The sequence below is a fragment of the Caballeronia sp. ATUFL_F1_KS4A genome, from assembly GCF_023630905.1.
Classification (GTDB): domain Bacteria; phylum Pseudomonadota; class Gammaproteobacteria; order Burkholderiales; family Burkholderiaceae; genus Caballeronia; species Caballeronia zhejiangensis.
Map to the genome: position 1 here is coordinate 112,669 of NZ_JALQEB010000037.1, position 113,221 is coordinate 225,889.

108 protein-coding genes, 1 pseudogene, 1 riboswitch and 1 other annotated feature (2 of these 111 running past the window's edge) are annotated in these 113,221 nt (G+C 63.4%); of the genes and pseudogenes, 58 read left to right on the forward strand and 51 right to left on the reverse strand.

Features of this window, described 5'->3' with window-relative positions; all coding sequences use genetic code 11:
* Together NCS03_RS24125 and NCS03_RS24130 are read right to left on the reverse strand one after the other, a co-directional pair.
* Positions 1–659: the beginning of an aldehyde dehydrogenase family protein gene (locus tag NCS03_RS24125; protein WP_175982023.1), read on the reverse strand. 769 nt of this gene lie to the left of the window's left edge; only the first 659 of its 1,428 coding nucleotides appear in the window; the start codon lies at positions 657–659; its stop codon lies off the left edge, out of view.
* Positions 660–685: 26 nt separating this feature from the next.
* Positions 686–1,594: a TauD/TfdA dioxygenase family protein gene (locus NCS03_RS24130; protein ID WP_250458059.1), complete on the reverse strand. Its 909-nt coding sequence runs from the start codon at positions 1,592–1,594 to the stop codon at positions 686–688.
* A gap of 171 nt (positions 1,595–1,765) precedes the next feature.
* Between NCS03_RS24130 and NCS03_RS24135 the strand changes: the two genes are divergently transcribed.
* Entirely contained in the window at positions 1,766–2,476 is a 711-nt protein-coding gene (locus NCS03_RS24135; RefSeq protein ID WP_008347350.1) for a GntR family transcriptional regulator, read from the forward strand.
* 6 nt (positions 2,477–2,482) lie between these two features.
* Here NCS03_RS24135 and NCS03_RS24140 read toward each other — a convergent pair whose 3' ends face one another.
* Positions 2,483–3,775, reverse strand: a complete 1,293-nt coding sequence (locus tag NCS03_RS24140) for an MFS transporter (RefSeq protein WP_008347351.1) — start codon at positions 3,773–3,775, stop codon at positions 2,483–2,485.
* 316 nt (positions 3,776–4,091) lie between these two features.
* Here NCS03_RS24140 and fae point away from each other — a divergent pair, with 316 nt between their 5' ends.
* Positions 4,092–4,625, forward strand: coding sequence for a formaldehyde-activating enzyme (fae, locus tag NCS03_RS24145; protein WP_008347352.1), 534 nt, complete (start codon positions 4,092–4,094; stop codon positions 4,623–4,625).
* 10 nt (positions 4,626–4,635) lie between these two features.
* Here the strand turns inward: fae and NCS03_RS24150 are convergent, their stop codons facing one another.
* Together NCS03_RS24150 and NCS03_RS24155 are read right to left on the reverse strand one after the other, a co-directional pair.
* A complete protein-coding gene (locus NCS03_RS24150) occupies positions 4,636–5,115 on the reverse strand; it encodes an HVO_A0114 family putative DNA-binding protein (protein WP_250529954.1) in 480 nt (159 codons plus the stop codon).
* Entirely contained in the window at positions 5,112–5,471 is a 360-nt protein-coding gene (locus NCS03_RS24155; RefSeq protein ID WP_350029367.1) for a toxin-antitoxin system TumE family protein, read from the reverse strand. Before NCS03_RS24155 ends, NCS03_RS24150 begins: the two co-directional genes overlap by 4 nt.
* A 396-nt stretch (positions 5,472–5,867) precedes the next feature.
* Between NCS03_RS24155 and katG the strand changes: the two genes are divergently transcribed.
* On the forward strand, positions 5,868–8,132 hold the full coding sequence (gene katG, locus NCS03_RS24160; protein ID WP_250458056.1) for a catalase/peroxidase HPI: 2,265 nt from the start codon (positions 5,868–5,870) through the stop codon (positions 8,130–8,132).
* A gap of 72 nt (positions 8,133–8,204) precedes the next feature.
* On the opposite strand, the gene NCS03_RS24165 is transcribed toward katG, so the two are convergent.
* Positions 8,205–8,960, reverse strand: a complete 756-nt coding sequence (locus tag NCS03_RS24165) for a COG4705 family protein (RefSeq protein ID WP_250529956.1) — start codon at positions 8,958–8,960, stop codon at positions 8,205–8,207.
* A gap of 128 nt (positions 8,961–9,088) precedes the next feature.
* Here NCS03_RS24165 and NCS03_RS24170 point away from each other — a divergent pair, with 128 nt between their 5' ends.
* Positions 9,089–9,913: an isocitrate lyase/PEP mutase family protein gene (locus NCS03_RS24170; RefSeq protein WP_175982014.1), complete on the forward strand. Its 825-nt coding sequence runs from the start codon at positions 9,089–9,091 to the stop codon at positions 9,911–9,913.
* Positions 9,914–9,922: 9 nt separating this feature from the next.
* Here NCS03_RS24170 and NCS03_RS24175 read toward each other — a convergent pair whose 3' ends face one another.
* Complete coding sequence (locus NCS03_RS24175) at positions 9,923–10,738, reverse strand: cytochrome c (RefSeq protein ID WP_008347363.1); 816 nt, start codon at positions 10,736–10,738, stop codon at positions 9,923–9,925.
* Positions 10,739–10,899: 161 nt separating this feature from the next.
* Between NCS03_RS24175 and pssA the strand changes: the two genes are divergently transcribed.
* Positions 10,900–11,514: a CDP-diacylglycerol--serine O-phosphatidyltransferase gene (pssA, locus tag NCS03_RS24180; protein WP_033535860.1), complete on the forward strand. Its 615-nt coding sequence runs from the start codon at positions 10,900–10,902 to the stop codon at positions 11,512–11,514.
* Positions 11,515–11,517: 3 nt separating this feature from the next.
* On the opposite strand, the gene NCS03_RS24185 is transcribed toward pssA, so the two are convergent.
* Entirely contained in the window at positions 11,518–12,735 is a 1,218-nt protein-coding gene (locus NCS03_RS24185; protein WP_250529957.1) for an MFS transporter, read from the reverse strand.
* A gap of 202 nt (positions 12,736–12,937) precedes the next feature.
* Here NCS03_RS24185 and NCS03_RS24190 point away from each other — a divergent pair, with 202 nt between their 5' ends.
* Genes NCS03_RS24190 through NCS03_RS24200 form a run of 3 tightly spaced genes read left to right on the forward strand, consistent with a single transcriptional unit; the run spans position 12,938 to position 15,530 of the window.
* Positions 12,938–13,318 carry a response regulator transcription factor gene (locus tag NCS03_RS24190; protein WP_033535859.1) on the forward strand — a complete coding sequence of 127 codons (381 nt, stop codon included), beginning with the start codon at positions 12,938–12,940 and terminating at the stop codon, positions 13,316–13,318.
* Positions 13,319–13,378: 60 nt separating this feature from the next.
* Positions 13,379–14,887, forward strand: coding sequence for a sensor histidine kinase (locus NCS03_RS24195; protein WP_250529958.1), 1,509 nt, complete (start codon positions 13,379–13,381; stop codon positions 14,885–14,887).
* Positions 14,877–15,530 (forward strand): response regulator transcription factor, encoded by a 654-nt coding sequence (locus tag NCS03_RS24200; protein ID WP_008347372.1) that lies wholly within the window; start codon positions 14,877–14,879, stop codon positions 15,528–15,530. The genes NCS03_RS24195 and NCS03_RS24200 overlap by 11 nt, the downstream gene beginning before the upstream one ends.
* Here NCS03_RS24200 and NCS03_RS24205 read toward each other — a convergent pair.
* A complete protein-coding gene (locus tag NCS03_RS24205) occupies positions 15,527–15,739 on the reverse strand; it encodes a hypothetical protein (protein ID WP_250529959.1) in 213 nt (70 codons plus the stop codon). The two genes, NCS03_RS24200 and NCS03_RS24205, sit on opposite strands and share 4 nt — an antisense overlap.
* A 411-nt stretch (positions 15,740–16,150) precedes the next feature.
* On the opposite strand from NCS03_RS24205, the gene NCS03_RS24210 reads away from it, so the two are divergent.
* From NCS03_RS24210 to NCS03_RS24255, 10 genes are all read left to right on the forward strand, one after another.
* Positions 16,151–16,837: a response regulator transcription factor gene (locus NCS03_RS24210; RefSeq protein WP_008347376.1), complete on the forward strand. Its 687-nt coding sequence runs from the start codon at positions 16,151–16,153 to the stop codon at positions 16,835–16,837.
* A gap of 5 nt (positions 16,838–16,842) precedes the next feature.
* On the forward strand, positions 16,843–17,532 hold the full coding sequence (locus NCS03_RS24215) for a response regulator transcription factor (protein ID WP_175982006.1): 690 nt from the start codon (positions 16,843–16,845) through the stop codon (positions 17,530–17,532).
* 457 nt (positions 17,533–17,989) lie between these two features.
* The gene (locus NCS03_RS24220) at positions 17,990–21,535 is read left to right on the forward strand and encodes a two-partner secretion domain-containing protein (RefSeq protein WP_284504435.1); all 3,546 of its coding nucleotides are present in this window, start codon (positions 17,990–17,992) and stop codon (positions 21,533–21,535) included.
* 424 nt (positions 21,536–21,959) lie between these two features.
* Positions 21,960–22,394, forward strand: a complete 435-nt coding sequence (locus NCS03_RS24225) for a hypothetical protein (protein WP_175982002.1) — start codon at positions 21,960–21,962, stop codon at positions 22,392–22,394.
* A gap of 168 nt (positions 22,395–22,562) precedes the next feature.
* Entirely contained in the window at positions 22,563–23,201 is a 639-nt protein-coding gene (locus NCS03_RS24230; RefSeq protein WP_008347384.1) for a response regulator, read from the forward strand.
* Positions 23,202–23,251: 50 nt separating this feature from the next.
* A complete protein-coding gene (locus tag NCS03_RS24235) occupies positions 23,252–26,467 on the forward strand; it encodes a hybrid sensor histidine kinase/response regulator (RefSeq protein WP_250529961.1) in 3,216 nt (1,071 codons plus the stop codon).
* Between the two features lie 215 nt (positions 26,468–26,682).
* Positions 26,683–27,585 (forward strand): DUF3034 family protein, encoded by a 903-nt coding sequence (locus tag NCS03_RS24240; RefSeq protein ID WP_250529962.1) that lies wholly within the window; start codon positions 26,683–26,685, stop codon positions 27,583–27,585.
* Positions 27,586–27,587: 2 nt separating this feature from the next.
* The gene (locus NCS03_RS24245) at positions 27,588–28,007 is read left to right on the forward strand and encodes a group I truncated hemoglobin (protein ID WP_250529963.1); all 420 of its coding nucleotides are present in this window, start codon (positions 27,588–27,590) and stop codon (positions 28,005–28,007) included.
* Positions 28,004–28,600 (forward strand): methylamine utilization protein, encoded by a 597-nt coding sequence (locus NCS03_RS24250; RefSeq protein WP_008347393.1) that lies wholly within the window; start codon positions 28,004–28,006, stop codon positions 28,598–28,600. The genes NCS03_RS24245 and NCS03_RS24250 overlap by 4 nt, the downstream gene beginning before the upstream one ends.
* Before the next feature lie 13 nt (positions 28,601–28,613).
* Entirely contained in the window at positions 28,614–30,956 is a 2,343-nt protein-coding gene (locus NCS03_RS24255; protein WP_250529964.1) for a bifunctional diguanylate cyclase/phosphodiesterase, read from the forward strand.
* 6 nt (positions 30,957–30,962) lie between these two features.
* Here the strand turns inward: NCS03_RS24255 and NCS03_RS24260 are convergent, their stop codons facing one another.
* Positions 30,963–32,531, reverse strand: coding sequence for a sensor domain-containing diguanylate cyclase (locus NCS03_RS24260; RefSeq protein WP_250529965.1), 1,569 nt, complete (start codon positions 32,529–32,531; stop codon positions 30,963–30,965).
* 390 nt (positions 32,532–32,921) lie between these two features.
* Between NCS03_RS24260 and NCS03_RS24265 the strand changes: the two genes are divergently transcribed.
* The 3 genes from NCS03_RS24265 to aroQ all read left to right on the forward strand — a co-directional run bounded on the left by NCS03_RS24265 (position 32,922) and on the right by aroQ (position 35,958).
* Positions 32,922–34,340, forward strand: a complete 1,419-nt coding sequence (locus tag NCS03_RS24265) for an MFS transporter (protein ID WP_008347399.1) — start codon at positions 32,922–32,924, stop codon at positions 34,338–34,340.
* Between the two features lie 85 nt (positions 34,341–34,425).
* Complete coding sequence (locus tag NCS03_RS24270) at positions 34,426–35,484, forward strand: Gfo/Idh/MocA family protein (RefSeq protein WP_350029368.1); 1,059 nt, start codon at positions 34,426–34,428, stop codon at positions 35,482–35,484.
* 36 nt (positions 35,485–35,520) lie between these two features.
* Entirely contained in the window at positions 35,521–35,958 is a 438-nt protein-coding gene (gene aroQ, locus NCS03_RS24275; protein WP_008347401.1) for a type II 3-dehydroquinate dehydratase, read from the forward strand.
* A 50-nt stretch (positions 35,959–36,008) separates the two neighbouring features.
* On the opposite strand, the gene NCS03_RS24280 is transcribed toward aroQ, so the two are convergent.
* Complete coding sequence (locus NCS03_RS24280) at positions 36,009–36,161, reverse strand: hypothetical protein (protein WP_162483411.1); 153 nt, start codon at positions 36,159–36,161, stop codon at positions 36,009–36,011.
* Between the two features lie 86 nt (positions 36,162–36,247).
* Positions 36,248–36,508, reverse strand: coding sequence for a hypothetical protein (locus tag NCS03_RS24285; RefSeq protein WP_008347402.1), 261 nt, complete (start codon positions 36,506–36,508; stop codon positions 36,248–36,250).
* A gap of 342 nt (positions 36,509–36,850) precedes the next feature.
* Between NCS03_RS24285 and NCS03_RS24290 the strand changes: the two genes are divergently transcribed.
* Positions 36,851–38,227, forward strand: coding sequence for an amino acid permease (locus NCS03_RS24290; protein ID WP_008347403.1), 1,377 nt, complete (start codon positions 36,851–36,853; stop codon positions 38,225–38,227).
* 49 nt (positions 38,228–38,276) lie between these two features.
* Positions 38,277–39,476: an amino acid aminotransferase gene (locus NCS03_RS24295; RefSeq protein ID WP_250437046.1), complete on the forward strand. Its 1,200-nt coding sequence runs from the start codon at positions 38,277–38,279 to the stop codon at positions 39,474–39,476.
* 4 nt (positions 39,477–39,480) lie between these two features.
* Here the strand turns inward: NCS03_RS24295 and NCS03_RS24300 are convergent, their stop codons facing one another.
* Positions 39,481–39,852 (reverse strand): hypothetical protein, encoded by a 372-nt coding sequence (locus tag NCS03_RS24300; RefSeq protein ID WP_250529966.1) that lies wholly within the window; start codon positions 39,850–39,852, stop codon positions 39,481–39,483.
* 121 nt (positions 39,853–39,973) lie between these two features.
* Between NCS03_RS24300 and NCS03_RS24305 the strand changes: the two genes are divergently transcribed.
* From NCS03_RS24305 to NCS03_RS24315, 3 genes are all read left to right on the forward strand, one after another.
* Positions 39,974–40,222, forward strand: a complete 249-nt coding sequence (locus NCS03_RS24305; RefSeq protein WP_034472230.1) for a hypothetical protein — start codon at positions 39,974–39,976, stop codon at positions 40,220–40,222.
* A gap of 52 nt (positions 40,223–40,274) precedes the next feature.
* Positions 40,275–40,598, forward strand: coding sequence for a hypothetical protein (locus NCS03_RS24310; protein WP_250529967.1), 324 nt, complete (start codon positions 40,275–40,277; stop codon positions 40,596–40,598).
* Between the two features lie 158 nt (positions 40,599–40,756).
* On the forward strand, positions 40,757–43,258 hold the full coding sequence (locus NCS03_RS24315) for a membrane-bound PQQ-dependent dehydrogenase, glucose/quinate/shikimate family (protein WP_250529968.1): 2,502 nt from the start codon (positions 40,757–40,759) through the stop codon (positions 43,256–43,258).
* A gap of 41 nt (positions 43,259–43,299) precedes the next feature.
* Here NCS03_RS24315 and NCS03_RS31185 read toward each other — a convergent pair whose 3' ends face one another.
* A complete protein-coding gene (locus NCS03_RS31185; RefSeq protein ID WP_268811544.1) occupies positions 43,300–43,422 on the reverse strand; it encodes a hypothetical protein in 123 nt (40 codons plus the stop codon).
* Positions 43,423–43,550: 128 nt separating this feature from the next.
* On the opposite strand from NCS03_RS31185, the gene NCS03_RS24320 reads away from it, so the two are divergent.
* Both NCS03_RS24320 and mntP read left to right on the forward strand, forming a co-directional pair.
* Complete coding sequence (locus NCS03_RS24320) at positions 43,551–45,251, forward strand: outer membrane protein assembly factor BamB family protein (RefSeq protein WP_008347413.1); 1,701 nt, start codon at positions 43,551–43,553, stop codon at positions 45,249–45,251.
* Between the two features lie 100 nt (positions 45,252–45,351).
* Positions 45,352–45,518, forward strand: a riboswitch (yybP-ykoY riboswitch).
* A gap of 8 nt (positions 45,519–45,526) precedes the next feature.
* The gene (gene mntP, locus NCS03_RS24325; RefSeq protein WP_250529969.1) at positions 45,527–46,096 is read left to right on the forward strand and encodes a manganese efflux pump MntP; all 570 of its coding nucleotides are present in this window, start codon (positions 45,527–45,529) and stop codon (positions 46,094–46,096) included.
* On the opposite strand, the gene NCS03_RS24330 is transcribed toward mntP, so the two are convergent.
* Positions 46,062–46,493 (reverse strand): DUF6632 domain-containing protein, encoded by a 432-nt coding sequence (locus NCS03_RS24330; RefSeq protein WP_250437054.1) that lies wholly within the window; start codon positions 46,491–46,493, stop codon positions 46,062–46,064. The two genes, mntP and NCS03_RS24330, sit on opposite strands and share 35 nt — an antisense overlap.
* Positions 46,494–46,667: 174 nt before the next feature.
* Here NCS03_RS24330 and alr point away from each other — a divergent pair, with 174 nt between their 5' ends.
* Positions 46,668–47,771: an alanine racemase gene (alr, locus tag NCS03_RS24335; RefSeq protein ID WP_250460181.1), complete on the forward strand. Its 1,104-nt coding sequence runs from the start codon at positions 46,668–46,670 to the stop codon at positions 47,769–47,771.
* A 31-nt stretch (positions 47,772–47,802) separates the two neighbouring features.
* Here the strand turns inward: alr and pdxR are convergent, their stop codons facing one another.
* Positions 47,803–49,260 (reverse strand): MocR-like pyridoxine biosynthesis transcription factor PdxR, encoded by a 1,458-nt coding sequence (gene pdxR / locus NCS03_RS24340; protein ID WP_250529970.1) that lies wholly within the window; start codon positions 49,258–49,260, stop codon positions 47,803–47,805.
* 86 nt (positions 49,261–49,346) lie between these two features.
* On the opposite strand from pdxR, the gene NCS03_RS24345 reads away from it, so the two are divergent.
* Both NCS03_RS24345 and NCS03_RS24350 read left to right on the forward strand, forming a co-directional pair.
* Positions 49,347–49,973: an FMN-binding negative transcriptional regulator gene (locus NCS03_RS24345; RefSeq protein WP_250437057.1), complete on the forward strand. Its 627-nt coding sequence runs from the start codon at positions 49,347–49,349 to the stop codon at positions 49,971–49,973.
* A 3-nt stretch (positions 49,974–49,976) separates the two neighbouring features.
* Entirely contained in the window at positions 49,977–50,600 is a 624-nt protein-coding gene (locus tag NCS03_RS24350) for a LysE family translocator (RefSeq protein WP_250503520.1), read from the forward strand.
* A gap of 56 nt (positions 50,601–50,656) precedes the next feature.
* Here the strand turns inward: NCS03_RS24350 and NCS03_RS24355 are convergent, their stop codons facing one another.
* The 3 genes from NCS03_RS24355 to NCS03_RS31190 all read right to left on the reverse strand — a co-directional run bounded on the left by NCS03_RS24355 (position 50,657) and on the right by NCS03_RS31190 (position 51,655).
* Positions 50,657–50,917 (reverse strand): PAAR domain-containing protein, encoded by a 261-nt coding sequence (locus NCS03_RS24355; protein WP_175981964.1) that lies wholly within the window; start codon positions 50,915–50,917, stop codon positions 50,657–50,659.
* Between the two features lie 16 nt (positions 50,918–50,933).
* Entirely contained in the window at positions 50,934–51,248 is a 315-nt protein-coding gene (locus tag NCS03_RS24360) for a hypothetical protein (protein WP_250529971.1), read from the reverse strand.
* 149 nt (positions 51,249–51,397) lie between these two features.
* Positions 51,398–51,655, reverse strand: coding sequence for an RHS repeat-associated core domain-containing protein (locus NCS03_RS31190; protein ID WP_350029369.1), 258 nt, complete (start codon positions 51,653–51,655; stop codon positions 51,398–51,400).
* A gap of 228 nt (positions 51,656–51,883) precedes the next feature.
* Between NCS03_RS31190 and NCS03_RS24365 the strand changes: the two genes are divergently transcribed.
* From NCS03_RS24365 to NCS03_RS24380, 4 genes are all read left to right on the forward strand, one after another.
* Positions 51,884–52,105, forward strand: coding sequence for a helix-turn-helix transcriptional regulator (locus tag NCS03_RS24365; RefSeq protein WP_250529972.1), 222 nt, complete (start codon positions 51,884–51,886; stop codon positions 52,103–52,105).
* Positions 52,106–52,393: 288 nt separating this feature from the next.
* Positions 52,394–52,576 carry a SymE family type I addiction module toxin gene (locus NCS03_RS24370; protein ID WP_250529973.1) on the forward strand — a complete coding sequence of 61 codons (183 nt, stop codon included), beginning with the start codon at positions 52,394–52,396 and terminating at the stop codon, positions 52,574–52,576.
* A 56-nt stretch (positions 52,577–52,632) separates the two neighbouring features.
* Positions 52,633–53,870, forward strand: a protein-coding gene (locus NCS03_RS24375; protein WP_250529974.1) for an IS3 family transposase whose coding sequence is annotated in 2 segments (ribosomal slippage) — positions 52,633–52,924 and positions 52,924–53,870 — 1,239 coding nt in all. Because the reading frame shifts where the segments join, the coding sequence is not laid out codon by codon here.
* Positions 52,914–53,030 (forward strand) — a sequence feature (AL1L pseudoknot). It overlaps the preceding gene by 117 nt.
* Positions 53,867–53,989, forward strand: coding sequence for a SymE family type I addiction module toxin (locus NCS03_RS24380; protein WP_250529975.1), 123 nt, complete (start codon positions 53,867–53,869; stop codon positions 53,987–53,989). Before NCS03_RS24375 ends, NCS03_RS24380 begins: the two co-directional genes overlap by 4 nt.
* Positions 53,990–54,026: 37 nt before the next feature.
* On the opposite strand, the gene NCS03_RS24385 is transcribed toward NCS03_RS24380, so the two are convergent.
* The 5 genes from NCS03_RS24385 to NCS03_RS24405 form a co-directional block, all read right to left on the reverse strand.
* Positions 54,027–55,724, reverse strand: a complete 1,698-nt coding sequence (locus tag NCS03_RS24385) for a type VI secretion system Vgr family protein (protein WP_250529976.1) — start codon at positions 55,722–55,724, stop codon at positions 54,027–54,029.
* A gap of 190 nt (positions 55,725–55,914) precedes the next feature.
* Entirely contained in the window at positions 55,915–57,294 is a 1,380-nt protein-coding gene (locus NCS03_RS24390) for a CoA transferase (protein ID WP_250529977.1), read from the reverse strand.
* A 48-nt stretch (positions 57,295–57,342) separates the two neighbouring features.
* Complete coding sequence (gene pdxA / locus NCS03_RS24395; RefSeq protein ID WP_008347439.1) at positions 57,343–58,344, reverse strand: 4-hydroxythreonine-4-phosphate dehydrogenase PdxA; 1,002 nt, start codon at positions 58,342–58,344, stop codon at positions 57,343–57,345.
* 35 nt (positions 58,345–58,379) lie between these two features.
* Positions 58,380–59,633, reverse strand: a complete 1,254-nt coding sequence (locus NCS03_RS24400; protein WP_008347441.1) for a four-carbon acid sugar kinase family protein — start codon at positions 59,631–59,633, stop codon at positions 58,380–58,382.
* A complete protein-coding gene (locus NCS03_RS24405) occupies positions 59,630–60,628 on the reverse strand; it encodes a 2-keto-3-deoxygluconate permease (protein ID WP_250503529.1) in 999 nt (332 codons plus the stop codon). Before NCS03_RS24405 ends, NCS03_RS24400 begins: the two co-directional genes overlap by 4 nt.
* A gap of 263 nt (positions 60,629–60,891) precedes the next feature.
* On the opposite strand from NCS03_RS24405, the gene NCS03_RS24410 reads away from it, so the two are divergent.
* Positions 60,892–61,671 carry a DeoR/GlpR family DNA-binding transcription regulator gene (locus NCS03_RS24410; RefSeq protein ID WP_008347445.1) on the forward strand — a complete coding sequence of 260 codons (780 nt, stop codon included), beginning with the start codon at positions 60,892–60,894 and terminating at the stop codon, positions 61,669–61,671.
* Here the strand turns inward: NCS03_RS24410 and NCS03_RS24415 are convergent.
* From NCS03_RS24415 to NCS03_RS24425, 3 genes and pseudogenes are all read right to left on the reverse strand, one after another.
* Positions 61,652–61,849, reverse strand: a pseudogene (locus NCS03_RS24415) (thiolase C-terminal domain-containing protein); the annotation flags it as partial. The gene NCS03_RS24410 and the pseudogene NCS03_RS24415 sit on opposite strands and share 20 nt — an antisense overlap.
* 205 nt (positions 61,850–62,054) lie before the next feature.
* Positions 62,055–64,550, reverse strand: coding sequence for a hybrid sensor histidine kinase/response regulator (locus NCS03_RS24420; RefSeq protein ID WP_008347449.1), 2,496 nt, complete (start codon positions 64,548–64,550; stop codon positions 62,055–62,057).
* A 437-nt stretch (positions 64,551–64,987) separates the two neighbouring features.
* A complete protein-coding gene (locus NCS03_RS24425) occupies positions 64,988–66,325 on the reverse strand; it encodes an aminotransferase-like domain-containing protein (RefSeq protein WP_250529978.1) in 1,338 nt (445 codons plus the stop codon).
* 99 nt (positions 66,326–66,424) lie between these two features.
* On the opposite strand from NCS03_RS24425, the gene NCS03_RS24430 reads away from it, so the two are divergent.
* From NCS03_RS24430 to NCS03_RS24475, 10 genes are all read left to right on the forward strand, one after another.
* Entirely contained in the window at positions 66,425–67,039 is a 615-nt protein-coding gene (locus NCS03_RS24430) for a DJ-1/PfpI family protein (protein ID WP_250529979.1), read from the forward strand.
* Between the two features lie 198 nt (positions 67,040–67,237).
* Positions 67,238–67,933, forward strand: a complete 696-nt coding sequence (locus NCS03_RS24435) for a GntR family transcriptional regulator (protein WP_239295565.1) — start codon at positions 67,238–67,240, stop codon at positions 67,931–67,933.
* Between the two features lie 38 nt (positions 67,934–67,971).
* Positions 67,972–69,237, forward strand: a complete 1,266-nt coding sequence (gene mtnK, locus NCS03_RS24440; protein WP_250529980.1) for an S-methyl-5-thioribose kinase — start codon at positions 67,972–67,974, stop codon at positions 69,235–69,237.
* Between the two features lie 11 nt (positions 69,238–69,248).
* Positions 69,249–70,328, forward strand: a complete 1,080-nt coding sequence (gene mtnA / locus NCS03_RS24445; RefSeq protein WP_250529981.1) for an S-methyl-5-thioribose-1-phosphate isomerase — start codon at positions 69,249–69,251, stop codon at positions 70,326–70,328.
* Positions 70,325–70,996: an L-fuculose-phosphate aldolase gene (locus tag NCS03_RS24450; RefSeq protein ID WP_250437085.1), complete on the forward strand. Its 672-nt coding sequence runs from the start codon at positions 70,325–70,327 to the stop codon at positions 70,994–70,996. The genes mtnA and NCS03_RS24450 overlap by 4 nt, the downstream gene beginning before the upstream one ends.
* A 74-nt stretch (positions 70,997–71,070) precedes the next feature.
* Complete coding sequence (locus NCS03_RS24455) at positions 71,071–72,186, forward strand: sugar ABC transporter substrate-binding protein (RefSeq protein ID WP_008347464.1); 1,116 nt, start codon at positions 71,071–71,073, stop codon at positions 72,184–72,186.
* A gap of 20 nt (positions 72,187–72,206) precedes the next feature.
* Complete coding sequence (locus NCS03_RS24460) at positions 72,207–73,742, forward strand: sugar ABC transporter ATP-binding protein (protein WP_250529982.1); 1,536 nt, start codon at positions 72,207–72,209, stop codon at positions 73,740–73,742.
* The gene (locus NCS03_RS24465) at positions 73,739–74,740 is read left to right on the forward strand and encodes an ABC transporter permease (protein WP_175983266.1); all 1,002 of its coding nucleotides are present in this window, start codon (positions 73,739–73,741) and stop codon (positions 74,738–74,740) included. Before NCS03_RS24460 ends, NCS03_RS24465 begins: the two co-directional genes overlap by 4 nt.
* Before the next feature lie 699 nt (positions 74,741–75,439).
* The gene (locus NCS03_RS24470; RefSeq protein ID WP_008347470.1) at positions 75,440–76,450 is read left to right on the forward strand and encodes a dihydroxyacetone kinase subunit DhaK; all 1,011 of its coding nucleotides are present in this window, start codon (positions 75,440–75,442) and stop codon (positions 76,448–76,450) included.
* A 12-nt stretch (positions 76,451–76,462) separates the two neighbouring features.
* Positions 76,463–77,089: a DAK2 domain-containing protein gene (locus tag NCS03_RS24475; protein WP_250529983.1), complete on the forward strand. Its 627-nt coding sequence runs from the start codon at positions 76,463–76,465 to the stop codon at positions 77,087–77,089.
* Positions 77,090–77,097: 8 nt separating this feature from the next.
* Here NCS03_RS24475 and NCS03_RS24480 read toward each other — a convergent pair whose 3' ends face one another.
* A complete protein-coding gene (locus tag NCS03_RS24480) occupies positions 77,098–77,985 on the reverse strand; it encodes a DUF7164 domain-containing protein (RefSeq protein WP_250522192.1) in 888 nt (295 codons plus the stop codon).
* Between the two features lie 230 nt (positions 77,986–78,215).
* On the opposite strand from NCS03_RS24480, the gene NCS03_RS24485 reads away from it, so the two are divergent.
* A complete protein-coding gene (locus NCS03_RS24485) occupies positions 78,216–78,659 on the forward strand; it encodes a hypothetical protein (protein WP_175980498.1) in 444 nt (147 codons plus the stop codon).
* Positions 78,660–78,839: 180 nt separating this feature from the next.
* Here the strand turns inward: NCS03_RS24485 and proP are convergent, their stop codons facing one another.
* Positions 78,840–80,312: a glycine betaine/L-proline transporter ProP gene (gene proP / locus NCS03_RS24490; protein ID WP_250529984.1), complete on the reverse strand. Its 1,473-nt coding sequence runs from the start codon at positions 80,310–80,312 to the stop codon at positions 78,840–78,842.
* 423 nt (positions 80,313–80,735) lie between these two features.
* On the opposite strand from proP, the gene NCS03_RS24495 reads away from it, so the two are divergent.
* Complete coding sequence (locus NCS03_RS24495; protein ID WP_008347475.1) at positions 80,736–80,996, forward strand: hypothetical protein; 261 nt, start codon at positions 80,736–80,738, stop codon at positions 80,994–80,996.
* 4 nt (positions 80,997–81,000) lie between these two features.
* Here the strand turns inward: NCS03_RS24495 and NCS03_RS24500 are convergent, their stop codons facing one another.
* From NCS03_RS24500 to NCS03_RS24560, 13 genes are all read right to left on the reverse strand, one after another.
* Positions 81,001–82,608: an ABC transporter substrate-binding protein gene (locus tag NCS03_RS24500; protein ID WP_250529985.1), complete on the reverse strand. Its 1,608-nt coding sequence runs from the start codon at positions 82,606–82,608 to the stop codon at positions 81,001–81,003.
* A gap of 85 nt (positions 82,609–82,693) precedes the next feature.
* The gene (locus tag NCS03_RS24505; protein ID WP_250529986.1) at positions 82,694–84,331 is read right to left on the reverse strand and encodes an AMP-binding protein; all 1,638 of its coding nucleotides are present in this window, start codon (positions 84,329–84,331) and stop codon (positions 82,694–82,696) included.
* Between the two features lie 12 nt (positions 84,332–84,343).
* Positions 84,344–84,739, reverse strand: coding sequence for a RidA family protein (locus tag NCS03_RS24510; RefSeq protein WP_008347482.1), 396 nt, complete (start codon positions 84,737–84,739; stop codon positions 84,344–84,346).
* The gene (locus tag NCS03_RS24515) at positions 84,736–85,185 is read right to left on the reverse strand and encodes an acyl-CoA thioesterase (RefSeq protein ID WP_008347484.1); all 450 of its coding nucleotides are present in this window, start codon (positions 85,183–85,185) and stop codon (positions 84,736–84,738) included. The genes NCS03_RS24510 and NCS03_RS24515 overlap by 4 nt, the downstream gene beginning before the upstream one ends.
* Positions 85,182–86,363 (reverse strand): acyl-CoA dehydrogenase family protein, encoded by a 1,182-nt coding sequence (locus NCS03_RS24520; RefSeq protein ID WP_008347485.1) that lies wholly within the window; start codon positions 86,361–86,363, stop codon positions 85,182–85,184. Before NCS03_RS24520 ends, NCS03_RS24515 begins: the two co-directional genes overlap by 4 nt.
* The gene (locus tag NCS03_RS24525) at positions 86,364–87,215 is read right to left on the reverse strand and encodes an enoyl-CoA hydratase family protein (RefSeq protein ID WP_250441286.1); all 852 of its coding nucleotides are present in this window, start codon (positions 87,213–87,215) and stop codon (positions 86,364–86,366) included.
* Positions 87,216–87,225: 10 nt separating this feature from the next.
* Positions 87,226–87,786 carry a MarR family winged helix-turn-helix transcriptional regulator gene (locus NCS03_RS24530; RefSeq protein WP_250529987.1) on the reverse strand — a complete coding sequence of 187 codons (561 nt, stop codon included), beginning with the start codon at positions 87,784–87,786 and terminating at the stop codon, positions 87,226–87,228.
* Positions 87,783–88,544 (reverse strand): SDR family NAD(P)-dependent oxidoreductase, encoded by a 762-nt coding sequence (locus NCS03_RS24535; RefSeq protein WP_250529988.1) that lies wholly within the window; start codon positions 88,542–88,544, stop codon positions 87,783–87,785. Before NCS03_RS24535 ends, NCS03_RS24530 begins: the two co-directional genes overlap by 4 nt.
* Before the next feature lie 2 nt (positions 88,545–88,546).
* Entirely contained in the window at positions 88,547–90,931 is a 2,385-nt protein-coding gene (locus NCS03_RS24540) for a bifunctional salicylyl-CoA 5-hydroxylase/oxidoreductase (RefSeq protein ID WP_250529989.1), read from the reverse strand.
* Between the two features lie 106 nt (positions 90,932–91,037).
* On the reverse strand, positions 91,038–92,666 hold the full coding sequence (locus tag NCS03_RS24545; protein ID WP_250529990.1) for an FGGY-family carbohydrate kinase: 1,629 nt from the start codon (positions 92,664–92,666) through the stop codon (positions 91,038–91,040).
* 124 nt (positions 92,667–92,790) lie between these two features.
* The gene (ttdB, locus tag NCS03_RS24550) at positions 92,791–93,399 is read right to left on the reverse strand and encodes a L(+)-tartrate dehydratase subunit beta (protein WP_175980506.1); all 609 of its coding nucleotides are present in this window, start codon (positions 93,397–93,399) and stop codon (positions 92,791–92,793) included.
* On the reverse strand, positions 93,396–94,295 hold the full coding sequence (gene ttdA / locus NCS03_RS24555; protein WP_008347498.1) for a L(+)-tartrate dehydratase subunit alpha: 900 nt from the start codon (positions 94,293–94,295) through the stop codon (positions 93,396–93,398). The genes ttdB and ttdA overlap by 4 nt, the downstream gene beginning before the upstream one ends.
* A gap of 48 nt (positions 94,296–94,343) precedes the next feature.
* Positions 94,344–95,645 (reverse strand): MFS transporter, encoded by a 1,302-nt coding sequence (locus tag NCS03_RS24560; protein ID WP_008347500.1) that lies wholly within the window; start codon positions 95,643–95,645, stop codon positions 94,344–94,346.
* A gap of 177 nt (positions 95,646–95,822) precedes the next feature.
* On the opposite strand from NCS03_RS24560, the gene NCS03_RS24565 reads away from it, so the two are divergent.
* Complete coding sequence (locus NCS03_RS24565) at positions 95,823–96,746, forward strand: LysR family transcriptional regulator (protein ID WP_008347501.1); 924 nt, start codon at positions 95,823–95,825, stop codon at positions 96,744–96,746.
* Positions 96,747–96,753: 7 nt separating this feature from the next.
* Here the strand turns inward: NCS03_RS24565 and NCS03_RS24570 are convergent, their stop codons facing one another.
* Positions 96,754–97,668, reverse strand: coding sequence for a LysR family transcriptional regulator (locus tag NCS03_RS24570; RefSeq protein WP_008347503.1), 915 nt, complete (start codon positions 97,666–97,668; stop codon positions 96,754–96,756).
* Positions 97,669–97,776: 108 nt separating this feature from the next.
* Between NCS03_RS24570 and NCS03_RS24575 the strand changes: the two genes are divergently transcribed.
* Positions 97,777–98,862, forward strand: a complete 1,086-nt coding sequence (locus NCS03_RS24575) for a tartrate dehydrogenase (protein WP_250437106.1) — start codon at positions 97,777–97,779, stop codon at positions 98,860–98,862.
* A 32-nt stretch (positions 98,863–98,894) separates the two neighbouring features.
* On the opposite strand, the gene NCS03_RS24580 is transcribed toward NCS03_RS24575, so the two are convergent.
* On the reverse strand, positions 98,895–100,031 hold the full coding sequence (locus NCS03_RS24580; RefSeq protein WP_008347507.1) for a branched-chain amino acid ABC transporter substrate-binding protein: 1,137 nt from the start codon (positions 100,029–100,031) through the stop codon (positions 98,895–98,897).
* Positions 100,032–100,234: 203 nt separating this feature from the next.
* Here NCS03_RS24580 and NCS03_RS24585 point away from each other — a divergent pair, with 203 nt between their 5' ends.
* The gene (locus tag NCS03_RS24585; protein WP_250529991.1) at positions 100,235–100,798 is read left to right on the forward strand and encodes a sugar O-acetyltransferase; all 564 of its coding nucleotides are present in this window, start codon (positions 100,235–100,237) and stop codon (positions 100,796–100,798) included.
* A gap of 15 nt (positions 100,799–100,813) precedes the next feature.
* On the opposite strand, the gene NCS03_RS24590 is transcribed toward NCS03_RS24585, so the two are convergent.
* The 3 genes from NCS03_RS24590 to NCS03_RS24600 form a co-directional block, all read right to left on the reverse strand.
* Complete coding sequence (locus tag NCS03_RS24590) at positions 100,814–101,821, reverse strand: SGNH/GDSL hydrolase family protein (protein WP_250529992.1); 1,008 nt, start codon at positions 101,819–101,821, stop codon at positions 100,814–100,816.
* Positions 101,822–101,978: 157 nt separating this feature from the next.
* A complete protein-coding gene (locus NCS03_RS24595) occupies positions 101,979–102,419 on the reverse strand; it encodes a MarR family winged helix-turn-helix transcriptional regulator (protein WP_033536433.1) in 441 nt (146 codons plus the stop codon).
* A 10-nt stretch (positions 102,420–102,429) separates the two neighbouring features.
* The gene (locus tag NCS03_RS24600; RefSeq protein ID WP_250529993.1) at positions 102,430–104,349 is read right to left on the reverse strand and encodes an FAD-binding monooxygenase; all 1,920 of its coding nucleotides are present in this window, start codon (positions 104,347–104,349) and stop codon (positions 102,430–102,432) included.
* Between the two features lie 85 nt (positions 104,350–104,434).
* Between NCS03_RS24600 and NCS03_RS24605 the strand changes: the two genes are divergently transcribed.
* Complete coding sequence (locus NCS03_RS24605; RefSeq protein ID WP_175980495.1) at positions 104,435–104,641, forward strand: hypothetical protein; 207 nt, start codon at positions 104,435–104,437, stop codon at positions 104,639–104,641.
* 140 nt (positions 104,642–104,781) lie between these two features.
* On the forward strand, positions 104,782–105,513 hold the full coding sequence (locus NCS03_RS24610) for an oxygen-binding di-iron domain-containing protein (protein WP_175980510.1): 732 nt from the start codon (positions 104,782–104,784) through the stop codon (positions 105,511–105,513).
* A gap of 11 nt (positions 105,514–105,524) precedes the next feature.
* On the opposite strand, the gene NCS03_RS24615 is transcribed toward NCS03_RS24610, so the two are convergent.
* The 4 genes from NCS03_RS24615 to NCS03_RS24630 all read right to left on the reverse strand — a co-directional run bounded on the left by NCS03_RS24615 (position 105,525) and on the right by NCS03_RS24630 (position 108,489).
* On the reverse strand, positions 105,525–105,800 hold the full coding sequence (locus NCS03_RS24615) for a Rieske (2Fe-2S) protein (RefSeq protein WP_008347518.1): 276 nt from the start codon (positions 105,798–105,800) through the stop codon (positions 105,525–105,527).
* Between the two features lie 7 nt (positions 105,801–105,807).
* Complete coding sequence (locus NCS03_RS24620) at positions 105,808–105,987, reverse strand: hypothetical protein (RefSeq protein WP_250529994.1); 180 nt, start codon at positions 105,985–105,987, stop codon at positions 105,808–105,810.
* Between the two features lie 28 nt (positions 105,988–106,015).
* Positions 106,016–107,362, reverse strand: a complete 1,347-nt coding sequence (locus NCS03_RS24625) for an MFS transporter (RefSeq protein ID WP_008347520.1) — start codon at positions 107,360–107,362, stop codon at positions 106,016–106,018.
* 71 nt (positions 107,363–107,433) lie between these two features.
* Entirely contained in the window at positions 107,434–108,489 is a 1,056-nt protein-coding gene (locus NCS03_RS24630; protein ID WP_008347521.1) for a beta-keto acid cleavage family enzyme, read from the reverse strand.
* 257 nt (positions 108,490–108,746) lie between these two features.
* Here NCS03_RS24630 and NCS03_RS24635 point away from each other — a divergent pair, with 257 nt between their 5' ends.
* The 5 genes in view from NCS03_RS24635 to phaZ are tightly spaced (at most 27 nt apart) and all read left to right on the forward strand, a layout consistent with a single transcriptional unit that may run on beyond the window.
* The gene (locus NCS03_RS24635; RefSeq protein WP_250437119.1) at positions 108,747–109,874 is read left to right on the forward strand and encodes a porin; all 1,128 of its coding nucleotides are present in this window, start codon (positions 108,747–108,749) and stop codon (positions 109,872–109,874) included.
* Between the two features lie 19 nt (positions 109,875–109,893).
* The gene (locus tag NCS03_RS24640) at positions 109,894–110,265 is read left to right on the forward strand and encodes a BON domain-containing protein (protein ID WP_250529995.1); all 372 of its coding nucleotides are present in this window, start codon (positions 109,894–109,896) and stop codon (positions 110,263–110,265) included.
* Between the two features lie 10 nt (positions 110,266–110,275).
* Positions 110,276–110,740: a MaoC family dehydratase gene (locus NCS03_RS24645; RefSeq protein WP_033536411.1), complete on the forward strand. Its 465-nt coding sequence runs from the start codon at positions 110,276–110,278 to the stop codon at positions 110,738–110,740.
* Positions 110,741–110,765: 25 nt separating this feature from the next.
* Positions 110,766–112,445, forward strand: a complete 1,680-nt coding sequence (locus tag NCS03_RS24650; RefSeq protein WP_250529996.1) for an alpha/beta fold hydrolase — start codon at positions 110,766–110,768, stop codon at positions 112,443–112,445.
* A 27-nt stretch (positions 112,446–112,472) separates the two neighbouring features.
* Positions 112,473–113,221, forward strand: the 5' portion of a protein-coding gene (gene phaZ / locus NCS03_RS24655) for a poly(3-hydroxyalkanoate) depolymerase (protein WP_008347529.1). 67 nt of this gene lie beyond the right edge of the window; 749 of the gene's 816 nt are visible here — the first part of the coding sequence; its start codon is at positions 112,473–112,475; the stop codon falls past the right edge of the window.

A 113,221-nucleotide genomic window follows, 5' to 3' on the forward strand; every position in this document is an offset into this window, starting at 1 on the left:
ACCATATCGACACCGCGATGGCTCGCGAGCGCCCCGCCGATGTCGGCGCCATCGCCGTAAATCATGTTGAACACGCCGGCTGGCACGCCCGCGTCGTGGAGAATCTGCGCGAAAAGCTCGGCGTCGAGCGGCGTGATTTCCGATGGCTTCAACACGATGGTGCAGCCCGCCGCAAGCGCGGGCGCGACTTTCGCCGCGATCTGATTGAGCGGCCAGTTCCACGGCGTGATGAGCGCCGCCACGCCGATCGCCTCGCGCACGATCTGCGTGCGTCCGCGCGTGGCGACGAACGGGAAGTCCTGCAGCGCGGTCAGCGTGCCGTGAAACTGGCCGAGTCCGGCGGGCGCCTGCTTCTCGCGCGCAAGCCATGCGGGCGCGCCCATTTCCGTGGTGATCGCGTCGGCGAGCGCGCCCATGCGTTCCTTGTACAGCGTCATGACGCGGCTCAGCAACGCCGCGCGCGTCGCGACGCTCGTGCGCGACCACGCGGGAAACGCGGCGCGCGCCGCTGCGACCGCGGCGTCGACGTCGGCGCTCGTGCCCATCGCCACGCGGCCGATGACGTCTTCCGTCGCGGGATTGACGATGTCGGCGAAATGCGCGCCGGCGGCCGGCTCGACCCAACGTCCGCCGATATAGAACTTGTTCAACTCTTTCACGGTTTCTCCATTGCGTGATGACGCGCTCAGACCGGGCGCTCACCGATGATCGTCGCGCGCATCATGCGGCGCACGGCGGGATAGTAGTCCTGAACGGCATAGTGCTGCGTGGCGCGGTTGTCCCAGAAGGCGATCGTGTGCGGCTCCCATTTCAGGCGCACTTGATATTCCGGCGCGGCCGCTTGCCGGAACAGATACTGAAGGAGGTCCATTTCGGCCAGCTTGAGATCGAAGCCGAAGCGATAGCCCGCGATCTCCGCGTAGTTGGAGAAATGCGTCGTGAATGCCTCGTTGACGAAGAGCAGCTTCTCGCCGGATTCGGGATGCGTGCGGACCACCGGATGCGTGACGGCCGGGTTTTGCGCGCGCACGGTGATGCGCTGTTCGGGCGGCAGCATCGAGCCGAAGAGCGGCATCAGATCGTGCACGGCGATGAGGCCCTCGAGACGCGCTTTGACTTCGGCGGGCAGGTTCTCGTAGGCGAGCGCCATGTTCACCCAGATGGTGTCGCCGCCGGTTGGCGGACATTCGGCGCAACGCAGGATCGAGCCCATCGACGGCACTTCGCGCCACGAAACATCGCTGTGATAGATGTTTTCGCGGCCGCGCTTCTTGTCGGACTTGTCGAAGACGACGAGCTCCGGATGATCGGGATGATGCGCGATGACGGGATGCACTTCCAGCTTGCCGAACCGCTGCCCGAGCGCGACGTGCTGCGCGGGCGTAATGTCCTGATCGCGGAAGAACAGCACCTTGTAGCGGATCAGCGCGCGGCGCAGCGCGAGATACGTCGGCTCGTCGAGCGGCTGGCGCAGGTCGATGTCGCTCACGTAAGCGCCGATCGCGGGCGTGGCCTGCGTGACGGTGAACGGCCAGATTTCGCCTGGAGCCGAATCGGAAGTGCGTGCTTCGATGGTCGAACCGGCTTGCTGCATGTCGATCTCCCGTTGATGCGGCGTCGCCAAAACAGGCGCCCGAGCCGCGATGCTCGCGAGCATGGTCGCACAGCCTGTCATAACAGGTGTACCGGTTAAAACCCGTAGCCTGTCATGACAGCTACAATCGCCGTCAGTGTTTCGATCCACCGGACAAGATAAAAGGGCGCCATGACACAAACTCGTTTCAGGCAGATCGAAGAAGCGTTGCGGCAGCAGATCATCGCCAACGATCTCGCGCCGGGCGTCAAGCTGCCGTCGGAAGCGGAACTCGTCGAACAATATGGCGCGAGCCGCATCACGATCCGGCAGGCGCTCGCCGGGCTGCATGCGAGCGGGTTGATCGAGAAGATCAACGGGAAGGGAAGTTTCGTCACGCGTCCGTCGGAGCGCTCGGATCTCGGACAACTGACCGGTTTCTACGAAGCGGCGCGCAAGCGCGGCCAGACGGCCAACGGCGAACTGCTGTCGGTGCGGACGATCACGCCGCCGCCGTTCGCGATGGAAGCGCTCGGCTTAAGCGAAGGCGACACGCTCGTCTGCGCGACGACCTTGCGTCTGTGGGACGCCGCGCCTGTCGCCATGTTCATGGTGATGGCCGACCCGGCGCTCATGGACGCACTCGTCGCCGAAGACCTCGAAACGAACGACGTCACGAGCATTCTCGAAGAACGCCTCGGTTATCGGCTGAAGCATCTGGAAACCGAGAGCGCCGCGATCGCCGCCACGAAAGAGCACGCGCGGCGGCTGAAGGTGGATCCGGGCGCGCCGCTTCTGCGCGTCCGGTGCACGCCTTTCGACATTCAGGGCAAGGCGCTGTGCTGCGCCGAACTGCTGTTTCGCGGCGACCGCTTCGCGTACAAGGCGAAGGTGTCGCGCTAGCCGCGCTCAGGCGGCGCTCGTCGCGACCGGCTCGGTCGAAGCGCGCGGCGCGCGATCCGGATGCATCCAGCGCAGCGCGATGAGCGTGGCGACGATCAGCATGGCGGCGGTCGTCGCGAAGCCCAGTTCGTAGGCGTGGGCACTCGTGCTGCCGTGCGCCTGCACGATGCGGCCGATGACCATCGGCGCGATCGCCGCGCCCGTGCTCGCGAGCGCGGTGTGGATGCCGATGAGCGCGCCGCGCTGCGCATCCGGCACGACTTCGGACAGCACGGCGGGCGCGAGCGCGAAACACACGGCCGGCAGCGCGCCGGCCACCGCGAACACGGCGACCTTCTGCGCGGAGCTGAGGCCCGGCAGCATCAGCGCGAAGAAAAGGCACGCGGATATCGCGAACGCGGCGCACAGCAAACGCACGCGTGCGCTGCGAGACGACGCCCCGCGAGCGAGCATGCGCTGCGACAGCCAACTGAGCCCGAGGCTGAACGGCGCCGCGGTGGCGATCACGAGCGCGAAGCAGCGTCCGGACGCGATACCGGAGAAGCCGAGCGCTTTTTCGAGGTAACTCATCAGCCAGGTCGTGTTGGCGCCGAGCATCCAGTAAGCGGCGAAACCGAGCATGAACACGCTGAGGACGGTCGGATTGCTCAGGAGCTTGCGATACGGCACTTTCTGAGGCGCGGCGTCGGCACTGGCGTTGCCGCGCGGACGCCGCGCAAGATTGCCCTCGCGTCCGACGAACAGCCACACGACGCTCCACAACGCGCCGACGATGCCGAGCAGGATGAAGTTCATGCGCCAGCCCCAGTGATGCGTGATCACCGGAATGAGCAGGCCCGCGAGCAGCAGGCCGACCATCGCGCCCTGATTGAGCAAGGCGACCGGCATGTTGCGCTTTTCGTCGGGAAACCATTTGTAGAGCGCGTGTACGGAAACGGGATAGAACGGGCCTTCCGCCGCGCCGAGCACCATGCGGCTCAGGAGAAATGCGGCCATGCTGCTGAAGAGCGCCTGCGGAATCTGCAGCACGGCCCACATGACGCCCATCGCGAGCAGCAGCCAGCGGGTCTGGATGCGGTTCGACAGAAAGCCGACCAGCACCGTCGATACGGCGAACAGCCAGAAGAAGCTTCCCGCGACGACGCCGAATTGCGCCGGCGACAGGTTCAGATCGCGCATCAGCGGCACGGCCACCATGCCGAGCACGATCTTGTCGAGGAAATTGATGAGGGCAAGCGCCGTCAGCATCAGCGTCGTCAACCACGCCGCGCGTGGCCTGTAACCGTCGAGTGAGTTCATGGGTCGGATCGGCTCAAAAATGCGGCGCCCGTTCGGGCCGCGGGGTGCGTTGTAGGTTTCGCCGCGCGCGCTCGCGCGGAGTGCAAGCTGCACGTCGCCACGTTAAGTGCGCCTGACGAACCGCACCCCCACCCGAAACAGGGAGGACAGGGAAAACGCCGTCCCGCACAGTGTGTCACGCGGCGGGCGCAGACTGTTCGCCGCCTCGTTGCCTGGATTGCCGGCGCGCCGTGCATCACGCGGATGGCATCGTCCTTGCAAACGGTTCTTCCTTCGGACTATCGAACCATCGTTCAGCCCTGAAAGGAGAGTGCTCATGAGTCTGGATCTGACCTTCCGCGCAGGCGAAGCAACCGTGCTGGCGGCGCCGGGACAAGCGACCGACGCGATGCCCGAAATTCTCATCGGCCGCGTCGACGGGCCGGTCGGCCACGCGTTCGCCAACATGATGGCGCAATCGAAAGGACACACGGCGATGTTCGCGATACGCGCGTGCAATCAGATGGTGCGCCCGGCGACGATGATCGTGCCGAAAGTGACGCTGAAGGACATGGCGAACATCGATCTGTTCGGCGGCGTGGTGCAGTCCGCAACCGCCGATGCGGTCGTCGATTGCCTGATAGAAGGCATCCTGCCGAAGGATCAGGCGAACGATCTGTGCATCATCAGTCTGGTGTGGATCGATCCGCGTTGCGCGACGGACGCGAACATCGACAAGAAGGACATGTACCGCACGAATTACGAAGCGACCAAGCTCGCCATTCAGCGCGCCATGAGCAACGAGCCGAGCGTGGAGGAACTCATCGCGAATCGCCACACGATCAAGCACGACATGGACGACTGGAGCTGAATTCCGCGGCTCAGCGGTTTCCCGCCGGACGCGGCTCGCGCTTTCGTGGCGCCGCTCGCCGACGCGGGCTGCGCGGCGACGGTGCGCAATCTTCGCCGATGGCGGTGCCGGCGGATTTGTGCTGCGCGGCGGGCGGCGCGAGATCGGCCGCTTTCAAGGTGAAGTTGACGCGCACGGTGTCGTACGGAAACACGATGGCGCCGTGCTCGTCGTGTTCCAGCAAGCCGGCTTCGAGAAGCGCTTGCACGTCGCGATGCACGCCTTTCACGTCGCGTTCGAGCCGGCGCGACAGCGCGCGGATCGACATCGGGCCGGCGCCGGTCATCGCGCGGATGATTTGCCAGCGGGGCGTGGTGAAGGTGCGGAAGAGGAGTTCGGGCGTGGCGTAGGAGAAGAACCTTCCTGGGAACTTGCCGCTCTTGACCGTGGCAAGAACGCGCTCGCTGAACTCTTCCAGCGACGCGATGCCGATCGTGACGGTCTTCATCATCTTGAGCTCCATCTGTTCCAGACTTGCACATTCGTGAAGAAGTCGGCGCATAACTGCTCGACCGACGTAAATTCATAAAGTGTCTCGACGTTCGCGAAGTGACGGTGATCGCCTTTGCCTCGCTCGTTGTCGTAACGCAGCACGCACTCGCCAGCGACGACATACGCAAGCCTGTATTTATATGAATATGTGCATCCCGGAACAGGCTCAGGGACATGCCATATCGTTAGTTCGACGAAACCACCGGAAGGCATCTCCTCTCGCGCACCCAGGACGAGCGGAGCTTTTCTGTTGGACGTTCTGACAACGCCATAGTGTGTTGTCAAATACTCCAACACCCGGCCGCCGCCCGCCATTCCCCGAACGGACGACTTGACACACCTTCGCTGCCAAGCTCGCGAGACGCTGCTAGACTGACACGCGCGTTGAGCTGCGCGCTTTCATGACGAAAAGAAGTCAGACGCGCCGCCCGCGATTCCGCACTGCAACATGCCCGCGCGAAACAAACGCGCCATCGCCTTATAGCCGTCACCTATCGGCGGCATTGCAAAAATCGCATTCTATTGAGCGCCGCTCTCACGTATTTTTTAAGTTGCACAAGGCTGTCGGGATGAACCACGCATCGCCCGATGCACGCCGCGAAATCCCTTATCGGACCAGGTTCGTGCAGCGCCTCGCATGGATCTGACGCCATGGTAGTCAGTAGCACAAGAACTAGTACTAGTGGGTACGTCCTCGCAAGGAGATAACGCATGTCAAACGAATCGAAGTGCCCGTTTACGCATGCCGCCGGCACCGGAACGACCATCCGTGACTGGTGGCCGCGGCAACTGCGGGTAGATCTGCTGAGTCAGCATTCCGACAAGTCGAATCCGCTCGGCTCGGGTTTCGACTATGCCGAAGCATTCAAGAGCCTCGACCTCGCCGCGGTCAAGAAAGATCTCGCGGAGGTCATGACCGATTCGCAGGAATGGTGGCCTGCCGACTTCGGCCACTACGGTCCGCTGTTCATCCGGATGGCGTGGCATAGCGCGGGCACGTATCGCATCGGCGATGGCAGGGGAGGCGGCGGACGCGGCCAGCAACGTTTCGCGCCGCTCAATAGCTGGCCGGACAACGTCAGCCTCGACAAGGCGCGCCGCCTGCTCTGGCCCGTCAAGCAGAAATACGGACAGAATCTTTCATGGGCCGATCTGATCATCCTCGCCGGCAACGTCGCGCTGGAAACGATGGGCTTCAAGACGTTCGGCTTCGCGGGCGGACGCGAAGACACATGGGAGCCGGATCAGGACGTCTACTGGGGCAATGAAAAGACCTGGCTCGGCGGCGATGTCCGCTACGGCAAGGGCGCGGCCGGCAACGATGAAGATCAGGGCGTCATCACCGCCGACGAACAGAAGCACGGCGAGGAAGTCAGCCGCACCGACGGCGGCCGCAATCTGGAGAATCCGCTGGGCGCGGTGCAGATGGGCCTGATCTATGTCAATCCGGAAGGCCCGGACGGCAATCCCGATCCGCTCGCGGCGGCGCATGACATCCGCGAGACTTTCGCCCGCATGGCGATGAACGACGAAGAAACCGTCGCGCTGATCGCCGGCGGCCATACGTTCGGCAAGACGCACGGCGCGGGGCCTTCCGATAACGTCGGTCCGGAGCCGGAATCGGCGGATCTGGAAAACATGGGCCTCGGCTGGAAGAACAGCTACGGCAGCGGGAAGGGCGCGGACACGATCACGAGCGGCCTCGAAGTCACCTGGACCACGACGCCGACGAAGTGGGGCCAGGGATTCTGGGAGAACCTTTTCGGTTACGAATGGGAACTGACGAAGAGTCCCGCGGGCGCGAATCAGTGGATCGCGAAGGATTCGACGGAAACCATCCCGCACGCGCACGACCCGTCGAAGAAGATCAGGCCGACGATGCTGACGACGGACCTGTCGCTGCGCTTCGATCCGGAATACGCGAAGATTTCCAAGCGCTTCTGGGAGAATCCAGACCAGTTCGCCGACGCCTTCGCCCGCGCGTGGTTCAAGCTGACGCATCGCGACATGGGTCCGAAGGCTCGCTATCTCGGGCCGGAAGTGCCGGAGGAAGAACTGCTGTGGCAAGACCCGATTCCGGCGGTGGATCATCCGCTCGTCGGTGATCAGGATGTCGCGGGGCTCAAGCAGAAGGTGCTGGCGTCGGGGTTGTCGATTACCGATCTGGTGTCGGCGGCGTGGGCATCGGCATCGACGTTCCGGGGCTCCGACAAGCGCGGCGGCGCGAACGGTGCGCGCATTCGTCTCGCTCCGCAGAAGGACTGGGAGGCGAACAGGCCTGAACAGCTCGGCAAGGTCTTGTCGACGCTCGAAGGCATTCAGAAAGAATTCAACGGCGCGCAAGTGGGCGGCAAGAAGATCTCGATGGCCGATCTGATCGTGCTGGCGGGCAACGCGGCGATCGAGAAGGCGGCGGAGAAGGCGGGCCACACGGTCACGGTGCCGTTCACGCCGGGCCGCATGGACGCGTCGCAGGACAAGACAGACGTGCTCTCGGTCTCGGCGCTCGAACCGGTCGCCGATGGCTTCCGCAACTTCGTCAAGTCGAACGTGCGCGTGCCCGTCGAGACGCTTTTGATCGACAAGGCGCAATTGCTGACGCTGACCGCGCCGGAGATGACAGCGCTCATCGGCGGTTTGCGCGCGCTCAACGTGACCGCCGCAGACAACGCGCACGGCGTCTTCACCGACAAGCCCGAAACGTTGACGAACGACTTCTTCGTCAACCTGCTCGACATGAATACGGAGTGGTTGCCGATGTCGTCGCGCCGCGATGTGTTCGAAGGGCGCGATCGCAAGTCGGGGCAGCGCAAGTGGACCGCCAGCCGCGTCGATCTGATCTTCGGCTCGCATTCGGTGCTGCGCGCGCTCGCCGAAGTCTATGCGAGCAGCGATGCGAAGGAGAAGTTCGTCAGCGACTTCGTCGCGGCGTGGACGAAGGTGATGAACCTCGACCGCTTCGATCTGAAGAAGTAAGCGGCCAGGCTGGTAGAAGCTGCAGGCAACGCGGCGGTCCTTCGGGGCCGCCGTTTCTTCTTGCAACGCGCTTCAATGCGCGACGCGCGCGGGCCGCTGCTTGAAGAGAAATCCGCACACGACGATGAACATCGCGAGCGCGATCGACGCGCCGTAGCGGCTCATCGCGAGACCGCCGTTCGCGACCGGCTTGTCGAGAAAATCGCCGACTACGGCGCCGAGCGGCCGCGTCAGGATGAACGCGCTCCAGAACAGCAGGGTGCGCGAAACGTTCGTGAACCGATACGCGAGCACGATCAGCAACAGCGCGCCGCCGAAGATCGTCGCGGCGCCCGTGTAGCCGAAGCCCGCGGTGTCGGCGGTCCAGTCGCCGAGCGCGGTGCCGAGGGTCTGCGAGAACATGATCGTGACCCAGTAGAAGGCTTCCGCTTTCGGCGATGCGATCGTCGATACGGAGACCGATCCCATCGCGCGATGCCACACCGCGAGCGATGCGATCAGCAACGCGAGCAAGATCGCGCCTCCGCCTGCATAGCCGATGCCGAGCGAGCGGTCCGCGAAGTCGGCGAGCGTGGTGCCGACGGTCGTCGTCGCGATGATCGTGATCCAGTAGAGCGCGGGCTGGAATCGCTCCGCCTTGACTTGCGCAATCACCGCGACGACGAACACGGCCGCGAAGATGAACGTGCTCACCAGATAGCCGAGGTTCATCGACATCGAGAGTGCGTCGCCGCCGGTTTCGCCGAGCGTCGTCGCCGCTATCTTGATGATCCAGAACGCCAGGGTCAGTTCGGGGACCTTGGCGAGTGCATTTTCTGTTCGCTCCATGTCGTCTCTCATGCGAGGAAAGACTCGAGCGTAGGGGTAAGGGCTTAGGAGAGGCTTAGTACGAGCACCATTTCGTCCCTTCGCGTATCGTCGACGTTCCGACCCGTTCATCCACAAGGAGCCACGCCATGCCCCGCACCGTCGCCGAGAAACGCGCCGCTTTTCGCGCGCTGCACGAATCCGGCTGCTTCATGTTGCCGAATCCCTGGGACGTCGGTTCCGCCCGCTATCTCGCGACGCTCGGCTTCAAGGCGCTCGCGACGACGAGCTCGGGCTTCGCATGGTCCAAAGGTCATGCGGACAATCACATGCAGCGCGACGCCGTGCTCGCTCATCTGCGCGAAATCGTCGAGGCGACGGATTTGCCCGTGAACGCCGACTTCGAAAGCGGCTTCGGCGCGACGCCCGACGAAGTGGCTCAAAGCGTGATGCTCGCGGTGGAGGCGGGCGTCGCGGGCTTGTCGATCGAGGATTCGACCGGCGACGCATCCGCGCCGCTCTTTGCGCTCGATGTCGCCGTGGCGCGCATGAAGGCGGCGCGGCGCGCGATCGACGCAAGCGGCGGCGACACCTTGCTCGTCGGCCGCGCGGAAAACTTCTTCGCGGGCAAGCCCGATATCGACGATGCCATCGCGCGTCTCAAGGCGTATTCCGATGCCGGCGCCGATTGCCTCTACGCGCCCGGCATCAAGACGCGCGAGCAGATCGAAGCCGTCGTGAAGGCGGTCGCGCCGAAGCCGGTGAACCTGCTGATCGGCGGCGTGTCCGAGTTCACGCTGAGCGACGTCGCCGCGCTCGGCGTGCGGCGCGTGAGCGTCGGCGGAGGGCTTGCGCGCGTCGCGTGGGGCGGGTTCATGCGCGCGGCGCAAGGACTTGTCGATGGCCGCTTCGACGGGTTCAAGGACGCCGCGGCGGGCAACGATCTCAACGCGATTTTCGACGCGCGCGCGTAACGTACCCGGCTACTTCTTGCGCTTCGCCATGTAGCCGAGATACGCGATGACCGCATCGAGATCGCTATCGCTGATCGCGTTCTTGTCGAAGCCGGGCATCTTCATGTCGGCCCACGCGCGAATCGACTTCGGATCGCGGATGTACCCCTTCAGCGCCCACGGCTGAAAATATTCGGTCGGATTATGCGGACGATTCAGGTCCGGGCCGACCGACGCATCGCCCGCGCCGTTCAGCTTGTGGCAGACCATGCATTGCGTCGTGAAGACGGTCATGCCGCGACGTATCGGCGAATTGGCGGGCACGCTCTTGTCGACGGCGATCTGCGGGAAGCGCGCGGCGAGCGTCGGCGCGATGCGAATCGCGTCGACCTTGAACGGCCACTGCTCGCTCGTGACGCCCGACGCGGCCGGATCGATCCACACGACATAGAACGGACCGACATCGCCGCTGCCCGGCACCTGTGGCCAAGGGTCGTCCGCCGGCTCGATCGCGAGCCACGGTTCGGCGCGCTTCTTCGCATCGCCGAACAGCAGCTTCGCGGAAAAGTGCGTGACGAAACCGTCGGTGGCCGTGACCTGAAGCTCCTTGCCCGCGGGCAGTTCCGTGATGCCGAGCAGCGCGCGCAAGGGCACGGCGCGATACGTCATGCTGCGATGAAACGTGACGTCGTTCGGCACGCGGATGATCGCGGCATCCGGGCGCGCGAGCAATTGATCGGCCGTGAGCGAGCGCTCGCCGCCGACGTTGATCGTGAGCGATGCGGCCATCGATGACGCGCAGGCGAGCATCAGGCTCGCGAGCGCCAGGGCGCGTTTGAACATCATGGTCGCGGTCCTCCTTTGCGTGCGGTGATGATACTGCCTCGCGCCGTTTGCCACGATGCGTGGCATGCGGAGTGCTAAGGGAAAGAGGGCGCGATGATAGACTTGAAAGTCTCGCGGCGCTGGCCATCGGCGCTGCCCGAACGTCACGAAAACAGAAACGAATGAAAGCCAAACGATTCTCGATGATCCGCGATTTCCATCTGGCCGACTGGTTCACGCTGGGCAACGCGGTGTGCGGCACGGGCGCGCTTTTCTCGTCGATGTCCTATCTCGACGACTCCGATGTGCTGCATATCTATCTCGCTTGCGCGCTCGTGTTCGCGGCGCTCGTGTTCGACGTGCTCGACGGCCGCATCGCGCGCTGGCGTCAGAAGGCGTCGCTCTTGGGCAAGGAGCTGGACTCGCTCGCCGATGTGATCTCGTTCGGCGTCGCGCCGGCGATCATCGGCTATGGGTTCGGCATGCGCGGCCTCTACGACCGCGTGATCCTGGCCTATTTCGTCGCGTGCGGCGTGTCGCGGCTCGCGCGCTACAACGTCACGACCGAAGAGATGTCGGGCGCAAGCGGCAAGGTCACGCACTTCGAAGGCACGCCCATTCCCACATCGTTTCTCATCGTGCTGCTGCTGACCATCGGCGCGTGGTCCGGCGCGATCGGCGAAAGCATGTGGCTCGGCACGGTGCGTCTCGGCGGCTTCACGCTGCATCCGCTCGTGCTGATCTACGCGATCTCCGGCTCGCTGATGATCAGCCGCATCCGCATTCCCAAGCCGTGAGGATCAGGCGCTGGCCGAAGCCGCGTGATGCCGCCCGATCAGCAGAAAGTGCGCGAGCGCGATGAGCGGAAAGCACGTCGCGACGCTCGCGACGAGCGTCCAGCCGCCGTGCTCGTAAAGCTGGCTCGCGAACGCCGAGCCGAATGCGCCGCCCACGAAAATGCTCGTCATGTAGACGGCGTTCAGCCGGTTGCGGCTCGCGGCGTGTAGCGCGTAGATTTCACGCTGGCCGAGCACCATGTTCATCTGCACGGCGAAATCGAGCACGATGCCCGTCACGACAAGCGCGCCCACGCCCCACGCGGGATGAATCACCACGGGAAGATACGCGATCGCCGCGAGAATCAGCGCGATGAAGGTCGCGCGCACGGTGTGGCCCGCATCGGCGAGACGCCCGGCGATCGGCGCGGATGTCGCCCCGGTCGCGCCGATCAGCGCGAAGATGCCGATGGCCGTCTGCGAAAGCCCGTAATGACGCGTCAGTTCGATCGGAATGCCGGTCCAGAAGAGACTGAACGACGCGAACATCAGCCCTTGATAAAGCGAGCGATGACGCAGCACCGGCATCGTTCGCACGAGATGCCCGAGCGAGCCGATGAGCTGAAAATACGTCGCCTGATGATCTGGCTTGCGGCTCGGAATCGTGAACGCGAGCACGCTCGTGATGCCGATCATCAACACGGCGGCCGCGCCGAACATCGCGCGCCAGCCGAAGTGGCCCGCGACGAGACTCGATATCGGCCGCGACAGCAGAATGCCGAGCAACAACCCGCTCATGATCGTGCCGACCACTTTGCCGCGCGATTCGTCCGGCGCGAGATGCGCGGCGAGCGGAATCAGAATTTGCACCGCCACCGACGAAAAGCCGATCACGAGCGAGATCAGGAGAAACCAGCCGGGCGTGTGCGTGAACGTGGCGGCCGTGAGACTCGCGATCGACACGAGCGCGGTCGCGATCATGAGCTTGCGGTTTTCGAGCAGATCGCCGAGCGGCACGATGAAGAACAGCCCGAGCGCATAGCCGATCTGCGTGAGCGACACGATCAGGCTCGCCGTGCCGCCCGCCATGTGCAGATCGGGCGCGATGAGTTCGATGATCGGCTGCGCGTAATACAGATTCGCGACGATCGCGCCGCAGCAGAAGGCGAAGAGCGCGATCAGGCCGCGCGTGAGTTCGACGTGCTTGCCGCCGTCGCGTGTGGTCGAAGCTGAAGCCGGCATGTAAACAGACCCTGAGGTAGCAGAACGGGACTATACGTTGTCGGCGCATTTCCCGCAGAAAGGGCTCACGCCGTTTCATCAGATGAAAGCGGGCGCTTCGGACCTATACCTTCATGTTATTTCGCGGCACGAGGCGCGTGCGTAAGATGGCTTCCAATCAGGCGTGGATCAGTTCATTGCGCGCCGAAACAGGACAACGCCCTTGCAATCGCCTTCCAGAGTTTCCGTGATCGACGATGACGAATCCGTCCGCGTCGCCTCTTCCAGTCTGCTGCGCTCGCTCGGCTGGGAGGTCAGCCTGTACGCGTCGGCGGAGACGTTTCTCGACGCAGATCCGCTCGACGGCCTCGCGTGCATCATCACCGATCTCAACATGCCCGGCATGTCCGGCCTGCAACTTCAGCAACGTCTGCACGAGCTGAATCTGAACGTGCCGGTCATGTTCATCACCGCGTTCGCATCCGATGCCGCGCGCCGTCAGGCGCTCGACGGCGGCGCGGTGTGCTTTCTCAGCAAGCCCGTCGATGGAACCGCCGTCGCCGATTGCCTCGAACGCATTCGGCAAGGATTTTTGAAGGATTAGAATGCTTCGCGTAATCTGGCGCGGGCCCGGACCTTTCCAACGAACGCCGATGATTGATTGATGGAGACATTCCAGAGCGCGCCGCGCGCGGTGCGTCACGATACGCGCATCGTGTCGATGCTCGCGGCGGCCATCGCGCTCGCCGTGTTTCTGATCGACGCGCTCACGCCGCTCGATATCGCCATCGCGGTGCTGTATGTCGTCGTCGTGCTGCTGATCGCATCGACGGGCAATCGCACCGCGACGGTCGCGACCGCGTGGGGCTGCGTCATCCTCACGCTCGTCGGCTTCATTCTTTCGCACGACGAGAACGTCTCGGGCGGCGCGCTCGCACGCTGCGCGGTGAGCCTGCTCGCAATCGGCACGACCGCCGTTCTCTCGCTGCGCATTCAGGCCACGACGATGCAGCGCAAGCGCATGGAAGCCGAGTTGCAGCGTCAGCGCGATGCATTGAAGCGCAGCGAAGCGTTCCTGCTCGATGCGCAGCGGCTTTCGCTTACCGGCAGCATCGCGACGCGTCTGCCCGCCGGCACGATGTGGTGGTCCGACGAGGCGTATCGCATCTTCGATTATCCGCGCGACATGACGCCTTCCATCGATGCAATTCTCGCGCGCTCGCATCCCGACGACATCGCGATCGTGCGCGGCGCGCATGAAGCGGCGCTGTCCAGCGTGCGCGATATCGATGTCGAGCATCGGCTGCTGCTGCCGGATGGAACCGTGAAGCACGTTCATTACGTGGCGCATCGTGCATCGAGCGAAAACGACGGCGGCGAATACGTCGGCGCGCTGATGGACGTCACCGAAACCAAGCTCGCGCAGGAAGCGCTCGCGCGCTCGACCGCCGAACTCGCGCATGTGACGCGCGTGACGATGCTGGGCGAGCTGGCCGCGTCGATCGCGCACGAAGTCACGCAGCCGATGGCCGCGATCGTCACGAGCGGCGGCGCCGGCTTGCGCTGGCTCAATCGCGCGCAACCGGACATCGCGGAGGCGCAGCAATCGATCGCGCAGATGGTCCGCGACGCCAAGCGCGCGAGCGAAGTCATCGCACGCATTCGCGCGATGGCGAGAAAGCGCGACAGCCAGCCCGCGACGCTCGAAGTCAACGAGATCGTCGGCGAGACGATCGAGCTCGTGCGGCGCGAACTCGCGCGTCATCGCGTGGATGTGCGCGCCGATCTCGCGACGCCGTCGCCGACGGTGCGTTGCGACCGCGTGCAGTTGCAGCAGGTGCTCATCAATCTGATGATGAACGCGGCGCAGGCGATGTCCGCCGTGAACGGGCCGCGTGTGTTGCGTGTGGCGACGCGCGAGAGCGACAGCGATCCCGGTTACGCTCAGATCGTCGTGCAGGATTCGGGCACGGGCATCAGCGACGAGAACGCGCGGCGTCTATTCGATGCGTTCTTCACGACGAAGGCCGAAGGCATGGGCATGGGCTTGTCGATCTGCCGTTCGATCATCGAGGCGCACGGCGGCAGGATATGGGCGGAATCGCCCGATGAAGGCGGCGCGCGTCTGCTTTTCGTGCTGCCCGAAAACGAGAGAAGAGACGATGAGCAATGACAAGCACGCCGCGATGGTCTACGTGGTCGACGACGACGAATCGATGCGCGATGCGCTGCGCATGCTGCTGCGTTCCGTCGGACTGAACGTGACGACGTTCGCGTCCGCGCACGAGTTCCTTGCGCACGACATGCCCGAAGTGCCGAGCTGTTTGATCCTCGACGTTCGGCTGAAAGGGCAGAGCGGTCTCGCCGTGCAGGAGCAGATGGCCGCGAGCCAGCTCGGCTTGCCGATCGTCTTCATGACGGCGCACGGCGACATAGCGATGACGGTGAAAGCGATGAAAGCGGGTGCGAAGGATTTTCTCGCGAAGCCGTTCCGCGATCAGGACATGCTCGATGCCGTCGCGCAGGCGCTCGAAGCCGATGAAGAACGGCGCGCGGCGAGCCGCTCGGTCGCGGACTTGCGGCGCGCGTATGAGTCGCTGACGCCGCGTGAGCGCGAGGTGATGGCGTTCGTCGTGTCGGGTCTGATGAACAAGCAGATCGCAGCGGAGATGAATCTGAGCGAGATCACGGTGAAGATTCATCGCGGCCAGGCGATGAAGAAAATGGCCGCGCGTTCGCTGGCCGACCTGGTGCTAAAAGCCGAAGCGCTCGGCGTGAAGATGCCGCAAGGCGCATCGACGCCGCCGCGCGCCTAGCGGTCTTGCATTATCGAGGGCGCGGTTTCTTCGCTCAACGCGATGCGTTCGAGCGGCAACTGCGTGTCGTAACCGGCGCGATCGAGCGCGCTCCAGTCGTGCGGCGCGCTCAGCGAATACCACGTTCCGAACGCCAGAACGGCGGCGCAAGCGGATAACAGCCTGCGTGTCGATGTATCGCCCATGATGCGCTCCCGATGCGTGACCATGACGTCAGCTTAGAGAAGCGCATGCGCGCGCGCCATTCTACGAACGGCTCGGCGTGCTTATACGAACGTTTGATGCAAGCAAGGCAGGTCTTCGCCATTTCGAAATCGATCGATATATCGGCGCCCGGATCGCGCGTAATCTCCCGTCGTAGTTTTAAGTCTGCCCCCGTTCAGCCGCCGTTGCGTTAGCCCGGCGGCTTTTTTTCGTGTGTACGTCCGCTATCCGCAATACGGCGATGTGCCTTGCTCGGCAAACCATCGGCTTTCATGACGCAAGTCGAACGTTTCGTCCTTCCCGGTTCGTTTCAAAGTCGTTCTATATCGAGCCGAAATCCCGGTCGATATTGTTCATCCGGATCGTTATCCATATTCAGTACGGTTGAGCTAAGCAGATTTCGGGGAGATGAAACGATGGCGAAAGACATTCGAGTCGCAATAGTCGACGATCATCCGATCGTCCTGTGCGGCCTCAATAAAGCATTACTTGAAGCGGGATTCAACGTACGTGGCGTGGAAAGCAGCGCCGACGGTTTGATGAACGTCCTTGAAAATGAAGCGTGCGATGTGGTCGTGGCCGATTATTCGATGCCGGATGCTTCCTCGTTGGACGGCTGGCAATTTCTGACCGCCTTGTCGAGCAAATACCCGAAGTTGCCCGTCGTCGTTTTCAGCGAATTCGACGATCCATTTCTCGTGGGAAGTCTCGCGCAACGCGGCGTCGCTGGCGTGGTCAGCAAGCGCGAAAACATGTCTGAAATGCTTGTCGCGATCCATACGCTCTTCGCTGGCGGGCGCTATTTGTCTCCCGTCGCGCAATCGGCAGTAGAGCGCTTCAATGTGTCGCCGGAGTTGAGCCGCTTCACCGCGCTCACGCGTCGGCAGATGGAGATCGCGGGCTTGATGCTATGTGGTCTTTCTGTATGCGAAACAGCGCGCCTGCTCGATCGCCGAATGAATACGATCAGCTCTCAGCGTGCGGCGGCTTGCAAGCGACTGGGGTTTTCCCGGGAATCCGAGATGTATCGCTTCGCGGCGAGTCACGGATTGTCGTTGGAGCGTTCGCAAATCGGCGTCGAATTCGACGCGATCCGGGGGTAAATGTCATGACTGGCAAACGCGAGAAGCTGAAGGTCGTTATCGCGGATGATCATCCACTCGTCGCATTTGGTCTCCACAAGGCATTGGATGAGGCCGGCTGCGATGTGGTCGGCACGACGCACGACGTCTCCGATCTGATGGATTTACTGGCACACCGCGAATGCGATATTTTGATCGCCGACTATTCGATGCCGGGCAGAGGATCGCCAGACGGATGGCGATTCCTTTCCATTGTTTCGCGCGAATTTCCCGATCTGCGGATTCTTGTCTATACCGAATTTCATGAGCCGTTTCTCGTTGGATCGCTCGAGCAACGCGGTGTGGCAGGGATCGTGAGCAAATCCGACGAGATGTCCGAGGTGTTGACTGCGGTGCGGGAGCTCGAGCGCGGCGCGTCATATCTGTCGCCGACCGCGCGCGCGGCTTTGTATCAGTACCGGAGTAATCCGGAGCTACAGCGCTTCGGGATGCTGACGGCGCGCCAGATGGAGATCGCCGGGCTCATGCTGTGCGGCATTTCAGGCCGCGAGATAGCGAGTTTGATGCAACGTCGCAAGAGCGCGATCAGCTCGCAGAGTATCAAAGTACGCAGCTTGCTGGGCTTCGACCGGCTTTCGGAGCTGCATCGCTTCGCATCGAACCTTGGATTGAAGCTGGACCGGTTCGGTCCGGGCGACCTTTCTCACGCAGCCTGATTCTGGCGGCATGCCGATGCCCGGTCTATCCAGACCGGGCGCACGCGTTTCGGCGTCGCGTACAGAAACGGCGCGTTTCTCCCACGATCCCTTATCGGTGTACCGGGCTGGATGGCGCGCATCGAGGTGCGCGCGCCGCTAACTGCCGGCTGTCTCTAAGTTCACGCTTTGTCGATTGGGGAACATTCTGAATTCCATCGACGCTTGGCCCGCCGGGCCTTTGATCCACGGTACCCGCTCGGGCAGCCGTGAGGGCATTCGAATTTCTTCTATATGGCGACGCGGCGTCGATCAATAGCATTCGATCCGTGGAGTTGGTCTGCTTTCTGGCACCGGTTCCTGAGTGTGAAAAAGGTGCGCGACCGCGCGTGCGTCGAGCTGAGCGAATTCCTGTCACACGTTGCGCCGTACTCGATATCCGGGACGGCTAAATCTCATTTACTAGGTTTATTTTCGGATGAACAAGAATCGGTTTCGTCGTGTTTTCAGTAAGCGTCATGGCATGCTGGTCGCCGTTGCGGAAGACGTAACAAGCCAGGGCAAGGCGCCCGGCGAAGGCAACGCTTCCTCCTCTTCTCCTCAAAGCGCGAAAATGGGCGTCATCGCAACGATGACGGCCTTTGCGCTCGCGATGTTCGCATCGACCCCTGCGACGAGCTTCGCGCAGGCACTGCCGACCGGCGGTCAAGTCACCGCAGGTCAGGCTTCGATCTCGCAGAATTCCAACACGATGACCATCAATCAGGGCACGCAACGTGCCGTGATCGACTGGAACTCGTTCAACGTCGGCCAGGGCAACACGGTCCAGTTCAATCAGCCGAACGCACAAGCGCAGGCGCTGAACCGCGTGACGGGCGCGGGCGCTTCCAACATTCAAGGTTCGCTCTTGGCCAACGGTCAGGTGCTGATCCAGAACGCCAACGGCGTGCTGTTCGGCAAGGGCGCGGTGGTGAACGTCGGTTCGCTGCTGGCGACGACCAAGTCGATCGACGCGAACCAGTTCATGTCGGGCGGTCCGCTGAAGCTGTCGGGCACGGGCAAGAACGCGAGCGTGGTCAACGACGGCACGATCAACGCGCAAGGCTATGTCACGCTGATGGGCGATCAGGTGCGCAACACCGGTTCCATCGATGCGGGCAAGAACGGTCAGGTCGCGCTCGCCGCGGGCGACAGCGCGACGGTTGCGCTCGCCAACGGTCAAGGCATCCAGTTGACGCTGAACAACGCGACGGCCAACGCGCTCGTCGAGAACAGCGGCACGATCAAGGCGGACATCATCGGTGGTGACAGCCTGAGCAAGCTCTCGGGCACGCAAGCACAAGGCATGTTGCAAGACGGCGTGCAGTTCGCGGACTTCACGCAAGTCGATAGCGGCGCGACGATCAAGGCGGACGCGGCGCATGGCGATGGCGGTTTCATCGAGACGTCGGGCCATAGCCTGAGCGTGCAGGGCAACCTGAGCGCGGCGGCGCCGAACGGCAAGGGCGGCGAGTGGCTGATCGATCCGACGGACGTGACCATCAGCACGGGCGCGGATGCGAACTACACGGGCGGCATGAGCGGCTTCACGCCGAGCGGCAACGCGGCGACGGTGAACAACCAGTCGATCAGCAACGTGCTGAGCGGCGGCACGAACGTGACGATCACGACGGCGAGCTCGGGCACGGCCACGGGCAACATCGTGCAGCAGGCGGGCGCGGATACCGGTAATGGTACGGGCGGGATTTCGCAGAGCAGCGGAACGAGCCTGAATATTTCGGGTAGCGGTACGGTTGATCTCGATGGTACGTCAACGAATGGTAATGGCGTTACCTTGAATGGCGACACGAGCGTAACGGACAATGGCACGCTGCACATCGACGGCAATTCGACGACGAACGGCTCCGGCGTGGTGATCAACGGCGACACGAACGTGTCGGGCCACGGCTCGGTTGACATCGACGGCAATGCGGCCAATGGTTCGGGCGTGGTCGTGAACGGCGACACGAGCGTGATCGAGAACGGTTCGCTGAACATCGACGGCAACTCGTCGAAGAACGGCAATGGCGTGGTCGTGAACGGCGATGTGGACGTGTCGGACAATGGCCACGCGAACATCGACGGTCATGCGAACAACGGTTCGGGTGTTGTGATCAACGGCGACTCGAATGTGACCGACAAGGGCACGCTGAACATCGACGGCAATTCGGCGACGAACGGCTCCGGCGTGGTGATCAACGGCGACACGAACGTGTCGGGCAATGGTTCGACCGACATCAACGGCAATGCGGCCAATGGTTCGGGCGTGGTCATCGACGGCAACACGAGCGTGATCGAGAACGGCACGCTGAACATCGACGGCAATTCGTCGAAGAATGGCGACGGTGATGCCAACAACGGCAATGGCGTGGTGATCGACGGCAACACGAGCACGTCCAACGGCAGTTCGTTGAACATCGACGGCAACTCGTCGACGAATGGCGACGGCGTGATCGTCAACGGTGACGTGAACACCGACGGCAACAGCTCGACGGACATCAATGGCGAAGCCAACAACGGCAACGGCGTGGTGATCGACGGCAACACGAGCACGTCCAACGACAGTTCGTTGAACATCGACGGCAACTCGTCGACGAATGGTGACGGCGTGATCGTCAACGGCGATGTGAACACCGACGGCAACAGCTCGACGGACATCAACGGTGCCCTGCCGATGGGCGTGCTGCACGACATGTACATGCATTGCAGTTACGCGGACCTGCCGGGCAAGCACGACATCAAGAAGCCGATCAACACGCTGATCCGCCGCAAGCTCGCGAGCCTCGGCATTCATGATGTCGAGCGCCAAGCGCGGCCCGCTGCAGAAGGACAAAAGCCGGTGTTGCTGGTCGTGCTCGAATGGTTCTCGAAGAACCATTCGATCTATCGCACGCATTCGCAGACCATCGTCGCGATGCGCGACAAGTTCCACATCATCGGCATGGGTTATGACGGGCGTGTGGATGAAGCGGGCCGCGAAGTGTTCCACGAGTTCATCCCGTTGCAGGGCGACTTGTGGCAAAACATGCGCCAGGTTCGCGACGTGAGCGAAGCGCGCGAGGCGCAGGCGATGTACATGCCGAGCGTCGGCATGTTCCCGATCACGATGGGACTCGCATGCCTGCGCGTCGCGCCGCTGCAGTTGATGGCGCTCGGTCATCCGGCCACGACGCATGGTCATGCGATGGATTACGTCGTCGTGGAAGAAGACTACGTCGGCGACGAAGCGTGCTTCAGCGAGAAGCTCCTGAAGCTGCCGCAGGACGGCATGCCGTATCGTCCGCCCGCCGCGATGCTCGAAGTCGAGCTCGAGCCGCGCAAGCGCGCCAAGTCGGACCCGGTGAAGATCGCGGTCGCGGCCACGACGATCAAGCTCAACCCCGGTTTCCTGCAGACATGCGCGGATATCGCGAATGAAGCATCGGTGCCTGTCGAGTTCCATTTTCTGGTGGGCCAGGCGACGGGCATCACGTTCCCGCAAGTGCGCAATCTGGTACGCCGCCTGATGGGCGACAAGGGCGTCGTCCACAAGCATCAGAGCTATGCGAACTACATGAAGGTCATCGCGGATTGCGACATGTTCCTCAATCCGTTCCCGTTCGGCAACACGAACGGCATCGTGGATACGGTGTGGGCGGGTCTCGTCGGCGTATGCAAGACCGGCCGCGAAGTGCATGAGCATATCGATGAAGGTATGTTCCGTCGTCTCGGCTTCCCGGAGTGGATGATCACGAAGACGACCGAAGAGTACAAGGCGGCGGCGTTGCGTCTCATCGACGATTCGAAAGAGCGCAACCAGCTCGCGCGCAAGTTCGCGGGCCGCAAGGCAGTGGAGAAGCTCATTTTCAAAGGCCGTCCGGAGATTCTCGGTGAGCGCATCCGTGCTTTGCTGAAGGAGAAGGCGGATATCCGACGATGCGTCTCTTCCGCAAGCGTCACGGTTGCGACTGGTCGGAAGTGGTCGCACGCATCGCCGGGCATCTGAAGATGCTAAGGGCCGATACCACGTGCGTCTGAGAAATTCATAAGACATCCTCAAGACGCGAGTCTGCGGGATGTCTTGCATCCTGTGCCCAATCACCGAAGACTCCGCGATAGACCCTCTCGCGCTTCGGTGTTTTCGTCTTCGGAGATGACGAAAAAAACGATCTCCCTACATAAGTTCGCAGATCGAAGCAAGACCATTCCCGGATGAATCGTGCGGATATTTTGACCATATCGGGCTTTCGATATTTTTCTATATCGAGCGGAGAGCCCGTCGGCTAAATTCGACCATCGTTGTGGCAGGGCGCAAGTCACGAGCGATGGGCACTCGCTCTGCCTGCGTGCTGGCCTGAGTAAGCACTGTCTTCCTTCGGATCCTGTATGAGCCGGGGTCGACCGTCGTGCCCATTGCACTGAATATCGCCATGTCAATTCTCGAATTTCTGAGCCGAAAATTTCGGCATTACTGCGCAATGGCCGGGCGCGCGTCGTCGATTCTCACGTCGGTTTATTTCGGCTTGTCGTTTCTGCTTCTGGCAGCGCTAGGGGTATCGAGTTGGAATTTGATCGTGCCGATTGCTTTGGTATTCAGCCTTTCGATGATCATCTTTGCTTGCATGCTGCTATCCGAAAGCCGTAAGTACGAACGTGAGGCCAGGCCGCCGGTGACATCGATTCCGCTCGACCAGCTCGCGAGTTCGCTTCGTGGAAGCAATGAGCATGAGCAGCGCGGGTCAGGATGCACAAACGTCCGCGCTGCAGACAAAGTGCGTGCGGGACGTGAAGCCGGTGTCGCCGGGAAGATTCGTTTCGCCGGGCGAAACGCACTTCTGACACCGCCGATGTTTCTCCCGGATTGAGCACGTCCTAAAATCCGATAGGCTTCCTTTGCGGGATAGCTCAGGCCCGCCCGACATTCGTGAGTTGCTTTTACATCAATAAATGAGCCGTACGTTTCGGGTTTGGACTCGAAGAGCGGCAACTCAAAAAACGGTTGTTATATGAACGCACGAGGGGACAAGATTCGGATGGTTTTGGCGGACGATCATCCGATCGTGCTGTTGGCTGTAGCCGACCAATTCTCGAAAATTCCGGGTTTTACGATCGCCGCCATGGCTCATTCCGGCGCCGAGTTGCTTCGCGTACTCGAAAAGGAGCCCGTCGACCTTATCATCACCGATCTCGTGATGCAGGGAGAAGACGAGACGGACATAGACGGCTTGCGGCTGATCAGCAAGCTCAAGCGGTCCTTTCCGAACATACCCGTCATTGTGCTGACCATGATGACGAGCGGCGGCATCTATCACGAATTGTGCAAGCTGGGCGTCGCTGCGATCATGAGCAAGGAGGAGCCCGCCAGCGAGCTCAGCCAGGTCACGCTTCGTGCATTGAGCACGAAAGAGACGATCATTTCGCCTAAGATTCAACACCGTCTGGCGCGCGATGGATCGACCCTGCAGGACCTCGCGCGCGAGCAGCCGCTTTCGCCCCGCGAACTGGAAGTGGTGCGCCTCTTCGCGCAGGGCCTTTCGGTGACTGAAATCGCGCGCACGCTGAACCGATCCGTGCCGACCGTCGCCACGCAGAAGCGATCGGCCATGCGCAAGCTGCATGTGGAGAACCACGTCGATCTCGTCAAATACGCGGCCAGAGCAGGACTAGCCTGATGGAGCATGTTTTCGCCGCATCGCGAGATTCTCCTCTGCAGATGCTGCGAATGCTCGAGGACAATCTCAAACGCGAGCGACGCATTTTCGCGGTCGCCATCGGCTTGCTGATTTTCTCTTCGATGTGTGCCGCTTTCGCGGCCATCGTTTTTCTGGTCAATAGTACGCTCAGGACCGAGCTTGCCGACGTCCAGTCCGTCATGCGCGGCGTGAATATCGGTATCTTCAGTCGTTACAACATGCTGAAGACAGGCGAGCTACTCCTCGAAGTCACCCCGCAGGACTACCATCCATCGCCCAACGGTCCTCGGGCCGCGCTGCCGTGCGCGCCCTTACCTTCGGACAGCGAAGACGCATCGATGAGCCGGATTTGCAGCGCGGCACTGCGTGCTATTCCCGACGGGAGCTTGCCGTTCTCCCTGCAATTCGCACGGTTCGACGGAAGCGCGTCGTATGGTTTTGAATTTTTCACCAAGCGCGACGCCGATGAGGGACCCGGCACCGAACGATTGCGCTCACTCGTCGATACCGCCAAGGCCACCATGAGTTCTCGCGGCCTCGATCCCGTAAGCGTCGCACGAGAACATAGCGTTCTATGGTTCCGTGCACCGGCCCTGCTGGGTTTCGAGAGTTCGACGATCGTTATGTTCATGGTGGTCGAGAAGAACGATCGACCCGTTGCGTTTGTCTTCACGAAGGTCGATGTCGAGCGTGTGCTGAAATTGGTCCGGCCCGCCGCCCTCAATTCGGAAATAACGATCTTTAGCGACGATGGCACGGTGCTGGCGGGCGATGCATCGGGAGACGCGCGATTCGTCGACAAACATCTCGAGAAGGGGCCGCCTGGCGTATCCCACTGGATCATGGGACACGGATGGGGCGCGCGAATGGAACCGCTTGCGCTCGGCGTCGGCCACATCGTCGTTTCCTTGCCGACGGCGACCAATCTCGCTGTCAAGCGTACGGAAGTGTCGGTTATCGTTCTGGTGGAAGCGGCGCTCTCAACTATGCTCGTGGCGTTATACCGATACTGGAACTACCGCTTCCTGACGCGTACCTATGAGCAGGCTTGCCGTGCGGTGGAAGGCGAGATTCTAAATCATCTGCAGGTGCAGGTGACGCCGGTCGGTTTGTGCATTGCGCTGCGTAGCGATTTCAGCGCCATTGCCGCGAATCAGGTCGCGCGTAACCTGCTCGACCTCGATGCCAGCGCGATGCATCTGCCCGCCGCGCTATGTGTGGCCTTCCATCAACATGGCATGAGCTTGCCCGCAAAAGGCGACGCCGCCGTGATCTGGCAATTCGAATGCACGCCGGAGAAAGCGGACCAGTCGTCGCGTCACCTGAAGATTTCCTACACGTCGGCGGTCGTCAACAAGACCGATGTGCTGTTCTGCGCCATTGCCGACATCACGGAGCATCACGAAGCCGAACGCCTGCTGCGCGAAGCGAAGGAAACCAGCGACGCCGCCGCCAAGGCCAAGCTGAATTTCTTCGCTTCGATGAGCCACGAGATCAGAACGCCGCTGTCGTCGCTCGTCGGCAATCTCGAACTCGTCGCCAGGGGCCCGCTGGCGGCGGAACAGGAAGCCCGCGTCGGTGCGATGCAGGCGTCGGCGGGCGCGCTGCTGCAAGTTGTGAACGATGTTCTCGATTTCTCGAAGATGGACGTCGGGGAAATGCGTCTCAGCGAAGAGCCGGCGTCGATACGCGACATCGTCATGCGCGTGATGGTCGGTCATTCGCCCATCGCGAATCGCCAGGGCTTGCGTTTGTTCGCCGTGATCGACCGCGAGTGCCCGTCACGCTTATGGCTCGATCCGATTCGCGTCGCGCAGATACTCAACAACCTCCTTGGCAACGCGCTCAAGTTCACGTATTCGGGCAAGGTCGTCGTGCGTGCGCGCTGGGTCGACGGCGCGCTCGCACTGAGTGTGGCCGATTCGGGCATTGGCATTCCGGATGCGCAGCGTCAGATGCTCTTTCAGCCGTTTGTCCAGGGCGACGCGCACCGGCTGACTCAAGCGCGCGGCACCGGGCTCGGGCTCTCGATCTGCGAGCATCTGTGCCGGCTGATGAAAGGGCGCATCGCGCTTGAAAGCACGGAGGGCGTCGGCACGCGCATCACCGTCACGCTGCCGTTGCAAGTGGCTGAGTCGTCGCCGGACGAAGCCGATGCCTTGCTCGTCGGCCGGCCCGCCATCCTGTATCGGGCGAACGAGCATCGCGAGTGGTTCGACGCACTCTTCGATGCAGAGCGCAGTTCGATCACGTACATCACGAACGAGGGCGCGGCGGCGAACGTGGAGGGTTGCGACTATCTCATCGCGACCGACGAAATCTCGGATGACGAGATCGATGCGCGATGGACAGATCGCGCGCGCGTCATCCGCGTGACGCAGGACGGCCCGCTCGTGCCGGTGGCGAGAGAGAACGGCGAAATAGCCGTCAGCATCTTCGCGGCCAAGGAGTTCCGGGAAGCGGTGCAGATTGTCAGAGACGGGGGGCATCACGCGATCTCCGCGTCGCCCATTCGGTCGGCGCCTCTGCAACCCGCTTCGGCGAATCCCGGCGCGACAGTGCTGATCGCCGAGGACAATCGCCTCAACCGAGGTTTGTTGCGCGACCAGTTGCTGACGCTCGGCGCATCCGTGATCGAAGCAGCCGACGGCGAGGAAGCGCTCGATCTGCTGCGCAAGAACCGCGTGGACCTCGTGCTGACCGACATGGACATGCCGAAGATGAACGGCGCGCAACTCCTGGCGGCCGCGCGTGCCCTCGATCCGTCGATGCGTGTCTATGCGGTGAGCGCGAGTGCGAGCGCGACCGATGTTCAACGTGGTCGCGACGCCGGTTTCACCGACTATCTGACAAAGCCGGTTGCGCTCTCCGTGCTCGCTGACGTGTTGCGCACGTTAGCCGTCGATGAAGGAAACGCATCGGCCGATGATGCGTCGCCGCCACGATTGCCGACGGTGCCGGCGCCGTATGTCGCCGCCTTCGTCCAGCAGATCGGCGAAGACATCGCCGCGCTCGACGCGATCTGCTCGCAGCGCGACGCGCCGGCGCTGCGCCGCTGGGCGCACAAGCTTGCGGGCGGGCTGTCGGTGCTCGGCCCGTCCATGCTCTTCGATCAGTGCGAGGAATTGCGCGCGACGCTTAGAGAGGCGGGCAACTGGGTCGAGGACGTCGAGACATACGTCTCGCTGATTCGCTCGGACCTTCTCGAACTGCGCGACCTGCATCGCGACACGATCCACGGTTAGGCCGACGCGCTGACCCATCCCGGATTGCAAACATTCGGCCCGCAAAAACTGACGAACGGCCGTCAAGTTCGACCGTCAGCGGCCGTTTACACGCATATGAAAAGGCGCCGCCTACCTGGCGAGTGACCTTCCCAGAGCGCCTGGCTCGCCGCGACGCGTCGCGCGGCACCCCGAGGCGGCGACGGCAACCCCGACAACCGCTCGATGTCTCCCGCATGCGTCAGATTTACTCAAAGATGCGCCTCGCCAGTCTGGCCGTGGCGTCGCTCGTTTCGTTCTCGTCGTCCGCTTTCGCCGACGATCCGCCCGCCGTGCCGCTCACCGGCGGCAAGCTGCTGCTGACGGGCGGCGTCTCGGAAGTCGAAGGCGCGGCGGGCGGCGGCCTCACGCCGTGGGCCGTCATCGGCGGATACGGCACCGCGCGCCAACTCGGCGCGAACGCGCACGGCACCTACATCCGCACGCAGGATTACGCGCTCGGCACGTGGGGCCTGACCGTCGGCGTCGCGAATCGCGTCGAGCTGTCGCTCGCGCGTCAAAGTTTCGATACGCGCGATGTCGGCGCGAAACTCGGCCTCGGCGAGAACTTCAAGTTCAATCAGAACATCTTCGGCGTGAAGGTGCGGCTGCTCGGCGACGCCGTGCTCGATCAGGACACGTGGATACCGCAAATCGCCGCGGGGCTGCAGTTCAAGCACAACGAACAGGGCGATATCGTGAAAGCGGTCGGCGCGGCGAGCAATTCCGGCACCGATTTCTATCTGTCCGCGACGAAGCTGCTGCTCGCGCAAAGCCTCCTCTTGAACGGCACGCTGCGCTTCACGAAGGCGAACCAGTTCGGCCTGCTCGGGTTCGGCGGCGACAAGTCGAACGCGTATCACCCGGAATTCGAGTCGTCGGTGGCGTATCTGCTGACGAAGAACGTCGCGATCGGCGGGGAATATCGGATGAAGCCGAACAATCTCTCGTTCGCGCGCGAGCAGGACGCGTACGACGCGTTCGTCGCGTGGGCGCCGAACAAGCACGTCTCGCTGACGGCGGCGTATGTCGCGCTCGGCGACATCGCGACGGTGAAGAATCAGCGCGGCCTCTACGTTTCGATGCAGGCGGGGTTCTGACGATGAAAACCCGCCACGCCGCATTGCTGGCTCTCACGCTCGCCTGCGCGAACGCGCACGCCGACGACGCGCTCTACGAACAGTTCGGCGAGCGAGCAGGGCTGACGAAGATCGTCGACGACATGTACGACAACGTGCTCGCCGATCCGCGCACCGCGCCGTATTTCGACAACGCGCCCGTCAAGCGCATCAAGCAGAAGCTCGTCGAGCAGTTCTGCGTGCTGCTCGACGGCCCGTGCGTCTACACCGGCCGCCCGATGCGCCGCACGCACGAAGGACAGAACATCGACCGGGCCGCGTTCAACGCGCTCGTCGAAGACTTGCAGGCCGCGATGGACAAGAACGGCGTGCCGTTCCACGCGCAAAACAACCTCCTGGCGAAGCTCGCGCCGATGTACCGCGACGTGCAAGACCGCGAATGAACATGCTCAAATTTCTCATCACGCTGCTGGCGTTCGGCGCGACGATCGCCCACGCCGGGAGCGTGCGCGTGCAAGTGGTCGATCAGGCCGGCGCGCCCGTGCCCGACGCCATCGTCTATGCGCTGCCCGTCAACGGCAAGCCGCCCGCGACGAAGCCCGCCAGCGCGGTCATCGATCAGATCAAGCGGCGCTTCGTGCCGATGGTCTCCGTCGTGCAGACGGGCGCGTCGGTGGCGTTCCCGAACAAGGACAACATCGAGCACGACGTCTATTCGTTCTCGCCGCCCAAGCGCTTCGAGCTGAATCTGTATCACGGCATTCCCGCGAATCCGGTCGTGTTCGACAAGCCCGGCCTCGTCGTGATGGGCTGCAACATCCACGATTCGATGGTCGCGTATCTGCTGATCGTCGATACGCCGTGGTTCGCGAAGACCGACGCGCACGGCGCCGCGACCATCGACAATCTGCCCGCCGATGCGTACAAGGTGATCGCGTGGCATTTCCGCCAGAGCGATCCGAACGCGCAGCCGACGCAGAAGGTCAACGCGGACGGCGCGGTGAAATTCGCGCTGCAACTGCGCCCCGCCGAATAGGACGCCCGTCACGATGCTCTTTCACAGCCTGCGCGCGCGAATCGCGCTCGTCTTCGTCGTGCTGATGCTCGTCGCGCAGGCGGCGGCGTTTCTCGTCATCAACTCGGTGATTCTGAAGAACGCGCATCGCAACGCCGAAGAGCAACTGTCGGTGGCCGAGCGCGTATTCGCGCAGATTTTGCGCGGCAATAGCGAACAGTTGACGCAGGCGGCGAGCGTGGTCGCGCTCGACTTCGGCTTTCGCGAAGCGGTCGCGACGCACGACAGCAAGACGGTCGCGTCCGCGCTGCGCAATCACGGCGACCGCGTTCATGCGGACGTCGTGATGCTCGTCGATCTCGACGGCAAGCTGATCGCCGATAGCGGCGGCGTCGGGCGCGAAGGCATGGCGTTTCCGTTCCCGAAGCTCATCAGGACCGTCGCGACGAAGGGCGATGCGTCGTCGTTCGGCATGATCGGGCCGCGCGCGTATCAGCTCGTCGCGGTGCCGGTGAAAGCGCCCATCGCGATCGCGTGGGTCGTGATGGGCTTCGCGGTCGACGATGCGCTCGCACGCGATCTGAGCTCGCTCACGTCGCTCGACGTGTCGTTTCTCACCGTCGGCGACGACGGCAAATGGGGCGTGCTCGCAAGCTCGCTCCCCCACGACGCACGCGACGCGCTGACGGATCAGGCGCAACTCGCCGCGAACGGCTACGCGACGCGCGTCATGCGGCTGCACTCCGAAGGGCGCACGGTCGCCGTGCTGCTCGAACGCTCGCTCAACGAGGCGCTCGCGCCGTTCAAGCGCCTGCAGACGACGCTGCTGCTCATTACGCTGCTCGGCGTGCTCGTGTCGATCGTCGGCAGCGTGCTGATGGCGCGCTCGGTCACGCGGCCGATCGCGGCGCTCACGCAGTTTTCGAAGCGCATCGGGCAGGGCGATTACGCCGCGCCCATCGAGATTCGCCAGAACGACGAAATCGGCGAGCTGGCGCGCGCGTTCAATCAGATGCGCGACGGCATTTCGGAGCGCGAGAAACGCATCACCGAGCTCGCGTACATGGATCGGCTCACCGGCCTGCCGAATCGCGCGCTCTTCAACGACCGCCTGCAGCAGGCGATCGGCGCGGCGACGCGGAGCAAGCGCCCGCTCGCCGTGATGATGATGGACCTCGACCGCTTCAAGTACGTGAACGACACGCTCGGGCATCCGATCGGCGACATGCTGCTGTGCGAAGTGGCGAAGCGCCTGCGCGCGGCGCTGCATCGCAAGACCGATACGGTCGCGCGTCTGGGCGGCGACGAATTCGCCGTCCTTCTGCCGACCGACGATCTGGCGTCCGCGCGTCTTCTCGCCACGCGCATGCTGAACGCGCTCGAAGAGCCGATCACGATCGAAGGGCAACTCGTCGATGTGGGCGCGAGCATCGGCATCGTCACGTTTCCGCAGAACGGCACGGACATGAACGTGCTGCTGCGCCGCGCCGATATCGCGATGTACGTGGCGAAGCGCTCGAATCTCGGCTACGCGCTCTACGACGAACGTCACGACCAGAACAACGCCGAGCGTCTTTCGCTGATGAGCGAGCTGCGGCAGGCCGTCGAGCACGATCAATTGACGCTCTACTATCAGCCGAAGGTCGATCTCGCGACGCATCGCGTGAAATATGTCGAGGCGCTCGTGCGCTGGGATCATCCGACGCGCGGCTTCGTCTCGCCCGACCAGTTCATCCCGTTCGCGGAGCAGACCGGCTACATCAAGACGATTTCGCGCTGGGTCGCCGACAAGGCCATCGCGCAATGCGCCGCGTGGCGCAGGCAGGGCATCGAGCTGGCCGTGTCGGTGAACGTGTCGGCGCGCGAGCTGATCCAGTCGACGCTGCCCGAAATCTTCCAGGGACTGCTCGACAAGCACGGCGTCGCGCCGGATTCGATCTGGATCGAGATCACCGAGAGCGCGATCATGGACGACCCGAATCACGCGATCGAGACGCTCGACCGGCTGCACGCGCTCGGCATTCGCCTGTCCATCGACGATTTCGGCACTGGGTATTCGTCGCTGTCGTATCTGAAGCGCATGCCCGTCGATGAGCTGAAGATCGACAAATCGTTCGTGATGGGCATGTTCCAGCACAAGGACGATGAAACCATCGTGCGCTCGACAATCGATCTCGGGCACAACATGGGACTGAAGGTCGTCGCGGAAGGCGTCGAAACCGAAGAGATGCTGGAGCGGCTGAAGGCGCTGCGCTGCGATCTGGCGCAGGGCTATCACCTGAGCCGGCCGCTGCCCCCCGCGAAGCTCGAAGCGTGGCTCGACGCGTGGCGCGCGTCGAACGAGCAAGCGCTGATCGCCGGGCCGGAAGAGGCGTAGGCTCGCTTACCAGGCGCGGCCGCGGTCGTTCGCGACGGCTTGTTCGTCGCTCGCGATGGAGTCGCCGTCGCGATCGGCGAAGCGATAGGTGCCGCGTTCCTCCGATTTCGCTTCGTACAGCGCGGCATCGGCGCGCTTCAATGCGCTTTCGAACGACTCCGCCGGACGCGCCAGCGCGATGCCGACGCTCACGCCCACGCGCACCGTCTGCCCGGATTCGAGCGCGTACGGCGCCGACAGCTCGCCGATGATCTTGCGCGCGAAAACCACGTTGGCCGCGTGCGCGATATACGTGGCGACGATCGCGAACTCGTCGCCGCCCAGACGCGCGACCAGCTCGCCGCGGCGCATCGCGTTGCGCAGGCGGTCGGCGACGAGCTTCAGCAGTTCGTCGCCGGCATTGTGGCCGTGCGTGTCGTTGACGTGCTTGAAGCCGTCGAGATCGACGTACATCACTGTCACTTTCTCGCGGCCCGCGCCGCCCGCCATCAGACGCCCGGCCTGGTCGCCGAGATAGCGCCGGTTCGGCAGGCCCGTCAGCGAATCGTGATGCGCCCATTGCAGGATTTTCGCTTCGGCTTTGCGGCGCTCCGTCACGTCCTCGATGATGATGACCGCGCTGCCGTCGGGCACCGGATTGCGGCTCAGTTCGAGATGCCGTCCGTCGCGCAAGGGCAGGTCGAGCGTCGGATGGCCGCTTTCGAGCCATTGCGCGCATCGCTCGGCAAGCTGCGCGCGCGGCGTCTCGCCGAATTTCGCGAGCGCGGCATAGCCGATGAACTCCGGCAGCGACACGTTCAGCCGCAGCATGTCGATGGTCGCGCCGAACAGCTCCGCCGCCTTGCGATTCGCGATCACCACCCTGCCCGACGCATCCACGGTGCAGAGGCCGTGCGGCATGTGCGCGAGCGCCGCGTCGAAGCGCGTGGCGATTTCGGCGTGGCTTTCCTTGGCGGTCATCAGCGCGACGAGGCCGCGATAGTGCCGCTGCACGACCGCGCACATCGCGGCGATATAGAGGACGAGCGGCGGCACGAGAATCCAGTAGCCGGACGGCCCGAACAGCCCGCCGACGCCGATCGGCAGCGCGCCGAGGCACACCTGCGCGATCGCCAGATGCGGCGTGCCCGCGTTGCGCGACGCGACGCCGCCGAGCAGGCCGGCCGTCACCATGATCGCGAGCGACGCGAGCACGGCGTCGCCCGAGATCACGCAGCCCATCGCGCCGAGGCCCGTCACGAGACAGGCCAGCAGCCCGAACGGCGCATAGCGCGCGGCCCACCGGCCGGGCTGCGGCGCGTCCGTGCGGCTCAACGCGCGATATCGGCCGACGATCGAAAGGCGGGTGGCGAGCAGAAGCGCGTCGGCGGCGAGCCAGAGCATCGTCCAGAGGGACAGCTGGCGTCCGAGCGCGATCATCGCGACGAACGCGCCGGAGATGCCGGACAGCAGCAGCGGGCGGATGTCTTCGACAAGCGTCGACAGCAGCGATGCGCGAACTGCAGGCGTGATCCGTCCATCCGCGGTCGCCGGCGTGGCCAGAATCGAATCGATCAAGGACGGATTGCCTGACATACGCAAGACCGGGCCGGCGAGAGGATGAATACGAAGGCGGCGGTGATGCGATCACCGCCGGTAATCGTGTATACGGCGGCGTCTGCGTGTTCTTTAGGCAAGACTTAGCGGCGGCTCAGGCGTGGTGAGCGTCGATTATTCGCTGAGAGCGCATTCTGACTTTCCTTCGAGCCGGATTATGTTTTCGCGCGGACATAGTAATTTAGGGCTCAAGTCTTTCAACCTGGCCTGACGCCGGGTTTTGCCTCATCGAAAGCTTTCGTTTCAGAGACGATCATGTTTGATGTCCTGCGCGCCATGCCGCGAAGGCGTCGTCGGTGAGGATGAAAGAAGCAGTTTCGCGGAAAGATGGCCACAGAAACCGTCGGGCGATTCATAAAAGGAGACGTCATGGACACGAACTCTCTCTCACCCGGTGCAAAAGGCGGGTCGCACGCCGAGCACCACAAGCAGACGAAGAAGGCGACCGCGAGCGGCTGGATCGGCTCCGCGCTCGAGTACTACGACTTCTTCATCTACGCGCAAGCCGCCGCGCTGATCTTTCCGCAACTCTTCTTTCCTTCGGGCAATCCGAAAGTGGCGATCGTCGCGTCGCTCGCGACCTACGGCGTCGGTTACGTGGCGCGTCCGATCGGCGCATTCGTGCTCGGTCATTGGGGCGATACGCACGGCCGCAAGACCGTGCTCGTGCTGTGCATGTTCCTGATGGGCTTCTCGACGATGGCCGTCGGACTTTTGCCGACGTATCACAGCGTCGGCATGCTCGCGCCGACGCTGCTCGTGATCCTGCGGCTCGTCCAGGGCTTCGCGGTCGCGGGCGAAATCTCCGGCGCGAGCTCGATGATTCTCGAACACGCGCCATTCGGACGCCGCGGTTTCTTCGCGAGCTTCACGCTGCAAGGCGTGCAGGCCGGACAGATTCTCGCCGCCGCCGTGTTCCTGCCGCTCGCGTACTACATGCCCGAGGACGCGTTCAATTCATGGGGCTGGCGCATTCCGTTCCTGCTTTCGGCGTTCGTGCTGGTTGCCGGTTACATCATCCGGCGCGAAGTGCACGAGACGCCCGCGTTCGAGAAGGAAGGCGAGAAGGGCGCGGTGCCGCGCTCGCCAATCGTCGACGCCTTCAAGTACAACCTGCCCGACATGATCCGCGTCGTCTGCATGGCGCTGATGAACGTGATTCCCGTGGTCGCGACGATCTTCGGCGCGGCGTATGCGGTGCAGGCGGCGTACGGCATCGGCTTTCACAAGAGCGTGTATCTGTGGATTCCGGTCGTCGGCAATATTCTCGCCGTCATCGTGATTCCGATCGTCGGCAATCTCTCCGACAAGATCGGGCGCAGGCCGCCGATCATCGTCGGGGCGATCGCCTCGGGGCTGCTGTCGTATCTGTATCTCTACGCGATCAGCATTCACAACGTCGGCATGGCGATCGTCGCGTCGCTCTTGATGTGGGGCATCGTCTATCAGGGCTACAACGCGATCTTCCCGAGCTTCTATCCCGAACTCTTCCCGACGCGCACGCGCGTCTCCGCGATGGCGATCTCGCAGAACATCGGCACGACCATCACGGCGCTGTTGCCCGCGCTGTTCGCGAGCGTCGCGCCGCCCGGATCGACGAACATTCCGGTCATGATCGGTTCGATCACGCTCGCCGTCACGATCATCTCGGCGATCGCCGCGTGGAGCGCGCGGGAGACGTACCGGATTCCGCTCAACCAGCTCGGCGAGCCGGACGCGCGGCCGGTCGAGAAGTCCGAGTACGACCGCCTGCGCGCGGAATCGGTCGCGAACGCGCGCACTTCCTGAAGCTCATGTCCTCTTTCCTTGCTCAGGCGGCGCGCGACAGCGCCGCCGGGGTGAACTCGCGCTTTTTCAACACGGTGAAATCGAAGTGAATACAGACTCAGGCAAGACGCGTATCGCGGTGGCGGGCGCGGGCTATATCGGTCAGGCGCACATGGGCGTCGCGCAGGCGAGCACGACGTGCACGCTCTCGGCCATCGTCGATCCGGCGCCCGCCGCCGTCGACATCGCGCAGAAGGCGGGCGTGCCGCTCTACAAAACGCTCGACGAACTGCTCGCGAAGGATCGCCCGGACGGCATCGTGCTCGCGACGCCGAATCAATTGCACGTCGAACATGCGCGCGTGTGCATCGCGGCGGGCGTGCCGATCCTGCTGGAGAAGCCGATCGCGCCGACGGTCGAGGAAGCGCGGATGCTCGTCGATGAAGTGGAGCGTTCCGGCGCGAAAGTGCTGATCGGCCATCATCGCGCGCACAGCCCGATCATGGCGCGCGCGAAGCAGGTCATCGACGAAGGGCGGCTCGGCAAGCTCGTCGCGGTGATGGGCAGCGCGGTGTTCTTCAAGCCCGACGAGTATTACGCCAGCGCGCCGTGGCGACGCGAGCCGGGCGGCGGGCCGATCCTGCTCAACATGATCCACGAGGTGCACAACTTGCGGATGCTGTGCGGCGATATCGTCGCGGTGCAGGCGTTCGCATCGCACGCGACGCGCGGCTTTCCCGTCGAAGATACGGTCGCGATCAATCTGCGTTTCGCGAGCGGCGCGCTCGGCACGTTCATGCTGTCCGACACCGCCGCGTGCCCGCGAAGCTGGGAGCAGACGTCGCAGGAGAACAAGGCGTATTCCACGTATCCCGACGAAGACTGCTACGTGATCGCGGGCACGTTCGGCTCGCTTTCCGTGCCGACGATGCGTCTCAAGTCCTACGCGAAGGCCGAAGATCGATCATGGTGGAAGCCGTTCGACGAAGACGTCGCGGCGATGCAGCGCGACGATCCGCTCGCGCATCAGATGGAACATTTCGGGCGCGTGGCGCGCGGGGAAGCCGAACCTATTGTCAGCGCGCGCGACGGACTGCAGAATCTGCGGATCACCGAGGCCATCGTTCTTGCCGCCACGAGCGGCAGGATCGTCGAGACCGCCTGAATCTTTTCAATTCCCCTTCCAGTTCAAGGAAATCACATGGCAAAGATCCTGACGCTGCACGGCGTCAACCTCAACATGTTCGGCAAGCGCGACCCGAAGCAGTACGGCACGGCGACGCTCGCGCAAATCGACGAGCAGATGGCCGCGCTCGGCAAGGAACTCGGCGTCGAGGTGGAGTGCTACCAGACGAATATCGAAGGTGAGATGTGCTCGCGCATTCATCGCGCGTTCGAAGAAAACGTCGATGCGATCGTCATCAACGCGGGTGCGTGGACGCACTACAGCTACGCGATCCGCGATGCGCTCGCGATCCTGAAGGCGCCGATCATCGAAGTGCACATGTCGCACGTGCACGCGCGGGAGGAGTTCCGCCACAAATCGGTGTTCGCGGAAATCGCGCGAGGGCAAATTTCCGGTTTCGGCGTCGATAGCTACTTGCTGGGCTTGCGCGCAGCAGTCGCCGCGATCAAATAAGGCCGATGCCTTCACGGCGAAGCGTGTGGGCGCTTCGCCGTGTCATCGGGTCAGGCCGGGCGACTGAAATCCTTCGACGCGGGCGCGACCGGCTCGCGTTCGCTCTGCTTGCGCAGCGGTTCGTGATTGCGTTGCGCCGCGCCGCGGATGAACAACACCGCACCCACCGCGCAAACAGCCCAGACCACCGCGATGATCGTCAAGTAGCTCATATCCTTCTCCCCGATGCTCCGAGCGCGGGCGGCTTTGCCGTCACCGCTGCCCGCCTTCTGTTGGCCCTGTTGGTCCGTTACGTTTGCGACGCGGGCAGCGCCAGCAAACGTCCGATCAGCTCTTGCGCGAACGCATGCTGCTCGGTAATGGTCTCTGCATCGTCGTCGGTGGCGTTCGGATCGCCGTGCAGCTTCCCGGCGAGACGCATGATGTTGTCCGACACCGACTGCAGCGCGCTCAGCAATTCCGCTTGTGTCGCCGCGCTGTCCTGCGATCCTTCGCCGAAACGCTGCGCCGTTCGATGCGGCCTGGCGTTTCCTTCCATCGTCTGATACATGGCGACCCCCGTCGTGAGTGGATGATGCGATTCTCACGCCGCGACGCCTCGAGTAATCCTCCGAACAAGCCCTGATTCCGGCCTCAATTCGTTTGATGTCCGTTTCCGCGATTCGGAGCACGGCTGCTATACGCCCGCCCATCAAGGCTTTGCGGCCGCCGGGCGGTAAAATCGCAGATCCGTCCGCTGATAATCGGCCTTTTTTGCAGCGGCTTGTGGGGTCATCCGCACGAAAAAACAACAGTTTCTTACCAAAAAGCAGACTAAAAGGTCGGATCAAACGATACGCGCGATCGTTCGATCCATGAACGCAGTAATTTTTGCAGTGCAACAGACATCGACATGGCTTCACCCACGACGAACGAAACACCCTCGCCGCACACACTCAAACGCGGACTCAAGAGTCGCCACATCCAGTTGATCGCGCTCGGCGGCGCGATCGGCACCGGGCTTTTTCTCGGCGTCGCGCAGACGATCAAGCTCGCCGGGCCATCCGTGCTGCTCGGCTACGCGATCGCCGGGCTGATGGCGTTCTTCATCATGCGTCAGCTCGGCGAGATGATCGTCGACGAGCCGGTTGCCGGTTCCTTCAGCCATTTCGCCGATAAATACTGGGGCCACGCCGCCGGTTTCATCTCCGGCTGGAACTACTGGGCCATTTACATTCTGGTGAGCATGGCGGAGCTGTCGGCCGTGGGCATCTACATGCAGTACTGGTGGCCGGGATTGCCGATGTGGATATCGGCGCTCGCGTGCTTCGTGATCGTCAACGCGATCAATCTGACGAGCGTGAAGTCCTACGGCGAGACGGAGTTCTGGTTCGCGATCGTCAAAGTGGCGGCGATCGTCGGCATGATCCTGTTCGGCGGCTGGCTGCTCGCGTCGGGCAAGGCGGGGCCGGAAGCGAGCGTCGCGAATCTTTGGCGGCTCGGCGGCTTCTTTCCGAACGGCGTGCACGGGCTCGTCATGTCGATGGCCGTCATCATGTTCTCGTTCGGCGGGCTGGAGCTCGTCGGCATTACGGCGGCGGAAGCGGAAGACCCGTCGCGCAGCATTCCGCGCGCGACCAATCAGGTCATCTATCGCATCCTGATATTTTATGTCGGCGCGCTCGGCGTGCTGCTTTCGCTTTATCCGTGGGACAAGGTCGCGACCGGCGGCAGTCCGTTCGTGCTGATTTTCCGCGAGATGAACAGCACGGTCGTCGCGAACGTGCTCAACGTGATCGTGCTGACGGCCGCGCTCTCCGTGTACAACAGCGGCGTCTATGCGAACAGCCGCATGCTGTACGGCCTCGCGCAGCAAGGCAACGCGCCGCGCGCGCTGCTCAACGTGAGCGGACGCGGCATTCCGCTCGCGGCGCTGGCGGTGTCGGCGCTGGTGACGGCGGCGTGCGTCGTCATCAACTATGTGATTCCGGGGCGCGCGTTCGGCCTCTTGATGGGACTCGCGGTGTCGGCGCTCGTCATCAACTGGGCGATGATCAGCATCATCCATCTCATGTTCCGCCGGCAGAAGCGCGCGAACGCCGAAGCGACCTCGTTTCCGAGCTTTCTGCATCCGTTCACGAACTACGTCGTGCTCGCGTTTCTCGCGGGCATCGTCTGGGTGATGTACGAGATTCCGGATCTGCGCCTGTCCGTGTACCTGATTCCGGTCTGGCTGGCCGTTCTCGGAATCGGCTACTATCTCAAAACTCGGGCCGCGCGCGGAGACTGACGCGGCCGCGCTTGCTGATCTCTCGTCCTCTCTCGTCCTATAAGTCACCATGTTCGAACATATCGATGCTTACCCCGGCGACCCGATCCTGTCGCTGAACGAAAACTTCCAGAAAGATCCGCGCACCAATAAGGTCAACCTGAGCATCGGCATTTACTTTGACGACGAAGGCCGTCTGCCCGTGATGCAGGCCGTGCGCGAGGCGGAACTGTCGATCCTGAAAGACCTCGGCCCGAAACCGTATTTGCCGATGGCCGGTTTCGCGCATTATCGCGACGCCGTGCAGGCGCTCGTGTTCGGCAACGACAGCCCGGCGCGCGCCGATGGCCGCATCGCGAGCGTGCAGACGCTCGGCGGATCGGGCGCGCTGAAGGTCGGCGCGGATTTCATCAAGCGCTACTTTCCGAAGTCGCAAGTGTGGGTGAGCGATCCGACGTGGGAGAACCATCGTTTCATCTTCGAGCGCGCGGGTTTCGAAGTGAACACGTATCCGTATTACGACGAAGCCACCGGCGGACTGCGCTTCGATGCGATGCTCGACGCCATCGACAAGCTGCCCGCGAAGAGCGTCGTGCTGCTGCACGCGTGCTGCCATAACCCGACGGGCGTCGATCTCGATCAGGCGCAATGGGTGAAGATCATCGACGTGCTGCAAAAGCGCGATCTGCTGCCGTTCGTCGATATGGCGTATCAGGGCTTCGGTTCCGGTCTCGACGACGACGCGTTCGCCGTGCGCGAACTCGCGCGCCGTGGCGTGCCGGCGTTCATCGCCAATTCGTTCTCGAAGAATTTCTCGCTGTACGGCGAGCGCTGCGGCGGCCTGCACGTCATTTGCGACGATGCCGCCGAAGCCGATCGCGTGCTCGGCCAGCTGACGAGCGCGGTACGCGCGAACTACAGCAATCCGCCGACGCACGGCGCGAAGATCGTCACGCATGTGCTGAACACGCCCGAACTGAAACAGTCGTGGGAAAAGGAACTCGCGTCGATGTGCCAGCGCATCGCGCGCATGCGTCAGGCGATCCACGACGGACTGAAGGATCACGTTCGCGGCGAGATGCTCACGCGGTATATCAAGCAGCGCGGCATGTTCACGTACACGGGTCTGGTCGCGGATCAGGCCGACCGGCTCAAGGAGGAATTCGGCGTGTACATCCTGCGCTCGGGCCGCATGTGCGTCGCGGGCCTGAACGACAGCAACGTGCAGATCGTCGCCGATGCCATCGGCAAGGTGCTGGCGGCGAAGTAAATCGCTACATCGCGGGACAGGACAGCACTTTCTGCGGCGGAAGGCTGCCTGGTCCCGTATCGACTTTCGTGCCGCGCGGCGGCGTCAGAATGAGCCGCACGGCACTCGTGCCTTCGTTCGCGAGCACGTAGACATCGCCGCTTCGTTCCGGCTGCCAGTACACGCGATACACCTCGCCGTCCTTGTACACATGCAGCGCGCCGTGCCGCACGGCGCCGCCCCGCCAGAAATTCACGCTTTCCCCTTCGCGCAGCGCGATCATGCCGTCCTGCCCGTTCGTGGCGCTTTCGAGCGTGCCGCAGACGGCGTCGTCGGCGCGTGCGTGCGTGCAGACGGCCAGCGCCGCTGCGCATAGAAACATCGTTTTGCGATTCATCGGCTATCGACTCCCGGAAAAAGCGCGTGCGCCGTCCCGCGCTCCTCGCAAGATACGCGCCGACGTTCCTCCGCGCGTGTGCTACTTTGAATGGAAGCAGCATTCGATCATGGAGGGCGACATGACTGTGATCGCGCCGGACGAAAGAGCGGATTTCCTCGCGATTCTCGCGCGCCATCGGCTCGACGAGAGCGATTTTCTGGTCCACGAAGGCGGCGCGTCCGATGTCGTGGACGATGTTTATCCGTTGCAGGGCGTCGTCACCATCACGCGCCGTTCCACGTTGAAGGAACGCGAATATCGCATCGGACACGGCACGCAATGGACCGCCGCGTTCGAAAAAGACTTGAACAAGGGCGTGTTCAAATGAACGGGCACGCGCACGCAGTTTTTTCACGCACTTTTTTGAAGCGGAGCAGGCGATGAGACCGACCGAATTCAAATCGTTCAAGGCGCACGTCGCGATGATGCTGCGCGATCTGCCGCGCGGCGTGACGGCCGATCTCAGCGATGTCGCCGTCGCGTACTGGAACGGCACGCAAGTGGTCGGCGCCTATTTGCGCGACAACGGCCGCCTCGACGAAGACTTCGATTTCGACGAAAACGCCTGGGGCGTCTGGCGCGACGATTTCCTCGCGTGGTTCGATGCGCCGCGTTTCTCCGAACGCGCCGATCTGAAGGCGGCGTTCGTCGCAGGCGTCATGCGCGCGAGCGCGCACGGCGGGCTCTGGCCGCGGGCGCTGTGATTTAAGCTTCATTCGGCAAGTCATCCGTCAGCACGCCTCGCACGCGCCCGTTCCCCGCCGAACGGCACAGCGATTGCTCCGTTCCTCCACGCGACAGCGTCCGAACCTCGACCGCGCGACGGCCGTGTTCCGCCTTTCATCGTCACGGAGGATTCAGCATGGCTGGCAACGGCAGACTCAGTCCGCTCACGTTCTTTACGGCCATTGTGTTTATCGTCATCGGCGTGTTGCTGGCGGCGGGCGGAGCGTATCTCGTTGCGCTCAAAGGATCGTGGTACTACGTGATCGCGGGTGCGGCCATCCTGCTGACCGGGCTCTTGTTGTTGATCCGGCGGCGCTCCGCATTGCTGCTTTTCGCGCTGTTCCTGTTCGCCTCGACGATCTGGGCCGTCGTCGAAGTGCGTTTCGATTTCTGGCAACTGATGCCGCGCCTGTGGATCTGGCTGCTGCTCGCGATCTGGCTGCTGATTCCGTTCGTGCATCGCGGCGCGTTGTTCGGGCCGCCTTCGACATCGCGCGCCGCGCGCACGCCGCTCGCCGCCGCGATCATCCTCACGCTGCTGCTCGGCGTCGGCACCTGGTTCAATCATCCGCACGACCGGCCGGGGCGCATCGACGTGAACGTCGCCGCCGACGCCAATCAGCCCGATGCCAACGCCGCGACCGGCCGCGCGCCGGGCGACTGGGTCGACTATGGCGGCTCGCCGCTCGCGCAGCGTTACGCGCCGCTCGCCCGGATCACGCCGGATAACGCGCATCGGCTGAAGGTGGCGTGGACGTATCGCACCGGCGACATGCCCGGCCCCGACGATCCGACCGAAACCACCGACGAGAACACGCCGCTCAAGGTCGGCGACACGATTTTCCTGTGCACGCCGCATAGCAAGGCGATCGCGCTCGATGCCGCGAGCGGCAAGGAAAAGTGGCGTTTCGATCCGCAGATTCAGAGTCCGATCGGGTTCAAGCATTGGGAGCACATGACTTGCCGGGGCGTCGCTTATTACGATGCGTCGATGCATCCGATGCCCGCTGCCGCCGCGCCCGAAGCCAGCGCGCCCGCCGAAGCCGATGCGGCCTCCGCGCCTGCCGACGCATCCGCGCCCACGGAAGCGTCCGCGCCCGTGCAGACGCCCGCGCAAACCACGGCGCAGGCCGAATGTCCGCATCGCCTGTTCCTTCCGACCGCCGACGCCCGCCTGATCGCGCTCGACGCGGACACCGGCAAGCCGTGCGCGAGCTTCGGAAAGAACGGTTCAATCGATTTGCGCGCGAATATCGGGCCGTTCACGCCGGGCGGCTATTACTCGACCTCGCCGCCGGCGGTGTTCCGCAATCTCGTGATCGTCGGCGGTCATGTGACCGACAACGAATCGAACAACGAGCCGTCGGGCGTGATCCGCGCGTTCGACGTCAATGACGGCCATCTCGTCTGGAACTGGGATCCAGGCAATCCGGACGCCACCGAACCGATCGCGGCGGGCGGCACTTATGTGCGCAATTCGCCGAACATGTGGTCGATGTTCAGCGTCGACGAAAAGCGCGGCATGATTTTTCTGCCGATGGGCAACCAGACGCCCGATCAGTGGGGCGGCGAGCGCACGCCACAGGCCGAGAAGTTCGGCGCGGGCGTCGTCGCGCTCGATGCCGCGACGGGCAAGCTGCGCTGGAACTATCAGTTCACGCATCACGATCTGTGGGATATGGATGTGGGCGGGCAGCCGACGCTCGTCGATCTGCAGACGGCGCAGGGCACGCAGCCGGCGCTGATCGCATCGACGAAGCAGGGCAGCATCTACGTGCTGAATCGCGAAACCGGCCAGCCGATCGTGCCGATCAGCGAAGTCGCCGTGCCGGGCGGCGCGGCGAAAGGCGATCACACCGCGCCGACGCAGGCCGTTTCCGCGCTCAACTTCAACCCGCCGCGCGTGACGGAGGCGGACATGTGGGGCACGACGCCGTTCGATCAGCTTTGGTGCCGCATCAAGTTCAGGAGCCTGCGCTACGACGGGCCGTACACGCCGCCGTCGGAGCAGGGGTCGCTCGTGTTTCCGGGTAACTTCGGCGTATTCGACTGGGGCGGGATTTCCGTCGATCCGGTGCGGCAGATTCTGATCGCGAATCCGGACTACATGGCGTTCACGTCGAAGCTGATTCCGCGTGACAAGATTCCCGAGGACAACGGCGAGAAGAAAGGCAGCGAAACGAGCGGCATCAAGCTCGCGCGCGGTACGCCGTTCGGCTTTGAGATCAGCGCGTTTCTTTCACCGCTCGGGATTCCGTGCCAGGCGCCGCCGTGGGGCTACATCGCGGGCGTCGATCTGCGCACGCAGAAGATTGCGTGGATGCACAAGAACGGCACCATCGTCGACAGCGCGCCGCTGCCGATTCCGATGCCGCTCGGCGTGCCGAGCCTCGGCGGGACGATCGTGACGGCGGGCGGCGTGGCGTTCCTGACGGGCACGCTCGATCAATACGTGCGCGCCTACGACGTGCGCGACGGCAAGAAGCTGTGGGAGGCGCGTCTGCCGGCGGGCGGTCAGGCCACGCCGATGAGCTACGCCGATGCAAGCGGCAAGCAATATGTGCTCGTGACGGCGGGCGGTCATGGCTCGCTCGGCACGAAGGCGGGCGATTATGTAATTGCCTATACGTTGCAGTGAATGCGAAAAAAAGCGCGGGAATTTTCTCCCGCGCCTGCACGTTACGTCCGGCGATAAGCCTCGGCCATGAGCGCGCTGACCTTCGCGCGCGCGCTCAGCGCATTGCGGACGGCGGCGACGATGAAGGAAACGAGGGCGATCGGCGTGGCAGCGATGATTCCCATGATGAACTCCGTACTGGGGTAACTAACTAGGTAATAACCCTAGGTTAGCACATTATGACGCATTGCAACAAATATCTTTCGGGGAATTGACCGTACGCAAAGGCGAAACGCTCTGAAGGAGCATCCACATGAAGACGCACTTTCCGGCTCGTATCGCGGCGATCGGCGCCGTTGTGCTCATCGCGGCGATCGTCGTCGCGTGCAGTGGCGGTTCCGGCGATAGCGCCACTTCGTCTGCGGCGAGCGGCGGCGCGCCAGCGGCGGCATCGAGCCCGTCGGGGGCATCGAGCCCGGCGGGGGCATCGGCGCCTCTGGCTGCGGTGTCGAAAGATGTCGTCACCTGGCACAACGACATCGCGCGCACCGGACAGCAACTCGCGGAAACCGTCCTCACGCCGGCGAACGTCAATCAGCGTACTTTCGGCAAGCTCGCGCTCTTTTCCGTCGATGGCGCCGTCGACGCGCAGCCGCTCTTTCTGGCGGGCGTACCGATCGCGGGCGGCACGCGCAACGTGCTCTACGTCGCGACGGAAAACGCCAGCGTCTACGCTTTCGACGCCGACAGCGGCGCGGTGCTGTGGAAAGTCTCGACGCTCGGCAGCGGCGAGTCGCCGAGCGACGACCACAACTGTCATCAGATCACGCCGACAATCGGTGTCACGGCGACGCCGGTCATCGACCGGACGCGCGGCCCGAATGGCGCGATGTATGTCGTCGGCATGTCGAAGGATGCGTCGGGCGCGTATCACCAGCGCATTCACGCGCTCGATGTCGCGACGGGCGCCGAGCTCTTCAACGGCCCCACCGAAATCCGGGCGACGTATCCGGGCAACGGCGCGGGCAGCCAGAACGGCACGCTGACGTTCGATCCCGGCCAGTACGCCGAGCGCGCGGCGTTGCTGCTGCTGAACGGCGTCGTCTACACGGCGTGGACTTCGCATTGCGACTTCATGCCGTACACCGGCTGGGTCATGGGCTACGACGCCGCGACCCTGCAACAGGCGAGCGTGCTGAACCTCACGCCGAACGGCCAGATGGGCTCGATCTGGATGAGCGGCGCGGGCCTTGCATCGGACGGCCAGGCGATCTTTTTCCTCGACGCCAACGGCACCTTCGATCCGACGCAAAACGCGCAGGAGATGCCGATCAACGGCAACTTCGGCAACGGTTTTTTGCGGCTGGAAACGTCGCCGCTCAGGGTGCAGGACTATTTCGAGCCGTCGAACACGGTGCAGGAGTCGAACGAGGACGAAGATCTCGGTTCCGGCGGCGCGATGGTGCTGCCGGACTTCACCGATGCGGGCGGCACGGTCCGGCATCTGGCGATCGGCGCGGGCAAGAACTCGACGATCTACGTCGTGAACCGCTTCTCGATGGGCAAGTTCGATTCGAACGCGGACCACATCTATCAGGAACTCGTCGGCCAGATTCGCGGGGCGATGTTCGGCGCGCCCGCGTATTTCAACAACACGGTCTATTTCGGCGCGGTCGGCGACAGCATTCGGGCGTTCGCGGTCAGCAACGCGTTGCTTTCGGCGACGTCGACGAGTCAGACGTCGAATGCGTTCGGCTTCCCCGGCGCGACGCCGAGCATTTCCGCGAACGGCACGGCGAACGGCATTCTATGGGCGGCGGAGAACGGCGCGACAGGCGCGCTGCGCGCCTACGACGCGGCCAATCTCGCGCGCCAGCTCTACAGCAGCAACGACGCCGGCACGCGCGACCAGTTCGGTGCGGGCAACAAGTTCATCACGCCGATGATCGCGAACGGCAAGGTGTATGTCGGCACGAAGAACGGCGTCGCCGTGTTCGGGCTGTTGTCGAAATAGGATCGGCGCGCGAACGCGGCGCCGGGCGTGACGCCGCGAGCGCGCCGCAACTAGCCGAAACGCCGTGGAACGGTCGCGAAGTCATGTTAAGCTCTCGGTTCTTCGCTGGGGAGTAGCCGGCTTTCCTGCACAGGGAAAGCGCTCATGTCAACACGCTCGGTCGTTCAGGCCGTGGCATGAGCAGCCATCAAAGGTTGGCAAGACCATCGACAGGATTCGCGACCGGTCGGGCGCGCGTCCTGTCGTTCCATCTTGCCCGACCAGAGCGCTACTCGATGAATCTCGCCTCCACAATTTTTCTAGCCTTCGCCATGTCCACCGACGCGTTCGCCGCAGCCGTCGGCAAGGGCGCGACTCTGCATAAGCCGCGCATCGCGGAAGCGTTGAAGACCGGCGTGATCTTTGGCGTGATCGAAGCCCTGACGCCGCTCGTCGGCTGGGCGCTCGGCAGGGCGGCCGCGCAGTATGTCACCGCGTGGGATCACTGGATCGCGTTCGGCCTGCTCTTCCTGCTCGGCGCGCGCATGATCCGCGAAGGTTTCAGCAGCGTGAGCCACGAAGCGGAAAAGCCCAGTTCGCATTCGTTCTGGGTGTTGGCGCTCACCGGTTTCGCGACCAGCATCGACGCGATGGCGGTCGGCGCGGGCCTCGCGTTCATCGATGTCGATATCTTCTCGACGGCCGCGACCATCGGTTTCGCGACGATGCTGATGGTGACGATCGGCGTGATGGTCGGCCGGCTCGTCGGCGCGACGATCGGCAAGCGGGCGGAAATCGTCGGCGGGCTGGTTCTGATCGGCGTCGGCAGCGTCATTCTGGCCGAGCATCTCGGCCATCTCGGCTGAGGATGCGCGCCTTGCCGCCGCGCGGCGTGAGAATCGCGAGCACGGCGGCGACGATGAAAAGCGCGGGCACGTCGCCCGCCAGATGACCGAGGTGGCGCCCCGCGCCGCCGAACGACTGCACGGCCATGATCGCGCCGTGCACGACGCTCGACCACACCGTGAACCAGATGAGGCTCAGATGCCTCATCGGCTCGCGCGATGCGATCAGCAGGAAAACGCCGAGCGTCGCGTAGATGCCGACGATCATCATCGCGTATTCCGAATGGCCTTCGTGGCCGGCATCCCACGCCCATCCTGAAGGCCAGAGCAGCATGAGCGGATAGAAGGCGAAGAGCGCGATCAGCCCGACGACGGCGAGCACGATGCGCAGGCAGGCGAGGCGACGGGCGTCGTTCATGGCGGCTCCTTGGCGGCGCGACATGAGCGACAAGATACCGCGAAGCGCACCGCGAAAGCCATCGATGGCGGCAGGCGTTTCCACCAAAAATCGGCGCAAATAAAATAACAACGACTGCCATTAGGCCGATACGATTCATCATTCCACTGCCTTCAACCACAAATCCAGCACGTCATGCCACGTCCGATTTCCGCGCGCATCCATCTCGACGCCATCCGACAGAATCTTCAACTTGTCAAACGCACGGCGCCGTCGTCGCGCGTGTGGTCCGTCATCAAGGCGAATGCTTATGGTCACGGCATCGAGCGCATTTATCCGGCGCTCGCTGAAGCCGACGGCATCGCGCTGCTCGATCTCGATGAAGCCGTCCGCGTGCGCGAGCTCGGCTGGAAAAAGCCGATTCTTTTGCTCGAAGGCGTTTTCGAGCCCGCGGATGTCGAAACGGCGGATCGTCACCGGCTCACGGTCACGGTGCATTGCGACGAGCAGCTGGCGTTGCTGAAGGCGGCGCGGCCGAACGAGCGCATCGATATACAGTTGAAGATGAACTCGGGCATGAACCGGCTCGGCTATCGGCCGGGCGAATTCGTCGCGGCTTGGAAAAGGGCGTCGGATATCGCGGCGATCGGCTCGATCGGCCTGATGAGTCACTTCGCGAACGCCGACGAAGGCGCGATCGACTGGCAGATAGACGAATTCGAAGCGGCCACGCGCGATCTTCCCGGCACGCGCTCGCTGTCGAATTCGGCGGCGGTGCTGTGGCATCCGCGCGCGCATCGCGACTGGGTGCGGCCGGGCACGATCCTCTACGGCGCCTCGCCGACGGGCTGCGCGCGCCACATCGAGCATTTCCCGTTGCGCGCGGCGATGACGCTCGAGAGCCGCATCATCGGCGTGCAGACGCTCGCGGCGGGCGAGACGATCGGCTATGGCCGCACTTTCACCGCGGATCGCGCGATGAAGATCGGCGTGGTCGCATGCGGCTACGCGGACGGCTATCCGCGTCACGCGCCGACGGGCACGCCCGTCATCGTCGATGGCGTGCGTACGCGCATCGTCGGACGCGTGTCGATGGACATGCTCACCGTCGATCTCACGCCGTGTCCGGCTGCGGGCATCGGATCGCCGGTGGAACTATGGGGCGAACGCGTCCGGGTCGATGAAGTGGCCGAACCGTCCGGCACGATCGGCTACGAGTTGATGTGCGCGCTCGCGCGGCGCGTGCCCGTCGCCATCGACGCGGGCGTTTCGAATCGGGCAGAAGCGCATTCGGCATGACGCTCACGATGACGCGTCTCGAAGGCAGTGCTTACGTTCGAAAATGCGCGATCACATCGGCGAGGATTTCGATGCCTTTGCGGATCTGCTCGACCGGCACGCTCGCATAGCCGAGGATGAGCCCGGCCGTCCGGTTCGACGTGCCGCCGCACGGCGCGACATGAAGCGGCGACACCGGATAGACGCCCACGCCCTTCGCATGCGCGGCGGCGACGAGCGCGGCTTCGTGCGCCGCGTCGATGAAGGGCAGCCACAGCGTGACGTGCAATCCGGCAGCCGTGCCCGTCGCGTGCGCGCGCTTCGGAAGAAGATCGGCGATGGCGTCGAGCAAGGCCGCGCGCCGCCGTTCGTATTCGCGCCGCACGCGCCGCACGTGACGCTCATACGCGCCGCTTTCGATTAGCGCCGCGAGCACGCGCTGATCGATGACGGCCGAATGACGATCCGCGAGCCGCTTCGCCTGACGGAACGCCGGCACGAGATCGTGCGGCAGGATCATGTAGCCGAGCCGCAGATGCGGCGAAAGCGCCTTCGAAAACGTGCCGATGTAGATCACGCGGCCATTCGTATCGATCGATTGCAAGGCGTCGATCGGGCGCTGGCCGTATCGGAACTCGCCGTCGTAATCGTCTTCGATGATCCACGCGTCGTGCCGTTGCGCCCATTCGAGCAATTCGAGACGGCGGCCGATCGGCAGCACGCCGCCCAGCGGAAACTGGTGCGATGGCGTCACGTAGGCGAGCCGCGCGCGTCCATCGGCGGGAAGGCGGCGCGTATCGAGACCGTGTTCGTCGACGGGCACCGGCAGCGCCACGCCGCCCGATGCCTCGAAGCAATGCCGCGCGATCAGATAGCCGGGATCTTCGAATGCGAAGGCGTCGCCGGGATCGAGCAGCAGGCGCGCGCAAAGATCGAGCGCCTGCTGCGTGCCGTTCACGACGACGATCTGATCGCTATCGCAGACGAGCCCGCGCGCGCGGCCGAGATACGCCTGCAACGCGCGCCTGAGCGACGCGTCGCCTTCGGGCGCGACGTAATAGAGGCTGTCCGGTTGATGCAGCAGTTCGGCTTGATACGCGCGTTTCCAGATCAACGAAGGAAAGTCGCGCGCGGACACTGCGCCGTACAGGAAGTTGATGCTGCCTTTCGTCACTTGCGCGAGAACGGGCATCGGCAGTGTGGAAACGCGCCGGCCATAGACGGAAAGCGCGGGCGCGGTGCGTTCGGCGCGCGCGGGATTCGGCGGCGCGAGCGGCATCGGCGGCGTGGCGACTCGCGCCACGCGTCCCGCCGACGTGACGAGAAAGCCCTCCGCCGCGAGCTGTTCGTACGCTGCCGTGACGGTCGTGCGCGAGACGCCGAGATCGGCCGCCAGCGCGCGCGTCGAAGGTGCGGGAGCGCCGGCGGGCAACGTGCCATCGGCGATCTGGGCGCGCAGCAGATCGTAAATGCGCCGTCCGGTGCCGATGGCGTCTTTCAACTGGACCATGAAAATTGCTCGAAACTGGATCTTCTTATTGTGCCTGTTTCGGGCGATAGTGACGGGGCTCCGCCACTTTCCATCGGGCATCCAGGATGTATATTCCGCCGCATTTCGCCGAGACTCGCCCTGAAGAGCTGCATCGGATCATTCGTGCGCATCCGCTCGGAATGCTGGTGACGCACGACGCCGCCGGTCTCGACGCCAATCACATTCCGTTCGAATTCGATCCGGCGCAGGGCGAGCATGGCTTGCTGACGGCGCACGTCGCGCGCGCCAACGACGTGTGGCAGCGTTGCCCGGGCGGCACGCCCGTCATGGTGATTTTTCGCGGCGCGGAGGGTTATGTCTCGCCGAACTGGTATCCGAGCAAGCATGAGACGCATCGGCAAGTGCCGACGTGGAACTACGAAGTCGTGCACGCGCACGGCGTGCTCACCGTGCGCGACGACGAGCAGTTCGTGCGCGGTCTCGTCGCGCGTCTGACGCGGCGGCACGAGGCGAACGAGCCGAAGCCGTGGAAGATGGGCGATTCCGAGCGCGAATTCATCGATGGGATGCTGCGGAATATCGTGGGCATCGAAATCGCGGTGACGTCGCTTGTCGGCAAGTCGAAGCTGAGTCAGAACAAGGAAACGCGCGATCGGATCGGTGCGGCGGATGCGCTCGACGCGCGGGGGAAAGGGGAGCTGGCGCGGGTGATGGTGCGGGCGGGAGACTAGTTCATGGCTTTTATTGCTTTTCTGATCGCGGCGATCGTTCTCGCCATTACGCCCGGTCCGGGCCTCGCGTATGTCGTGGCTCGCACTGTCGCTGGTGGTCGTTCCGAAGGCATGGCGTCGTGTCTCGGCACGGCGGTGGGCGGTCTCGTCCATGTGGCCGCGGCGGCGCTCGGGCTATCCCTGTTGATCGCGCGCTCGGCGACGCTCTTTAGCGTCGTGAAGTACGTCGGCGCGGCGTATCTGATTTATCTGGGCGTTCGGCTTCTGTTTCGCGAAGGCGAAGCGGGCGGCGTCGCGCCGGTTGCATCGCACGGTGCGCGGCGTGCGTTTCGCGAAGGCGTCCTGGTCGAAGCGCTCAACGTCAAGACGGCGCTGTTTTTTCTCGCCTTTCTTCCGCAGTTCGTTTCGCCGGGGCATGCGCTGATTCCGCAACTGGCGATGCTCGGGAGCATTTGCGTCGTGCTTAATACGCTTGTCGACGTGGGCGCGGTGCTCGCCGCTTCGCGTCTGCTGAAGTCGAGCGCCGCACGCGTCGCCCGCGCGAGGATGCTCACGCGGACCTCGGGCGTCGTCATGCTGGCATTGGGTGGATATCTCGCGTTTGCGCGGAGGGCGATCCCGAGTTAGGGAACCGGCCTCACGCGATTATCTGTTGCTCGCATGACCTTCCCTGAAGAGGGCTTCTAATCAATACTGCCGTGACTTTCGACGGCAAGCACACGGCTGCCGCAGGCGGTCAGATGCCCATCCAGCGCGACGCCATTGCCGTTCGTGTCGATCAACATATCGGAACACTGAATGATCGGGTTCGTGCCGTGTTCGGGGCATGTCACCAAGTCGCCCATTCTCGCGACCCCGCGGCCCTTGATGTCCATCGTGTCGGAGCCCGTGATGATGCGGCCGCCGTGGGTGGTCGCGTCGCCTACGCATGCTATTGAAGTCATTTTGGTTATCGTGCGGTTAGAATTTTTTCCAGATCGGTTCAGCGCTTGCGCCGGACAATTCGAAAATGAAGAATTTCACCGCGTCGAAATAGTCGGTGAATATGCAAGCATTGAACGAGGCGCCTCGCTCGTCGACGCATACGACCCAGTAACCATCTTCCTCGGACAGGCGCAACTCTCCAAACCCGATATGCGGGTCGTCACCTAAGCGGTAGGAATCACGCCTGATACCGCGAGCGCCAAGTTCAGCGGCGATGGCGTCGAGTAGCCTTTGCTGGTCGATGCCTTGACCAACATGAATCTCGTACGCCTTCTTGAGATGAATATCCATCGATCAACTCCTTTGTTCATCGTCGTCTCAAGAAGGCCCGTAGCTTTTGCTCGACGCTAACGACATGTTCACCCACGGCAAGACCGCCGGGCAGACATGTATCTTACGGACGCTCCGTCCTTCTGGCATGTTTCCATTGTCGAGTCTCTCTAGCGGCCTTCGATGATTCTTCGATTGCGACGATTCGATTCGTCTACCTTGACTTGAATATCCCGATCGGCGGCAACGGCGTTGAGTCCGCCCGCAAGGTCAATCAGGTCCTTCGATATGAATCTGCCCGTCGCCGGATCATCGTACCGATGCCGGTTGTAATGAAGCCCCGTCTGACTTCGCCTGGACACAAACTCCTCGCGGGCAGGCCGCAGTCCCTTATCCAGCAAGCCGTCCAGCTCGACGAGCTCATGCACGAGAGAATTATTTTTGTAGACGCGATTCTAGACGCTCATCGGTAGCCCGAACTATGCGACTCGTCCGAGTAACGCTTGCTCGTTACCCGCAGTGGCTGACGGCGGCCGCAGGCCGACCGCAGACGCGGCGGAACTTGGCCGAAGCACACCGATGCGCCACGTTCGCGCAAGTCTTCGCCCACCGCGCCCGAATCCGTCACGGCCGCGCAGCGCCCGAAGGGCTTGGTCTTGACGGTCATCGGTTCACCACGCTCGTTTTTCGTCGCTCTTGGCGCGCGGATGGCGCAGTTCCGCGAAGCTAGCGACATCACGCAAACGCAAATCGCCGAAGCCCTTGGACTGACTCAGCAAAGCCACGCCTCTTACGTGACCGGGCGCAGACGCATTCCCGTTTCGACGCTTCCGAGCACGGCGCGCTTGTTGTCACTTTCGCTGGAGGATGCGTTCTGAGAAACCGAGACTTCGCCGCACAAGCGCGGCACCATGCCCAAGTGGCCGAAACTCATCGAAGCCCTCGCGCAACGACCACGCGCCAAGCAGCAGTTCGTCGCGCAGTTGCTCGAAACCGAACTCGCGCAAGCTCAGTAGTAGAGAGGAAAGAGATGTAGCGCGGTACACGAAGCGCGGGCCGGGAGTGCGTCAACACTCGTGGCCCGCTGACCACCAACCAACTCGCTAACGGAGTTGATCATTGCTGACGCGAATCTTAAAGCACGTCCACACGTTACGGAACGCTTCGTGACCGTTCAGCAGTCGCAGCGCGAGAGCCGCTCTACCAAACCCTACTGGCAGCGAACCGAGCCGCCGTGTTTTCCGCGGCTCAAACTCGCCGGACGATGGATCGAGCAGGCAGGATTTCAGGCAGGGCGGCGCGTGAGAATCAATGTTGAACACGGGCGGCTCACCATTACCGCCGAGTAGACGATCTGAACCGCACCGGATTTTGTGGAGGCTCCCACTCTTGAGACAATGGAGCCATGAACAAGAAGGCAACCAAGTTTTCCCCAGAGGTTCACGAGCGTGCAGTACGTTTAGTGCGCGAGCAGCGTAGCGAACATCCGTCGATGTGGGCAGCGGTCGAGTCGATTGCGCCGATGATCGGGTGCACGCCGCAGACGCTGCACGAATGGATCAAGCGTGATCAGGTTGACCAGGGCGAGCGCGATGGCGTGACGACTGACGAACGCGAACGGCTGAAGGCCCTGGAGCGCGAGGTCAAGGAACTGCGTCGTGCCAACGAGATCCTCAAGGTTGCGAGCGCGTTTTTCGCCCAGGCGGAACTCGGCCGCCGTTTCAAATCCTGAAGGCGTTCGTCGATCAGCATCGCGACACCTTCGGGGTCGAGCCGATCTGCAAGGTCTTGCGGATCGCCCCGTCGGGCTACCGACACCATGCGGCACAGCTTCGCGATCCATCCAGACGCTGCGTCCGCGCGAAACGCGATGAGATTCTGCAACCGGAGGTCAGGCGTGTCTGGCAGGCCAACATGCAGGTCTATGGCGTGCCGAAGGTCTGGAAGCAGATGAACCGCGAGGGCATTGTGGTCGCGCGCGCCACGGTCAGTCGGCTGATGAAGCTGCAAGGTCTGCGTGGTGCGGTTCGCGGCAAGCGGATTCGCACCACGATCGCCCACAAGAGCGCACGGCGCCCGCTTGACCGGGTCAACCGGCAATTCAAGGCGCAGCGGCCGAATCAGCTCTGGGTGTCGGACTTCACGTACGTTTCGACGTGGCAAGGCTGGCTTTACGTGGCGTTCGTGATCGACGTATTCGCCCGCCGTATTGTTGGTTGGCGCGTCAGTTCGTCGATGACCACGGACTTCGTTCTTGATGCGCTTGAACAGGCGTTGTACGCGCGCCAACCAGGCGCCGACGGGACCTTGATACATCACTCCGATAGGGGGTCTCAATACGTCAGCATTCGCTACAGCGAACATTTGGCCGAGGCCAGTATCAAGCCGCCCGTCGGCAGCCGTGGCGACAGCTACGATAACGCGCTGGCTGAAACGATCAACGGCCTGTACAAGACGGAACTGATTCATCGGCGCGCCCCATGGAAGACAAGGGAATCTGTCGAACTGGCAACTCTCGAATGGGTCGCCTGGTACAACCATTGTCGGCTCATGGAACCGCTCGGCTACATCCCGCCCGTCGAGGCTGAGGCAAACTACTACAGGCAACTCAGAAATGCCGCTGACGTGCCTGCATTAACTTGAACCAACCGGCCTCCACGATTCCCGGTGCGGTTCAATGGATCGAGCAGGCAGGATTCACAGCAGGGCAGCGCGTAAGGATCAACGTTGAACAGGGGCGGCTCACTATTACCGCCGAGTAGAACACGAAGGGCCGCGTCAGCGGCCCTTCGTCTCAGATCAACCGGAATATCTGTGCCAGAGAAAGTTCGTCTTCGTCCTCTTCTGCGCATCGGCGGAAAGGAATAGTCCTTTACCGGCGCGAAGCGCTCCCCACGAATCGGAGCGAAGCTCATAGCCTTCGCCGCGCTTCTGCCTTTCGGCGTTGACGATGTAGCCCAGGTTCAGTTGCGTCTTGCCGCCGTACTCGGTGGCGAGCTTCACGCCTTCCTTTCCCTCGGCGTCTTCGAGCCTGAGCTTGTTGTTGCGGATGGTGCGAATGCTGTGGCGCGTGTTCCATCCATTGCGCCCATGAATTAGGTCGGTCGCGTGGCTGTGGTGGTGAGCGTGGGCGATATAAGGACACCGCGGATCGCCGCCCGCGAAGGCTATGCCGACCTCGGTATCGCGCAATAGCGGCAGGTGAAAGCCCGTCTGATTCGCGCCCGCGAACGGTTTCGCGAGCCGCAGGCGAACGCTCTCGCCGCCTCTGGGCCATTGATCGGTGTCGAAGTCGAAGCGCACGGTGTAGTGACCGTTCTCGTCCAGCTCGGCGTAATCGCTGTCGTCACGCGTGGTGATGCGCGCGCTCAACGTGCCGACGATCTTCGGCCACGAGTGCTCCTGCATCGGAATCCGGTAGGGGCGCTCGGCAGGAATGGCCCGGAACGTGTTGTGATACGACTTGTCGCGCCCGGCTTCGTGGATCACTTCGGACAGCACCATGCCATGCGGCGCATCGGGCAGCTTCTCGTCGAGCCGCACCACCAGCCCCGGACAGAACGCCGAAACCGTGCTCTTGCCGTCAAAACGAATCTGTCCGGACAGCGCTTCTTCGTGCCGCAGTTGCGCTTCGAACTTGGCGGCGTCGGCGTCGAGATGGCGGCTACCCCACGTATAGGACTGTCCGTAGGTGGTTTTATCGTCGCGCGCGAGATTGACTTGCGCTTCGATCGGCTCCCATGAACGCAGGGGGTTGTAGTCGCGAACGCGGATCGACTGCGCGACGGTCACGCTCTGCTGCTGCAATGACAAGACCGCTTCGTGGCCCGTTTCCAGCCCTGAAGTCTCGCGATAGAGCACGTTGGCGCGCAGCGAATAGTCGTATCCATCGATGTCATCGGCGAAGATGACCTGATCGCCGAAATCGCCGGGGCGCGTGTAACAGAACAGCCCCGCCTGACGCATCAACAGATGGATGAACGCCCAGTCCGATAGCTGGTGCTGCATGTGAAAGACGAGCTTCTGAAACTTGCGCCGCAGCTTGAACGCGAACTGATGCGTGAGGAAAACGTGATCGCGCAAGATCGCCTCGATGATCTCGGGCACGGTCTTGTTCTGGTAGATGCGCGAGCGCTTGGTGATGCGCAAACGCGCAAGCGGCGATTCGACCACGACGCGATACGCGCAGAAGTCGCGCGTCTTGCGAGTTCGTGTGAAGCGCGTGATGTTGCCGTTCCACTCGCGCGGCGTGCCGTTGCCGGGTAACGGCTCGATGCTGAACGTCGCGTTGTGCCCGAGATAGTCGGCGCGCGCCAGTTCCACATTGGCAGTCAGTTCAAGCGTGATGTGATACGGACTGCCTAGCCGCTCGATCGCCTTGACGGAGATGATCGAGAGGCCGTCGCTCGGCGGTGCGCCTCGCACCTTGAGATAGTAGTTCTGCCTGCCCGTGATCCAGCGCGCGAGGGCGGTGGATCGCTTTGATTGTGCTTCCATTGCGTGATCCGTGCGAAATCGGGGATGTCAGGCGGAATGCCTGACGATCGGCCGAGAGTTGACACTGACCACGACTTTTAGATGGACATCACAGTGAGCGCAAGGAGACTTATCTGAATAAAAGTAAGGACTCCGTCGACCAAGCGGTCCATCGACCGTCGTTACTCGCTCGACTGCGCAAGCCCACCCCTCACCACCGCGCCTGCGCCGTCCCCGGCGGCGCCGATTCCCTCGCATACCCCGCCGGCGTCCGCGCAAGTTGCGCGCTCGGCCGCACCGCCATCAACGCACCGAATCCCGATTCATACCGCTCCATATACGGCGCGAGATCCGGCTTTGCGATAGCGAACCCGCCGTCCACACGCCCGAGCCCGCGCAACCAATGTCCCGTCTGCGCGAGCGAAACCTCCACATGCCAGCTTCCGCCCTCACGCTGCTGCTTCCACAGCGCCGCCGCCGCGCCGAACGCCATCAAAAATCCGCTCGCCATGTCGAGCATCTGCATCGGCAAGACGCGCGGCTTGCTCTCGCCGGCTGCTTCTCCCTCCGCCGCGTTGAAGCCCATCGCGGTCTGCACGAGCGAATCGAAACCGCGTCGCGCGGCCCACGGTCCCTCGGCGCCATACGCGCTCAACGACGTATAAACGATGCCCGGCCGATGCCGCGCCACTTCATCCGGCCCGAATCCCAGCGACGCGATCCCGCCCGGCCGATACCCCTGCGCGAACACATGCCCGTCATCGATGAGATGCCAGAGCGTCTCGCGATCCGAAGGCGACCGAAGATCGAGCAGCGCCGATCGTTTTCCGCGGCTCGTATCCGCGATAGCCGGAATATTCGGCAGATGCGGTCCGTTCACGAGCATCACGTCCGCGCCGAACGCGGCGAGCGCGCGCCCGCCGACCGGCCCCGCGAGAATGCGCGTGAAATCGAGCACGCGCAGGCCATCGAGCGGACGCGCATCCGCCGATAAAGAAGGCAACGCAAGCGCGGGCGCATCGCCGATACGCGTGATCGTCATCAACGGCTGCGCGGCTATAGCCTGGCCCTGCGGCGTCGCATCCCATTCGTCGAACGTCCGCAGCATCGTCACGACGAGACCGCGCTCCGCCGCCGCGTTCTCGTAGTCGCCCGCGCGCCACGAAAGCAGCGCGCGTTCGGCGTCCTCACGCGTCGCGGTGCGCGGATCGATCCCGAGCAGACGCAGCGCGCCATCCTGATGATGTTCGAAGTTCGCATGAATCCGCACGTAGCCATCGGCGCATCGATAGAGACCGGAGAAGCGTCCCCATGTCTCCGGCTCCTTGCCGTCCACCGTGAACGCGCCGGTGCATTCGACCGCCGCGTGCGTCATGTCGACGGACACGCGCTGCCGCTCCACGCCGCGCGCGAAACCAAGCTCGCACGCCGCGAGCGCCGCCGCGCCGATGGTCGCCTGCGCCGCCGTGCCGACAGCGAAACTGGAAGGGAAAACCGGATCGCGACCCGGAAGGTCGATGAAAGAAAGCGCATCGTCGGGCAAGCCGGCGATGCGCCATAGGCTGCGCAGCGTATCGAGAGAGGAAGTCATGTCGGGCGCTCCTGAGTCGATGGAGCGCCCATTATCACGCCATATGCGTCATTGACGCCGCGTCGCCAGCTCCGCGCCCTGACGCAGCGCTTCGAGCATGCTGCCTTCATCGGCGATGCCCTTGCCCGCGATATCGAACGCCGTGCCGTGATCGACCGACGTGCGGATCACATCCAGACCGACGGTCACGTTCACGCCCGCTTCGAGACCGAGCACCTTCACCGGACCGTGACCCTGATCGTGATACATCGCGACGACGAGATCGAAGTCGCCACGCCCCGCGCGATAGAACAGCGTATCGGCGGGCAGCGGGCCAGTCACATCGAGGCCGCGTTCCTGCAAGAGCTTCACCGCGGGAATGATCTTTTCCTCTTCCTCGCCGTAACCGAACAGACCGTTCTCGCCCGCGTGCGGATTGATCCCGCACACGCCGATGCGCGGCTTCGCGATGCCCGCCTTCACGAGCGTCGCGTTGCCGCGCTCGATCGTGCGTTGCACGAGACCCGGCTCGATCTTGCGGATCGCATCGATGATGCCGATATGCGTCGTCACGTGAATCACGCGCAATTGCGGCGCGACGAGCATCATCGACACTTCTTCCACGCCCGTCAGATGCGCGAGCATTTCCGTGTGGCCCGGAAACTTGTGGCCGCCCGCGTGCAGCGCTTCCTTGTTGAGCGGCGCGGTGCAGATCGCGTCGATCTGATTCGCCTGCGCCAGTTCCACGGCGCGCGCGATGTACTGGTAAGCCGCATCGCCCGCAACGGCCGACAGTTCGCCGAAGGGCAGGTCGTCGGGGATGAGACCGAGGTCGATGCAGTCGATCACGCCCGGCTCGTAGCGCGCTTCGGTCGCGTCCTTGATGCGCCGCACCGTCGCCTTGCCGCCGACGATTTCGTTGGCGCGTTCGAGACGCCGCGCATCGCCGATCACGAGCGGACGGCACTGCTTGTAGACCGCGTCGTGCGCGAGGCTCTTGACGACGACTTCCGGTCCGACGCCGCTTGCGTCGCCCATCGTGATGCCGATTACGGGGAGATAGTTGCTCATGATTTTCGTCTGGTGATGTCTGTTTTCAACGCGCTTCAACGCGCGAGGGGAATATCCGCGCCGCGCAAATGCAGGTACGCGCCGAGCAGCGCGTGCTCGCTGCCGAACGCGCCGGCCTTGGTGACGACCGACGGCCCTTTGCCGTTCGATGGCCGTCCGAGCGCGACGCCCGCTTCGATTTCGCGCACGAGTTCGAGGCTGCCGACGTTCGCGGCGGCGAGCATCGCGCGCGCCGTTTCGCCGCCGGTCGCGATCAGCCCGCCGAGCGCATCGAAATGCGGCGCGACGAGCGCGGCGAGCGCGTTCGACAAGCGCGCGCCCTCGGCGGGATCGAACGCGTCGTCGCGGCCGATTCGCACGATCGCGTCTTCCTTGCCGCGCACCGCGTCGCCGATGCGCGCGCTCCACGTCTGCCATTGCGGATGACGCGCGCCGTCGCGCAACACGGCGGGCGGCACGATCATTTCGCACACGCCGGCTTCGGCGCACAGCAGCGCGCATTGACGTTCGGAGATGGCCGACAGGCTGCCGACGAGCGCGAGAATCGGGCCTTGCGCCGGTTCGATAATGCTCGCCGACTGCGTGGAAGCGTCGGTATCGAAGAGATCGGGCAGCGCGGCGAGTTCGCGGGCGAGTCCGCCGGAGCCGACCCAGAAGAACGGCTCATCGACGGAAGCGCTCACGCGTGCGAGCGATGCGAGATCGTCGCTGGTTTCGGCATCGACGATGATCGCGTCGATGCCATTGCCCGACGCCGCCGCCGACGCGATCATCAGCGCGACTTCCTGCGGCGCGGCGCGGAACGCATCGAGCGGAACATGCGCGGCGCGCAGGCCGACCGCGTCCAGCAACTCGCGCAAGCCGGCATGCTGCCCGGCGTGTTCGAGCTGCCACGTTTCCGTGTCTTCGAGCGGCACGCCGCGCACGAACACGCGCGCATCGCGCACCGTGCGGCCCGTCGCGGGAAACGCGGGCGTGACGATCGCCGGACCGGCGACGCGCGTCAGCGCCGCGACTTCGGCGGCCCAGTTGCCGCGCAACGTCGAATCGATCTTCTTGTAGAGACGCCGGCCCGGCGCGCGCAACGCGTGCCACGCGTCGGCCGTGCGCTTCGCGGCGTCGGCGGGCGCGAGGCGGCGCGTGTCGGTGTCGGCGGCGACGACGGTCGCGTTCGCGTCCGATGCGCCCGCGTCGAGCGACACGACCGTCTTGCGGCCCGCCGCCGCGAACGCGATCGCGCAATCGGCCGCGCCCGACAGATCGTCGGCGACGATCAGCAAACTCTTCATTGCGTGGCCCCCCGAGCCTTCGCGGACGAACCCGCATCGCGCCGCGCGTTCACGCGTTTCGCGATGGATGCGGTCAATATCGGCGACACGATCGCCGTCACGACGACGCACGCCGCGACGAGCAGCGTCGCCGACTTTGCCGCTTCGTTGTACACCGGATTCGCCGCCGCGATCAGCGCCGGAACGGCCGCCGCGTTGCCCGCGGTGTTCGCTGCCGCCGCGCCCGCCACGCCCGTGCCGCCCGTCAGACGATCCGCGAAATAGAGCGGAATGCCCGTCACGATGACGACCGCGAAACCCAGTCCGATGCCGAGCAAACCGGCTTGCCAGACCTTGTGCAGATCGAGGCTCGCGCCGAGCGCCAGCGCGAAGAACGGAATCATCACCGGGACGGCGCGGCCGAGAAACTCGCGCATCTCGCGATCGAGATTGCCGAGCAGCATGCCGACCGCGAGCGGCAGAATGCTGCCGACGAGCGTCGGCCACGGAAACGCGGACAAACCGGCGACGCCGAGCGTGACCATCGTCAGGAACGGGCCGGATTCGAGCGACATGATCGTGTACGCGCCCACGTCTTCCGAGCGGCCGTACTGGCCCATCAGCGCCATGTAGAGGCCGCCGTTGGTGTCGTTCATCGCGGCGACGACGGCGAGCGTCGAAATGCCCGCGAACAGTCCCGATGAAACCGGCTGCTCGCCCAGGAAATGCCCGAGCACGATGCCCGCGATGATTGCCGTGCCGACCTTCGTCACGAACAGCGCGCCGCCTTTCTTCAGCAGATAAGGCGTCGCCTTCACGTCGATGCTGGCGCCCATGCATACGTAGAACACCGCGAGAATCGGCAGCGCGCCGGTGAACAGCGCGTTCGTGAACGAGCCGAAGAACTTCGGCATGCCCGGCATGAACGTGGCGATCAGCGAGCCGATGAGCAACGGGACGATCATCATCCCGCCAGGAACGCGCTCGACGGCGCGCTTGATGTGAAGTTGAGCCATGAAGTCTCCTGAGTGGTCTTTGTCCGATTCGATCATCGATTGATCGAATCGATCAAATCGCAGTGTAGTCCTCCCGTTTGTTTTGCGCAATTTGGTCGTTCTAGGCGTTTACTCTGATCGATGTCGATCATTCCGACTGCTCGAATGACCAAATCGATCAAAATATCGGCCGTGCGCTCGACACGAACCGCGAGCATTCGACGGACCCGGCCGGTTCGCTACACTGTGCGTCGCCGCCAGAACCGTCAAAAGAAAGGAACAGGATGAAAGTCGAGAAACGCCGCGAAGCCATGTTGAAGGCCGTGCTCTCCGGCATGAACGATGTCGCCGCGCTGTGCGAGCACTTCGGCATGTCCGAGGCGACGGTGCGCCGCGACCTGCGCGCGCTCGCCGACGAACGGCGCATCGTGCGCACGTATGGCGGCGCGGCGTCGGTCGGGATGCACGAGCCGGAAGAATCGCTCGATACGCGGCGCGAGAGCTATCGCGAGCAGAAGGAAGCGATCGCGCGCGCGGCGGCGCGTCACGTTCAGGACGGCGACACGATCTTTCTCGACGGCGGCACGACGACCGCCGCGCTCGCGCGCTGCCTCGCCGGGCGCACCGAGATTCACGTCGTGACGAACAATCTGCTGGCGGTGAACACGCTCGCGGCGGCGGATGTGCGCGTGACGCTGATCGGCGGCGACGTGCGGCCATCGAGCATGAGCACGCTCGGACCGATCGCGCAGGTGGCGCTCACGCGCGTCACGTTCGACAAGGCGTTTCTCGGCGCGGATGGTGTCGTCGCGGGCCGCGGGCTGTGCGAGGCGACGGCGGAGCAGGCGTTTCTGAAGGAATGCATCGCGGGCCAGGCGGCGGGCGTGTTCGTGCTCGTCACGTCGAACAAGCTGGAGCGCGCGAATCAGCAGCACTGGACGCCGCTGGAACGCAACTGGACGCTCGTCACCGATGCATGGGCCGAAGCGCCGGTGCTCGCGCGCTTCGAAGAGCGGGGGAATGTGACGGTGGAGACGGCGCAGGTTACGTCGAAAGAATCGTGACCAGCGCGACGGCGGAATCGCCTGCGAGCTGACCGCCGTTATGCTCGGCGAGCGCGACTTTCGCGCCTGGCCGTTGCCGCGCGCCCGCCCGGCCGCGCAACTGCTGCGTCAACTCGACGATCTGCGCGAGCCCGGTCGCGCCGACCGGATGACCGCGCGAAAGCAATCCGCCGTTCGGCCGAAAGCGACGGCGGCGAGGGCAATCGCGGGCGCCGTGCCGGCCATGCGCGTCGACGAATTTCTCGACGACAGCGATTTCCTCGCCGACGTGCTCTCGTCCGCGCGCGATGCGAACGGCAGGTTCTGGCCTGTGCTGAAGCAGCCATATCCGCTGACGAAAACGCCCGCGCGCGTGCGCGCCGCGCCGGGCGCGCCGCAACGCGTCAGACGCGCCCCGCCAGCGCCAGCACGCGCTCCAGCTCCGGAAGATCTACCGGCTTGACGAGATGCGCGTCGAAACCGGCGGCGCGCGTGCGGGCCATGTCCTCGTCGGAGCCGAGGCCCGTCATCGCCGCGACGATGACGTGCTTGCCATCGTCACGCATGCGGCGGATCACGTCGAAACCCGTCAGGCCGGGCATCGACAGATCGAGCAGCACGACCTGCGGCCGCGCCGCTTCGAACGATTCGAGCGCGTGCGACCCGTCGTAGGCGGCGCGCGCGTTGTGGCCGAGCATGTCGACGAGCAGCGTCATGCTGTCGGCGGAATCGCGATTGTCGTCGACGACGAGCACATCGAGCTGACGTCCCGCCGTAGCGGCCGGCGTGCCGCTCGCAGGCGTGCCGCGCGCGGGCGGCTCGGCGAGCGGCAGCCACAGCGAGAACGCGCTGCCTCGTCCGGCGCCGCCGCTTTTCGCCTCGACGTGGCCGCCGTGCAGTTCCGCGATCGCGCGCACGAGCGTGAGGCCGATGCCGAGCCCGCCTTCGTCGGCATGCGCGCCCGGCGGATGCTCCTGCACGAACAGATCGAACACGGTGCCGAGCGCTTCGGGCGAGATGCCGCGGCCTTCGTCGATGACCCGCACCAGCACCGTGCCCCCGCGCGGGCCGACTTCGAGCGTGATGGTCGAGCCGTGCGGGCTGAATTTCGACGCGTTGTTGAGCAGATTGTTGAGCGCCTGCACGAGCCGCGTCGGATCGCCGTTGACGAAAAGCGGCTGGCCGCTGTCCTGAATGTCGATGCGCTGTCCGCGCTCGTCGAACGATGGCTGGCTCGCCTCGACGCTCAGGTGCACGACATCCGCGATATCGACGATGTCCGTCGAAAGACGGATCTTGCCCGAGCTGACGCGCCCCGCTTCGAGCAGATCGTCGACGAGCTTCGTCAGATGCGCGAGCTGGCGGTCGACGATCTGACGGCTGCGGATCACGTCGGCGTCGTCGGACGATTTCAGCTTGAGGATGCTGACCGCGTTGCGGATCGGCGCGAGCGGATTGCGCAACTCGTGGCCGAGCAGCGCGAGGAACTCGTTCATGCGCCGGCTCGACGCTTCGAGTTCTTCGAGACGCCGCCGCGCGGTCATGTCGCGCGTGATCTTGACGAAGCCTTGCGCGCCGCCGTTCTTGTTGGGCAGCGCGCTCAGCATGACGTGCGCCCAGAACTCGGTGCCGTCCTTGCGAACGTGCCAGTCCTCGTGTTCGACGCGGCCGCGCTTCGCGGCGAGCGCGAGATCGTCGGTCGGACGGTCGCGGCCGTGTTCGTCCGAGGTGTAGAAAAGCGCGAAATGCCGGCCGATCGCTTCGGCCGCCGTGAAGCCGTAGATCTCGCGCGCGCCTTCGTTCCACGAGCGCACGTAGCCGTTCTGGTCGAGCATGCAGATCGCGTAGTCGCTCACCGAATCGATGAGCAGGCGCAGCCGTTCGTTCGCCTCGTTCGCGACGTGCCGGTCGGTGATGTCGTGCACGAAGCACGCGAACTGGCGCTGGCCTTCGTACCAGACTTCGCTGATCGTCAGCTCGGCGGCGAACTCGGTGCCGTCGCGGCGCAGCGCGGGCAACTCGACGCGCGTGTTGATGATGCGCGCCTCGCCCGTCGCGAGATAACGCGTGAGGCCCGTGCGGTGCGCGTCGCGAAAGCGTTCCGGCACGATGAACGACGCGAGTTCCCGGCCCGCGACTTCGCGATGTTTCCAGCCGAAAAGCACGCTCGCGGCCTCGTTCCATTCGACGACCATGCCGGCTTCGTCCATCGATACGAATGCGACGTGCGCGTTGTCGAGCACGGTCTGACGGCGGCGCAGGGCGTCGGCGAGCTTCTTCTCGTATTCGATGCGCAGCGACGACTCGACGGAGAGATCCGCGGCGACGCTGGCTTTCTCCCGCAGCAGCGCGCGATTTTCCTGCGCGATCTCCTCGCGCGCGATGGTTTCCGCGATGCACGCGCAAAACGCATCGAGGATGCTGATGTCCGAATGTCCGAAATAGTCGACTTCGCCGGAGATGAGCTTCAGCACGGCGACCGAGCGGCCTTCGTAGACGACGGGCGCGACGACCATCGACACGGCGCCGACGGCTTTGCACGCCGCGCGGTCGACGCGATGATCCGTCGCCGAATTGCGGCAGATGAGCGCTTGCTGGCGCGTGATGCAAAGCCCGGACAGACTGCCGGCCGTGGGCAGCCGCACGCCGATGTGCGCCGCCGCCTTGCCGCTTGCCGCGCGGTAGTGGAGCGTGTCGCCCTCGATCCATTCCACGACGGCGGACGCGACGCCCGCGACTTCTCTCAGCGTGTCAGTGACTTTCTGCAGATAAGCGTTAAGCGGGAGCCGCGAATGGGCGAGGCTGGCGAACGTGGCGAACCATCGCTGGAAATGCGCCTGACGCGTATGTTCCGCCTTGATTTTCTTTTCCGGTGTCGACGCCTCGTATTGAGTCCGCATAGGGTATTTCCAATCGATGGATTCGCGATCTTCGAGTCGCGGAGATATCGGGTTTTTTGCGACGGATTAATCGCTCAATTGGAACACAAATACGGCCGCAATCGTTTGCTGTTCGAGAAGATTTTTAGAGGCTTGGGCCGCCGATGAAGCGCGTCGGGGCGGCATGCCGGGGATTATTGACTGGATCGTAAGCCGTTATGGGCATAAGTGCGACAAATGACCGGTTGTGCATTCGCGGATTTATTGCGTGAGTATTAATTCCGTGCCGATGGGCGGACGGCGGTAAATTCGGCTTGCTTTCTTTCGCGCGTTCGGATTTGCGATGCGGGAAAGGACCCCTCGCGGCGGATAGTTTATTTCGTTATCCGGAAAATGCGGTTCGCCGAATTGGTTTATTGGGCGATTATTACGCTATTGCTTTTGCGGTTGCTTCAGGTTCAATACGCATACCTCGCCACGACTTCGGCGACGCGCCCCAACGCGTCGCCCAACGTCGCCACATCCACCGATCCCAGCGCCAGCCGCAGCGCATGCGGCACCTGCGCCGCCGTGCAAAACGGCTCGGCCGTCGATACCGAAATCCGCTCTTCCATCAGCCCCGCCGCGACGCGATCCGCGCGCACTTCCTCGGGCATCGGCAGCCACAGAAAGTACGACGCGGGATGCGTCACGCGCTTCAAACGCCCCAACGCACGCGCCGCGATGAGCTGGCGCATCGACGCATCCGCGCGCTTTTCCGCTTCGAGTCTCTCGACCGTGCCGTCCGCGAGCCAGCCGCACGCGATGGCCGTCATGACGCCCGGCGTGTTCCACGTCGTCACGCGGATGGCGCGCTCGATCTTCGGCACCCATGCGGATGGCGCGACGACATAGCCGACACGCAGTCCCGTCGCCACGTTCTTCGAAAAGCCGGATACGTACACCGTCAGTTCCGGCGCGATCGCGGCGAGCGGCGGCGGCGCGTCATCGGCGAGAAAGGCATAGGCCGCATCCTCAATGATGAAAAAGCCATGCCTGCGCGCAAGCGCTGCCAGTTGCCTGCGCCGCGTCGCCGTCATCACCCAGCCGAGCGGATTGTGCAGCGTCGGCATCGTGTAGACCGCGCGCACGCGACGCCGCTTGCACAACGCCTCGAGCGCGTCGGGATCGGGGCCCGTGCCCGATGCGCGTATCGGCGCGAGTTCGATCCGGTGCGCGTCGGCGAGCAGCTTGAAGCCGGGATAGGTCAGCGTATCGACCGCGACCACATCGCCGGGTTTCAAGAGCGCCATGAGCGTCGTGGCGAGGCCGTGCTGCGCGCCATCGACGAGCATCACGCGATCCGCGCTCACATCGAGACCACGGCGCGCGAGATGACGCGCGACCGTCGCCCGATCGCGTGCGCGTCCGCCATGCGGCTGATAGCGCAACAGCGCTTCCAGATCGCCCGCCGATGACAACTGCCGCAACGCACTGCGCAACAGTTCCGCCTGGCCGGCGAGCGCGGGGTAGTTGAAGTTGAGGTCGACCATGTCCGCGGCGATCGCGACCTGATCGATGCCGAGCGCTCGCGAAAGCGTCGTTTCCCTCACGAACGTACCGCGTCCCGTTTCGCCGCTGACGAGTCCCATCGCGTTCAGTTCGGCATACACGCGCGTCGCGGTCACGATGCCGAGCCGCTCGCGCGCGGCCAGCTCGCGATGCGTCGGCAGACGCGTGCCGGGCTTGAGGCGGCCGGAACGAATGTCATCGACGAACCTGTCGACGATCTGCTTGTAGCGCGGTGGTTTCGGCATGAGCGCCCATTCCCGATGTATCCATGACAATTGTTTGATTGTATTCGTCTCGCGCCGTAGCATGCACTCATGCGTTCCATGCGATGAAAGGAGAACAACATGCATATCGCCATTCTCACGTTCGACGGCTTCAACGAACTCGACTCACTGATCGCGCTCGGCATTCTCAATCGCGTGAAAAAGCCTGGCTGGAAGGTGTCGATTGCATGTCCGTCGAATGAAGCGCGTTCGATGAACGGCGTCGTGCTCAAAGCGCAAGCCACGCTCGAAGACGCCGCGCAGGCCGATGCCGTGATCGTCGGCAGCGGCATGCTCACGCGCGAAGTCGTCGCGGATCAATCGCTGATGGCGCGCATCAGGCTCGATCCCGCGCGTCAGTTGCTGGCGGCGCAATGCTCGGGCACGCTCGTCCTCGCGAAGCTCGGACTTCTTCGGGACGTCCCCGCCTGCACCGATCTGACGACCAAGCCGTGGGTCGAGGAAGCGGGCGTGCGCACGCTCGATCAGCCGTTCGTCGCAAACGGCAATGTCGCGACGGCGGGTGGGTGCCTCGCATCGCAATATATCGCGGCGTGGGTGATCGCGCGGGTCGAAGGCGTCGAAGCGGCGCGCAGTGCAATGCATTACGTCGCGCCCGTCGGCGAAAAGGAAGCCTACGTCGAGCGCGCGATGAAAAACATCGCGCCTTACATCGACGTCGCCGCGCTCGCCTGAGTGGCGAAAAATCGTGCACCGCAAAGCCCGTCGCATTGCGCGCGACGGGCTTTTTCATGCTGCACGTGCGCAAAGAAAACCGCTTGTATAAAGCAGTAAACGCTTCGGGAAAGTCCCTACGGAAACGTCAGACGTCTGATGTATATTTCATGGACTGTCATCCGAGAGAGCCTCATGCGACTGAGCGTCGAGCGATCGATGAGCGACAAGATCCAGGAGTCGCTCCTCACCATGATCCGCGAGCGCAAGCTCAAGCCCGGCGACCAGATTCCCACGGAAATAGAGCTTTGCGAGCTGCTCGGCGTCGGACGGTCGAGCTTGCGCGAAGCGGTCGCGCAGATGATCTCGCATGGCTTGCTGTCGCGTCAGCAAGGCAAGGGCACCTTCATCAGACAAATTTCGCTGAAGCTGCACGGCGGACTCGATGATCTGATGTCGGTGACGGACATGATTCGCAGCGTGGGCGCAGTGCCATCGACGAGTCGCATCCACACGGACACCGTCGCCGCATCGGAAAGTCTCGCGGAAAAGCTCGCGATCAGGCCCGGCGATCCATGCGTGCGAATCGAGCGCGTGCGGCGCGCGGACGACGCCATCGCCGCGTATTGCATCGACACGATCCCGAAGCGCGTGTTCGATGCGGCCGAAGGCGATCTGGGCGAATCGCTTTTCGGCATGTTCGAGCGCACGGGACGGCGGCTGTCGCATACACATACGTCGATACAGCCGACCATTCTCACGCCGCGCGATCTGCCCGAACTGGGCGACGGTTTCGGTCTGTTTCTGCTGCTGGACGAAGTGGATTTCGATCAGAGCGGCGAGCCGCTTTGCTATAGCAACGACTACTACAACACGAGCATCTTCAAGTTCGATCTGGTGCGCAAGCGTCGCTGACTGGGATGCGCGCACGGGCAACATCGGAGGAGACACCGATGGAGTTTGAAGCTTTCACCGCGCAGGAACTCGCTGCCTATCTCGGCGGCGTGCCCGACGTGCGCGCGTTGCTGGGCGAGCCCGACGATCTCGAAGTCGTCGAAGTCGGCGATGGCAATCTGAACTATGTGTACTTCGTGACCAACGCGAAGACGCCGCAGCGCAGTGTCGTCGTCAAGCAGGCGCCGCCGTTCCTGCGGCTCGTCGGCAAGACGTGGCCGCTTTCATGTCAGCGCATGGAGCATGAAGTCGCGGCGTTGCGGCGCTTCGGCGCGCTGTGTCCGCAGCATGTGCCGAAGGTTTATCACGCCGACAGCAAGCGCTTTCTGATGGTGATGCAGCATCTCGCGTCGCATCGCATTCTGCGTCAAGGTCTGATGGATGGCACGACGTATCCGCGTCTCGCGAATCATCTGTCGAGCTATCTCGCGCATACGCTGTTCTACGGCTCCGATCTCTTTCTCGCGCCCGATATCAAGAAGCAGGCCGCGAGCGCCGCGGTCAACTCGGAGCTATGCAAGATCACCGAGGATCTCGTCTTCACGTATCCGTTCGAGGATCATCCGTCGAACATGTATAGCCCCGCCTTGCCGAAGGCCGCGATCGAAAGGTTGCGAACGCACGAGCCTTTGCGCATCGCGGCCGCCGACATGAAGTGGGCGTTCATGAATCACGCCGAGACCTTGCTGCATGGCGATCTGCATACCGGCTCGATCATGGTCAACGAAGACGAAACCTTCGTGATCGATCCGGAGTTCGCGTTCTATGGACCGATGGGCTTCGACGTCGGCGCGCTCATCGCGAATCTGCTGATCGCATATTTCTCGCGCGACTGGCACGGCCGCATCGACGGACGCGATCCCGTCGCGTATCAGGAATGGCTGCTCGAACAGATGACGCGCATCTGGACCGGCTTCAGCGCGCAGTTTCTCGAACTGTGGCGCGATCACGAGAGCCGCAGCAAGCGGCGCTTCATCGGCGGCGAAGCGGAAAGCCGCGCGCTCAGCGCGTATCGCGCGCATTTCATGCGGCGTTTGCTGGCGGATACGCTGGGCTTCGCGGGCTGCAAGATGATTCGCCGCATCGTCGGCATGGCGAAGGTGGCGGAGATCACGCGCATTCCGGATGCCGAGGCGCGCGCGCGTATCGAAGTGCGTTGCCTGCGTTGCGCGGAAGCGTTGCTCGTTGGACGCGCGACGTTTGGCGATATCGAACAGGTTGCGGTGCTCGCGCGCGAAATTCAGCGCGACACCGCGACGATGTGACAGGAGACTTCATGGCTTCGCAGCCCTTGTTCAGCACGCTTCCCCCGACGATCGAATGGCGCGACGGCGATCTGCTGCTGCTCGATCAGACGCGTCTGCCGCATGAGATCGTCGTGGAGAACATCGCCGACGCGAAAGCGGTATGGCGCGCCATCCGCGAGTTGCGCGTGCGCGGGGCGCCGGCTATCGGCGTGGCGGCGGCGTACGGGCTTTGCATCGCGATGCGTGATTCGACGACGCTTCCGGTTGCGCTGTATCGCGCGGAGCTGGAACGTCATGCGAACTGGCTCGAAACGGCGCGGCCTACCGCGGTGAACCTGAGCTGGGGCGTGCGGCGCATGCTGCGTCACGCACGCGATATCGACGCGAAAGATAGCGCGACGCTTCACGCGGCGCTCGTCGAAGAAGCGAAGCGAATCCACGATGAAGATCGCGCGCTGTGCGAAGGCATTGGCGAGCATGGCATGCCGTTGATACGGGAAGGCATCGGCGTGCTCACGCACTGCAATGCGGGCGCGCTCGCGACGACGGGCATCGGCACGGCCACCGCGCCGATCTATGCGGCGCGTCGCGCGGGCCTCGCGTTCAAGGTCTACGCCGATGAAACGCGTCCGCTTCTGCAAGGCGCGCGGCTTACCGCGTTCGAATTGCAGCAGGCGGGCGTCGACGTCACGCTCATCATGGATAGCGCGGCCGCATCGATCATGTCGCAAGGGCTCGTCGATCTCGTGATCGTCGGGACGGATCGCGTCGCGGCGAACGGCGATTTCGCCAACAAGATCGGCACGCTCGGACTTGCCATCGCAGCGAATCACTACGGCATTCCGTTCTATGTCGCGTGTCCTTCATCGACGCTCGATTTGCAAACGGCAAGCGGATCGCGCATCGAAATCGAAGAGCGCGACGCCGAGGAAATCACGCATCTCGCCGGACGACGCATCGCGCCCGATGCGATGCAGGCGCGCAATCCCGCGTTCGACGTGACGCCGCATGCGCTCGTCAGCGGCTTCATCACGGAACGCGGCATCGTGCGCGCGCCGTTCGAGCGCTCGTTGCGCACGCTGTTCGACGCAGAGGGGACCGCCGCATGATCGCGGCCGATGAAAGCGCGTTGCGCCGCGCGATCGTCGATACGTCGCTCGAAATGGAGCGGCTCGGCATCAATCAGGGCACCTCGGGCAATGTGAGCGCGCGGTATCGCGATGGCTTTCTTGTCACGCCGAGCGGCGTGTCGGCGCGCGAGCTCGACGAGCAACAGATCGTGTGGTTGCCGCTCGACGTTACCGACGATGCCGACATTCTTCGTATCGCACGGCCGTCGTCGGAATGGCGCATTCATCGCGACATCCTGCGCGCGCGTGGCGATATTCATGCGGTCGTGCATACGCATTCGATCGCCGCGACCGCGCTCGCCATTCATGGCCGCGACATTCCCGCGCTGCATTACATGGTCGCGGCGGCGGGCGGCAAGTCGATACGTTGCGCGCCTTATGCGATCTTCGGCAGCCAGGCATTGTCGGATCACGCGCTTGCCGCGCTGGACGAGCGTCGCGCATGTCTGCTCGCGCATCATGGCGTGATCGCGCTCGGCACCGATCTCTCGCGCGCCGTGTGGCTCGCGCATGAAGTGGAAGTGCTCGCGAAGCAATATCTGCTGGCGTTGCAGATCGGCGCACCGCCTTTGCTTTCCGATCAACAGATGGAAGAAGTGCTGGAGAAGTTCAAGACATACGGCAAGCGCAATACGGAGGATCGCTGATACGCGCGTGACGGGAAGCGATGCCTCATCGCAAGAACAAATCGCATTGAACAACTCGTACAACGGAGACAGTCATGGCCTGGAGCTCGGCAAGATTCGACAGTTGGGGAACGTTCGGCAAATCCACGGGCGCGGCGTTGCTCTGCGCGGCGGCCGCGTTGAGCGGATGCTCGAAGAGCGACAACTCGTCGTCGACAAGCAGCACCAACGCGGCATCGGGCGCGAACGCGGCGGCTAGCGCGCCCGCGAGTGCGCCGGCCGCAACCTCGGCGGGCGGCAAGACGAAGATCGGCTTTTCGATCGCGACTTTGAACAACGCGTTCTTCGTCGGATTGAAGGCGGGCGTGGAGCGCGGCGCGAAGGATCAGGGCTTCGAGCTCGTGCAGACCAACGCGAACGGCGACGCGCAGCAGCAGGTCAACGATGCGATCAATCTGCTGAGTCAGGGCGTGACGGCGCTCGTGCTGAATCCGATCGATTCGAAGGCGATCATTCCCGCTGTCGAGAAAGCCAACTCGATGAACATACCCGTCTTCACGCTCGATCGTGGATCGGATGGCGGCAAGGTCACGTCCTTCGTTGCATCGGATAACGTCGCGTTGGGGCAGACGGGAGCGAAGTGGATCGCCGAGCAACTGAAGAAGCGCTATGGCGAAGAGAAGGGCAACGTGGTCGACCTGATCGGTCTTGTCGGCACGACCGCCGCGACGGATCGCGAAAAGGGCTTCAGCGAAGAGATCGCGAAGTATCCGAACATCAAGGTCGTCGCGCGTCAGGAAGGCGCGTTCGACCAGGAGAAGTCGCTCAACGCGATGACGAGCATCCTGCAGAAGTTCCCGCAGATCGATGCGGTGTTCGGCGCCAACGATGACAACACGGTGGGCGCGGAAAAGGCCATCGACAATGCGGGCCGCTACAAGCCGCTGGGCGACAAGGAGCACATTCTCGTGATCGGCGCGGACGGCACCGCGCAGGCGCTGTCCGCGATTCGCGCGGGCAAGCAGGATGCGACGATCTCGCAGAACCCGATCCAGATGGCGGCGAAGTCGCTGCAGTTCATCGCGGATTACAACGCGAAGAAGGACGTGCCCGCGAACTATGCGTGGCCGACGATGCTCATCGACAAGTCGAACATCGATTCGGACGAAGTGAAGAAGTACGGCCTGTGGTCCGAGGAAGTGAAGCAGTAAGGCCAACCGGAACGCGCGACATGACAGTCGAAACGGCAGCACTCGCGCACACGGCTTCGCACGCGGCGAAGCCGTTGTTGCACATGCAGGGCATCGTCAAGAGCTTCCCCGGCGTGAAGGCGCTGCGTGGCGTGAGCCTGGAGTTGCAGGCGGGTCACGTGATGGCGATCGTCGGCGAGAACGGGGCGGGCAAGTCGTCGCTCGTGAAGGTGTTGTCGGGCGCATATGAACCCGACGAAGGCACGATCGAGATCGACGGCATGCCGCTCGCGGGTGGCACGAATGCGGCAATCGATGCGGGCGTGGCCGTCATTTATCAGGAGCTTTCGCTCATCAACGACATGACGGTCGCGGAAAATCTGTTCCTCGGCCGCATGCCTTCGCGCAACGGCTTCGTGATGATGCGCGAGGCGAGCACGATGGCGCGCGAAGCGCTCGCGCGCGTCGGCCTCGACAACGTGCCGCCGTGGATGCGGCTCGGCGATCTGCCGTTGAACAAGCGGCAACTCGTCGAAGTAGCGAAGGCGATTGCACGCGATGCGCGCATCCTCGTGATGGACGAACCGACTGCCGCGCTGCAAAGCCACGACATCGAGAATCTGTATGCGGTCGTGCGCCGCCTGCGCGCGGAAGGCATGGGCATCATCTTCATCTCGCATCATCTGGAGGAGGTGTTCGAGCTTGCGGATTCCGCTGTCGTGATGCGCGATGGCGCGACCGTCGGCGCGCGCCCGATGTCTGCATGGACCGAAGCCGATCTCGTGCAGGCGATGGTCGCGCGCAATCTCGAATCGTTCTATCCGTGGGAGCCGCGCGAGTATGGTCCGGTCGTGCTCGAAGTGCGCAATCTCGCGAGCGCGCCGCTTCTGCGCAATGCGAGCTTCACGGTGCGCGCGGGCGAGATCGTCGGCATTGCGGGCATCGCGGGTGCGGGGCGCACCGAGCTGCTGAAGACGATCTTCGGCGCGTTGCCGGTGACGAGCGGCGAGATCCTCGTCAAGGGGAAGAAGGTCAGCAATCATTCGCCGACGCAAGGCGTGCGTCATGGGCTTGTCTATACGTCGGAGGATCGCAAGCTCGAAGGGCTGGTGCTGGAGGCGAATATCGAAGAGAACGTCGCGTTGTCGAGCCTCAAGGCGCTGGCGAGCGGCGGCTTCGTGAGCCGCGCGAAGAAGCGCAGGCTCGCGCAGGAAGCGAGTGCGCGCTTCGGCGTGCGTGCGTCTTCGGTGTTGCAGATCACGGGAACGCTTTCGGGCGGCAATCAGCAGAAGGTGATTCTTGGCCGCGCGACGGCGACGAGTCCGGTCGTCATCATGCTCGATGAACCGACGCGCGGCATCGACGTGGGCGCGAAGTCGGAGATCTACGCGCACATGGTGACGATGGCGCGCGCGGGCGCGGCGGTCGTCATGGTGAGTTCGGAGTTGCCGGAGTTGCTGGGCATGTCGGATCGCGTGCTGGTGATGTATCGCGGCAGCATCGTGACCGAGATCGCGCGCGACAAGGCGGATTCGGAAACGGTCATTCAGTGGGCAACGACAGGAGCAGGCGCATGACCTCCACGGCAGCCGATCGTTCGGATACGGAGGCGCTGTCGCGCCGTGTGATCCGTCAGTTGAGGAGCGGCATCGGACCTTTGTTCGCGGCGCTCGTCATCATCTGTATTGCGTTGTCGATTGCATCGCCCGAGTTTCTTACGACGAGCACGCTGACCAACATCATGGTGCAGGTGTCTGTCGTCGGCATCGCGGCGGTGGGCGGGACGTTCGTCATCATCACGTCCGGCATCGATCTTTCTGTCGGATCGCTGGTTGCGTTGAGCGGGATGGTCGCGGCGACCGTCATGGCGGGGTCGAGTCCGGGCGCGGTCGGATTGGGCGTTGCGGGGTTGTGCGTGGCGCTCGCGGTGGGCGCGTTCGCGGGCGCGCTGAATGGGCTCGTGATTTCGTGGCTGAGGCTCGTGCCGTTCATCGTCACGCTTGCCGCGATGGCCATGGCGCGTGGCCTGACGCTCGCCATTTCCGATGGCCGCACCAAGTTCGATTTTCCTGACGCGTTCACGATGTTCGGTGCGAAGACCGTTGCTGGCTTGCCTATGCCGATGGTCGTGATGCTCGTCGTGTTCGTCGTCGGACATGTGTTGCTGCGCAAGACGACGTTCGGGCATCAGGTGTTCGCCGTCGGCGGGAATCAGGAAGCGGCGCGGCTTGCCGGGATTCCGGTTCGACGCGTGGTGTTTTTCACTTACATGCTTGCCGGTGCGACGGCGGCGATTGCAGGCATCGTGCTCGCCGGGCGGTTGAATTCCGCTTTGCCTTCGGCGGCTAATGGGCTGGAGTTGCAGGTTATCGCGGCTATTGTGATTGGGGGGACTTCGCTGGCGGGCGGGCGTGGGTCCATCGTCGGGACTTTTATCGGTGTCGTGCTGATTGGGGTCATCAATGTTGGGCTCTCTCTTCTTGGGGTGAATCCGTTCTGGACGCAGTTCATTCAAGGCGGTGTCATCTTTGCTGCGGTCTTGCTCGATGCGCTTAGTCAGCGGAGGAAGGTTTGATGGTTTCTGCTTTTTATCGCCGGATCCCGCTGTCGTGTCGGTCTATTAGCGTTGCCCCTGTGCGGGGCGGCACCTACTTTCTTTGCTGCTGCAAAGAAAGTAGGCAAAGAAAGCAGCTTTTCAGGCCCGCGGTCACACGCAATTTGGGTAGTTCTCTCGTCCCAGGCGGCACTCGCCTAAAGAGTGCCCTCATAAGCCCCATCCGGCTTGGCTCGCGCACGGTCTGCCGCCCGAATGCGTCGAGCGCGCTGGTTCAGCACGAAAGGGCTTCGGCACAGCGCTACGCGCTGCCGCCGGGTATGCAAGGGAAACCAAAGGGCGGCGATTGCAGTGAGATGGAGACGTTAGCAGAGAAGCACATGCACTCCCGATTGACCCATCGGCCGCGAAGCGGGCTGGAGCTATTTGGTGCTGAACCCGTTTGGCGTGTGGTGCGATGAGACGGACCGTGCGCGAGCCAAGTCCGATGGGGCCTATGAGGGCACTCTTTAGGCAGCCCACGAAGGACGAGAGGACTACCCAAATTGCGTGTGACCGCGGGCGTATCGGAAGCTGCTTTCTTTGCTTACTTTCTTTGCAGCAGCAAAGAAAGTGAGTGCCGCCCCGCACAGGGGCAGTGCTAATAGACCGACACGAAATCAGGCTTCCACACAAACGCAAGCGAACAGAACCGAACCGAAACAAGGAGCAAACAAAGAGATGAAGAAGATCATCAACAACCCTGAAGCCTTCGTCGATGAAATCATCGAATCCCTGCTGATAGCGCATCCAAAATGGATCAAACCCGCGACAGAAGACAAACGCGCACTCGTCCGCGCTGACGCCCCGACGCAAGGCCGCGTAGGCATCGTCACCGGCGGTGGCTCGGGCCACATGCCCGGCTTCCTCGGCTACGTAGGCGAGGGCCTATGCGCCGGCGTGGCAGTAGGCAACGTCTTCTCATCGCCATCATCGGAACAGATATTCGAAGCGACGAAAGCAGTCAACGGCGATGCAGGCGTGCTCTACGTCTACGGCAACTACGGCGGCGACGTGCTCAACTTCGATCTCGCCGCGGACCTCGCGGAAGCCGAAGGCATCGACATCAAAACGGTCGTGCTGACCGACGATGTCGCCTCCGCACCGAAAGACCGCGCCGCCGACCGACGCGGCGTCGCCGGCATGGTCTTCGCATTCAAATGCGCTGGCGCCGCAGCAGAACGCGGCGATTCGCTCGACGACGTCGCGCGCATCTGCGCCAAGGCCAACGCGAATTGCCGCACGATGGGCGTCGGCCTCTCGCCGACCATCCTGCCCGCCGCAGGCAAACCGACGTTCACGCTGCCCGAAGGCGAGATGGAAATCGGCATCGGCATACACGGCGAACCCGGCACGCATCGCGGCAAGCTCGAATCCGCCGATGCCATCGCCGAGCGCATCACGAAGCAGATCGTCGGCGATCTCGCCGCGCCGAAAGGCTCGCGCGTCGCGTTGCTCGTCAACGGCCTCGGCGCGACGCCGCTCGAAGAGCTCTATCTGCTGTACCGGCATTCGGCGAAACTCATCGCCGATGAAGGCCTGAAAATCGCGCGCTCGTATGTCGGCGAATACGTGACGAGTCTCGAGATGGCGGGCGCATCGATCACGATCATGCTGCTCGACGACGAACTCGAGGCGCTGCTCGAAGCGCCCGCGCGTTCGCCGTTCTTCCGCGACGGCACCGAATCCTGAAAGGAGCGTGCAATGAGTGTGACGAGCAAGGAACTGCGGGACATCCTCACGCGCGCGCTGAACGCGCTTCGCGCACACGCCGATGAACTGCGCGATCTCGACGCGGCGCTCGGCGATGGCGATCTCGGCATCACGGTGCAGGCGGGATCGACGGCAGTCGTGAAAGCGTTGAACGCATTGCCCGACGAGGCGACGTTGAACGACATCATGCTGGCCGCGGCCAAGGCATTCTCGACGGCGAATCCGTCGACGTTCGCGGCGCTCGTCGGCGGCGGATTGATCGCAGCGGCGAAGACGGTGAAGGACAAGGACGCGATCGGCCGCGACGATGCGCTTGCGATCGGTCAGGCGGTGGCGGCGCGCATCATCGAACGCGGCAAGAGTCAGGTCGGCGACAAGACCGTGCTCGATGCGCTCGTGCCGAGTCTCGATGTGCTGGCCGCATCGCAAGGCAGCGCGACGGACACGCTCGATGCCATGATCGCCAAGGCACGCGAGGAGGTCAGCGCGACTGCCACGATGCAGTCGAAGAAGGGCCGCGCGGCATGGGTGCAGGAGCGCAGCATCGGGCACGCGGATCCCGGTGCGACGGCTTATGTCAGGTTTCTAGAGGCGTTGAGAGATGCGGTCGGGGGATGAATGCCGCCCTAGCGTGATAACGTTCGTGCCGCGGCCTTAACTTCGTCTAATGTAGCCGCGGCGAGCCAATGACAATAGCCACCCAAGGTTGTTCGATCAATGTGCCCCAGTTCGATCGTTCCATATTTTCCCGCTCGAAAGTCGTGCTTCGACCAATAACTGTCCGTGTGCCACGCGTGAATGTGCAGGACATCGCTTGCAATTTTTCGATCTCCCGAGGTGAAGTGATCAAGTAAGCCAAGCGAACAGCGTTGCGGATACGTGAGGCGCAGGGCAAGCTCGCCAGCGTACATGGTCAAAACCTGCTTGCTCCAGCCCGGCCACTCGCCCGTAAAGTCGGCGAACTCTTCTTGCAGAAGACGTTCGCAATTTTCCATCTGAGAAGCCAAAAAGTTCAGCACCATTTCCGTAGGGCCGAGAACCGACGCGCCCACGTTGTGCGTGCCGTTATGCGGGAACCCCCATCGCTCACTGCATTCGGCTAGTTTTCGACGGACCGACTCCGCATAAGCATATGCGCCGAATCCGAGGCAAAGACCAGATGGCTCAAACTCGACTAACGCAGAAGTCACAAACGTGTCGCAATCTGTTTTGAGGATGTATTCGTACTCACGACAGAGGTCGAATACAGCGGGGCTGACTAGATTTGCTACCGAATTGATGAACTTATAGTCCGACCACGCGGCATGCTCGTCCGCGAAGGGTAGCGCGGTGATGTATCGAATTCGATCGTTTGAAGGAAGTTTCTTCAGGGCGTCAGGGTGGCAGACGGCGATGAGATCACACGTCGCAGTTGCACCCGAGAAGATCAAGCTTTTGTACAGCCACGAGAATTCCTCGAGCATTGTGGCAGCATTGTCTACGTAGACGAGTATGCCGGTGCGGTGGTTTTTCACGTATTTCCCTTGCCATAAATATTACGGATGCCGAAGTGTACCATTCGTGATCTGACCGCCGCATGAAAGCTTGACATCGATCATTCTTGTTTCGTTACTCTTCTCCTTTTGTAAAAAACTCATTCGCAACAATCGACGCCGTGCGAATCGATATCTAAGCTTACTCGCGTCTGTCGTCTTGTTGAGGCGGACGCTCAATATGCACATCTAGATACACAAGGATAATAACCATGTCTTGCATTTTCTTTGTCGGTCTGCGCGACGATGAAATGGTTGAGTATGATTCGACTTTCAACGTTTGGAACGGTCGTTGGGGCCTCAACAACCAAGGCGGTGACCCAGTCACGATCGACGCAAACGATGGTGCTATCGCCATAAAGACAAAGGGTTTGTACCGCGTCTCCGGCCTGATCACTGGAATCGCGGCTCCATCGACAGGCGATAACGACCTGGTTCGCGCGTATATCAACCTCCCGCCGGATCAATTGGAGCGAGATCCAAGCTATCCGGATCCTTATTACTTCGGATCGCAAACGAAGAACGTCGGCGGAAGAACGACGCTGCCTTTCTCGGGTCATCTCGTCTTGACGACCTGGCCCAAGTTCACGTTCTACGTCAGCAGGAACTTCAGATCGCTTTCGACGAACCTATTGTTCGAATACGTTCAGCAATGATTGCATGAACCTGACGCGTCCTATACGAATGTTTCATCGAAAGACAGCCGTTAGGATTGCAATGATTCATTGACCGCGCCGAAACCCCCCCCGCCCCCAAGGCATCATATGGGGGCTCTACGTCTCTACCGGCGCGCTCCAATCAGGTGAAAACGGGCTGCGTCCTCGCGGCCAACGCCTTCACGCTCGCTTCCTCTGCACCACGACCTCACGCTCGCGCTTGCCCGCCGGCACCACCTTCAACTTCTTGCGCGTAAGAGCGAGCGCTTCGGCCTTCGTTGCGACGCACGGCCCTGAGCCGAGCAAAGGCTGACGCGCCGTCTCGCGCAACGCGAGCACGGACACCACGCCAATCACGGATGCCGCCATCAGGTAATACGCGGGCATCATCAGATTGCCGGTCGCATCGACGAGCCACGCCGTGACGAGCGGCGTCGTGCCGCCGAAGAGCGACACGGATACGTTGAAACCGATGGCGAGCGCGCCATAACGAATGCGCGTCGGAAAGAGCGCGGGCAGCGATGAAGGCATCACGCCGGTGAACGTCGATAGCAGCGCGCCGAGTATCAGCAAGCCGAGAAACACCGGAAGCATCGCGCCCGTTTGCACGAGCAGCAACGCGGGAATCGACAGCGCGAAAAGCCCGATGCAGCCGATCATCATCACCGGCTTGCGGCCGATGAGATCGGAGAGATGGCCCGCGAAGAGCGTCATCGGGATCATCAGCATCATCACGAGCAACACGAGAAACAGGCCGTGCGTTTCATCGAAGTGCAGCGTCGCCGAAAGAAAGCTCGGCAGATAAGACAGCGCCATATAGTCGGTAACGTTGAAGATCAGCACGAGGCCGACGCATTGCATCATCGGCTTGAATTGCCGCGACAGCAGTTCGGCCAACGATTGTTTCGGACGCGACCGTTCATGCGCCTCGCGCGTCTCGGCTTCCTTCTTGAACGCGGGCGTCTCTTCGAGCTTCATGCGGATATACAAGCCGACCAGCCCGAGCGGACCCGCGACCATGAACGGCACGCGCCATCCCCATGAAAGCAGCGCGTCGTGCGGGAGCAGGGCGGTCAGCAACGCGACCGTGCCCGCGCCGAGGATATAGCCCGCGAGCGTGCCGACCTCCAGAAAGCTGCCATAGAAGCCGCGCCGCGCATCGGTCGAGAACTCAGCGATGAACGTCGCCGCGCCGCCGTATTCGCCGCCCGTCGAGAAGCCTTGCACGAGACGCGCGACGAGCAGGAGAACGGGCGCGAGAATGCCGATCGAGTGATAGCTCGGAATCAGGCCGATGCAGAACGTTCCGACGGCCATCATGATCATCGTCATTGCGAGCACGCGCTGGCGGCCGATCCTGTCGCCGAGCGGCCCGAAGACCATCCCGCCGACAGGACGCACGAGAAACGCAGCGGCGAACGTGCCGAAGGTCGCGATCAACTGCGCGGACGGACTGCTCGACGGAAAAAATACTTTCCCCAGCACGACGGCGATATAGCTATACACGCCAAAGTCGAACCATTCCATGGCGTTGCCGAGCGCCATCGCGCCGACGGCACGTTTCAGCAAGGCATGGTCGACTACCGTGATATCGCCCAGCGTGAGATGCGGCGACGTTTTGCTTCGGGCGTTGCGCTCGTGCGAGAGGCTCAATTGTCTCACTCCTGATTTCGCGGCGAACGCGAGGGACTGCGTTGCGTTCGCGCGGAAGGCCGCCGATGGGGCGCGGGGCCCTCGGCACGATGAATGATCAGAGTGTGCGGGTCGCGGCGCGTGCATGCCTTCGCTCACGCGTCCTTGAATCGGCAGAAAACGACACTCGCATCATTGCAATGTCGGATTGCATCGCACACGCGACGCGCAAGCGTTGGCCTCGGTCCGACAGGAGCGCCTTGACGCGATCATCGCTCAACGCGCCAATCCCTTTACGCGCAACGCTCACAGCGATTCAGCGCGTCATTGGCACGAGCCATGCGTTTGATGAAGCGGGCGCGATGCCGCCGGCACGATGATTTCATTCCGGGAACCGTGTCGACGGATCGCGCCTCTTTTTATCGACGGATTCACGGGGTTGCCATGAAAGCGAAGACCATCGCCGTTCTTCTCGCCGCGAGCGCGGCGTCGTCGGCCGTGCCTGCGTTCGCGCACGATTGCGGCGCGGCGAACATGCAGTGCGAAAGCGCGGTGAAGCATGTATCGCACAAGGAGAACAGCGCGCGGGCGGTTCATGGGATGCGCGCGAAGAGCACCGGACACGAAATGCCCGACGCTGCCAAGACGCCGCCAATCGAACACGAGCAGCACGACAGCATCGATGCGTGGTATCGCGGTGGCTGATCGCTCAATCGAACGTGATGCCGTCGAAACGATGTCCGCCGAGCGGACTGATCAGATAGCCATGCACGCGTTTCGATATCGGCTGGAAGATGTTGGCGTGCGCGAGCGGCGTGTACGGCACCTGATCCTTGAACACCACTTGCGCTTCTTCATAGAGCTTCGTGCGCGCGTTCTGATCGGTGACGAGACGCGCTTTCGCGAGCAGATCGTCGAACTGCCTGTTGCACCACTTCGCCATGTTGCTGCCGTGAACCGCGTCGCAACCGAGCGTCGTGCCGAGCCAGTTGTCGGGATCGCCGTTGTCGCCGAGCCAGCCGTAAAGAATCGCGTCGTGCTCGCCGTTCGTCTTCGCGCGCTTGTTGTACTCGGCCCATTCGTAAGTGACGATGTTCGCCTTCACGCCGATCTTCGCCCAGTCCGATTGAATCAGTTGCGCCATCAGACGCGCGTTCGGGTTATAGCCGCGCTGCACCGGCATCGCCCATAGCGTGATCGTGAAGCCGTTTGGAAAGCCCGCTTCCTTCAGCAGTTCCTTCGCCTTCGCGGAGTCGCGCGGTGCGTCCTTCAGCGCCTTGTTATACGACCATTGCGACGGCGGCATCGGATTCGTCGCGATGGTCGCTGCGCCTTCGTAGACCGTCTTGATGATCGCCTGCTTGTCGATCGCCATGTCGAGCGCGCGGCGCACGTTCACGTTATCGAGCGGCTTGTGCGTCGTGTTGTAGCCCACATACGCGACGTTGAAGCCGACGCCCGACAGCACCGTGAGCTTCGGATCCTGCTTCGCTGCGGCAATGTCGGCGGGACGCGGAAACGACGTCACCTGGCATTCTCCGCTCGATAGCTTCTGCTGACGCACGGCGGCATCGGGCGTGATCGAGAAAACCAGCTTGTCGATATGCACGTCCTTGCGGTTCCAGTAAGTCGGATTGGCGTCGTAGCGGATCGTCGCGTCCTTCTGATAGTCGCGGAACACGAACGCGCCCGTGCCCACTGGCTTCTGATTGAGGTCTTCCGGCTTGCCCTGCTTCAGCAGTTGCGCGGCATATTCCGCCGATACGATCGATGCGAACTCCATCGCGATGTTGCGCACGAACACGACATCAGGCGTCTTCAACGTGAAGCGCACGGTGTAGTCGTCGAGCTTGTCGACGGATGCAATGTTCTTGTCGTAGCCGAGATCGGTCAGATACGGGAAGCTGACGGGATGCGCCTTCTGAAACGGCTCGTTCGGATCGATCATGCGCTTGAACGTGAATACGACATCGTCCGCGTCGAAGTCGCGCGTCGGCTTGAACCAGGCGGTCGACTGAAACTTCACGCCGCGCCGAAGATGAAACGTGAAGGTCTTCGCATCCGCGGACTCATCCCACTTCTCGGCGAGACCCGGCACGAGATCGAGCGTGCCGCGCTTGAATTCGACGAGCTGATCGTAGACCGCATGCGCGCCCGCATCGAAGTCGGTGCTCGTCGTGTATTGCGCGGAATCGAAACCGGCGGGGCTGCCTTCGGAACAGAACACGAGCGTCTTGTTCGCCGCCGGTGCGGCTTGCGACGTCAATGCGAATGCGGCAAAGAGGGAAACGGCAAGGAGTCGATGCGTCAGAACCATTTTTCTTGTTTGCTCGGAAGAGTGGGCAAGCCGCCTCGCGGCGGGCATGAGCCATACTCTACCAAGCAAACGTTTTTCGAGCTTGCTACATCGAGCGCAACGCGAAGCGCTTGAGCTTGCCCGTCTCGGTGCGCGGCAACGCCGTTAGAAACGTCACGATGCGCGGATACTTGTAAGGCGCGACAATGCGCTTGACGAACGCCTGCAATTCAGCGATGAGCGCATCGTCGCCGGTGAAACCGGGATTGAGCACGACGAACGCCTTTACCACTTGCCCGCGCGTTTCATCGGGCACGCCGATCACGCCGCATTCCGCCACCGCTTCATGCTGCATCAGCACGCTTTCCACTTCCGGCCCGGAGATGTTGTAGCCCGCCGATACGATCATGTCGTCGGCGCGCGCCTGATAGAACACGTAACCGTCATCATCGATCACGACGGAATCGCCGGGCAAGTTCCAGCCGTCGCGCACGAATTTCGACTGACGTTCATCGGCGAGATAGCGGCAACCAGTCGGGCCGCGCACCGCGAGCTTGCCGATGGTTCCGGGCGGCACCGGCTGCATCGCATCGTCGACGGCCTGCACGATATAGCCCGGCACCGCGCGTCCGATCGCGTGCTCGCGCACGTCCGCACCCGCCGACGAAACGAAGATATGGATCATCTCCGTGCCGCCGATGCCGTCGATCATTTCGATGCCGCTCGCTTCGCGCCATGACGCGCGCGTGGAATCGGGCAACGCTTCGCCCGCCGACACGGTCTTCTTCAGGCTCGACACATCGAAGCCTTCGATGAGCGGCGCCATCTGCCGATAGAACGTCGGCGCAGTGAACATGATCGTCGCGCGAAAGCGCTGCACGGTTTGCAGGAGCGTTTCGGGCGTGAGCTTTTCGAGCAGGATCGTCGACGCGCCCACGCGCAATGGAAAGCACAGCAGGCCGCCGAGGCCGAACGTGAACGCGAGCGGCGGCGTGCCGCAGAACACATCGTCGGCCGTGGGCTTCAGAATGTGTCGCGGGAACAGATCGCACATCGCAAGGACGTCGCGATGAAAGTGCATGCAGCCTTTCGGCGCGCCGGTCGTGCCGCTCGTGAATGCGATGAGGCACACGTCGTCGGCGGCGGTGTCGCAGGCATCGAAATGATCGGGCTTGCTTCGAGCCAGCGATTCGAGCGACGCGGGTGCATCGTCGTGAAACGTCAGCACTTGCGCGAGCGCTTCGCAATGGAAGTCGTCGCCTTTCGTCGTGCAGCGCTGCAGTTCTTCCATGAGACGCACATCGCATAGCGCCGCCGATATCCGCGCCTTCTCGATGATCTGCTTCAGTTCTTTCGCGCGCAGCAGCGGCATCGTCGGCACGACGACGAGACCGGCCTTCAGCGCCGCGAAGAACGCGACGGCCATCTGCAACGTATTCGGCCCGCGCAACAACACGCGATTGCCCGGACGCAAACCCATTTCATCGACGAGCACATGCGCGCTGCGATTCACGAGCGTGCGCAACTCGCGATACGTCGTTGCGTGCGGCTCGCCGTTCGCATCGGACCAGATTGCCGTGCGATCGCCATTTCCGCTTTCGATCGCGCGATCCAGCAATTCGGTCGCGCAATTCACGCGCGCCGGATAAGCGACGTCCGCATTGTCGAGCATGAGCACCGGCCATTGTTCCTGCGGCGGCAAATGATCGCGCGCGAAAGTATCGATGTGTGCCGAGCGTTCCATCGTGTCCTCCGCTTAGTCGGGGATAACAGCCGTGGCTTCGATCTCCACCAGCGCATCGTCTTCGATGAGCGCGACGACTTGCACCGCACTCATCGCGATGTCGTAATCGCCGATCAGCTCGCGGAATGCCGCGCCGATTTCCTTCGCCGCCGCGAGATACGCGCGCTTGTCGGTCACGTACCACGTCATGCGAACGAGATGCTCCGGCTTGCCGCCCGCTTCGCGCAGCACGGCCACGATATTGCGCAGCGCCTGCGCGGCCTGAGCGCCGAATGCGTTGCTGACGAAGCGCGCCTCTTCGTCCCAGCCGATCTGCCCCGCGATGAACACCTGCGTGCCGCGCACCGCGACGCCGTTCGCGTAACCGCGCGGCTTGATCCAGTCCGAAGGCTGAAGGGTCTTTTTCATGAGCGTGATTCCTCTTGAAGTGCGCGGCTCGTGCCCGGCGCGAACCGTTCGATCGCGAGGGCGATGTCGCCGGGAATGGCGATCGAGCGGCCATCGTCGAGCGATGTCGTCACGAGGACCTGCTTCGCGCGAAAGCGCACTTCGCCGTCGCAATGACAGACGATGTCGATGCGGATCGAGCGCTGTCCGACGGAATCGACCGCGAGCGACAGCGTCACCGTTTCGCCCATGCGGCTCGGTCGCGAGAACTCGCAATTGAGCTTGACGATGGGAAGTCCGACGCGGCGCCGCGAGATCATGTGCGCGTAGTCGATGCCGAGCGCATCGTCGAACCAGTCTTCGACGAGCATGTTCGTCATCACCAGGTATTGCGGAAAGTACACGATGCCCGCCGGATCGCAGTGCGCGAAGCGGATTCGCATCGGCATGTCGAAGCGTTGTGTCATCGTTGATGTGCTCCGTGCGCCTTGAGCAAGTCGCGTCCGACGATCAACTGCTGCACTTCCGTCGCGCCTTCATAGATGCGCAGCGCGCGTATCTCGCGATACAGCGATTCGACCGCCGTACCGCTCTTCACGCCGAGGCCGCCCCACAACTGCACGGCTGCATCGATGACCTGTTGCGCGCCTTCGCTCGCGTGCCATTTCGCCATCGCGGCTTCGCGCGTCACGCTCTCGCCCTGATCGCGCAGCCACGCGGCGCGATACACGAGTAGCGCGCTCGTGTCGATGGTCAACGCCATCTGCGCGAGCTTCGCCTGCGTGAGCTGAAAGTCGCCGAGCGTCTGGCCGAACATCTTGCGCGATGCGGCGCGTTCGAGCCCTTCCTGCATCGCGTGACGCGCGAAGCCGAGCGATGCCGCCGCCACCGACGTGCGGAAGATATCGAGCGTGCGCATCGCGATCTTGAAGCCTTCGCCCGCGGCGCCCAGCATCTGACTGCGCGGCACGCGCGCGTTCTCGAAGTGCAGGCGCGCGAGCGGATGCGGCGCGATCACGTCGATGCGTTCGGCGATCTGCAAGCCGGGCGTATCCGCATCGACGATGAACGCGCTGATGCCGCGCGAGCCCGGCGCTTCGCCTGTGCGCGCGAACACGACATGGAAGTCCGCGATGCCGCCGTTCGATATCCACGTCTTGTCGCCGTTCAGCACGTAGGCGTCGCCATCGGCGCGCGCATCGAGCGACATCGCCGCGACATCCGATCCCGCTTCCGGTTCCGACAACGCGAACGCCGCCAATGCAGTGCCGTTCGCGACGCGCGGCAAATAGCGCTCTTTCTGCGCATCGGTGCCGGCGAGCGATATGGCGCCCGAGCCGAGCCCTTGCATCGCGAAGGCGAAGTCCGCGAGGCCGTCGTGTTTCGCGAGCGTTTCGCGCAGCAGGCACACGGCGCGCGTGTCGATCGTATCGTTCGATGCGCCGTATCGGGTGCCGCCGATGCAATGCCTGAGCCATCCCGCATCGCCGAGCATGCGCACGAGGCGCTTGCAGGCCGCGTCGGTATCGGCGTGATCGACATGCTTCAGATGCTCGTTCGCCCATGCATCGGCATCGCGTGCGAGTTCGCGATGTCTCTCATCGAAGAAGGGCCATGCGAGCGCGCTGTGTGGATCGGCGTTCATTCAGTCTCCTTCGAACACGGGACGCGTCTTCCCCGCGAACGCGCGATAGGCGCGCTCGAAATCGCGCGTGCTCATGCAGATGGCTTGCGCCTGCGCTTCCGATTCGATCGCTTCGTCGATGCTCATGCTCCATTCCTGATGCAGCATCTTCTTCGTGATGCCGTGCGCGAAGGTCGGCCCGGCGACGAGTTCGGACGCGAGCTTCGCGGCTTCGTCGAGCAAGGTTTCGGGTGCGCAAAGGCGGTTGTAGAAGCCCCAGTGATAGCCTTCTTCGCCGCTTGCCGAGCGGCCCGTGAAGAGCAATTCGGCAGCGCGTCCCTGACCGATGATGCGCGGCAGAATCGAACACGCGCCCATGTCGCAGCCCGCGAGACCGACGCGCGCAAAGAGAAATGCGAGCTTGCTGCGCGCGGTGCCGAGACGCATGTCGGACGCCATCGCGAGGATCGCGCCCGCGCCCGCGCAGACGCCATCGACGGCGGCTATGATCGGCTGCGGGCAATGACGCATCGCCTTGACGAGATCGCCCGTCATGCGTGTGAAGAGCAATAGCTCGGGCATCGGTAGATCGATCAGCGGTGCGATGATTTCATGCACGTCGCCGCCGGAGCAGAAGTTGTCGCCCGCGCCGTGGATCACGACGGCTTTCACATCGGTCGCATAGGCGAGTTGCCGAAACAGATCGCGCAACTCCGCATACGATTCGAACGTCAGCGGGTTCTTGCGTTCGGGCCGGTTCAGCATGATCGTCGCGACATCGTTCGTGACGGACCATCCGAAGTGCGTCGCGCGATAGTCCGCGAGCGTTACGCGATTGCCGGCGAGAAGCGCATCGGCGCTCGATGAGCTCATCTGTGTCTCCTTAGTCCTTCAGCGTCTTCAGCAGATGCTGCTTCAGCTTGCCGAGCCGCTGATGCGTCTGCGATTTTTCGTTCAGTTCGAGACCGCCGAACATTTCGACGACCCATTGCTCATGCGCGGTCGCCATCTTGTCGAACGCGGCGCGGCCTTGCGGCGTGAGACGCACGCTCGTCGAACGGCGATCGTTCGGATCGGCATAACGCGATACCAGTCCTTCTTTTTCGAGCTGATCCGTGATGCCCGTCACATTGCCGCCGGTGACCATCATGCGGCGCGATAGCTCGGTCATCTTCAGGCCCTCGGGATGACGTTCGAGTTGCGCCATCAGGTCGAAGCGCGGCAAGGTCGTATCGAACTCGGTGCGCAGGCGCTTGCGCAGTTCGGCTTGCACGAGGTTCGTCGTGGTCAGCATGCGCAGCCATAAGCGCAGTCCCATGTGGCTGTCGGCGCCGGTGCTCATCTCGACATCGACGACGTTGTCCGCCGGCTTCTCCACGCCCTTGCGCGGCGCTTTCTGCTCGGTTGCGGCGTTCGTCTTCTTGTTGCCTGCGATGTTGCTCACGTTACTTCTCCACCTGATACGGATATCGACTGGCCGTTCATCGCATCGGAACCGGGCGCGCACAGCCATAGCACGGCGTTGGCGACTTCTTCCGGCTGCACGAAACGGCGTTGCGGGTTGTTGCGCACGAGCGCATCGCGTGCGTGCTGTTCGCTGCGCGCGGTCTTCGACATGATCTGATCCAGCGATGCGCGCAGCAGCTTGGTTTCGGTATAACCGGGGCATACCGCGTTGACGGTTATGCCCTTCGTCGCGACTTCGAGAGCGAGCGCGCGCGTGAGACCGATGACGCCATGCTTCGCTGCGCAATACGCCGCGACATACGCATAACCGATCTGTCCCGCCGTGCTCGCGACATTCACGATGCGGCCAAAGCCACGCTCCAGCATCGACGGCAACACGGCGCGCGTGCAGAAGAACACGCCGGTGAGATTGACGTCGATCATGCGTTGCCACAGTGCCGCATCGGTTTGCGTGAAAGGCGCGGCTTGCGCGTGGCCTGCGTTGTTCACGAGGATATCGGCCGGACCGGCGCGCAAGAAGGCTTCGGCGACGGCGGCTTCATTCGTCACATCGACGCGTATGCACGCGACGTCGGCGTAATCGCGCATCGCGTCGCGTTGCGCTTCGAGGCGCGCGAGATCGCGGCCCATCAGCGTGATGCGTGCGCCGGCATGCGCGAGCGCCTCTGCGCACGATGCGCCGATGCCGCTGCCACCGCCTGTCACGACCGCGTGTTTGTCGGCGAGAGTCGTCATGATCAGACCGTTCCTTCAGCGCGTTGCGCGCGTTCTTGCGGCGTGAGGCGCGCATTGTCGGCGGCCAGTGCGCGCTCGCGTTCGAGATTGCGTTCCAGTTGCGATTTGGCGGCCGCGTATTGCTTCGGCCACGCGATATCGAAGTAGCCGATCTTCGCGGCCTCGTTCAATGTCCACGATGGATTCGCGAGATGCGGGCGCGCCACCGCGCACAAGTCCGCACGTCCCGCGGCGATGATGCTGTTCACGTGATCCGCTTCCGAGATCGCGCCGACCGCGATGGTCGCGATACCCGCTTCATTGCGTATGCGATCCGCGAACGGCGTCTGGAACATGCGCCCGAACACAGGCTTCTCCTGCTTGCTGACTTGCCCTGAAGAGACGTCGATCATGTCCGCGCCGGCGGCCTTGAATGCGCGCGCGATCTCGACGGCGTCGTCGGGCGTCGTCCCGCCATCGACCCAATCGTGCGCGGAAATGCGAACGGACATCGGCTTGTCTTGCGGCCACACAGCGCGCATCGCCTTGAATACTTCGAGCGGATAACGCAGGCGATTTTCGAGCGAGCCGCCGTATTCGTCAGTGCGATGATTCGTCAGCGGCGAGAGAAAGCTCGACAGAAAGTAGCCATGCGCGCAGTGCAGTTCGAGCCAGTCGAAGCCTGCAAGCGCGGCCATTTCCGTGGCGCGCACGAACTGCGTTTCGATCTCGCGCAATTCGTCGTGCGATGCCTCGCGCGACCATTGGCTCACGCCTTGCAGATACTGTTGTGGCGATGCGGAAACCAGCGGCCAGTTGCCATCGGGAAGCGGCTGATCGATGCCTTCCCAGCTCACGCGCGTCGATGCCTTCGCGCCCGCATGGCCGAACTGCATGCCGATCTTCGCATCCGATTGCGCATGCACGAAATCGACGATGCGCTTCCACGCCGCGAGATGCTCCGGCGCATACATGCCCGGACATCCCGGCGTGATGCGCGCTTCGGGCGACACGCAGGTCATCTCGGTCATCACGAGCGCGGCGCCGCCCATCGCGCGCGCGCCGAGATGCATCAGGTGATAGTCGCCCGCGATGCCATCGACGGCGGAATACTGCGCCATCGGCGAAACGACCACGCGATTCTTCAGCGTGACGCCGCGCAATGTGAACGGCGTGAACATCGGCGGAACGGATCGTTGCCGCGCGTTGCGCTCGATGCCCGCACGCGCGGCGAGCCAGTCTTCGAATGAGGCGAGATATCCTGCATCGCGCTCGCGCAGGTTTTCATGCGAAATGCGCTGCGAGCGCGTGAGCAACGAGTATGCAAACTGCTCGGGCTCGAACGACGCGTATCGATCCACATGCTCGAACCACTCCGTCGAATTGCGCGCGGCATTCTGAATGCGCAATACATCGACGCTGCGTACTTGCGTGTAATGCGCGAGCGCGCCGTCGAGATCGCCGTTCTTCATCGCGAACGCAGTGTCGATGCTGTTCGCGAGTTCGATCGCATCTTCGAGTGCGAGCTTCGTCCCCGATCCGATCGAAAAATGCGCGGTATGCGCGGCATCGCCCATCAACACGACGGGCGTCCGTTTGCCATTCGCGGATTCGCGCCAATGCACCCATTCGCGATTGACGACGCGCGGAAAGCGGATCCATTGCGCCGATCCGCGCAAGTGCGTGGCGTTCGAGATCAGCGCGTGGCCGTCGAGATGCTTCGCAAAAAGCTTTTCGCAGAACGCGATGCCGTCTTCCTTGCTCATGTCGGCGAGGCCGGCCGCACGCCATACGCGTTCGGGTGCCTCGACGATGAACGTCGACGTGTCTTCATCGAAGCGATAAGCATGCGCCTGAAACCAGCCCCATTCCGTTTTTTCGAACGCGAACGTGAATGCGCCGAAGCACTTGTGCGTGCCGAGCCACACGAAGCGGCAATCGCGCATGTCGATATCGGGCTGATACGTCGACGCGTATTTCTGCCGAATCGCGCTGTTCAATCCGTCGCTCGCGATGATGAGGTCGGCGTCGTAGTCCTCGTCGTTCGTGACTTGCGTTTCGAAGACGAGCTTCACGCCGAGGTCTTCGCAACGCGCTTGCAGGATATTCAGCAGACGTTTGCGGCCGATGCCGCAGAAGCCGTGACCCGACGAGCGCACGGTGCGCCCGCCGATGTGGACGTCGATGTCGTCCCAGTGATTGAAGGCGTCGAGAATGGCATCGGCGCTTGGCGGGTCCGCCGCGCGCAGGTTGCCGAGCGTCTGGTCGGAGAACACGACGCCCCAGCCGAACGTGTCGTAAGGACGGTTGCGTTCGACGACGGTGATTTCGTAAGCGGGATGGCGGCGCTTCATCAAAAGCGCGAAATACAGGCCCGCCGGACCTCCGCCGATGCAGACGATACGCATGCTTGCTCTCCGACTCGTGTCTTTCCTCGTGATAATTTAGGTTTGGATAATTTAGATGTCAAGTAAAAAGACGACGGAGCGCACCGCGCGTCCGTACTTTTCCCCGCTAGTCTTCGCGGATTTCCCGTGCGCAACGCTGCAAGCGGATGAATGCCCGATATCGCGCGTCGTGAAGGCGCGCGAGATCGCCCGTTGCCGGCGCGTAGGTTTTTTCGACGCGCGCCATGCCGCTCATCGCCGATCGAACGTCGCCGAACAGGCCGCCCGCCACCGCGCCGAGCATCGCGGCGCCGAGCAGCACCGGCTCATCGACCTGCGTGGCCAGCACCGGCTTGCCGGTCGCATCGGCGAGCAGCTGCCGGACGAGATCGAGCCGGCCCGCGCCGCCGCTGATCATCACGCGCTCGATCGGCGCGCCGGCGTCCGCCTGCGCTTCGATGACCTGCCGCAGACCATAAGCGATGCTGCACACGCCGGCGACATACAGCGCGACCAGATTGTCGAGGCCGGCTTCCATGCCGAGACCGGCGATGACCGCGCGCGCGTGCGGATCGGCGAAGGGCGCGCGGTTGCCGAGAAACTCCGGGACGACGTGCAGGCCATCTGCGAGCTTCACCGCGTCCGACAGGCTGCCGGAGCCCTGGGCCGCCAAGCCGGCGAGCATGCCCGGCAGCGATTCGCCGCGCTCTTTCGCGCGAAGCGTGGCTTCGGCGGCGGCGGGATGCATCGCGAGCAGGCGCTCGATCGCCGCGCCGGCGACCGATTGACCGCCTTCGTTGAGCCACGCCTGCGGCACCATCGCCGAGAAGTACGGGCCCCAGACGCCGGGCACGAAGACCGGCTCGGCGGTCGTCGTCATCGTGCATGACGACGTGCCGAACACATAGGCGAGGCACGACTCCGGATCGCCCTGTGCGCCCACGGTGCCGATGCCGCCCGCATGGGCATCGATCACGCCCGCGCCGACCGGTGTGCCCGCGATCAGCCCGAGTTCCGCGGCGGCGCGTTCGGTCAGCCCGTTGCCGAGCCGCGTGCCCGGTTCGACCACCTGCTGGCCGATGCGCGCGAAGCCCTCGTCCGCCAGCGCGCCGAGACCGATGGTCCGGAAATAGCTCTCGTCCCAGCGCCGTTCATGCGCGAGATAGGTCCACTTGCAGGTCACGGTGCAGACCGACCGCGACGTATCGCCGGTCGCGCGCCATGTCAGGAAGTCGGTGAGATCGAAGAATTGCCATGCGGCGTCGAAGACGCGCGGACGGTTTTCCAGAAGCCACAACAGCTTCGGCGTCTCCATTTCCGGTGAGATCCTGCCGCCGACGTATTTCAGCACCGCGTGGCCGGTCGCGTTGATGCGCTCCGCCTGCCCGATCGCGCGATGATCCATCCAGACGACGATGTCGCGTTCCGCCTGCTCCGACGGTCCCACGGGCAGCGGTTTGCCGCCATCGCCGAGCACGACGAGCGAGCAGGTCGCATCGAAGCTGATGCCCGCGACGGACTCCGGCGCGATTGCCGCCTGCGCGAGCGCCGCTTTTACGGCGTGGCAGACGGCGCTCCAGATTTCCCCGCTCGATTGCTCGACGATGCCGCCGCTTTCGTGAAACAGCGTGATGTCCTTTTTCGCCGATGCGGCCATGTTGCCGGCGGTATCGAAAATTCCGGCGCGTGCGCTGCCGGTGCCGACGTCGACGCCAACGACGTAGCGTTCGCCGGCGCTGCGGTTGCTTGCGTTCATCTCTCTGTCCGTGGTTCGGGATAGGGGCGTCGCAGATCGACGCTGTTCGGCAAACCTGCCGCCGAGTAGTATGCCCGAACCCCGAATTCCGAAGACGGCAACGCGAGGCGCTCGTCTAAAGCCGCTACTTGATGAAGCTGAGTTCCTTGCTGATCTTTTCGAGGATCGGCTTCTTTCTCTCGTTGAAGACCGCCTTGTTTTCCTGGATGAGATTGTTGCCCTTGGTATCGATCGAGATGATCAGCGGGCCGAACTCCTTCACGCGGTTGATCCACAAGGTTTCGGGCATGCCGAGATCCTGCCATTCGGCGCCTTCGATTTCCTCGACGAGCGTCGCCGCGAGCACCGCGCATCCGCCCGGGAAGATCGCATGAACCGCCTTGTGCTCCATGCAGCCCGCGGCCGTTTCCGGTCCCATGCCGCCTTTGCCGACGATCAGCTTCACGCCGGTCTGCTCGATGAACTCGCGCTCGAATTTCTCCATGCGCATGCTCGTCGTCGGTCCGATGGACACCATCTCGAACGCGCCGTCGTCCTTCTTGCGCACGATCGGGCCCGCATGAAAGATCGCGCCGCCGTTGAGATCGACGGGCAGCTCGCGCCCTTGCTCGATCAATCGACGATGCGCGACATCGCGGCACGTCACCAGGCGCCCCGTCAGATAGACGACGTCGCCGACCTTCAGATCCTCGAGGTCTTCGCTTTTGATGGGGGTTGTCAGAACCTTCTTCACAGTACGACTCCTTCATGCGAGAGCACTTCGTAGGACATGTCTGCGTTGATGCGGATCTTGCCGCGGCGATGCGCCCAGCATCCGGTGTTGATGGCCACGCCGATGGTCGACGGATGCCGCGCCGACGATTCGATGTTGACGCCCATCACGCTATTGTTTCCGGTGAGCCCCTGAGGGCCGATGCCGACTTCGTTGAGCCCTTGTTCGAGCAACTCTTCCATCAGCGCGGCGCGCGGATTCGCGCTCTTCGAATCGACCGGACGAAGGATCGCCAGCTTCGACAGTCGCGCGGCAGTCTCGACCGAAGTCGATACGCCGACGCCGACGAGCAGCGGCGGGCACGCATTCACGCCGCGCTCGGTGATGACGTCCATCACGAATTCGGCGACGCCTTCATAGCCTTGCCCCGGCATCAGAACCTTCGCCGCGCCGGGAAGCGTGCAGCCGCCGCCCGCCATGTAGACGTCGATCGTGCAGCTGTCCTTCTCCGGCACGATGCGCCAGTCGAGCCACGGAATCTGCGTGCCGGTGTTCGTGCCCGTGTTCTTCTCGTCGAACGTTTCGACGGCGTTGTGACGCAAAGGCCCGAGCTTCGTCGCGCCGGCGGTGGCTTCCTGAAGGATTTCCTCGAGCTCGCCGAGCAGCGGAAAATTCGCGCCCGCCTCGACGAAATACTGGATCACACCCGTGTCCTGACAGCTCGGACGGTTCAGCTTGTCGGCGGCGTCCTGGTTGCTGTCCATCGAATCGTAAATCGACTTGGCGAGCGGATTGGTTTCCATCGTGCGCAATTCCGCGAGCTTCGCCTTGACATCCTTCGGCAGGCGCTTGCCGATATAGGCGGTGAACTTCGCCATGGTGTCCGTGACGGACTGAATGGCCGCTTCCTTTTCCATCTTGATTCCTCTACGACGTGTTGAGTTGGGGGACGCGCGCGTGCTTTTTCAGTGTGCGGCGGCGTTGCTGGTCGATACCGAAGGCTTCTGCGAGCGGGCGAGAAGCAAGGTCAGCACGGCGGACATCACGAGAAGACCGGCGACGAAATAGAGGCCGCCCGCATAGCTGCCCGTCGATTCCTTGAGCCAGCCGATGACGACCGGACCGGCGAAGCCGCCCAGATTGCCGATCGAGTTGATCGTCGCGATGCCGGTGGCGGCCGCCGCGCCGGAGAGAAACATCGTCGGCATGGTCCAGAGCGGCGGCTTCGCGCAACTGATGCCGATGTTCACCAGCGTCAGCGAGGCGATCAGACCGACGACGCTATTGGCCATCGCCGCCACGATCAGGCCGACCGCCGCCGCGACGCACGCCAGCACGACGTGCCAGGTTCGCTCGCCGGTGCGATCCGAATGGCGCGACCACAGCACCATCGCGATGACGGACACGATCGGCGGAATCGCGTTGAGCAGGCCGACGGTCATCGACGACACGCCCAGTTGCTTGATGATCTGCGGCGCCCAGATGCCGAGCGTGTACAGCCCCGCCGACGTGCCGAAGTAAATCAGCGACAGCGCGATTACGCGGGGATTCGCAAGGCCGCTGATGATGCCGTGCTTCGCCGTGGTCGCGCGGCTGGCGGTTTCGGCGTTCATGACATCGACCAGCCAGTTGCGCTCGTCGTCCTTCAGCCATTTGGCCTTCTCGGGCTTGTCGGTCATGTAGAAGAAGACGACCACGCCGAGAATGAGCGCCGGCACGGCTTCGAGGATGAAGAGCCATTGCCATCCGTGCAGTCCCATTACGCCGTCCATTTCGAGCAGCGCGGCGGACAGCGGCGAGCCGAGCGCGGTGGAAAGCGGCGCGGCGGCCATGAAGAACGCGACGACGCCAGCGCGATGCCGCGCGGGAAACCAGTAGCTGAGATACAGGATGATGCCGGGGAAGAAGCCCGCTTCGGCCGCGCCCAGCAGGAAGCGGATGATGTAGAAGCTCGTCGGCCCGGTGACGAACGCCATCGCCGCCGAGATGATCGCCCACGTCACCATGACCCGCGCAATCCAGATGCGCGCGCCGACCTTGTGCAGCACGATGTTCGACGGCACTTCGAACAGGAAATAGCCCCAGAAGAAGATGCCCGCGCCGAAGCCGAGAATCGACGCGGTGAAGCCGAGGTCGGTCTTCATCGTGAGCGCCGCGAAGCCGATATTCACCCGGTCGATATACGCGATGAAGTACAGCAGCATGATGAACGGCACGATGCGCCAGCTGACCTTGCGCAGAGTGCGCTTCTCGATGTCCATTTCCATGGAACGTCTCCTGATTCCGATTGATAGGGTTCGAAACCGTCTGGTGCGGTTTTGATGCCGTCTTCGAACGTCGGTTCGAAGCGGTCGCCCTTTACGTGAGCTGGCGTCTAGGTTAAAACCGTTGGAATCGCGTATGAATCGACTTAAACTTAATTCATCATTGCAAAAAAATCACGAATGGGCACCGACTCGGAACTGGGATTCTTCTGCCTGCTGGTGAAGCAAGGCAGTCTGGCCGCGACCGCGCGAGAGCTGAATCTGACGCCGCCGGCGGTCTCGCGGCGGCTCTCTTCGCTCGAAGACCGGCTCGGCGTGCGCCTGCTCAACCGCACGACGCGGCGCATCAGCCTGACGAGCGAAGGCGAGGTGTATTTCGCGAACGCCCAGCGAATATTGAGCGACATCGACGACATGGAGCGGACGGTCTCCAGCAGCCGGGCCGCGCCGAAAGGACTGTTGCGCGTCAATGCGCCGTTGGGATTCGGGCGGTCGTATATCGGTCCGGCGATCTCGGAATTCAGCGAGGCGTTTCCCGATGTCGAAGTGCAACTGCATCTGACCGATCGGCCGATCAGCCTGCCGGACGAGAGCATCGACGTGTCCGTGCGCTTCGGCGAGATGCCGGATTCACGGCTGATCGCGAAGAAGATCGCGTCGAATCGGCGGCTTCTGGTGTCGTCGCCGGGATATTTGCGTGTGGCCGGGGAGCCGGCGCATCCGCATGATCTGACTTCGCATCAATGCATCGTGCTGCGTCAGAACGAGGCCGCCTATGGCAACTGGCGTCTGACGCGCAGCGGGCGCACGGAGACCGTGAAAGTGCACGGCAAGCTCAGCACCAACGACGGCGAAGTGGCGCTGAACTGGGCGCTGGAAGGGCGCGGCATTCTCATGCGCGCGGAATGGGACGTCGCGAAGTATCTGCGCAGCGGAAGGCTGGTTCAGGTGTTGAGCGAATACGACACGCCGCCCGCCGATATCTACGCGGTCTATCCCGAACGGCTGAATCTGTCGCCGAAGGTCGCGGTTTTCGTCGATCATCTGCGTCACTATCTCGGCCAGCACGCCGATGGTCCGTCGCCCGCCGGCTCGCCGTGGTAGCGGCGCTTCACGCGTCGCCCTTCAGCTCCTGCGCGATGAAGTCGACGAACGTGCGAATGCGGTTCGACATCTGATGCCGCTGCGAGTAGACCGCGAAGATATCGGCGTTGGGCGTTTCGTGGTCGGGCAGCACGCGCACGAGCGAACCATCGGCCAGATACGGCTTCAGGTCCCATTCGGCGCGCATCAGGATGCCGTGGCCTTCGAGCGCCCACTTCACGGCTATTTCGCCGTCGTTCGTCGTGAGCGTGCCGTCGATCCGCACCGCTTCCGTCTTGCGCGACGCGCCGCGTCCGGACGTGAGCCGCCACACGCCGTAGGCTTCGTCGCCCTGACGAATGCCGATGCAGTTATGCCGCGTCAGATCGTGCGGGACGAGCGGCATGCCATGCGCCTCGATATACGACGGCGCGGCGCACAACAGCCGCCGGTTTCCCGCGAGACGCCGCGCGATCACGCGCGTATCGGGCGGTTCGCCGAACCGGATGCAGACGTCGAACTTGTCGTCGGTGAGCGGCGGCGGCGTGACCGACAACTGCAACTGCACCGACACTTGCGGATACATCCTGCTGAAACGCGAAATCAGCGGCGCGACGTGACTGCGCCCGAAACCGAGCGTCGCGTTCACGCGCAGCAGACCTTTCGGGCTTTGCTTGGCGGCGCCGAGCAGTTCGGAGAGTTCGTCGATCTCGTCGAGAATCCGGCGCGCGTGTTCCAGATACAGCTCGCCTTCCGGCGTGAGCATCATCCGCCGCGTCGTGCGATTGACGAGCGCCACGCCGGCGCGCGCTTCCATCTGCGAAAGACGCTTGCTGACGGCCGCCGCCGTGAGGCCGAGCTCGCGCGCGGCCGCGCTCAGACTGCCTGCCGCCGACAGCGTGGAGAAGAAGCTCAGATCGGCGGGCTGGACGGCATCGGGCATCGGTTCATTCGTAACTTCAGGTTAAAGATGCTTTGAGTCTAGCACCGGTTTTGGAGCCGGAATGCGGTTAAAGTTCGCCCATACCCGACAACATCGAAGGACGGAGACATGAAGACCTATCGCATCGCAACGATTCCCGGCGACGGCATCGGCAAGGAAGTGGTTCCGGCGGGCCAGCAAGTGCTCGAAGCGCTCGCCAAGTCCACGCAGGCATTCGCTTTCGAATTCGAGAATTTCGACTGGGGCGCGGACTATTACCGTCAGCATGGCGTGATGATGCCCGCGAACGGACTCGATGCGATCCGGGACAAGGACGCCATTCTCTTCGGCTCGGCGGGCGATCCGGACGTGCCCGATCACATCACGCTGTGGGGCCTGCGTCTCAAGATTTGCCAGGGATTCGACCAGTACGCGAACGTGCGTCCGACGCGCATCCTGCCGGGCATCGACGCGCCGCTGAAGCGCTGCAAGCCCGAAGACCTGAACTGGGTGATCGTGCGCGAAAACTCGGAAGGCGAATATTCCGGCGTGGGCGGGCGCGTGCATCAAGGTCATCCGATCGAAGCCGCGACCGATGTGTCGATCATGACGCGCGCGGGCGTCGAGCGCATTCTGCGGTTCGCGTTCCGCCTCGCGCAGTCGCGTCCGCGCAAGCTGCTGACCGTCATCACGAAGAGCAACGCGCAACGTCACGCAATGGTCATGTGGGACGAGATCGCGAACGAAGTCGCCGCCGAATTCCCCGATGTCAAATGGGACAAGGAACTCGTCGACGCCGCCACCGCGCGCATGGTCAATCGTCCGCAGACGCTCGATACGATCGTCGCCACCAATCTTCATGCCGACATTCTCAGCGATCTCGCCGCCGCGCTCGCGGGCAGTCTCGGCATCGCGCCGACGGGCAACATCGATCCGGAGCGCCGCTATCCGTCGATGTTCGAACCGATTCACGGCTCCGCGTTCGACATCATGGGCAAGGGCCTGGCGAATCCCGTCGGCACGTTCTGGTCGGTCGTGATGCTGCTCGAACATCTCGGCGAGTTCGACGCGGCCAAACGCGTCATGCAGGCGATCGAAGCCGTGACATCCGACAAGTCGCTGCACACCGGCGATCTCGGCGGCACCGCGACGACGGCGCAAGTGACGGCCGCCGTCTGCGCGCTGGTCGACAAGCAGGCGGCTAACGCGGCCTGAATCGGTTGCCCGATGACGTTCCGCGAGCGCGTCTATTTCTCCGCGCCGATGGTCGTCACGGGCTGCCATTTCATCGACTTGACCTGATACAGCGTCGATGTCGGGTTGTTCAGATCGCCGAACTTGTCGAACGAGATATTTCCGGTGATGCCGTTGTACTGGATCGTGCGCAGCGTCTCGATGATCGCGGCGGGCTTCACGGAATTTGCTTTCTTCATCGCGGTGATGGCGAGCCACGCGCAGTCATACGCGAACGGCGCGTAGGTCAGCGTCTCCGCGCCGAAGCGCTTCTTGAATTTCGCGGCGAACGCGCGGCCTTCGGGCAATGAATCGACGGGCCGGCCGTATTCCCAGGCCATCGCGCCTTCAGCCGCGTTTCCCGCTGAACTGATGAACACGCTGTCGGCAATCCCGCCGCTGCCGACGAACTGCGCGCGGATGCCGAGCTGCTTCATCCGCTTGACGATCAGCCCGGCCTGACCATCGAGTCCGCCGAAGTACAGAAGATCGGCGTTGGCGGCCTTGATGTTCGTCAGTTGCGCATTGAATTCGACGGCCTTGTCGTTGGTGTATTCCTCCGACACGACCTGGCCGCCCGCCGCCTGCACCGCCTTCCTGAACTCTTCGACCGCGCCTTGCCCGAAGGCGGTCCGGTCGTCCATGACCGCGATCCGCTTCGCCTTCGTGACCTTCACGGCATACGTGCCGGCGTTGCCGGAATTCTGCGTGTCGGTGGCGATGATGCGGAACACGTTGTTCAAGCCCTGACGCGTAATCGCGGGATTCGTCGCCGCGGGATCGAGCAGCGGAATGCCGGCCTTCCCGAAGATGGGCGCGGAAGGCAGCGCGACGCCGGAGTTGTAATAGCCGACGACCGCAACGACGCCATCGTCGACGAGCTTCTGCGCCACCTGAACGCCGATGCGCGGATCGCCCTGATCGTCGACGGATGCGAGCTCGAACTGGACCGGCTGTCCGTCGATGCTGATGTGCTGGGCGTTGGCTTCTTCGATCGCGAGCCGCACGCCGTTTTCCAGATCCTTGCCGTTCGCGGCGCTGATGCCGGTGAGCGGCGCGGACAGGCCGATCTTGACGGTCTGCTGCGCGCTTGCAATGAGCGGAGCCAGGCAGAGCGCGGACGCCGCGAAGAGGGAAACGAACGTTTTCATGACAGGGCACTCCATCAAGTGAAGGTCATACGCGGTTCGGGCGTTCGCTTAACGCGGGCGAAGGCCGTCATTCGGCTTGTCGTATCGTTTCGGGACTTATTTTCTGTCGAATTCCGGCGGTTCGTATTCGGGGGAAAATACTGATTTCTCCGCGAGCGAACGATTGTTCTGCGGCGCGCCCATCATGAGTCGAGGATTTGCAGATGAATCGGACAGAGAAAGAAAAGATGCTGGCTGGCGAACTGTACACGGCCAACGACGCAGAAATTCAGGCCGATCAGGCAGCGGCGCGCGCATGGATGGCGCGCTTCAATGGCGCGATGGACATGCCGCTCGCACAGCGGTACGGGTTGCTCGCGGAACGGTTCGCCGCCATCGGTCCGGACTCGATGGTCCGGCCGCCGTTTCATTGCGACTACGGCTACAACATCACGCTCGGCGCGGGCGTGTTCTTGAACTACAACTGCACGATTCTCGATGTCGTCGCCGTGGAGATCGGCGACATGACGCAGATCGCGACGGGCGTGCAGATTCTGACCGCCGATCATCCGCGCGATCCTGCCGTGCGCGCGACGGGCCTCGAACTGGGGCGTCCCGTGCGGATCGGCCGCAATGTGTGGATCGGCGCGGGCGCGATCATCCTGCCGGGCGTGACGATCGGCGATGACGCTTTGATCGGCGCAGGCAGCATCGTGACGCGCGATGTGCCCGCCGGCGCCACGGCGGTCGGGAATCCGGCGCGTGTTCGTCCTGCTGTCCGCGACTAGAAGTCCCGATCGCCGTTACCAGTTCTTCGATGCGAGCAGCGCCTTCACCTGTCCGGCGACGATGGTATAGCCGGCGTCGTTGAGATGGATCGCGTCGGAGCGCAGTGAAGACGGCGGAATGTCGTGGCTGTGATCGATGACGTCCTGAGGAAGGCTCGGATTGTAGGCATTGACGAGCGCAGACTCGACGTCGATGAAATTGTCGGGATACGCCGCCTTCAGGGACGCGTTGAGATCGTCGAGATATTTCGCGACTTCTCCGCCCGCATACTCGCCGGTGAAATCGCCCTTGATGATCGAAAGCACCGCGAAGTGCGCGCCCGCGGGCTTGAGCCACTGTACGATGGACTTCACGTCCGCGAGGACGGTCTGTGCGTCATAGCCATTGTTGCGGCCGACCCAGATGATCGCGGTCCATGTGTCATAGCCTTCCGAATCGCCGAGGAATGCCGATCCGGCGGCGCAAGGCACTGCCGATCCGGCGCTGTCCCGCACGAACGTATAGGTTTCGGTCGTCGATGGCGGCCCGCCGTCCGCTGTGCGCTGGAGCGCGCCATGCACCGAGCAGAGCGTGCCCGGCTTGCTCCGAGCGACGTCATCGGCGGGTGTCGAGAGCATGTCGATCGACACGCTCGAAAGATGGACCGCCGTGTTGCCCGCCGGCACGGCGTCGCCATCGACCGTGACCGTCGATGGCAATGCTCCGACGCGCGCCGCGATCTGCGTCGATGTCTGCCCGCCGATGCCGAGATTCGCAAAGGTCCGATTATTTAGTATGCCGGACAAAATTGCCGGGTATCCGCCGATATCCGATCCGACTCCCTGCGTCAGGCTATCGCCGATGGCAACGATATTCGGCGACGAACCCGCGGGCGTGGCAGCCGGAGCAGGCTCTGAAGCCGGCGTAGGCGCGGTCGCGGTGGACGTGCTTTGAACGCCCGAAGAACTGTCGCCGCCGCCGCCGCAAGCCGCCAGCAACGAAGTGGCGGCCAATGCCGCCACGAGTGCCTGAATCCGGTTCATGTCTCCCCCAAGTCGACTGGACGTCGTTGTCATTGCCTGCGAGGGTACTGTCATGAAACCGGGGACATGCCGGCCCGACGGAAATCGCCAAGACGTTGTCGGCCTGGAACCTGTCCGGCGCGCGCATCCGCATGTCGCGTTGCGACTAACTGCTTACTCAAACTTCGCGATCGGGCAGCAACGCCGCAAGCAGCCGCCGTAACTCCAGACATTCCTTTTTCGTCAGCCGCGCGGTGAGAATGCGCTCGACTTCCTCGACGCGCGGACGCAGCGCCGCCAGTTGCTTCTTTCCGGCCGGCGTCAGGAAGAGCACGTAACTGCGCTTGTCGACGGGATCGTCCGAGCGTTCGATGAGACCGTTGCGAACCATGCGCGCGACGAGATCGGCGATCGTCGAACGGTCCACATCGAGTTCATCGCCGAGCTGGCGCTGATTGACGCCTGGCGTTTCGTGCAGGACCTCGAGCGCCGCGTACTGCACGCTCGTAATCTCGGCGGAAACCTCGGCGAGCCAAACCGCGACATGGCGCTGCTGCGCGCGACGCACGAGGCTGCCCGTGTATCGCGACAGCGCGCGGTCATCTTCTTTATTCGGCAATTTGATCAGTTCATGAGCGGGTTGAAGCACGCGGAAAGATCGGATCGAAAAAGGCGTTCAGTTCCGCGTACGCGTCCAGGGGCAGGACATGCGCGACGTATTGATCCGGACGGACCACGACGATCGCGCCCCGTTCGCGATCGATGCCGCGCTCGTGGAAAATATCAGTCGCCGCATCGTTGGTAAATGCTTTCTCGTAGTCGACCAGACCATAGCGCCCCTTGCGCGGCAGGAGAATGCCCGGCAGTTCATTCAACGCGACGTCCCGATGATCCCGCTGCAACACCGCGCGCAGATCGAGAACGCTGTCCGGATCGGCGCCTTCCGGCGTCACGCGCCGCAGAACGGAATCGGGCGAAGCGCAAAGATGTTCGCACAGCGCATGCAGCGCGCGGCCGTTCGCATCAGCAAACGCATACAGACGCCAGCGGCCATCGGCGCGCGCGACGTGTCCGAGATGCATCGGCTTGGCATCGGCCAGACGAATCACGGGCGACGAGTGAAAGCGCGTGCCGATCGCGAAGCCGCTCGCGAGCGCCTGATGCGTCGGCTCGCCCGTCAGCATGGCCGGACGGTAGCGCGTCGCGACGCCCGCCGTGTAGCGGCCCGCGCGCACGAAGTACGCCTGAAGCTCGGCGGGATCGACGCCGCCCGCTTCGGGCCGGTTTGGGTCTTTGGGCGGTGCGGCCATCATGGCCGACCATTCCTTGTCGAAATCGATGAGCTCCTGCGCGATCGGCTGACGTTCGTCGGAATAGGTGCGCAGCAGGTCGGCGTCGCCGAGTCCGCGCAGCACCGCGCCGAGTTTCCAGCCGAGATTGAAGCCGTCCTGCATCGAGACGTTCATGCCCTGGCCGGCCTTCGCGCTATGCGTGTGGCAGGCATCGCCCGCGATGAACACGCGCGGCTCGCGACTCGTGCCATCGGCGGCGATGGCATCGTCGAAACGGTCCGTCAGACGCTGCCCGACCTCGTACACGGAGAACCACGCGACCTCCTTCACGTCGAGCGAATAGGGATGAAGGATACGTTGCGCGGTCTGAATGATGCGATCGACCTTGATCTGCTTGATGGTGTCGCGATTGTCCGCCGTGACCTCGCCCAGATCGACGTAAAAGCGCACCAGATACCCGCCTTCGCGCGGAATGATGAGCAGATTGCCTTCGCTCGCGGATTGAATCGCGACCTTCAGACGAATGTCGGGGAAGTCCGTGACAGCGAGCGCATCCATCACGCCCCACGCGTGATTGGCCGCATCGCCACGCAGCGTTTGCCCGATGGCCGTCCGCACGCGGCTGCGCGCGCCATCGCAACCCACGACATAACGCGCGCGCACGGTGACGGTCTCGTCGAGCCGCGCCGCATCGGTGCGCCGCAGCGTGACTTTCACCGGATGATCGCCGTCGCCGTCGCCGTCGCCGTCGCGCTCGACATCGACGACTTCGAGATCGTAGTCCGGTTCGAGACGCAAGGCGGAACGCCGCATCACACCCAGCAGATAGTCCTGCACGCGCGCCTGATTGACGATGACGTGCGGAAACTCCGACAAACCTGTTTCGGTATCCTGAACGCGGCCGGTACGCCTGATCGCGCCGCGATCTTCGGCATCGGGCCGCCAGAAAGCCGTTTCGTTGACCCAGTACGCCTCGCGCTGCAGGCGATCGCTCAGGCCGAACGCATTGAACATCTCGACGGTGCGGCACGCGACGCCGTCCGCCTGGCCCATCAAGAGCGGTCCGGAACGGCGCTCGACGATGCGCGTATCGATCGTCGGAAACTGCGAGAGTTGCGCGGCCAGCACGAGTCCCGCAGGCCCGCTGCCGACGATCAGGACATCGACCGTTTCGGGCATGTCGACGCGAGGCGCGTCGCTGGCGGCAGGTTCGATCGTCGGATCGCCGACGCGGAAACCGTCGAGATGAAATTGCATGGTGTCTCCCTCTTTGACTGGATGTCTCGATGGCCTGAAATATACTCCGTACACCAACTATATCAAAGCGATTCCGACGAACTGGATGTTTACCCCTAGATCGGCGCGTCTCGTGCAGCAAAGCATGGCGGGTTGCGTCGGCTGGCTCGGGCCGCAGCGTGCGTTCTGCGCGCGTGGCGGCATCGACGAATGCGGATATATTCAGTTGCGTGGCGGCGGGCGATCGGCTCGTACATCTGATTCGCTCGGATCGGCGACGGCGATCTGGATCGTCAGCCGCACGGGCGGCTGAGCCGCGCATGTGATGGAGCAGCGCACGCAGACTTTCCTGCTGCGTCCGCGGGCGAAGTATGAGATGACGCCGTCATCCGAAAACGCGACCGGTTCGCAGGAATCGCGTGCGGCGGGAAACGATCAACCAAGGAGGCATCCATGGTCATCACGAACTCGCAGTCCGGCACGAACGTCGAGGAAATCGCCGCTGGCGTGTATCGCATCAACACGCCCGTGACGCTGCCCGGCGATGCGGGCGGTTTTTCCTTCAACCAGTATCTGATCGTCGATGACGATCCGCTGCTCTTTCATACCGGTCCGCGCAAGATGTTCCCGCTCGTGCGGGAAGCGCTCGCGAGCGTGATCGATCCGGCGCGCTTGCGGCACATCGCGTTCTCGCACGTCGAAGCGGACGAGTGCGGTTCGCTCAACGAGTGGCTTGCGGCGTCGCCCGATGCCACGCCGCTGTGCGGCACGGTTGCGGCGATGGTGTCGATCACCGATCTCGCCGATCGCGCGCCCGTCGCGCTCGGCGACGGAGAATCGATCCCGCTCGGACGTCATCGCGTGCGATGGATCGACACGCCGCATCTGCCGCACGCCTGGGAGTGCGGCTTCATGATGGAAGACAGCACGCGCACGCTGTTATGCGGCGATCTGTTCACGCAAGGCGGCGCGACGCTGCCCGCGTTGACCACCGGGGATATTCTGGGCCCGAGCGAAGCGTTCCGGCGCAGCATGGATTACTTCTCTCACACGCGTAACGCGGACGCGATGTTCGAGCGCCTCGCGCAACTCGCTCCGACCACGCTCGCCTGCATGCACGGCAGCGCGTGGAGCGGTGACGGCGCTGCATTGCTGCGCGCATTGGCGCAGAGCGTGAAGCAATGAAACGTCCGACGTCATTCGATAACGAGTTTCGTCAGACACATTCCTTTCGCCCCGACGACACAGCCCGTCACGACATCGAAACGCAGGCCGTGCGCGGGGCATTGAAGGATATGTCCGTCGAGCCGGCCGTTCGCGAGCGAAGCGCCGTTGTGCGGACATGAATTGTCGATCGCGTGAACGACGCCTTCGATATTGAAGAGCACGACGCTGCGTCCATCGACGAACGTGAGCGTGCGCGCGCCGGTCTGCGGCACGTTCTCCGGCGCGATCGATAGTTTGTGTGTCATCGCGGATTCAATGCCACGGACTCAGGTCATCGCACGGCGTGTGCGCGTCCATCCAGTCGTAGGGGCCGTATGACGCTCCCCACGCCCATGTCCGCGTGGACGTCGAGGTCGACGGGACCTCCGGTTTCGATTGTTCGACGGTGTCGGCGGTTTCGGTCGACGAAGCCGTGTGCTGGCGATCGGTCATTGCGGTTTCTCCTTGAAGTGGCGTGAATTTATCGGCTGATTTCGGTTGCTTGCTGCTCTGATGCACGTCCGCGCAGCGCGTCGATCTTGTCGAGATCGCGTGCATATCTCGCTCTGCCGAGCGCGAATGCGACCATTGCCGCCACGCCGACGAGCGGAATCACCTGTAACGCGCCCAACAGACCGATGCGGTCGGCGATCGCGCCCGTCACGAGCGGGCCGGGCGCGAGGCCGAGCAGGTTGTTGGCGAGCGTGAGCGTCGCGAATGCGGAGGCGTGGATCGTCGATGGCGTGAGGTTGGCCACCATCGCGCCCGCCGGCCCCGACGTACCCGCGACGACCAGAATGCCCGCGCCGAGCAGCACGAGCTGCAATGCGCCTGGCGCAACGCGGAAGCCGATGGACAGCAGCACGATCGAGATCAGGCAATAGGCCAGCGCCGTGATCCACTTGCGCGACGGCGCGTTGCGGCAAATCTTGTCCGTGACGACACCGCACGCGACCATGCCGATGCCGCCGAGCAGCACGAAGACGGCGGCGCCTGCCGCGGCCTTGTCGGCGGGCATCGCGTAGTAGCGGTTGAGGAAGCTCGGCATCCACGCGATCACCGCGCCCATGATGAAAAGCTGCAAGCCGCTGCCGACGTACGCGCAGACGACGGAAACCGTCGAGAAGAGTCCGGCCAGCAGCGCGCGCAGACTCGTGCGGATGCCGTCCGCCTGTCGCGTGGCGGGTTGCGCGTCGCCATATCGCGCGGCGATGCGCTTGTCGGAAACCGTCAGACGATAGACGATCACAAGCACGATGCCGAAGATCGCCATCGCCGCGAACGAGGCACGCCATCCGAAGTGCATGGCGACGAAGCCGCCGAGCGCCATGCCGAGCACCGAGCCGAACGCACCGCCGGCCATGAACGCGCCGGTGAGCGTGGAGCGCAAGTGCGCGGGGAAAATGCTGAGAATCAGCGCGATGCCGACGCTGCCGTAAGCCGCCTCGCCGAGACCGACGCAGGCGCGCGCCACGAGCATTTCGCCGTAGTTGGTCGCGATCGCACAGCCGAGCGTCGCGAGACTCCAGAGCGTCGCCATCAGAACGAGGCTGCGCACGCGGCCCCAGCGGTCGGCGAGCACGGAAAGCGGAAAGGTGAGTAGGCCGACCATCAGCGCGACGACGCCGCTCAACGAGCCCAACTGCGTGTCGGAAAGGCCCCATGCCTGCTTGAGCAGCGGAAACACCGCGTTCAGCACTTGCCGGGACATGTAGTCCGATAAAAGCAGACCGAAGGTCAGCGCGAAAACGATCCACGCGTATTTGCGTGATTTGGCCGTGGCGGTGTTGTCGTCACACTTCGCCGGCTCGATGCAATGAATATCCAAGATTGTCTCCTCCGATGTCCGGCTTCCGGCAGGACGCGTGAGCATCCCGCCATCGCCGTGGAGTGTTGATGTCAGGCCGCGCGCAGCGGCAGATTGACCTGGCCGGCCTTGCGGTTCGGCGCCATACCGTTGGCGGCGAGCGTTTCGTCGATGGTTTCGTATTGCACGCCGATGCGATAGATCTCGCGCGCTTCCTTGCCGCTCGCGATCTCGCGTCCCAGTTCGCGCGCCACGCGCACGCACTGCTCGATCTGCTGCACCGACGTGAAACGGTTGCCGTGCTGATCGATGATCGTATCCTCGATGCCGCAGCGCGGATGCAGGCCCATCGACATCGCCATCATGTTGAACGGCAGCACGTTCTTCAGCAGCGACTCCGCCGTGAGCGTGCAGCCGTCCGGCGCGCGATGCACGAAGTTGAAGAAGTTGAACGGATTCGGACCGTCGAAGCCGCCGCCGATGCCGATCCACGTCAGATTCAGCGGCCCCTTGTACACGCCCTTGCGCACGAGGCGTTCGAGCGTCTCCAGCGCGTGGATGCCGGTCAACTGGAAATGCGGCTGGATGCCGGACGCCTGCAGACGGCGCAGATGCTCCTCGACCCATGCGGGGCCGGCGGGAACCGTCATTTCCGCGTAGGCGGCCATGAACGCCGGGTTGGAGAGCGAAGTGCCCGCCAGATACTCCGGATACAGCAGCTCCATGATGTTCATCTGCGTCGTGTTGATCGCGACGGTCACCTGATCGGGCTTCGGATCGAGTTCGGCGAGCATGTGACGCGTATCGTCGGAGAGCCACTTGGCCGCCTGACCGTCGTCTTCCGGCGCGAACGAGATCGAACCGCCGACCTGGATGATCATGTCCGGCACCGCCGCGCGCACGCCGGCGATCAGCTCGTTGAACTTCGAGAGGCGCTTGCTGCCCTTGCCGTCGAGTTCCCGCACATGCAGATGGAGAACCGTCGCGCCCGCGTTGTAGCAGTCGACGGCTTTCTGCACCTGCTCTTCCATCGTCACGGGGATATCTTCAGGGAAATCTTCCGGCATCCACTCGGGACCGTAAGGCGCAACGGTGATTACGACCTTGTCCTGGTTTTCGGGGTGCAGGGAATCGTCGAGGAATTGCATGTTCGCTCCTGTGAATTGGATTCGTTGACCTGAACCCATCGTAGTGGAGAGATGTCTCGTGCAACCCTCTCGCGTCGGGAGGGGAGGGCGCGATATTGAGGGCGCGATCTGCAGCCGTTGCCCCTCCCGCCGCGAGAGGGGTTTTGACCGCGCGCTTTCCGTATTCTTGCAACATGACTTCACGCGCCGTGAAGCGGCCGATTACGCGGCTGCCTTTTCGATCACGACGTCCGGAAGCAACAAGATACGGAGACCTTATGAAACTCGGAAGAATTCCATGCTTCGCCGCGTTGCTCGCGTGCTCAGGCGCTGCGGCGGCACAAGGTTCGGTGACGCTTTACGGCGTCGTCGATGCAGGCTTGCTTTATCAGAGCACGTCGGCCGCGTCGTTCGCGCCGAACGCGCCCAATCTGGGCAAGGTGTATCGCTACAAGGACGGCGGCATCTACGCCAGCTACTGGGGCCTTAAAGGCTACGAAGATCTCGGCGGCGGATATCGCGTCAACTTCAGGCTGCAGGGCACCTTCGATTCGGGCAGCGGCCGCTTCGGTCTGTCCGATACACCCGGCGTGCCCGCGCAGTTCAACCAGTTCGCGACGCTCGGCATTTCCGGCCCGTTCGGCACGTTCAACGCGGGCCGCCAGATCGTGCCGATGGTCTACGCAATGTTCGATACCGACGTGCGCGGCGCGCAGTACTTCGGCAGCATTCTCACCGCGTGGCTCGGCATGAATCAGGCCGCCGGCTGGCCGGGCACCAGCACGAACGGTCCGATCGGCGCGCTGTACGACAGCAACGCGCTCGTCTACGAATCGCCGAAATTCTATGGCGCGTCGCTCGCGCTCGAATACGCGCCGGGCGGCGTACCGGGCGAATTCCAGGGCGGCACGCGCGAGTCCGCCGTGGTCAAGTATTCGAACTTCGGCCTGAACCTCGCGGCGGTCTACTACAACGGACACGATGCGAACCCGCTGCCCGGCGTCGCGGCGACCGGCCTCAACAACAACCGGCTCGTCTACTTCGGCGCGATGTACACGTTCAGCGACATTTCGGTGTCCGGCTCGTACAGCCACGGCAAGAATCCGGCGAACGCGGGCCGCGCGGACTACGACCTCTATTCGGCGGGCCTCGGCTATCGCTTCTCGCCGGTGTTGAAGATGACTTCGGGCTTCTATTACCTGAAGGACAACAACAACTCGACGAATCATTCGAGCGAATTCGCGCTCGGCGCGGAGTACAGCCTGTCGAAGCGCACGCTCGCTTATGCGCAAGTCGGCTATGTCGACAATCACGGCACGATGAACCAGACGATCGTCTACGGGCAACCCGTGGCTCCGGGCGAGTCGACCACCGCGGCGATGATCGGCCTGCGGCACAACTTCTAAGACGATAAACGGAGCAACCATGAAGAAAATCATGTCACGCAATGCGGTGGGCGGCGCAGCGATCGTGATGGCGTCGATGAGCGCCGGCCTCGAATCGAGCCAGTCGATCGCGGCGGCGAACGCGCCTTCGATGGCCTCGGCCGCGAGCGCACCTGTCGCGACGCGCAAGGAGAATCGCGCGCTGCGCAAGCTCGTGTACGCGGCGTTCGCGAAGGACAAGAGCATCGATGCGGGCGATATCGGCGTGAGCGCGAAAGACGGCGCGGTGACGCTGACGGGCACCGCGGCCGACGCGGCGCAGATCGAGAAGGCTGCAACGCTGGCAAAAGGCGTCCCGGGCGTGACGTCTGTCACGAACAAGCTGACCGTCCGGCGCAATTTCGCGCAATAACGGAGATTGCATGAGAACGATGGAATACAGCATGGCGACGATCGACGAATTCGTCGGCCAGGAATTGGGCGTGTCGGACTGGGTCATCGTCGATCAGGCGCGCATCGAGGCATTCGCGCAATGCACGGGCGACATGCAGTGGATTCACGTCAACGAGGAACGCGCGAAACGCGAGAGCCCGTTCGGCGGAACGATCGCGCACGGCTATCTGACGCTGTCGCTCCTGGCGACGCTCGCGATCGAAGTCGGCCTCATTCCGCCCGATGCATCCGCCGCGCTGAATTACGGACTCGACAAGGTGCGCTTCATGACGCCGGTGCGATCGGGCAAGCGCGTGCGATGCCGCGTCGTGCTCAGTGCGGTGGAGCGCAAGGACGGCGGACGCATCCTCGTGAAGACGGACAGTGAATTGCAGATCGAAGGCGAGACGAAGCCGGCGCTGATCGCACAAACGCTCGCAATGCTCGTCGCGTAACGGCGGCGCGTGGAAGGAATTTCAAATGATCAACGAGAACGAAGGCCTCACGGCCAGCGCCGCCGACGGCATGCTCGGACCCAACCCGTTCGTCGGATTGCGCGCGGTCGACATGTTTGCGGCTGCGGGACAGATCGGCGCTCAGGCGATGCTGCATCCCGCGTTGCTGATGGGACAGACCGCGGCGCTCGTGCGCGATCTGAGCTCGGCGGTCAACGGCGCTCACGCGCCTTCGCCGCAGCAAGGCGACAAGCGATTCGCCGATCCGGCATGGCGCGAACAGCCGCTGTATCGCACGACGCTGACGGGGTATCTGGCATGGCGCGATGCGCTCGCCGGATTCATCGATCGGTCCGCGCTCGACGATGCCAGCAAGGAGCGCGCGCAGTTCGTGATGTCGCTCCTGACCGATGCGCTCGCGCCGACCAACACGCTCGCGGGCAATCCGGCGGCGCTGCGCAAGCTCGTCGACACGCGCGGTGCGAGCGTCGTCGCCGGCATGCGCAACATGCTCACCGATACGCTCAACAACAAGGGCATGCCTTCGCAGGTCGACAAGCGCGCGTTTCGCGTCGGCGGGAATCTCGCGACGACGCCGGGCGCGGTCGTCTTCCGCAACGAAGTGCTCGAACTCATCCACTATGCGCCGGCGACGCCGAACGTCCGCGCGCGTCCGCAGCTCATCGTGCCGCCGCAGATCAACAAGTTCTATATCTTCGATCTGTCGGCGGGGAAGAGCATCGTCGAATATCTGGTGCAGAGCGAGTTCCAGGTGTTCGCCGTGAGCTGGCGCAATCCGACCGAGGCGCAGCGCGACTGGGACATGGACACGTATGTCGCCGCGCTCATCGAAGCGATCGACGCGGTGCGCGACATCACCGGTCACGCGGATGTGAACCTGCACGGCGCGTGCTCCGGCGCGATGACGATCTCCGCGCTGCTCGGCCATCTGGCGGCGCGCGGCGACAAGACGGTCCACGCGGCCACGCTGATGGTCGCCGTGCTCGACAGCAGCGCCGATTCGCAACTCGGTCTCTTTACGACGCCCGAAGCCATCGAAGTCGCCAAGCGCAACAGCCGCGCGAAGGGCGTGCTGCCCGGCGAGGAAATGGGCCGCGTGTTCGCATGGATGCGGCCGAACGATCTCGTCTGGAGCTTCTGGGTCAACAACTATCTGATGGGCGAGGCGCCGCCGGCCTTCGACATCCTCTACTGGAACAACGACACGACGCGCCTGCCCGCGAAGCTGCACGGCCAGTTGCTCGACATCTTCACGCGCAGCCTGCTCAGCGAGCCGGGCAAGCTGACGGTGCTCGGCACGCCGGTCGATCTGTCGAAGGTCGAGTGCGACACGTATGTGATGGCCGGCATGACCGATCACATCACGCCGTGGAAGGGCGTCTACAACACGGCGCGCGCGTTCGGCGGCAAGACGCGCTATGTGCTGAGTTCGAGCGGGCATATCCAAAGCCTCATCAATCCGCCGGGCAATCCGAAGGCGAAGTTCTTCCGTAACGACGCATTGCCCGAAGACGCCGATGCATGGTTCGCCGGCGCGCGCCCCGAAGCGGATTCGTGGTGGAGCGACTGGCGCGACTGGCTTGCGCAACGCTCGGGCGAACTGCGTCCCGCGCCGCGAGCCCTCGGCAACCGGCGTCACAAGCGACTGGCCGACGCGCCCGGAACGTATGTCAGCGAGGCCTGAAGCGAAGCGTCCAAACGGAAAACAAAGATGAAAAACGTGCGCGCACCGGAAATACAGACTGTTTCGCTGGATGGCCAAACGCTTCGCGTGGGCATCTGGCGTGGCAACGAGACTTCGCCGCCGCTCGTCGTGTTCAACGGCATCGGCGCGAATCTCGAACTGATTCAGCCATTCGCCGATGCGCTCGGCGATGTCGAAGTCGTCGTCTTCGATGTTCCCGGCGTCGGCGGATCGCCCGCGCCGCTCGTGCCGTATCGCTTCGCGACGCTCGCGGTGATGACCGACAAGCTGCTCGGGAAGCTCGGCTACGAAGGGCCGGTCGACATTCTCGGCGTGTCGTGGGGCGGCGCGCTGGCGCAACAGTTCGCGTATATGTATCCGTATCGCTGCCGCAGGCTGGTGTTGGCCGCGACATCGCCGGGCGTCATCATGGTGCCGGGGCGGCTATCGGTGCTGTCGAAGCTCGTCGGCGCGCGGCGTTACCGCGATCCGGACTATCTGCGGGAAGTGGGCGCGGAGATTTACGGCGGCGCTTACCGGCGCGATCCCGCGCTGCTGGCGGAACATGGCCGTCACATTCGCGCGCCGGGCGGACGCGGATACATGTATCAACTGCTCGCGACGTGCGGATGGAGCAGCCTGCTCTGGCTCGGCTCCCTGCGCCAGCCGACGCTCGTCATGCACGGCGACGACGATCCCATCGTTCCGCTCGTCAACGCGCAAATCCTTGCACGCCGCATCCGGCGCGCGACGCTGCATGTCATCGAGGACGGGCA

Excerpts from the sequence above, each read along its gene's own strand:
- NCS03_RS24640 (WP_250529995.1), top strand. The coding sequence starts at position 109,894 with ATGAAGAAAATCATGTCACGCAATGCGGTGGGCGGCGCAGCGATCGTG.
- NCS03_RS24360 (WP_250529971.1), bottom strand. The coding sequence starts at position 51,248 with ATGGATATTCATCTCAAGAAGGCGTACGAGATTCATGTTGGTCAAGGC.
- NCS03_RS24245 (WP_250529963.1), top strand. The coding sequence starts at position 27,588 with ATGAAAACCCGCCACGCCGCATTGCTGGCTCTCACGCTCGCCTGCGCG.
- NCS03_RS24155 (WP_350029367.1), bottom strand. The coding sequence starts at position 5,471 with ATGGCGGGCGGCGGCCGGGTGTTGGAGTATTTGACAACACACTATGGC.
- NCS03_RS24220 (WP_284504435.1), top strand. The coding sequence starts at position 17,990 with ATGAACAAGAATCGGTTTCGTCGTGTTTTCAGTAAGCGTCATGGCATG.
- NCS03_RS24470 (WP_008347470.1), top strand. The coding sequence starts at position 75,440 with ATGAAGAAGATCATCAACAACCCTGAAGCCTTCGTCGATGAAATCATC.
- NCS03_RS24475 (WP_250529983.1), top strand. The coding sequence starts at position 76,463 with ATGAGTGTGACGAGCAAGGAACTGCGGGACATCCTCACGCGCGCGCTG.
- pssA (WP_033535860.1), top strand. The coding sequence starts at position 10,900 with ATGAAAGCCAAACGATTCTCGATGATCCGCGATTTCCATCTGGCCGAC.
- mntP (WP_250529969.1), top strand. The coding sequence starts at position 45,527 with ATGAATCTCGCCTCCACAATTTTTCTAGCCTTCGCCATGTCCACCGAC.
- NCS03_RS24300 (WP_250529966.1), bottom strand. The coding sequence starts at position 39,852 with ATGAATCGCAAAACGATGTTTCTATGCGCAGCGGCGCTGGCCGTCTGC.
- NCS03_RS24540 (WP_250529989.1), bottom strand. The coding sequence starts at position 90,931 with ATGCGTATCGTCTGCATCGGCGGAGGTCCGGCGGGCCTGTATTTCGCG.
- NCS03_RS24515 (WP_008347484.1), bottom strand. The coding sequence starts at position 85,185 with ATGACACAACGCTTCGACATGCCGATGCGAATCCGCTTCGCGCACTGC.
- NCS03_RS31185 (WP_268811544.1), bottom strand. The coding sequence starts at position 43,422 with ATGGGAATCATCGCTGCCACGCCGATCGCCCTCGTTTCCTTCATCGTC.
- NCS03_RS24330 (WP_250437054.1), bottom strand. The coding sequence starts at position 46,493 with ATGAACGACGCCCGTCGCCTCGCCTGCCTGCGCATCGTGCTCGCCGTC.
- NCS03_RS24545 (WP_250529990.1), bottom strand. The coding sequence starts at position 92,666 with ATGAACGCAAGCAACCGCAGCGCCGGCGAACGCTACGTCGTTGGCGTC.
- alr (WP_250460181.1), top strand. The coding sequence starts at position 46,668 with ATGCCACGTCCGATTTCCGCGCGCATCCATCTCGACGCCATCCGACAG.
- NCS03_RS24240 (WP_250529962.1), top strand. The coding sequence starts at position 26,683 with ATGCGTCAGATTTACTCAAAGATGCGCCTCGCCAGTCTGGCCGTGGCG.
- NCS03_RS24135 (WP_008347350.1), top strand. The coding sequence starts at position 1,766 with ATGACACAAACTCGTTTCAGGCAGATCGAAGAAGCGTTGCGGCAGCAG.
- NCS03_RS24170 (WP_175982014.1), top strand. The coding sequence starts at position 9,089 with ATGCCCCGCACCGTCGCCGAGAAACGCGCCGCTTTTCGCGCGCTGCAC.
- NCS03_RS24600 (WP_250529993.1), bottom strand. The coding sequence starts at position 104,349 with ATGCAATTTCATCTCGACGGTTTCCGCGTCGGCGATCCGACGATCGAA.
- NCS03_RS24635 (WP_250437119.1), top strand. The coding sequence starts at position 108,747 with ATGAAACTCGGAAGAATTCCATGCTTCGCCGCGTTGCTCGCGTGCTCA.
- NCS03_RS24385 (WP_250529976.1), bottom strand. The coding sequence starts at position 55,724 with ATGGAAGCACAATCAAAGCGATCCACCGCCCTCGCGCGCTGGATCACG.
- NCS03_RS24150 (WP_250529954.1), bottom strand. The coding sequence starts at position 5,115 with ATGATGAAGACCGTCACGATCGGCATCGCGTCGCTGGAAGAGTTCAGC.
- NCS03_RS24425 (WP_250529978.1), bottom strand. The coding sequence starts at position 66,325 with ATGCCGAAACCACCGCGCTACAAGCAGATCGTCGACAGGTTCGTCGAT.
- NCS03_RS24400 (WP_008347441.1), bottom strand. The coding sequence starts at position 59,633 with ATGAAGAGTTTGCTGATCGTCGCCGACGATCTGTCGGGCGCGGCCGAT.
- NCS03_RS24195 (WP_250529958.1), top strand. The coding sequence starts at position 13,379 with ATGGAGACATTCCAGAGCGCGCCGCGCGCGGTGCGTCACGATACGCGC.
- NCS03_RS24450 (WP_250437085.1), top strand. The coding sequence starts at position 70,325 with ATGATCGCGGCCGATGAAAGCGCGTTGCGCCGCGCGATCGTCGATACG.
- NCS03_RS24210 (WP_008347376.1), top strand. The coding sequence starts at position 16,151 with ATGGCGAAAGACATTCGAGTCGCAATAGTCGACGATCATCCGATCGTC.
- fae (WP_008347352.1), top strand. The coding sequence starts at position 4,092 with ATGAGTCTGGATCTGACCTTCCGCGCAGGCGAAGCAACCGTGCTGGCG.
- NCS03_RS24485 (WP_175980498.1), top strand. The coding sequence starts at position 78,216 with ATGTCTTGCATTTTCTTTGTCGGTCTGCGCGACGATGAAATGGTTGAG.
- NCS03_RS24405 (WP_250503529.1), bottom strand. The coding sequence starts at position 60,628 with ATGGCTCAACTTCACATCAAGCGCGCCGTCGAGCGCGTTCCTGGCGGG.
- NCS03_RS24205 (WP_250529959.1), bottom strand. The coding sequence starts at position 15,739 with ATGGTCACGCATCGGGAGCGCATCATGGGCGATACATCGACACGCAGG.
- NCS03_RS24225 (WP_175982002.1), top strand. The coding sequence starts at position 21,960 with ATGTCAATTCTCGAATTTCTGAGCCGAAAATTTCGGCATTACTGCGCA.
- NCS03_RS24320 (WP_008347413.1), top strand. The coding sequence starts at position 43,551 with ATGAAGACGCACTTTCCGGCTCGTATCGCGGCGATCGGCGCCGTTGTG.
- NCS03_RS24510 (WP_008347482.1), bottom strand. The coding sequence starts at position 84,739 with ATGAAAAAGACCCTTCAGCCTTCGGACTGGATCAAGCCGCGCGGTTAC.
- NCS03_RS24650 (WP_250529996.1), top strand. The coding sequence starts at position 110,766 with ATGATCAACGAGAACGAAGGCCTCACGGCCAGCGCCGCCGACGGCATG.
- NCS03_RS24345 (WP_250437057.1), top strand. The coding sequence starts at position 49,347 with ATGTATATTCCGCCGCATTTCGCCGAGACTCGCCCTGAAGAGCTGCAT.
- NCS03_RS24460 (WP_250529982.1), top strand. The coding sequence starts at position 72,207 with ATGACAGTCGAAACGGCAGCACTCGCGCACACGGCTTCGCACGCGGCG.
- NCS03_RS24130 (WP_250458059.1), bottom strand. The coding sequence starts at position 1,594 with ATGCAGCAAGCCGGTTCGACCATCGAAGCACGCACTTCCGATTCGGCT.
- NCS03_RS24315 (WP_250529968.1), top strand. The coding sequence starts at position 40,757 with ATGGCTGGCAACGGCAGACTCAGTCCGCTCACGTTCTTTACGGCCATT.
- NCS03_RS24535 (WP_250529988.1), bottom strand. The coding sequence starts at position 88,544 with ATGACGACTCTCGCCGACAAACACGCGGTCGTGACAGGCGGTGGCAGC.
- NCS03_RS24645 (WP_033536411.1), top strand. The coding sequence starts at position 110,276 with ATGAGAACGATGGAATACAGCATGGCGACGATCGACGAATTCGTCGGC.
- NCS03_RS24250 (WP_008347393.1), top strand. The coding sequence starts at position 28,004 with ATGAACATGCTCAAATTTCTCATCACGCTGCTGGCGTTCGGCGCGACG.
- NCS03_RS24505 (WP_250529986.1), bottom strand. The coding sequence starts at position 84,331 with ATGGAACGCTCGGCACACATCGATACTTTCGCGCGCGATCATTTGCCG.
- NCS03_RS24355 (WP_175981964.1), bottom strand. The coding sequence starts at position 50,917 with ATGACTTCAATAGCATGCGTAGGCGACGCGACCACCCACGGCGGCCGC.
- NCS03_RS24290 (WP_008347403.1), top strand. The coding sequence starts at position 36,851 with ATGGCTTCACCCACGACGAACGAAACACCCTCGCCGCACACACTCAAA.
- NCS03_RS24495 (WP_008347475.1), top strand. The coding sequence starts at position 80,736 with ATGAAAGCGAAGACCATCGCCGTTCTTCTCGCCGCGAGCGCGGCGTCG.
- NCS03_RS24140 (WP_008347351.1), bottom strand. The coding sequence starts at position 3,775 with ATGAACTCACTCGACGGTTACAGGCCACGCGCGGCGTGGTTGACGACG.
- NCS03_RS24610 (WP_175980510.1), top strand. The coding sequence starts at position 104,782 with ATGGTCATCACGAACTCGCAGTCCGGCACGAACGTCGAGGAAATCGCC.
- NCS03_RS24525 (WP_250441286.1), bottom strand. The coding sequence starts at position 87,215 with ATGAGCTCATCGAGCGCCGATGCGCTTCTCGCCGGCAATCGCGTAACG.
- NCS03_RS24520 (WP_008347485.1), bottom strand. The coding sequence starts at position 86,363 with ATGAACGCCGATCCACACAGCGCGCTCGCATGGCCCTTCTTCGATGAG.
- NCS03_RS24285 (WP_008347402.1), bottom strand. The coding sequence starts at position 36,508 with ATGTATCAGACGATGGAAGGAAACGCCAGGCCGCATCGAACGGCGCAG.
- NCS03_RS24215 (WP_175982006.1), top strand. The coding sequence starts at position 16,843 with ATGACTGGCAAACGCGAGAAGCTGAAGGTCGTTATCGCGGATGATCAT.
- NCS03_RS24235 (WP_250529961.1), top strand. The coding sequence starts at position 23,252 with ATGCTCGAGGACAATCTCAAACGCGAGCGACGCATTTTCGCGGTCGCC.
- NCS03_RS24615 (WP_008347518.1), bottom strand. The coding sequence starts at position 105,800 with ATGACACACAAACTATCGATCGCGCCGGAGAACGTGCCGCAGACCGGC.
- aroQ (WP_008347401.1), top strand. The coding sequence starts at position 35,521 with ATGGCAAAGATCCTGACGCTGCACGGCGTCAACCTCAACATGTTCGGC.
- ttdA (WP_008347498.1), bottom strand. The coding sequence starts at position 94,295 with ATGGAAAAGGAAGCGGCCATTCAGTCCGTCACGGACACCATGGCGAAG.
- NCS03_RS24390 (WP_250529977.1), bottom strand. The coding sequence starts at position 57,294 with ATGACTTCCTCTCTCGATACGCTGCGCAGCCTATGGCGCATCGCCGGC.
- NCS03_RS24260 (WP_250529965.1), bottom strand. The coding sequence starts at position 32,531 with ATGTCAGGCAATCCGTCCTTGATCGATTCGATTCTGGCCACGCCGGCG.
- NCS03_RS24175 (WP_008347363.1), bottom strand. The coding sequence starts at position 10,738 with ATGATGTTCAAACGCGCCCTGGCGCTCGCGAGCCTGATGCTCGCCTGC.
- NCS03_RS24410 (WP_008347445.1), top strand. The coding sequence starts at position 60,892 with ATGAAAGTCGAGAAACGCCGCGAAGCCATGTTGAAGGCCGTGCTCTCC.
- NCS03_RS24620 (WP_250529994.1), bottom strand. The coding sequence starts at position 105,987 with ATGACCGATCGCCAGCACACGGCTTCGTCGACCGAAACCGCCGACACC.
- NCS03_RS24455 (WP_008347464.1), top strand. The coding sequence starts at position 71,071 with ATGGCCTGGAGCTCGGCAAGATTCGACAGTTGGGGAACGTTCGGCAAA.
- NCS03_RS24590 (WP_250529992.1), bottom strand. The coding sequence starts at position 101,821 with ATGAACCGGATTCAGGCACTCGTGGCGGCATTGGCCGCCACTTCGTTG.
- NCS03_RS24305 (WP_034472230.1), top strand. The coding sequence starts at position 39,974 with ATGACTGTGATCGCGCCGGACGAAAGAGCGGATTTCCTCGCGATTCTC.
- NCS03_RS24230 (WP_008347384.1), top strand. The coding sequence starts at position 22,563 with ATGGTTTTGGCGGACGATCATCCGATCGTGCTGTTGGCTGTAGCCGAC.
- NCS03_RS24185 (WP_250529957.1), bottom strand. The coding sequence starts at position 12,735 with ATGCCGGCTTCAGCTTCGACCACACGCGACGGCGGCAAGCACGTCGAA.
- pdxA (WP_008347439.1), bottom strand. The coding sequence starts at position 58,344 with ATGAGCAACTATCTCCCCGTAATCGGCATCACGATGGGCGACGCAAGC.
- NCS03_RS24200 (WP_008347372.1), top strand. The coding sequence starts at position 14,877 with ATGAGCAATGACAAGCACGCCGCGATGGTCTACGTGGTCGACGACGAC.
- mtnK (WP_250529980.1), top strand. The coding sequence starts at position 67,972 with ATGGAGTTTGAAGCTTTCACCGCGCAGGAACTCGCTGCCTATCTCGGC.
- NCS03_RS24420 (WP_008347449.1), bottom strand. The coding sequence starts at position 64,550 with ATGCGGACTCAATACGAGGCGTCGACACCGGAAAAGAAAATCAAGGCG.
- katG (WP_250458056.1), top strand. The coding sequence starts at position 5,868 with ATGTCAAACGAATCGAAGTGCCCGTTTACGCATGCCGCCGGCACCGGA.
- NCS03_RS24560 (WP_008347500.1), bottom strand. The coding sequence starts at position 95,645 with ATGGAAATGGACATCGAGAAGCGCACTCTGCGCAAGGTCAGCTGGCGC.
- pdxR (WP_250529970.1), bottom strand. The coding sequence starts at position 49,260 with ATGGTCCAGTTGAAAGACGCCATCGGCACCGGACGGCGCATTTACGAT.
- mtnA (WP_250529981.1), top strand. The coding sequence starts at position 69,249 with ATGGCTTCGCAGCCCTTGTTCAGCACGCTTCCCCCGACGATCGAATGG.
- NCS03_RS24310 (WP_250529967.1), top strand. The coding sequence starts at position 40,275 with ATGAGACCGACCGAATTCAAATCGTTCAAGGCGCACGTCGCGATGATG.
- NCS03_RS24565 (WP_008347501.1), top strand. The coding sequence starts at position 95,823 with ATGGGCACCGACTCGGAACTGGGATTCTTCTGCCTGCTGGTGAAGCAA.
- NCS03_RS24465 (WP_175983266.1), top strand. The coding sequence starts at position 73,739 with ATGACCTCCACGGCAGCCGATCGTTCGGATACGGAGGCGCTGTCGCGC.
- NCS03_RS24580 (WP_008347507.1), bottom strand. The coding sequence starts at position 100,031 with ATGAAAACGTTCGTTTCCCTCTTCGCGGCGTCCGCGCTCTGCCTGGCT.
- NCS03_RS24575 (WP_250437106.1), top strand. The coding sequence starts at position 97,777 with ATGAAGACCTATCGCATCGCAACGATTCCCGGCGACGGCATCGGCAAG.
- NCS03_RS24585 (WP_250529991.1), top strand. The coding sequence starts at position 100,235 with ATGAATCGGACAGAGAAAGAAAAGATGCTGGCTGGCGAACTGTACACG.
- NCS03_RS24255 (WP_250529964.1), top strand. The coding sequence starts at position 28,614 with ATGCTCTTTCACAGCCTGCGCGCGCGAATCGCGCTCGTCTTCGTCGTG.
- NCS03_RS24350 (WP_250503520.1), top strand. The coding sequence starts at position 49,977 with ATGGCTTTTATTGCTTTTCTGATCGCGGCGATCGTTCTCGCCATTACG.
- NCS03_RS24605 (WP_175980495.1), top strand. The coding sequence starts at position 104,435 with ATGTTTACCCCTAGATCGGCGCGTCTCGTGCAGCAAAGCATGGCGGGT.
- NCS03_RS24570 (WP_008347503.1), bottom strand. The coding sequence starts at position 97,668 with ATGCCCGATGCCGTCCAGCCCGCCGATCTGAGCTTCTTCTCCACGCTG.
- NCS03_RS24295 (WP_250437046.1), top strand. The coding sequence starts at position 38,277 with ATGTTCGAACATATCGATGCTTACCCCGGCGACCCGATCCTGTCGCTG.
- NCS03_RS24265 (WP_008347399.1), top strand. The coding sequence starts at position 32,922 with ATGGACACGAACTCTCTCTCACCCGGTGCAAAAGGCGGGTCGCACGCC.
- NCS03_RS24430 (WP_250529979.1), top strand. The coding sequence starts at position 66,425 with ATGCATATCGCCATTCTCACGTTCGACGGCTTCAACGAACTCGACTCA.
- NCS03_RS24435 (WP_239295565.1), top strand. The coding sequence starts at position 67,238 with ATGAGCGACAAGATCCAGGAGTCGCTCCTCACCATGATCCGCGAGCGC.
- NCS03_RS24630 (WP_008347521.1), bottom strand. The coding sequence starts at position 108,489 with ATGCAATTCCTCGACGATTCCCTGCACCCCGAAAACCAGGACAAGGTC.
- NCS03_RS24500 (WP_250529985.1), bottom strand. The coding sequence starts at position 82,608 with ATGGTTCTGACGCATCGACTCCTTGCCGTTTCCCTCTTTGCCGCATTC.
- NCS03_RS24165 (WP_250529956.1), bottom strand. The coding sequence starts at position 8,960 with ATGGAGCGAACAGAAAATGCACTCGCCAAGGTCCCCGAACTGACCCTG.